Origin of the sequence: Promicromonospora sp. NPDC059942 (genome assembly GCF_042731755.1) — a bacterium.
Classification (GTDB): Bacteria; Actinomycetota; Actinomycetes; order Actinomycetales; family Cellulomonadaceae; genus Promicromonospora.
This window is the reverse complement of record NZ_JBHWLR010000005.1, coordinates 61338-174474: the sequence shown is the minus strand read 5'-3', so window position 1 is coordinate 174474 and position 113137 is coordinate 61338. Positions and strand designations below refer to the sequence as shown.

At 70.5% G+C, this 113137-nt stretch carries 95 protein-coding genes, 1 other RNA gene, 1 pseudogene and 1 riboswitch (2 of these 98 only partly in view); of the genes and pseudogenes, 48 read left to right on the top strand and 49 right to left on the bottom strand.

The genetic code is table 11. The features are described from left to right. From ACFV9Q_RS10075 to ACFV9Q_RS10065, 3 genes are all read left to right on the top strand, one after another. Positions 1 to 793: the 3' portion of an HIT family protein gene (locus tag ACFV9Q_RS10075; RefSeq protein ID WP_377234298.1), read on the top strand. It extends 128 nt beyond the left edge of the window; the window shows 793 of its 921 coding nt (coding positions 129-921); the start codon falls outside the window, past its left edge; the stop codon is at positions 791 to 793. Between the two features lie 169 nt (positions 794 to 962). After that, positions 963 to 1457: a GNAT family N-acetyltransferase gene (locus ACFV9Q_RS10070; RefSeq protein WP_377234297.1), complete on the top strand. Its 495-nt coding sequence runs from the start codon at positions 963 to 965 to the stop codon at positions 1455 to 1457. 120 nt (positions 1458 to 1577) lie between these two features. Further along, positions 1578 to 1865 carry a DUF1330 domain-containing protein gene (locus ACFV9Q_RS10065; protein ID WP_377234296.1) on the top strand — a complete coding sequence of 96 codons (288 nt, stop codon included), beginning with the start codon at positions 1578 to 1580 and terminating at the stop codon, positions 1863 to 1865. Positions 1866 to 1871: 6 nt separating this feature from the next. On the opposite strand, the gene ACFV9Q_RS10060 is transcribed toward ACFV9Q_RS10065, so the two are convergent. Continuing rightward, positions 1872 to 3092 (bottom strand): helix-turn-helix domain-containing protein, encoded by a 1221-nt coding sequence (locus ACFV9Q_RS10060; RefSeq protein WP_377234295.1) that lies wholly within the window; start codon positions 3090 to 3092, stop codon positions 1872 to 1874. Between the two features lie 145 nt (positions 3093 to 3237). Between ACFV9Q_RS10060 and gltX the strand changes: the two genes are divergently transcribed. Next, positions 3238 to 4644 (top strand): glutamate--tRNA ligase, encoded by a 1407-nt coding sequence (gene gltX / locus ACFV9Q_RS10055; protein ID WP_377234294.1) that lies wholly within the window; start codon positions 3238 to 3240, stop codon positions 4642 to 4644. Here the strand turns inward: gltX and ACFV9Q_RS10050 are convergent, their stop codons facing one another. From ACFV9Q_RS10050 to ACFV9Q_RS10035, 4 genes are all read right to left on the bottom strand, one after another. Next, positions 4645 to 5505 carry a hypothetical protein gene (locus ACFV9Q_RS10050; RefSeq protein WP_377234293.1) on the bottom strand — a complete coding sequence of 287 codons (861 nt, stop codon included), beginning with the start codon at positions 5503 to 5505 and terminating at the stop codon, positions 4645 to 4647. It lies immediately after the preceding gene. 109 nt (positions 5506 to 5614) lie between these two features. Next, entirely contained in the window at positions 5615 to 6427 is an 813-nt protein-coding gene (locus tag ACFV9Q_RS10045; protein WP_377234292.1) for a hypothetical protein, read from the bottom strand. Further along, positions 6424 to 7314, bottom strand: a complete 891-nt coding sequence (locus tag ACFV9Q_RS10040; protein WP_377234291.1) for a sulfatase-like hydrolase/transferase — start codon at positions 7312 to 7314, stop codon at positions 6424 to 6426. Before ACFV9Q_RS10040 ends, ACFV9Q_RS10045 begins: the two co-directional genes overlap by 4 nt. 1 nt (position 7315) lies before the next feature. After that, positions 7316 to 8563 (bottom strand): methionine adenosyltransferase, encoded by a 1248-nt coding sequence (locus ACFV9Q_RS10035; RefSeq protein WP_377234290.1) that lies wholly within the window; start codon positions 8561 to 8563, stop codon positions 7316 to 7318. A gap of 272 nt (positions 8564 to 8835) precedes the next feature. Next, positions 8836 to 8951, top strand: a riboswitch (SAM riboswitch). Between the two features lie 86 nt (positions 8952 to 9037). On the opposite strand from ACFV9Q_RS10035, the gene ACFV9Q_RS10030 reads away from it, so the two are divergent. Next, entirely contained in the window at positions 9038 to 9217 is a 180-nt protein-coding gene (locus ACFV9Q_RS10030; RefSeq protein ID WP_377234289.1) for a hypothetical protein, read from the top strand. 63 nt (positions 9218 to 9280) lie between these two features. Here the strand turns inward: ACFV9Q_RS10030 and ACFV9Q_RS10025 are convergent, their stop codons facing one another. The 3 genes from ACFV9Q_RS10025 to ACFV9Q_RS10015 form a co-directional block, all read right to left on the bottom strand. Beyond that, a complete protein-coding gene (locus tag ACFV9Q_RS10025; RefSeq protein WP_377234288.1) occupies positions 9281 to 10522 on the bottom strand; it encodes a competence protein CoiA family protein in 1242 nt (413 codons plus the stop codon). Between the two features lie 104 nt (positions 10523 to 10626). Beyond that, complete coding sequence (locus ACFV9Q_RS10020; protein ID WP_377234287.1) at positions 10627 to 11037, bottom strand: hypothetical protein; 411 nt, start codon at positions 11035 to 11037, stop codon at positions 10627 to 10629. Beyond that, a complete protein-coding gene (locus ACFV9Q_RS10015) occupies positions 11034 to 12200 on the bottom strand; it encodes an ATP/GTP-binding protein (RefSeq protein WP_377234286.1) in 1167 nt (388 codons plus the stop codon). The genes ACFV9Q_RS10020 and ACFV9Q_RS10015 overlap by 4 nt, the downstream gene beginning before the upstream one ends. Positions 12201 to 12437: 237 nt before the next feature. Between ACFV9Q_RS10015 and ACFV9Q_RS10010 the strand changes: the two genes are divergently transcribed. Next, on the top strand, positions 12438 to 13541 hold the full coding sequence (locus tag ACFV9Q_RS10010) for a DUF3320 domain-containing protein (RefSeq protein ID WP_377234285.1): 1104 nt from the start codon (positions 12438 to 12440) through the stop codon (positions 13539 to 13541). A 495-nt stretch (positions 13542 to 14036) separates the two neighbouring features. Here the strand turns inward: ACFV9Q_RS10010 and ACFV9Q_RS10005 are convergent, their stop codons facing one another. The 8 genes from ACFV9Q_RS10005 to ACFV9Q_RS09970 form a co-directional block, all read right to left on the bottom strand. Continuing rightward, positions 14037 to 16139 (bottom strand): DUF262 domain-containing protein, encoded by a 2103-nt coding sequence (locus ACFV9Q_RS10005; RefSeq protein WP_377234284.1) that lies wholly within the window; start codon positions 16137 to 16139, stop codon positions 14037 to 14039. Then, complete coding sequence (locus tag ACFV9Q_RS10000; RefSeq protein WP_377234283.1) at positions 16136 to 19255, bottom strand: DEAD/DEAH box helicase family protein; 3120 nt, start codon at positions 19253 to 19255, stop codon at positions 16136 to 16138. Before ACFV9Q_RS10000 ends, ACFV9Q_RS10005 begins: the two co-directional genes overlap by 4 nt. 2 nt (positions 19256 to 19257) lie before the next feature. Next, positions 19258 to 21267: a site-specific DNA-methyltransferase gene (locus ACFV9Q_RS09995; protein ID WP_377234282.1), complete on the bottom strand. Its 2010-nt coding sequence runs from the start codon at positions 21265 to 21267 to the stop codon at positions 19258 to 19260. Beyond that, positions 21264 to 22031, bottom strand: coding sequence for a DUF4391 domain-containing protein (locus tag ACFV9Q_RS09990; protein WP_377234281.1), 768 nt, complete (start codon positions 22029 to 22031; stop codon positions 21264 to 21266). Before ACFV9Q_RS09990 ends, ACFV9Q_RS09995 begins: the two co-directional genes overlap by 4 nt. Next, the gene (locus tag ACFV9Q_RS09985; RefSeq protein ID WP_377234280.1) at positions 22028 to 25198 is read right to left on the bottom strand and encodes a helicase-related protein; all 3171 of its coding nucleotides are present in this window, start codon (positions 25196 to 25198) and stop codon (positions 22028 to 22030) included. Before ACFV9Q_RS09985 ends, ACFV9Q_RS09990 begins: the two co-directional genes overlap by 4 nt. A gap of 156 nt (positions 25199 to 25354) precedes the next feature. Continuing rightward, positions 25355 to 25870, bottom strand: coding sequence for a hypothetical protein (locus ACFV9Q_RS09980; protein WP_377234279.1), 516 nt, complete (start codon positions 25868 to 25870; stop codon positions 25355 to 25357). A gap of 54 nt (positions 25871 to 25924) precedes the next feature. Beyond that, positions 25925 to 27070 carry a hypothetical protein gene (locus tag ACFV9Q_RS09975; protein ID WP_377234278.1) on the bottom strand — a complete coding sequence of 382 codons (1146 nt, stop codon included), beginning with the start codon at positions 27068 to 27070 and terminating at the stop codon, positions 25925 to 25927. Continuing rightward, complete coding sequence (locus tag ACFV9Q_RS09970; RefSeq protein ID WP_377234516.1) at positions 27067 to 27591, bottom strand: DUF4365 domain-containing protein; 525 nt, start codon at positions 27589 to 27591, stop codon at positions 27067 to 27069. Before ACFV9Q_RS09970 ends, ACFV9Q_RS09975 begins: the two co-directional genes overlap by 4 nt. Before the next feature lie 912 nt (positions 27592 to 28503). Here ACFV9Q_RS09970 and ACFV9Q_RS09965 point away from each other — a divergent pair. Then, on the top strand, positions 28504 to 29004 hold the full coding sequence (locus tag ACFV9Q_RS09965) for a hypothetical protein (protein ID WP_377234277.1): 501 nt from the start codon (positions 28504 to 28506) through the stop codon (positions 29002 to 29004). Positions 29005 to 29079: 75 nt separating this feature from the next. Here ACFV9Q_RS09965 and ACFV9Q_RS09960 read toward each other — a convergent pair whose 3' ends face one another. Beyond that, positions 29080 to 30168, bottom strand: coding sequence for a PrsW family glutamic-type intramembrane protease (locus ACFV9Q_RS09960; RefSeq protein WP_377234276.1), 1089 nt, complete (start codon positions 30166 to 30168; stop codon positions 29080 to 29082). Between the two features lie 172 nt (positions 30169 to 30340). Between ACFV9Q_RS09960 and ACFV9Q_RS09955 the strand changes: the two genes are divergently transcribed. The 7 genes from ACFV9Q_RS09955 to ACFV9Q_RS09925 all read left to right on the top strand — a co-directional run bounded on the left by ACFV9Q_RS09955 (position 30341) and on the right by ACFV9Q_RS09925 (position 34584). Then, positions 30341 to 30652, top strand: a complete 312-nt coding sequence (locus tag ACFV9Q_RS09955) for a hypothetical protein (protein ID WP_377234275.1) — start codon at positions 30341 to 30343, stop codon at positions 30650 to 30652. Between the two features lie 75 nt (positions 30653 to 30727). After that, positions 30728 to 31213 carry a hypothetical protein gene (locus tag ACFV9Q_RS09950; RefSeq protein ID WP_377234274.1) on the top strand — a complete coding sequence of 162 codons (486 nt, stop codon included), beginning with the start codon at positions 30728 to 30730 and terminating at the stop codon, positions 31211 to 31213. Between the two features lie 140 nt (positions 31214 to 31353). Next, a complete protein-coding gene (locus ACFV9Q_RS09945) occupies positions 31354 to 31980 on the top strand; it encodes a hypothetical protein (RefSeq protein WP_377234273.1) in 627 nt (208 codons plus the stop codon). A 35-nt stretch (positions 31981 to 32015) separates the two neighbouring features. After that, positions 32016 to 32546, top strand: coding sequence for an NUDIX domain-containing protein (locus ACFV9Q_RS09940; RefSeq protein ID WP_377234272.1), 531 nt, complete (start codon positions 32016 to 32018; stop codon positions 32544 to 32546). A gap of 87 nt (positions 32547 to 32633) precedes the next feature. Further along, the gene (locus ACFV9Q_RS09935) at positions 32634 to 33674 is read left to right on the top strand and encodes a phosphotransferase (protein ID WP_377234271.1); all 1041 of its coding nucleotides are present in this window, start codon (positions 32634 to 32636) and stop codon (positions 33672 to 33674) included. 36 nt (positions 33675 to 33710) lie between these two features. Beyond that, a complete protein-coding gene (locus tag ACFV9Q_RS09930) occupies positions 33711 to 34145 on the top strand; it encodes a DUF4259 domain-containing protein (protein WP_377234270.1) in 435 nt (144 codons plus the stop codon). After that, a complete protein-coding gene (locus ACFV9Q_RS09925) occupies positions 34138 to 34584 on the top strand; it encodes a hypothetical protein (RefSeq protein WP_377234269.1) in 447 nt (148 codons plus the stop codon). Before ACFV9Q_RS09930 ends, ACFV9Q_RS09925 begins: the two co-directional genes overlap by 8 nt. Before the next feature lie 53 nt (positions 34585 to 34637). On the opposite strand, the gene ACFV9Q_RS09920 is transcribed toward ACFV9Q_RS09925, so the two are convergent. From ACFV9Q_RS09920 to ACFV9Q_RS09910, 3 genes are all read right to left on the bottom strand, one after another. After that, positions 34638 to 35081 (bottom strand): hypothetical protein, encoded by a 444-nt coding sequence (locus ACFV9Q_RS09920; protein WP_377234268.1) that lies wholly within the window; start codon positions 35079 to 35081, stop codon positions 34638 to 34640. An 87-nt stretch (positions 35082 to 35168) separates the two neighbouring features. Further along, positions 35169 to 36380 (bottom strand): MFS transporter, encoded by a 1212-nt coding sequence (locus ACFV9Q_RS09915; protein ID WP_377234267.1) that lies wholly within the window; start codon positions 36378 to 36380, stop codon positions 35169 to 35171. A 67-nt stretch (positions 36381 to 36447) separates the two neighbouring features. Beyond that, positions 36448 to 37782 (bottom strand): MFS transporter, encoded by a 1335-nt coding sequence (locus ACFV9Q_RS09910; RefSeq protein WP_377234266.1) that lies wholly within the window; start codon positions 37780 to 37782, stop codon positions 36448 to 36450. A gap of 97 nt (positions 37783 to 37879) precedes the next feature. On the opposite strand from ACFV9Q_RS09910, the gene ACFV9Q_RS09905 reads away from it, so the two are divergent. Beyond that, the gene (locus tag ACFV9Q_RS09905) at positions 37880 to 38452 is read left to right on the top strand and encodes a CGNR zinc finger domain-containing protein (protein WP_377234265.1); all 573 of its coding nucleotides are present in this window, start codon (positions 37880 to 37882) and stop codon (positions 38450 to 38452) included. Between the two features lie 86 nt (positions 38453 to 38538). After that, complete coding sequence (locus tag ACFV9Q_RS09900; protein WP_377234264.1) at positions 38539 to 39273, top strand: hypothetical protein; 735 nt, start codon at positions 38539 to 38541, stop codon at positions 39271 to 39273. Between the two features lie 58 nt (positions 39274 to 39331). Here the strand turns inward: ACFV9Q_RS09900 and ACFV9Q_RS09895 are convergent, their stop codons facing one another. After that, the gene (locus tag ACFV9Q_RS09895) at positions 39332 to 40309 is read right to left on the bottom strand and encodes a DUF2797 domain-containing protein (protein WP_377234263.1); all 978 of its coding nucleotides are present in this window, start codon (positions 40307 to 40309) and stop codon (positions 39332 to 39334) included. 86 nt (positions 40310 to 40395) lie between these two features. On the opposite strand from ACFV9Q_RS09895, the gene ACFV9Q_RS09890 reads away from it, so the two are divergent. Further along, positions 40396 to 41178: an SDR family oxidoreductase gene (locus ACFV9Q_RS09890; RefSeq protein ID WP_377234262.1), complete on the top strand. Its 783-nt coding sequence runs from the start codon at positions 40396 to 40398 to the stop codon at positions 41176 to 41178. Positions 41179 to 41188: 10 nt separating this feature from the next. Here the strand turns inward: ACFV9Q_RS09890 and ACFV9Q_RS09885 are convergent, their stop codons facing one another. Continuing rightward, positions 41189 to 42001, bottom strand: a complete 813-nt coding sequence (locus ACFV9Q_RS09885) for an NAD-dependent epimerase/dehydratase family protein (protein WP_377234261.1) — start codon at positions 41999 to 42001, stop codon at positions 41189 to 41191. Positions 42002 to 42158: 157 nt separating this feature from the next. On the opposite strand from ACFV9Q_RS09885, the gene ACFV9Q_RS09880 reads away from it, so the two are divergent. Beyond that, positions 42159 to 42716, top strand: coding sequence for a hypothetical protein (locus ACFV9Q_RS09880; RefSeq protein WP_377228726.1), 558 nt, complete (start codon positions 42159 to 42161; stop codon positions 42714 to 42716). 239 nt (positions 42717 to 42955) lie between these two features. Next, positions 42956 to 45877, top strand: coding sequence for a family 43 glycosylhydrolase (locus ACFV9Q_RS09875; protein ID WP_377234260.1), 2922 nt, complete (start codon positions 42956 to 42958; stop codon positions 45875 to 45877). 216 nt (positions 45878 to 46093) lie between these two features. Here ACFV9Q_RS09875 and ACFV9Q_RS09870 read toward each other — a convergent pair whose 3' ends face one another. The 4 genes from ACFV9Q_RS09870 to ACFV9Q_RS09855 form a co-directional block, all read right to left on the bottom strand. Next, positions 46094 to 46402, bottom strand: coding sequence for a hypothetical protein (locus ACFV9Q_RS09870; protein ID WP_377234259.1), 309 nt, complete (start codon positions 46400 to 46402; stop codon positions 46094 to 46096). A gap of 147 nt (positions 46403 to 46549) precedes the next feature. Further along, complete coding sequence (locus ACFV9Q_RS09865) at positions 46550 to 47188, bottom strand: response regulator (RefSeq protein WP_377234515.1); 639 nt, start codon at positions 47186 to 47188, stop codon at positions 46550 to 46552. 125 nt (positions 47189 to 47313) lie between these two features. Further along, on the bottom strand, positions 47314 to 48519 hold the full coding sequence (locus ACFV9Q_RS09860; RefSeq protein ID WP_377234258.1) for a sensor histidine kinase: 1206 nt from the start codon (positions 48517 to 48519) through the stop codon (positions 47314 to 47316). Beyond that, on the bottom strand, positions 48516 to 49349 hold the full coding sequence (locus ACFV9Q_RS09855) for a CPBP family intramembrane glutamic endopeptidase (protein WP_377234257.1): 834 nt from the start codon (positions 49347 to 49349) through the stop codon (positions 48516 to 48518). The genes ACFV9Q_RS09860 and ACFV9Q_RS09855 overlap by 4 nt, the downstream gene beginning before the upstream one ends. 129 nt (positions 49350 to 49478) lie before the next feature. On the opposite strand from ACFV9Q_RS09855, the gene ACFV9Q_RS09850 reads away from it, so the two are divergent. Both ACFV9Q_RS09850 and ACFV9Q_RS09845 read left to right on the top strand, forming a co-directional pair. Continuing rightward, positions 49479 to 50069, top strand: a complete 591-nt coding sequence (locus tag ACFV9Q_RS09850; protein WP_377234256.1) for a uracil-DNA glycosylase family protein — start codon at positions 49479 to 49481, stop codon at positions 50067 to 50069. A 46-nt stretch (positions 50070 to 50115) separates the two neighbouring features. Further along, on the top strand, positions 50116 to 51591 hold the full coding sequence (locus tag ACFV9Q_RS09845; protein ID WP_377234255.1) for a D-alanyl-D-alanine carboxypeptidase family protein: 1476 nt from the start codon (positions 50116 to 50118) through the stop codon (positions 51589 to 51591). 52 nt (positions 51592 to 51643) lie between these two features. On the opposite strand, the gene ACFV9Q_RS09840 is transcribed toward ACFV9Q_RS09845, so the two are convergent. Both ACFV9Q_RS09840 and ACFV9Q_RS09835 read right to left on the bottom strand, forming a co-directional pair. Next, positions 51644 to 52246 carry a VOC family protein gene (locus ACFV9Q_RS09840; RefSeq protein WP_377234254.1) on the bottom strand — a complete coding sequence of 201 codons (603 nt, stop codon included), beginning with the start codon at positions 52244 to 52246 and terminating at the stop codon, positions 51644 to 51646. A 10-nt stretch (positions 52247 to 52256) separates the two neighbouring features. Then, positions 52257 to 52988, bottom strand: a complete 732-nt coding sequence (locus ACFV9Q_RS09835; protein WP_377234253.1) for a TMEM175 family protein — start codon at positions 52986 to 52988, stop codon at positions 52257 to 52259. A 161-nt stretch (positions 52989 to 53149) separates the two neighbouring features. Between ACFV9Q_RS09835 and ACFV9Q_RS09830 the strand changes: the two genes are divergently transcribed. The 4 genes from ACFV9Q_RS09830 (at position 53150) to ACFV9Q_RS09815 (ending at position 58791) form a co-directional block, all read left to right on the top strand. Next, positions 53150 to 54442, top strand: a complete 1293-nt coding sequence (locus tag ACFV9Q_RS09830; RefSeq protein ID WP_377234252.1) for an ABC transporter substrate-binding protein — start codon at positions 53150 to 53152, stop codon at positions 54440 to 54442. Between the two features lie 53 nt (positions 54443 to 54495). Beyond that, positions 54496 to 55386 (top strand): carbohydrate ABC transporter permease, encoded by an 891-nt coding sequence (locus ACFV9Q_RS09825; protein ID WP_377234514.1) that lies wholly within the window; start codon positions 54496 to 54498, stop codon positions 55384 to 55386. Between the two features lie 89 nt (positions 55387 to 55475). Then, positions 55476 to 56297, top strand: a complete 822-nt coding sequence (locus ACFV9Q_RS09820; protein ID WP_377234251.1) for a carbohydrate ABC transporter permease — start codon at positions 55476 to 55478, stop codon at positions 56295 to 56297. A 58-nt stretch (positions 56298 to 56355) separates the two neighbouring features. Beyond that, positions 56356 to 58791, top strand: a complete 2436-nt coding sequence (locus ACFV9Q_RS09815; RefSeq protein WP_377234250.1) for a TIM-barrel domain-containing protein — start codon at positions 56356 to 56358, stop codon at positions 58789 to 58791. A gap of 879 nt (positions 58792 to 59670) precedes the next feature. Here ACFV9Q_RS09815 and ACFV9Q_RS09810 read toward each other — a convergent pair. The 5 genes from ACFV9Q_RS09810 to ACFV9Q_RS09790 form a co-directional block, all read right to left on the bottom strand. Beyond that, complete coding sequence (locus ACFV9Q_RS09810; protein ID WP_377234249.1) at positions 59671 to 60690, bottom strand: LacI family DNA-binding transcriptional regulator; 1020 nt, start codon at positions 60688 to 60690, stop codon at positions 59671 to 59673. A gap of 139 nt (positions 60691 to 60829) precedes the next feature. Further along, entirely contained in the window at positions 60830 to 62971 is a 2142-nt protein-coding gene (locus ACFV9Q_RS09805) for a glycogen debranching N-terminal domain-containing protein (RefSeq protein ID WP_377234248.1), read from the bottom strand. Further along, positions 62968 to 63846 carry a carbohydrate ABC transporter permease gene (locus ACFV9Q_RS09800; protein WP_377234247.1) on the bottom strand — a complete coding sequence of 293 codons (879 nt, stop codon included), beginning with the start codon at positions 63844 to 63846 and terminating at the stop codon, positions 62968 to 62970. Before ACFV9Q_RS09800 ends, ACFV9Q_RS09805 begins: the two co-directional genes overlap by 4 nt. Continuing rightward, positions 63843 to 64979 carry a carbohydrate ABC transporter permease gene (locus tag ACFV9Q_RS09795; RefSeq protein ID WP_377234246.1) on the bottom strand — a complete coding sequence of 379 codons (1137 nt, stop codon included), beginning with the start codon at positions 64977 to 64979 and terminating at the stop codon, positions 63843 to 63845. The genes ACFV9Q_RS09800 and ACFV9Q_RS09795 overlap by 4 nt, the downstream gene beginning before the upstream one ends. Before the next feature lie 6 nt (positions 64980 to 64985). Further along, positions 64986 to 66245, bottom strand: coding sequence for an extracellular solute-binding protein (locus ACFV9Q_RS09790; protein WP_377234245.1), 1260 nt, complete (start codon positions 66243 to 66245; stop codon positions 64986 to 64988). 295 nt (positions 66246 to 66540) lie between these two features. Between ACFV9Q_RS09790 and ACFV9Q_RS09785 the strand changes: the two genes are divergently transcribed. Continuing rightward, complete coding sequence (locus tag ACFV9Q_RS09785) at positions 66541 to 67617, top strand: LacI family DNA-binding transcriptional regulator (RefSeq protein ID WP_377234244.1); 1077 nt, start codon at positions 66541 to 66543, stop codon at positions 67615 to 67617. A 123-nt stretch (positions 67618 to 67740) separates the two neighbouring features. On the opposite strand, the gene ACFV9Q_RS09780 is transcribed toward ACFV9Q_RS09785, so the two are convergent. Next, complete coding sequence (locus ACFV9Q_RS09780) at positions 67741 to 68838, bottom strand: zf-HC2 domain-containing protein (protein WP_377234243.1); 1098 nt, start codon at positions 68836 to 68838, stop codon at positions 67741 to 67743. Beyond that, a complete protein-coding gene (locus tag ACFV9Q_RS09775; protein WP_377227395.1) occupies positions 68835 to 69398 on the bottom strand; it encodes an RNA polymerase sigma factor in 564 nt (187 codons plus the stop codon). Before ACFV9Q_RS09775 ends, ACFV9Q_RS09780 begins: the two co-directional genes overlap by 4 nt. 173 nt (positions 69399 to 69571) lie before the next feature. Here ACFV9Q_RS09775 and ACFV9Q_RS09770 point away from each other — a divergent pair, with 173 nt between their 5' ends. Then, positions 69572 to 70063 carry a hypothetical protein gene (locus ACFV9Q_RS09770; protein ID WP_377234242.1) on the top strand — a complete coding sequence of 164 codons (492 nt, stop codon included), beginning with the start codon at positions 69572 to 69574 and terminating at the stop codon, positions 70061 to 70063. Continuing rightward, a complete protein-coding gene (locus ACFV9Q_RS09765; protein WP_377234241.1) occupies positions 70050 to 70811 on the top strand; it encodes a cytochrome b/b6 domain-containing protein in 762 nt (253 codons plus the stop codon). Before ACFV9Q_RS09770 ends, ACFV9Q_RS09765 begins: the two co-directional genes overlap by 14 nt. Before the next feature lie 101 nt (positions 70812 to 70912). On the opposite strand, the gene ACFV9Q_RS09760 is transcribed toward ACFV9Q_RS09765, so the two are convergent. Together ACFV9Q_RS09760 and ACFV9Q_RS09755 are read right to left on the bottom strand one after the other, a co-directional pair. Continuing rightward, entirely contained in the window at positions 70913 to 72649 is a 1737-nt protein-coding gene (locus ACFV9Q_RS09760) for an L-aspartate oxidase (RefSeq protein WP_377234240.1), read from the bottom strand. A gap of 126 nt (positions 72650 to 72775) precedes the next feature. After that, complete coding sequence (locus tag ACFV9Q_RS09755; RefSeq protein ID WP_377227399.1) at positions 72776 to 73432, bottom strand: heme oxygenase (biliverdin-producing); 657 nt, start codon at positions 73430 to 73432, stop codon at positions 72776 to 72778. Between the two features lie 173 nt (positions 73433 to 73605). On the opposite strand from ACFV9Q_RS09755, the gene ACFV9Q_RS09750 reads away from it, so the two are divergent. The 10 genes from ACFV9Q_RS09750 (at position 73606) to ACFV9Q_RS09705 (ending at position 89194) form a co-directional block, all read left to right on the top strand. Beyond that, positions 73606 to 74511: an alpha/beta fold hydrolase gene (locus ACFV9Q_RS09750; RefSeq protein WP_377234239.1), complete on the top strand. Its 906-nt coding sequence runs from the start codon at positions 73606 to 73608 to the stop codon at positions 74509 to 74511. Between the two features lie 203 nt (positions 74512 to 74714). Beyond that, entirely contained in the window at positions 74715 to 76094 is a 1380-nt protein-coding gene (gene aspS / locus ACFV9Q_RS09745; RefSeq protein ID WP_377234238.1) for an aspartate--tRNA(Asn) ligase, read from the top strand. 150 nt (positions 76095 to 76244) lie between these two features. Further along, a complete protein-coding gene (locus ACFV9Q_RS09740; protein ID WP_377234237.1) occupies positions 76245 to 80114 on the top strand; it encodes a DUF4132 domain-containing protein in 3870 nt (1289 codons plus the stop codon). A gap of 138 nt (positions 80115 to 80252) precedes the next feature. Then, a complete protein-coding gene (locus ACFV9Q_RS09735) occupies positions 80253 to 80627 on the top strand; it encodes an ArsR/SmtB family transcription factor (RefSeq protein WP_377234236.1) in 375 nt (124 codons plus the stop codon). Beyond that, complete coding sequence (locus ACFV9Q_RS09730) at positions 80624 to 81127, top strand: SRPBCC family protein (protein ID WP_377234235.1); 504 nt, start codon at positions 80624 to 80626, stop codon at positions 81125 to 81127. The genes ACFV9Q_RS09735 and ACFV9Q_RS09730 overlap by 4 nt, the downstream gene beginning before the upstream one ends. Then, positions 81124 to 81750 carry a dihydrofolate reductase family protein gene (locus ACFV9Q_RS09725; RefSeq protein ID WP_377234234.1) on the top strand — a complete coding sequence of 209 codons (627 nt, stop codon included), beginning with the start codon at positions 81124 to 81126 and terminating at the stop codon, positions 81748 to 81750. The genes ACFV9Q_RS09730 and ACFV9Q_RS09725 overlap by 4 nt, the downstream gene beginning before the upstream one ends. Positions 81751 to 81949: 199 nt before the next feature. Continuing rightward, the gene (locus ACFV9Q_RS09720; protein WP_377227406.1) at positions 81950 to 83098 is read left to right on the top strand and encodes an AAA family ATPase; all 1149 of its coding nucleotides are present in this window, start codon (positions 81950 to 81952) and stop codon (positions 83096 to 83098) included. A gap of 44 nt (positions 83099 to 83142) precedes the next feature. Continuing rightward, on the top strand, positions 83143 to 85992 hold the full coding sequence (locus ACFV9Q_RS09715) for a DUF5682 family protein (RefSeq protein WP_377234233.1): 2850 nt from the start codon (positions 83143 to 83145) through the stop codon (positions 85990 to 85992). Beyond that, complete coding sequence (locus ACFV9Q_RS09710; protein WP_377234232.1) at positions 85989 to 87230, top strand: VWA domain-containing protein; 1242 nt, start codon at positions 85989 to 85991, stop codon at positions 87228 to 87230. Before ACFV9Q_RS09715 ends, ACFV9Q_RS09710 begins: the two co-directional genes overlap by 4 nt. Then, complete coding sequence (locus tag ACFV9Q_RS09705; protein WP_377234231.1) at positions 87227 to 89194, top strand: hypothetical protein; 1968 nt, start codon at positions 87227 to 87229, stop codon at positions 89192 to 89194. The genes ACFV9Q_RS09710 and ACFV9Q_RS09705 overlap by 4 nt, the downstream gene beginning before the upstream one ends. 95 nt (positions 89195 to 89289) lie before the next feature. On the opposite strand, the gene ACFV9Q_RS09700 is transcribed toward ACFV9Q_RS09705, so the two are convergent. Further along, the gene (locus ACFV9Q_RS09700; RefSeq protein ID WP_377234230.1) at positions 89290 to 90894 is read right to left on the bottom strand and encodes a DUF222 domain-containing protein; all 1605 of its coding nucleotides are present in this window, start codon (positions 90892 to 90894) and stop codon (positions 89290 to 89292) included. Positions 90895 to 91071: 177 nt separating this feature from the next. Here ACFV9Q_RS09700 and ACFV9Q_RS09695 point away from each other — a divergent pair, with 177 nt between their 5' ends. Continuing rightward, a complete protein-coding gene (locus tag ACFV9Q_RS09695) occupies positions 91072 to 92874 on the top strand; it encodes a bifunctional 3'-5' exonuclease/DNA polymerase (protein WP_377234229.1) in 1803 nt (600 codons plus the stop codon). 56 nt (positions 92875 to 92930) lie between these two features. Here ACFV9Q_RS09695 and ACFV9Q_RS09690 read toward each other — a convergent pair whose 3' ends face one another. After that, entirely contained in the window at positions 92931 to 94223 is a 1293-nt protein-coding gene (locus ACFV9Q_RS09690; RefSeq protein ID WP_377234228.1) for an aspartate aminotransferase family protein, read from the bottom strand. A gap of 111 nt (positions 94224 to 94334) precedes the next feature. Between ACFV9Q_RS09690 and ACFV9Q_RS09685 the strand changes: the two genes are divergently transcribed. Then, positions 94335 to 95339: a LysR family transcriptional regulator gene (locus tag ACFV9Q_RS09685; RefSeq protein ID WP_377234227.1), complete on the top strand. Its 1005-nt coding sequence runs from the start codon at positions 94335 to 94337 to the stop codon at positions 95337 to 95339. On the opposite strand, the gene mtnN is transcribed toward ACFV9Q_RS09685, so the two are convergent. From mtnN to ACFV9Q_RS09670, 3 genes and pseudogenes are all read right to left on the bottom strand, one after another. Beyond that, positions 95308 to 96048 (bottom strand): 5'-methylthioadenosine/S-adenosylhomocysteine nucleosidase, encoded by a 741-nt coding sequence (gene mtnN / locus ACFV9Q_RS09680; RefSeq protein ID WP_377234226.1) that lies wholly within the window; start codon positions 96046 to 96048, stop codon positions 95308 to 95310. The two genes, ACFV9Q_RS09685 and mtnN, sit on opposite strands and share 32 nt — an antisense overlap. A gap of 188 nt (positions 96049 to 96236) precedes the next feature. Next, positions 96237 to 96686 (bottom strand): annotated as a pseudogene (locus ACFV9Q_RS09675) (S-ribosylhomocysteine lyase); the annotation flags it as partial. Between the two features lie 42 nt (positions 96687 to 96728). Then, on the bottom strand, positions 96729 to 98483 hold the full coding sequence (locus tag ACFV9Q_RS09670) for a SulP family inorganic anion transporter (protein ID WP_377234513.1): 1755 nt from the start codon (positions 98481 to 98483) through the stop codon (positions 96729 to 96731). A gap of 216 nt (positions 98484 to 98699) precedes the next feature. Between ACFV9Q_RS09670 and ACFV9Q_RS09665 the strand changes: the two genes are divergently transcribed. The 3 genes from ACFV9Q_RS09665 (at position 98700) to ACFV9Q_RS09655 (ending at position 101271) form a co-directional block, all read left to right on the top strand. After that, complete coding sequence (locus ACFV9Q_RS09665) at positions 98700 to 99623, top strand: Nif3-like dinuclear metal center hexameric protein (RefSeq protein ID WP_377234225.1); 924 nt, start codon at positions 98700 to 98702, stop codon at positions 99621 to 99623. An 84-nt stretch (positions 99624 to 99707) separates the two neighbouring features. After that, positions 99708 to 100463, top strand: coding sequence for a zinc ribbon domain-containing protein (locus tag ACFV9Q_RS09660; RefSeq protein WP_377234224.1), 756 nt, complete (start codon positions 99708 to 99710; stop codon positions 100461 to 100463). Positions 100464 to 100518: 55 nt separating this feature from the next. Beyond that, positions 100519 to 101271 carry a histidine phosphatase family protein gene (locus ACFV9Q_RS09655; RefSeq protein WP_377234223.1) on the top strand — a complete coding sequence of 251 codons (753 nt, stop codon included), beginning with the start codon at positions 100519 to 100521 and terminating at the stop codon, positions 101269 to 101271. Positions 101272 to 101302: 31 nt separating this feature from the next. Here the strand turns inward: ACFV9Q_RS09655 and ACFV9Q_RS09650 are convergent, their stop codons facing one another. Next, positions 101303 to 102580, bottom strand: coding sequence for an MFS transporter (locus tag ACFV9Q_RS09650; RefSeq protein WP_377234222.1), 1278 nt, complete (start codon positions 102578 to 102580; stop codon positions 101303 to 101305). A gap of 77 nt (positions 102581 to 102657) precedes the next feature. Further along, the gene (locus ACFV9Q_RS09645; RefSeq protein ID WP_377234221.1) at positions 102658 to 103497 is read right to left on the bottom strand and encodes a YaaA family protein; all 840 of its coding nucleotides are present in this window, start codon (positions 103495 to 103497) and stop codon (positions 102658 to 102660) included. A 46-nt stretch (positions 103498 to 103543) separates the two neighbouring features. Here ACFV9Q_RS09645 and ACFV9Q_RS09640 point away from each other — a divergent pair, with 46 nt between their 5' ends. Together ACFV9Q_RS09640 and rnpB are read left to right on the top strand one after the other, a co-directional pair. After that, positions 103544 to 103927, top strand: coding sequence for a tautomerase family protein (locus ACFV9Q_RS09640; RefSeq protein ID WP_377234220.1), 384 nt, complete (start codon positions 103544 to 103546; stop codon positions 103925 to 103927). A gap of 34 nt (positions 103928 to 103961) precedes the next feature. Next, positions 103962 to 104361, top strand: an RNA gene (gene rnpB / locus ACFV9Q_RS09635) — RNase P RNA component class A. 155 nt (positions 104362 to 104516) lie between these two features. Here rnpB and ACFV9Q_RS09630 read toward each other — a convergent pair. The 5 genes from ACFV9Q_RS09630 to ACFV9Q_RS09610 form a co-directional block, all read right to left on the bottom strand. After that, the gene (locus tag ACFV9Q_RS09630) at positions 104517 to 106604 is read right to left on the bottom strand and encodes a cytochrome P450 (protein ID WP_377234219.1); all 2088 of its coding nucleotides are present in this window, start codon (positions 106602 to 106604) and stop codon (positions 104517 to 104519) included. A gap of 458 nt (positions 106605 to 107062) precedes the next feature. After that, on the bottom strand, positions 107063 to 108295 hold the full coding sequence (locus ACFV9Q_RS09625; RefSeq protein WP_377234218.1) for a cytochrome P450: 1233 nt from the start codon (positions 108293 to 108295) through the stop codon (positions 107063 to 107065). Between the two features lie 265 nt (positions 108296 to 108560). Further along, entirely contained in the window at positions 108561 to 109448 is an 888-nt protein-coding gene (locus ACFV9Q_RS09620; RefSeq protein WP_377234217.1) for an aminoglycoside phosphotransferase family protein, read from the bottom strand. 21 nt (positions 109449 to 109469) lie between these two features. Continuing rightward, complete coding sequence (locus ACFV9Q_RS09615; protein ID WP_377234216.1) at positions 109470 to 110318, bottom strand: class II glutamine amidotransferase; 849 nt, start codon at positions 110316 to 110318, stop codon at positions 109470 to 109472. Between the two features lie 75 nt (positions 110319 to 110393). Next, complete coding sequence (locus ACFV9Q_RS09610) at positions 110394 to 110957, bottom strand: dihydrofolate reductase family protein (protein ID WP_377234215.1); 564 nt, start codon at positions 110955 to 110957, stop codon at positions 110394 to 110396. A gap of 333 nt (positions 110958 to 111290) precedes the next feature. On the opposite strand from ACFV9Q_RS09610, the gene ACFV9Q_RS09605 reads away from it, so the two are divergent. The 3 genes in view from ACFV9Q_RS09605 to ACFV9Q_RS09595 are tightly spaced (at most 36 nt apart) and all read left to right on the top strand, a layout consistent with a single transcriptional unit that may run on beyond the window. Then, complete coding sequence (locus ACFV9Q_RS09605) at positions 111291 to 111914, top strand: maleylpyruvate isomerase family mycothiol-dependent enzyme (protein ID WP_377234214.1); 624 nt, start codon at positions 111291 to 111293, stop codon at positions 111912 to 111914. A gap of 36 nt (positions 111915 to 111950) precedes the next feature. Further along, the gene (locus tag ACFV9Q_RS09600; RefSeq protein WP_377234213.1) at positions 111951 to 112925 is read left to right on the top strand and encodes an aminoglycoside phosphotransferase family protein; all 975 of its coding nucleotides are present in this window, start codon (positions 111951 to 111953) and stop codon (positions 112923 to 112925) included. Then, positions 112922 to 113137, top strand: partial view of a hypothetical protein gene (locus tag ACFV9Q_RS09595; protein WP_377234212.1) — the 5' portion only. Its footprint extends 87 nt past the window's final position; the window shows 216 of its 303 coding nt (coding positions 1-216); the start codon lies at positions 112922 to 112924; the stop codon falls past the right edge of the window. The genes ACFV9Q_RS09600 and ACFV9Q_RS09595 overlap by 4 nt, the downstream gene beginning before the upstream one ends.

Here is a 113137-nt window from a genome sequence, read left to right as displayed (position 1 = left end):
CGGGCACGTCCTCGTCGTTCCGCGCCGTCACGTACCGGACATCTGGGCGCTGGACGAGAGCGAGGCCGCCTACCTCGGGCGGGTCTGCGTGCGGCTCGCCGGCGTGGTCAGGAAGGCGCTCCGTCCCGAAGGCCTCAACGTCATCCAGTCGAACGGTGCGGCCGCCACGCAGACTGTGTTCCACCTGCACGTACACCTCGTGCCGAGACGGGCCGGGGATGCGATGGGACGCATCTGGCCCGCCAGGACGAGGTACTCGGAGGCCGAGAAGGACGAGGCATGGGCGCTGCTGCGCACGGCATGCCAGACCGGGGTGGCCGTGGGTGACGGACCGAACGGTGAGGACCGGCGCAAGCATCTCGAGCTCGTCCAGGCCGTCGTGACCCGCATGGCCGGCGCCTCGGCGAACGTGAAGACCTGGCTGCTCCCGGTGGTCACCGCCCTGTACGGGTTCGGCGTGACCGAACGGTCCGCCGGCTTGGCGCTGCTCGGGCTGGCTACGGTGCTCCTGCTCATGTACATCGACGCCAACTACCTGCGCGTAGAGCGTGAGTACCGGCAGCTCTACGACGCCGTCGCGCGGAACGCCGCGCCTGTCAGGGCCTTCTCGCTGGACCCCTCCGGTGTTGTAGTGCCGGCGCGGCCCGGTGCGCGGCCGGGCCGGCTGGCGGCCGCACGCAGGGCATGGCTGCCCGGCTGGAGCGTCTGGCGCTCGTGGTCGATTCTGCCGTTGTACGGGGTGCTTGCGTTGATCGGGGTGGTGATTGCGATCAGCGGGGTGTGGTGGGCCTGATGCCGGGAGGGGATCCTGCAGCGAGTGGAGATCCGCAGGCCCGATCTGACATCGACGAGCGAGAGGGAGGAATTGCCTTCGTGGTCCTACGGCCCCCCGGCTGCCGTCAGCACGGTGCCGGCCTCGAAAAGGCATCGCGGCTGAGATCGTCGGGTGACATCGTGGGCCGATGAGCGAGCCACTGGTACGACCCGCGGTCCCCGACGACGCCGAGGCGATCGCCGTCGTGCACCACACCGCCTGGGTGCAGACCTACTCCGAGCTGCTCCCAGCCGAGCACTGGGAGACCGACACCGTCGAACGACGTGCTCAGCGGTGGCGTGAACGGCTGTCGGAGGAGCGGCCGGGGTATCTCGCAGTCGCCGTCGTCGACCACGGGGTGGTGGGCTTTGCGAAGGCAGGCGCCACGCGCGCCAAGGAGGGCATCCCGCCGGTCCGGTCCGACGAGCTGTGGTCCCTTTACGTGCTCGGCGAGCGCCACGGAACCGGGGTCGGCGCGCTGTTGCTCGAGGGCGTCCTTGCGCCCGACAGGCCTGCCGAGCTCTGGGTGGCGGCCGAGTCCAACCCCCGTGCTCGCAGGTTCTACGAGAAGCACGGGTTCACGCCAGACGGTGCCTGTCTGACCGATGGACTCGGCATCGTCGAGATCCGCATGGTGCGGTGACGTCGCCCCCTTGGTATCTCTGACCAGCCGCTAGGATCGCCGCCCAGAGGCGTGGAACGGAGCGATGGCTGGACGCCTCATCGACACCCATCGCCAGAAGCCGTTCGAAAGGGTCCCGCCATGAGTGCGTACGTCGTGTTCTTCAAGGAAAGCACGCACGACCAGTCCGAGGTCGACGCCTACCTGGAGCATGTCGGGAAGTCGTTCGAAAGGCACGACGCGAAGATCCTCGCTGCCTATGGCGAACAGCAGGTGCTTGAAGGCACCGCACCCGAGGGCGTCGTGGTGATCGAGTTTCCGACGGCGGCCGCGGCGCGTGCTTGGTACGACAGCCCTGAGTATCAGGCTGCGGCGGAGCACCGGTTCAGGGGAGCGATCTTCCGCGTTGTTCTCGTAGAAGGTGCCTGAAAGGCATCACCACTCAGGGTCTGGCCCGAGCCACGCGTGGAATCTCGCCAAGGGCTCGTTGGACCTGCGGTGCGCGCGGACCAGCAGATTGGCTACCTCCCGCACTGCGGGGTGATGCCGCGTCTGCTGCGGCGCTGCCTTCCTCGCCAGTTCCAAGCTCTCGAGCGACTTGTCGTGCTTGCCCTGCCAGAAGTACGCCCGAGCGAGATCGGTCTTGTGGTGAGCGACGCGCGTGGGCAGCCGAGTGAGCATGTGGTCCGGCAGACGCATCTCGTCGGCGATTGCGAGCGCGCGCGGTCCGTCTCCGGACTCGACCGCCGAGGCAACGCGGTAGATCGCGACGTTCGACGGGCCGAACGCCATGTGCTGCCAGTCGTTGTCAGTGTCTGTGGTCAGGTGCGTCGAGATCTGCTGCGCCTCTTCGACATGGTCCATCGCAAGTGCCAGATTGCCGGCACGCCCAGCAAGCAGTGACGAGCGCAGGTGCAGCGAACCGACCGCGAGGAGGGTGGCGTCGTCGCCAATTCCTCCGGGCTCGATCTCGGAACGGACTGAGTCAAGCAGGCGCAGGCCAGGCTCGTAGAGCCCGTCGCGCATGATCGACGTGGTTCGCATCCACGCGGCGAATCCCTTAGCGGCAGGATCCTGCGTGTAGGACGCGATCCACTGAATCCGGTCCTCGACCCCGGCAGCGAGGTCCTCGTATCCGGTTTGGTGCGCGACCGTGTGCGCAGCATGGGTGTAGGCCAGGAGCACTCTTCCGAGCGCATCACGTTCGTGCTCGTCGTCGGTGGCGTGGACCATCGCGAACGCTTCGGTCAGGAGCGCGGGCAGCATCTCTGCCAGTCGTCGGTTGCGGCCGAGCTGGAGCTGGTGCGCCACGTTCTTCGCATCCGCCGCGAGTTCGCTGAGCGGACGGGGCTTGTGGTCCAGGTCTATCGAAAGGTCCCAGGAATTGAGCGCACGTCGCAGGTCCGGGATGTACTTGTGGATGCGATCCTTGCGGGGTTCGTCCGTGTCGTAAGGCTGCCCCGTCAGTGTCCCGGCGTCGACCCTGAGGACTCGCGCGACGGAGGCGAGGGTGGACTGCGAGCAGTCGCGCTCACCCTGCTCGACCTTGCGAAGCAGTGACAGGCTGATTGCCGCATCGTGTGCGAGCGCGACCTGGGTCAGTCCGCGCGCCTTGCGTTGCGCTGCGATTCGCTTGCCGATCAGGTCATCGTCCATGGGGCCACCAGCGCTAGCAGAGATCGAGAATCCACCACGATACGCCCGAGCGCGCATCGGTAGGACAGCCTATGTGTCGCCTCGCGGCGGTCGTGCCACAAACTGTGGCACTCCCAGCCTATCGACGGATGGATAGGCTTCACCGGTGACCAATCCTGAGATTCGAGTGCGCTTTGCCCCTTCACCAACCGGCATGTTCCACGTAGGGAACGCCCGGTCGGCGCTTTTCAACTGGGTCTTTGCGCGCCAATCGGGTGGGTCGCTGGTCTTGCGCATCGAGGACACGGACGCTGAGCGCAGCAAGCCTGAATGGGTGCAGGGCATCCTCGATTCGATGGCCTGGCTCGGGATCGACGAGTCGCAGTACGAGGGCCCTTTGTTTCAGTCGGACTACGTGGGCAAGCATCATGAGGCGATCGACAAGCTTCTCACTGACGGCCGAGCCTATTACTGCGACTGCTCCCGCGACGACGTGATCGCTCGTACCGGGTCGAGCCACAGGGGCTATGACGCCTACTGTCGCGACCGAGGCTTGGAGGCGTCCCCAGGTAGGGCCGTGCGGTTCCGTACACCTGACGAGGGCACCACAGTCGTGGTGGACCTGGTTCGGGGCAAGCCCGAGTTCGAGAACGCGCTGATCGAGGACTTCGTGATTGCGCGTGGCGATGGCTCTCCGGTGTTCCTGCTGGCGAACGTCGTGGACGACATGATCATGGGCATCACACATGTAGTGCGAGCTGAGGAGCACCTGCCGAACGCTCCGAAGCAGCAGCTGATCTGGGAGGCACTGGATGCGCAGCCGCCGGTGTGGGCGCACGCGCCGGTGCTGGTCAACGAGAAGCGGCAGAAGCTCTCCAAGCGGCGTGACCGGGTTGCGCTGGAGGACTTCCGCGCTGAGGGGTATCTCGCCAGAGCGATGCGGAACTACCTGATGCTCCTGGGCTGGGCGCCGTCCGGTGACCGCGAGATCGTGCCTTGGGGTGACATAGTCGCTGAGTTCCGTCTGGAGGACGTCAACCCGTCGCCGGCATTCTTTGACGTCAAGAAGCTGCAGGCGTTCAACGGGGATTACATCCGCGCCATGACGCTTGCCGAGTTCATTGAGGCCGTCCAGCCCTGGCTCGTGTCCGACGACACCCCGTGGTCACCCGCGGCGTATGACCCTGCGGTGTTTGCCGAGCTGGCCGAGCTGGTGCAGACCCGGATCGTGCTGCTGTCCGACGTCGTGGAGATGGTCGACTTCCTGTTCCTCGATGAGCCTGCCGTGGACGAGGCCGCTTGGAGCAAGGCGATGGGAATGGAGCATGCAGCGGGCATCCTGACCGATACCATCACGAGGTACTCACAGGTCGAATGGTCTGTTGACGGTTTGAAGACGGCGTTGGAGGAGATCGGCACGGCGCGGGGCCTAAAGCTTGGTAAGACGCAGGCGCCGGTCCGCGTCGCGATCACCGGCCGTCGTGTCGGACTACCGCTGTTCGAGTCAATCCACGTACTGGGCCGTGAGCGGACCCTGGAACGGCTGAGGGCAGCGTCGCAGCGTCTGGGCTGATCAGCTCGGACTTGCTTGATCTTCAAGAGCGCAGATAGGTGCCGTGCTCGAGGCGCGGTGCGCTCTCTTGAGTTTTCGCTCCATCGAGTTGAGCCGCTGTAGATCGAGGCGGCTGTCACGCGACTTCGGCAGCACCGGTCGGAGACGGTCGACGAGCTCTCGGAAGGTAATTACCGGTTCCTCGCCGAGGACGTAGGTCTCGGCGAGGAACCAGCGCAAGGCGGCAGCGCTGATACCGGCCGCCTGGACGTCGACGACTCGGGTCTTAGGAGCTCCAGTGGCAGGACGTAGCCGCGGCAGGAACACATATGCGGCCCGCTGGTGGGGAGCGAGAACTGCTCGCAATCGCTCCTGGATGCTCGTCGCGTCGATCTTGTCGACGCCGCGGACGATGAGGTTCACCCCTGCCTCGAGGTCATCGACAACGGTGGCCAGATGCCAGAGCACAGTGCCGTCAGACCGTACAAGCCTCACGGTCTGACGCTGGGGTTCCGGGACAACTTGGCTGTTCACGATTCGTGCGCGCGCCAACATGCTCGGATCGACGCCCGTTGCCACAAGATATGCATCCATGGCCGGAAGGTTTAGGGCGGGGCAGCCGTCCTGAACCTTCGTCAGGCCGAGTTCCACCAGGCGATCGACGGCCGTCCGGTAGATCATGTCGCGGCGGGATTGGTGAAGCTCTCCGTGCCGGCCACCGGCGTCGATCGGGATTCCGGCCATCTCGGCAAGCTCGCTACGCAGGCACCACTTGTTCTCTGCCGATGCTCGCGTGCGGTCGGTGTCGTCCCAGCGCAGCAGGACCTGAGCGGTCGCTCCTCTGGAATCGGCCGCAGCGTGAGCCAGCGCAGCAGTCAGCAAGTGGGTCCTTAGTGCTCCGACCTGGAACGACGGGTGGTGAGGTGAGACCCCGAGCCGAGTTCGGAACGGACCCTGAAGGTGCTGGACAGCCGAATGTTCGAGCCAGGACTCAGGCGGCATCGCCGTCCCTCTCCGTGCGTTCGAACTCGCCGAGGCCAAGATCGACTGCGTTGATGATGACGCGTTTCACCGAGGCGAAGTTCGCCTCGCGATCACCGGTGGTCTCCACCGTTCTGACCCACGGCAGGCGAGCCGCGAGCTCGTGGAAAGAACGATTCGCCGCGGAGACGAAGCGTGGCGTGTCGACGTCGCGGGGGCTCTTCTCGCCGGCGACAGTACGTCGTCTGGCGCGCTCGACGACGTCGGCGTCGGGGCAGGAAAGCAGCAGGTGCAGGTCATTGGCTCTGACGGCGGCGTCGGCAGTTGCCAGTGCATCTCTGTCAGCGAGCAGATCTAGACGCCCGGAGACAGCCGAGTAGACCAGTTGGGACAGCGGGCCCCGGTTGGACAACACGATGTCCGCCTTGCGCGGAGCAGGCTCGTGCCCGCGGAGCGACCCCCAGGCTGCTGCCTTGATGCGGTAGTCGGCCACCCAGCGAGAGGCTCCCGGGAGTGCGGCATTCCTGGTGATGAGTGTTCCGGTAAGCGGGCCCAGGGTCGTGCCGTCGCCGGTACCGCCCACCAGACGAACGGTGAGGCCGCTGCTCTCCAGCCATTCGGTGATGAGGTCGATCTGAGTGTCCTTGCCGACGGCTGACGGTCCGTCGAAGACGATCCACGGTGCATCGTTGCCTGACGCTTCAGACCATCCGAGAACGCTGCGGAAACGGTCGGCGAGGATGCCGGGTGCAACCTCGGTAGGCAGGCGGCGGGCGAGCCGCAAGGTGTCGGTCAGCCACGACTCCGTGACGTCTTCGCTCATTGTGGTGCTCCGCTGAGCACACCGGACCACAGCGGGACCGTCGTCACGGTCGAGTGGGGGTGCCCGTGGCCGTATCTGTCACCTTCGCCGAACTCCTCGCCGTGGTCGGCGCAAACCACGACAAGGGGTTCCCTGTCTGCAACGGCGCGGAAGAGGATCCCCAGCTGTCGATCAGCCCATTCGAGGGCTCGAACCTGCAGATCGAGAAGGGTGGCGATCTCGTCACGGTTGAGACCGGGTGAGTCGAAGGTCTTGCCGTCGTGCAGCGCGTACAGGCGCTCGAGTGTCGTTTCTGTCGTGGCGTCGAGTTGGGAGAGCGGTGTCGTGTATGGAATGTGGGTGCCGGGGCAGTTGATGAACAGGAAGGAACGGTCGGCGGCAAGGAAGGCGTCGGCGAGCTCGGCTGCATGGGTAAGGGTGAGCGTCTCGTCGCGGTCCTGGACACGAGTCTGAGCGGCGGTTCGGTTGGGCCGTCCGTAGTAGTGGAAGTCATCGAACAGATCGGGCAGCCAGTTCGCCGGCTCACGGGGGTCGAAGAAGGTAACCCCACCCGCACCGATGATGTGGTGGCCTCGTGCCCGGTGGTGGTCCATGAGCGTGCGGCCGGTGAACCGTACTGCGGCCGTCTTGGCTGAAGGCCTGGCTGCAGCTGAGCGCCAGACGGCGTCGTACAGGTCGCCGCCGATTCGATGGCGGTCACCCAGCAGGGTGGGGATGGCGCCCGCGAAGAAGGCGGTGTGCGCGGGCAACGTATAGGTGCCGGCCGTCTCCGCTCGATGCACCGGCCCGAGACGGTCGAGGTTTGGCGTTCGTGCGCGCTCCGCCGTGTCGTACCGACACGAGTCCAGTGTCACCAGGATGACGTCGCGGTCGTCCAGCGAGCGCATGTCAGCCCTCCACCTGGACTCGAGGATCACGGAACCGCTCGATCGCGGGTGTCTCCAGCAGCCACTTGGTCAGCAGATCGAGGCGGTCGATGCTGTCGTGGACAATCTCGTTGATCATCGCTCGCTGCCCTGTGGTCGCCCGACCTGCGAGGCGGACCCCTGCGAAGGCGGGCTGGTCGAGCTGATCGCCGTTGCGGGACATGACGACGGTCTCGTTGGCGAGCCCGAGCTCGGCGTGAACACGGTCTGCGATGCGCGTTGCAGCGAGCGTGTAGAGCTTGCCGGTGTGGTGCACCGGGTTCTTTCCCGCAAGGGCCTCGACGCCGGCTGAGCGGGACGAGGCGATCACGCCGTCGGCCTTGTTTCCTCGACCAACCAAGCCGCAGTCGCCCTTGCCCAGGGATGTGCCGAACGGCGCGAGGTAGGCGCCGCCGGTCGCGTCCTTGGTGTTGAGGGCAATGCGGACGGGTTCGGTAATGCCGAGTCCCTGCGCGGTCTCGGTTGCGATTGCTGTCGTGTGATCGTTTACCGCGGCGAGCATCGAATCGTAGGAGGCTCTCGACGCAGTTTGTTCCGGATGGAACGGCACGCAAACTGTGATGTCCAGGCCGCTGTCGCTGCGCAGAAGCATGACCTTCACGTCGGCGCCGGCCCCCGGAAACGCCTCAGCGAACGCCTTGCTGTTGATGTGGTTCTCCAGAGCGATGGCGAGCAGCTCAGTGGGAGTGGCCGGGGCGTGTGCCGCACAAAAAGCCGTGTCGTTCGCCCTTAGCTCCGTGGCCTGCTCAGCATCGGCCGCGCCTGTCGGCAGGTAGAAGCTGCTCGGGTGATCCACTGCTGTGCCGCTGGTGTTTTCAACGGAAAGCCGGACGTGGTCGAGGATGCTCGTGCTCCGGGTCGCCTCGCGCAGCACATCCTCATTGGTGGACCTGAAGATCTCCTCGATCGGCATCTCCGTGACGCCGACCGCGCGTGTGAGCTTGCCGAACAGGTACGAGCTGATCGGCTTGTCCACCGTGTAGCCACCGAAGTCGACGGCCGATGCGGCTCCGATCAGCGCGACCTTGTCGACCCAGTGATTCGGCACTACACCCAGCTGGTCCAAGCCGTAGCGGGAGTACCGGCGAGAGAACTCCTCGGCGAGGATGTCAGCCAGAGAATCGGGGTGCCCGATCCCTTTGCGCTCGACGACCTCGAACTCGGACTCGTGCGCCGGTGTGACCGCGCGATTCTCGATTGCAATGTGCATGGCCGTGCTCCCTCCGTGCGAACTTGGGCGGGCACCGAAGCCTCGAATGCCATTGCCAACACTCGTGGCTCGAACGGGGGAATTGCGCCACAGTTTTGTGTCACCCCGGAAGGGGGGTGACACAAAACTGTGGCACTCGTCGACATTGATTTTCCGCAGAGTTAGCGTGGGTGTGCGTTTGTGTAAGAGTCCTTGTAGATGGAGAGCGCTCGAGGACTTTGCCCGCACGGTCTTTGCCTGCCGAGAGAATCCCGGCTAGCAGCCGTGCACAAGGTCGAGAGTGATCAGCTAGACGCCTCCGCGTTCTGGTCCGGCAACCGCGCTCTGTGCGCACGCTGCCCCGGGAGGACGACCAGCCCGTCGCAAACGGCGACGGGAGGTGCGATAGAAGAGAACCGTGGCAGTCGACGAGCACCTCGAAGTCCTTTTTCGTGGATTGTGTCGCTGGGGCATCAGCACCACTACTACGCAGCGATGCTGCACCTCGAGGCCCGGCGTCGCGGTGGCGACAGTCTCAACCCGGAGGAGTCGGCGCGGCTCAAGCGTTGGCTGGACGAGGTTCATTTGCCGAGCGCCGTCGTCCACTACGACCCCGAAACCGTTGATGGCTACGTCTCGAGTGGGCTTGAAGGGCTGCACCAGCAGAACAGCTGAGGGTTGAGTGGTCGCGACGGCACGTTGCGACCACTGGGATTGCCGTCGGGTGCAGAGGCCGCCTTAGGCTCGAGGCGTGCGGCCAGGGACCTGCTGCCACCGGTTGATCTTGCCGCAGACGCGCCATTGTTCGGGCCCGACTGGAGTGACGAGGCCCGTGTCAACGAACGCGGTGAGGTAGGACGTCAGTGCCTCGAAGGCGTGGTCACCGTCATGTACCCACGTGATTGACGCCTCTCGGAGCGCGGTCCAGCAGTCATCGAACGCAAACTCGCGCCCCTGCTTGTTGTAGATCAGAGTTTCGTACAGAACGGCGTGCCAGTGGACCGGGAGCGCTTCGATCGCCCAGTCATGATCGCTCGGGTTCCTCAGCAGCTGGGGAGAATTTCCCCCCACGCGGTGGACCAAGCGGCGTGCCTGCGATGCATGCCAAGCGGCACGCTGCCGTTGTTCCTCTTCCTCCAGCGCCTCTTCGATCGCGCGTTCGGCAGCAGCCTGTTCTGCGGCGGCGCGGGCGGCCCCTCTCATAGCGGCGTCGATTCTTCGCATCGTCGGTGTCACCAGCCCGTGGTCGGGGTCCAAGACACAGGTATCAAGGTCGTCGATGCGCAACCACGCAGTGGATTCCCATGTGCGCAGCCGCGTTGTGAACCGCGAGTCACCAGCTAGCGTGCCGATCTGGAGAGTGGCTGGGTTGATGACGAGCACATGCCGATCCGCCGCCGCGAGCGTTCGTCCAAGCGCCGGTACACGGACGGCGGATGCGAACTTCGGATCCTGTTGAACGCGGGTGTGGCCGACGAGCCACGTGACCGTGACTTCTTCGCGGTCGAGGTCGGTCTGCTTCGCGGCCCAGAGTTCGGTGGGGAAGTGTTTGTACTCGACCTCGAGCGCCAGCCGTTGACCCTCGGGCCAGGTCACCAGAACGTCGGGGCGGCGATTGATCTCGAGCTCGACGTTCTTGAGGGTCTGTTCTTCGACAACGACGGCGCCAATGTTCGCCTCCCGAGTTGCCCATTGAGCGAGCATGGCCTTGGACGCGAGGTGGTTGGCGCTCTCCGGGCCGCCCGGATGCTCGACGGCCGTGACATGGAAGAAGTGGTCTCGCTTCGATCCGCCACGCGTCGAGATCGCTACTTCGCACCCCGGGACGAGACAGGTCCACTCTGCGCGGGCCGTCTTGCGGACTTCCGCTGCCGCGCCTGGAGCGATGAACACTGGCTCACCGGTGATCCGATGACGGGCCCAGACCTGGCGTGTTTCGCGGTTGAGAAAGGCTGCAACCACCTCAGACCCCTGATCCACGACGCGACCCTATATGGCGCATGCTCGGGGAGGAGAGTCTTCCTGCGATGGACCATGCCGGTCATCGGTAGGTGGCCAAATCCGATCCGGCAAGATCGACGACGTTACTGGTGTCCGTCGTTCGCGGTGTTATTGCCGCGACCGCTCTGATCATCGCCAAAGGCTCTCCGGATATCGGTCGAGGCGGGCGGTAGTGGCTGGTCCCACAAAATAGCGAAGGCATCGGTGAGCAGGGGCCAAATTGTCCGCTGCCCGTCCTCGACTGATCGGATGGCGTCCGCGAGCGGTGGTAGGACGACGATGTCATGAGGTATGACGCGCCCCGCCTGATCGAGGCGACCGTCGGGATCTGGAAAGCGCACGGCCACCTGCGCGCCGACACGCCGGAACGCCGTCGGCTCCCCCTCCTTCCCCGCGAACATGCGGTCGTAGACAGGGAGCGGGTCGCGGAACCCACCGTCCCGGAGGAACCGGAACCCCCAAGACCGTCCGCGCGTCGCCCAGATGAGCTTCACTTGCGGCTCTTCACGAGGACACCGTCCTCCACGCCGTGGTCGAGATCGAGTCTGAACTGCGTCAAGATCGCCGTGAGATAGTCCTTCCTCGATCGTGCCTCGGCGTTCATCTCCCGGACCGTTGGCTTGCTGAGTCTGATTGCCGCAGCTAGGGCGGGGATCACGAACTTGTCGATGACCGGGCCAACCTTGGGAATCCGCCTCACTAAATCGCGGAAGACGTTCGGGCCGAGTAGAACCTCTGCGAACACGTCGGCGTTGTCCACGAGTCGATCCAGCCACCTCCGCGGGATGTCAAGCCTCTCCGCCCACTGGACGAGTCTCTCCAGAGGCAGCAGCGTGGCCACCGGCAGGACGAGGTGGATGCCGACTCGCTGACTCACCTCAATCTTGCCTGGTTCGAACCTGGCAGACGAGAGCAGCAGGAAGTCTTCGCCCAGCGACAGCGCTTCAGGGACCTGTACCAGGCCCTTGAGTGCCTCGTGCAACGTGGCGATGTCACCGGCGGCCTGCTCCACCACGAGGTCCTGAAACCCGTGGACGTCGAGGTCAGGGTGACGGTCTGCCTTTGACAACGCGATGATCCAGATGCGGGGGAACTCAGTGAGCGGTTTGCCTTCATCGAGGAGATCATCCTTGAGCCGCAGGATCCCGTCGCGAAGGCCCCAGAACAGAGACTTGAGGTACTTTCCCTCCTCGTCCGCATAATCGAGAAGCTTCTGGCCGTCGACAAGAACCAGGGCGACGTCAGACCGTAGCAGCGACCGGAATGCCTCGAGGCGGCGCTTCGCTTCTTCTTCGCTGCTGGGTTCCTCCTCAAACCATTCGCCTGGGTAGTCGTGCCATGTGAGCCGCAGCGCGTCGAAGGGCCTCGCCTTGGCAGCCTTGGCGTCGCCGTGGTCTTTCGGTTTGATCGTGAACGAGTACGGGGTCGCCGCGAAGCGGGTAGGACCTGGCACCGTTGCGGCATTCTTCATGCCGAGGTAGTTCTGGCGCAGGCGATTGCCCTGACCAGTGTCGTCAGCGATGACGTGGAACAGGCTCTCCTTGAGGAACGCCTGCTCCTGCGCTGCACCGTAAAACGACGAGACCAAGACGGTCTTGCCGCTGCCGCTCCCACCGAACACGGCAATGTGCTGTTCTGGCACCCGATTCGCTGTCACGGCTGTGACGATACTCGCGGATGGGAGCGCGAAGTACCGTCGGAGGCGAGAACTCACCAAAGTCACCCGGTTGGCAGTTTCTCCTCCGCAGAACCCGCGCGTAACCGCAGGTAGCGGCGATAGGATTAGGACAAACTACTCGCCCCGCGACGACGGCTGCCCACCACGGCGGTCGTCGCGCTTCGCCGTCGGGAGACCTGGTTGACCTTCGTACCGCGTGACTCCGTCCGAGCAGGCTTGGATCACCTTGAGACGCGTCTTGATCCGATTATCGCGTCACGTCTGGCAGCAGACCTTCAGGGGCTCTCATGGACCGCTGTCCTTACGGAACTGGACCGAGCAAAAGGCAGAACACCCGGCCACTACAACACTCGCGACATCCAGTGCCAGCTTCGTGTCCTGACCGAGCGCTTAGGTCGGATCGGCTTCCCGTTCGATGACGATCGTCGACGGCCTCGCTACGTTTCGAGTCTGGCGAACGAGCTCCGCATCATGCGCAACGCTGAGAAGCACAACGACGAGATCACCACGGCCGATGCCTGGCGCTTCCACGACACGTCGCGGCGGCTTCTGGCGCAATTCGGCGACGAAGCGGGTCTGCCGCCGGTGACTGACCTTCATAAGGCCGCGTTCGAAGCGTTGGTTCGAGAATCGGGGATCGAAAGTCACGCACGGCCCACATCAGGACTTGACGAGCCTTCGGCAGCCGAGTCCGAGTCGGACCAGGAGACGGTGGCCGAACCGCACGAGGATGAGTTGGTCGAGCCGGACCAGCAGGTCCTGGAGCGCGACGATCCCGAGACGACACCGACGATCGGCTCAACCCGTCCTGCGTACGACCCCTGGGTCCCGGTGCGCCTCGGTGACACCGAGGTCCTGGACAACGTGGCCCGCAAGGCGAATAAGGACCGCATCCGGGCAGCCGCAACTGAGATCGTGGAGTTCGAGGGACCGATCCACATGGACCGCCTGATTGTCCTCATTGCGCACTCGTTCGACGTACCTCGGCTGACGACGAAGCGCTGGCAGAAAGTCGAGCGACAGGTACGCCAGCTCGGACTGCACCTCGACGCCGACAAGTTTCTCTGGCCGTCGAATCTCGACCCGAACACGTGGACCGAGTTCCGCCCGAATGACAGCGATGCTGGCCGGGAATTCCTGCACATCAGCCCTGTCGAGATCGCCAACGCCAGACGCCTCATCCGCCGCCGCTCGCCAGAGCTCAAGCTCGAAGGTCTTGATGTTGCCACGCTGCGCACCTTCGGTCGCAAACGCCGCACCCGGTCCGTCACGACGCACCTGGCACGTGCTGCAGCCGTAGAGCGGCCCGATCCAGTCTGAGCTGCGGCTATCACTTCCGCGGTCGGAGCTCCTCCGGTAGCGGCTTGCTGTGCACGACGGCGAGTTCCCTGTTCGGACGGGTGAGCGACGTGTACAGAGGGCCGCGCCGACCGAAGTTTTGTAGGAGATCGGCCGGCTCACTTACGACGACACCGTCGAACTCAAGCCCCGAGCCTCGTCAAGCGGCACGACGACCTGTGCCCCTCCGGATAGGCGCTCAGCAGCCGGTCGAGCTCGGCACGCACGGGGCTCTCGGTCGTGCTCGGGTGATGACCGGAGCGGGACCGTCTTGCTGGAACGCGACGAGTGCACGCTCCTTCCACCTCCAAATCTCAGACGACCCGGCACGATGTCGTCACGTCAATGACGCACTCGACAGGTGGCCTGACGACGAGAGCCCGTGAGAGTTTGCGGCGTTCGAGCGCTGCGTTCAGGTCTCCTAGTCCGGGTGGTAGCCGAAGCGCGATTCGCCGATGAAGGAGTTCATGGCTGCTGTCACTCCGTGCCGAGCTGGTACTCGTATGCCTGGCGGACAAGGCCTATGACATACATGAAGTCCGAACCCTCGTCGAGTGTCACCTCTGTCGGTCCATTGCCCCAGTGGCCCTTTCCGCTGACGTCGTACGCGAGGTCCCGCTCGTCGTTTAGAGCCTCGATCGGGATATTCAGGCTCAGCCGGAGCCGGCCTACCTGAGGTACAACGTCCACGAAGTTCGTCTCCGCCTTGAACGCGACGTACAGCTTGAGGAACGTTCGCGTGATCGCGGGGTCGAGCGCTAGGACTTCGCTGGTGAACCGCTCGAAGAGCTCTCGCCGCTGTGGCGGTAGCAGGTTCGGGTGGTCCTCGATGGTGAACCCGGTGGTGGACTTCGGCGATGTGAACGTTGCTGCTATCTGAGGATCGATGACGGGGCGTCGCCAGATGCCGGTGGCACGCTCGGCGAGTTCAGCCGCACGCGCCTCGATCTGCTCCGGCTCCCAGACCTCAAGTTGGCCGAGGCCCTGGTTAAGTCGAAGCGGCGAGTCCTTGAAGCCGCCATTCATGTCCCGCTTCTTTTCAAATGGGTGGTCCGAGTACTCCGAGTTGTACCCGGTTAGCGTGAGGTTGCCCAGCGTGTGCAGGTACTTCACCTGGATCGCTTGCCAGTCGTCGCCGAGCGCGGCTCGCCAGGGCTCAGGCAGGTTCTCGTTCTGGGGCAGGATGTGCTCGATCGAATACTCCTCGATCGACACGCGCTCCTTTCTCCCGTGGTTCTCAAGCACACGCAGGAAGTACGACCTCCGTTGGAAGTTGTAGAGATCGCTCGTGCGGAGCGCCTCGACGAACTCGGCGTCGGTCGGGAAGGTCCGGTAGCTCTTCATTCCGAGGAAGTGCGCCTTGACGCTGTCGACGTATCGGTCCTTGCGGATCGACTTGCTGAACGTAGCGAATGTAGTGTTCAACGAGTTGGTCGGGATCCGGCACACGGCTCGGCGGAAGATGTACGAGGTAACCATCTCGACGATCTCGAGAAGCTCGGTCTCGGTGATCGTGTCGAGCTCGTAGTCCGTGTACGCCTCGAGGAGGAACGGGTACACGACATCGGCCTTGATCTGGTCGAGGTCCTTGAACACGGCGCGGAGCCCCGGCCGCTTCTCCAGGTCGAGCGCTATGGCGCAGTACCTGCGCGAGTACTCGCGGAGCCGGACGACGAGGTCGGTCACGGACTCGCCGGCCCTGGCCACGGCGCTGGCGTAGTCCTTGAACGCCTCGTAGATGTCGTCAACGCGCGGGATGCTACCGGTCGCCACGGTGAGGAAGTGGCGCACGAACTGGTCGAACTGAGTCTCGTAGGCACCAGCCCCGAAGTCGACCTCCATCGGTCGCCAGTACTGGGTATACAACTTCTCCTGAGCACTGGGCTTGAGGTCCATCAGGACGAAATTGCGGATCAGATCAGCCTGCGACAGTTTCTTACCGGTCGAGTTCATCGCCTCGAAGACGAGCTGTGGGTTGTCAATGCCTCGCTCGAGGCGGACATCGACGACGACGAGCTTGGCCAGGCCTCGGCAGATGACTGCAAGGTCCGTGCCCGGTGCGGCCAGCAGCCGGCGGATGAGCTCGTAGTTCTCCACCACTCGGCTGGGCTCGTGATCGTCCAGGCTCATTCGGTCCACGACCGCGAACAGCGCGGCGCGGTCGCCCTGCGACAGGACGAGCTTGTATCTGCGTTCGCCCTCCTCATCGTCGTTGATGAGGTAACGGTTGCGGATCTTGCGCGGCGAGAACCCGTCCACAGGCTCCCGCTGATCCTCAGGGAGTTCTTCCAGCTGCTTGGTGAGAGCCGCCAGTAGCAGCGTTACTGTGGTGACGCGCTGCTGACCATCGATGATGAGATTGGGCTCGATGTCGGTGATCGCGCCCTGAGCCTTCTCGACGTAGACGACGGATCCCGTGAAGTGAGCACCGAGCGAGTTGTTTGACCCCGCGCGCAGGATGTCGGCCCATAGCTGCTCGACCTCGCCGCGGGTCCACGCGTAGGCCCGCTGGTAGATAGGGACGACGAACTGGTTGCTCTTCTTCAGCAGCGTCAGGAGCTGTGCGTCGACGGCTTTCATCTCTGTGCCCTCCCGCCGACAAGTCCCGTTCCGTCGAGCACCCCATTGAAGTCATCCATCGTCGTCACCGTCTGGTAGTCCAGGTCGGCGATCCCGACACGTTCCGCGACCGTGTCGAAGTGGACCTCTGCTGCGAGAATCTTCCCCTTCTCCGCCATGCGGAGACCCTCGATGTTCGGCGTTCCCTTCGTCTCGAAGACGATGTACCGGCTGCCGTCAGGCAGCTCGACGAGTACTGCCCAGTCAGGGACGTACGAGCCGAAAGGTGTCGGGACGCGGAAAGAGTCCGGGAGTTTGACGAACGCCTTGACGTCCTCCCTGCGGAGGAGATTGAGCGCGAACTCCTTCTCGACACCGGACTGAGCAACTACATGCCGGTAGGGCGATTTGGTGGCGAATGAGATCGCCATGCCATCGCGGTCAGAGACGATGTTGCCGCTCGCACCCTCGTAGCCCTGGAGGTCTGCGTTGTTCAGCAGTGACAGGGGATACCAACGCTCATCCGCCGGGCGGTCGTCGGCCACAAGGTCGTATTGGAGGCCCTTGAGGAGGAATGCCTCTTTCGTCTCGTTCATGAGCCGCGAGACGCGGTCCACATAGGCCTGTGGGTTCCGCACAAACTGAGGGAGCGTGCCCGAGTTGGTCAGTACGTGAGCGATAGTTGCTCGCGTTAGCTGCGTCCGGTCGGCAAGGACCGAGAGGATGTCCGGCAGGTCCTCACTGTCCGCGTAGGTGACGTCAGCGCGGCGGATCGCGGAGACGTCCGCGACGAGACCGCTCTGGTCGATCTTCTCTACACGCGACGTCTGCCATTCGCCCTTGCGCGCCGGCACGGGGATCATCCGCTGCAGAGCCTTCACGAGGGCCAGCTGCAGTTCCGTCTCGTCTACCTGGACCCGGTACTCGGTGCGGTGCTTGATGCGGTCCCAGAGCGCCTGGAATTCGGGGCTTTCGATTCGCTCCTCGACGATCGGCACGGGAATGCGGTCACCGGCCTTCTTGATGTCGATCGGACGAGCGAGGCGCTTGATCAGGTCGAGGACCTTGATCTGGCCAGACTCGTCCGCGACGACGTCGCTCACGAGAGCCTTGAGCTCTTCGCTGCCCTCTTGGACCGCCTTGCGCAAAACGTCTTGTACCTTTCCGGCCGGGTCGATGTATCCGCCGACGAGGAGGGCGGTAACAAGGTTCTCTGCGGCGGCGGTGCCTACCTTGATCGGCTTGCCGGTCTCGGGATCCGAGAACTCGATCCGGGCGATGCTGTCCGCGGTGACCTTGCCGAACGGGATGCCGAGGTCCTCGGCGATCTCGTGCTGGAGCTGCTCGGCGAACTCTTCGTACGACTCGTTTGCGATTACCGTGAGCCGGTTGACGTGGAATCCGTGCACCCTGTTGCCCGTACCGTCCACGCAGAGACGAAGCCCGCGGCCGACGCTCTGCCGACGCCAGCGCTCGGAACCCATGTTCCGCAGTACGCAGATCTGGAAGACGTTTGGGTTGTCCCAGCCCTCCTGCAGCGCTGAGTGCGTGAAGATGAAGCGGATCGGGGTGCCTGGTGTCGTCAGCCACGCCTTGCGCTTCATGATTTGCTCGTAGGCAGCTTCGGCTGCCTGGCGGCCGGCGGCAGTCTTCTCCGATGTATCGATGAAGCGCTCGGCGCCGCTCTTCTTGTTCCGGTCGACGGAGAAGTAGCCCTGGTGTGCCTCAGTGGCCACGGCGTCGGGCAGTTGCGAGCCGAGCAGCGTTGTGAACTCCGGCTCGGAGGTGATACGTGCGTACTCCTCCTCGAAGATCCGCGCGTACTCGCCGGGGTGAGCGTTCCCATCCTCGTCGTACACCCGGTACTTACTCACCGAGTCCACGAAGAACAGGCTCAGCACCTTGATGTCGCGCCGGTGAGTGCGGAACTCCTCCTCCTTGCGTAGGTGCTGACGGATGGTCTGCGCGATCATCTGCCGGGACTTCTCGCCAACGTTCACCTCGGCCCCGATCGACTCGCCGGGGGCGAGTGCCTTTGCCACGGTGTCGAAGCGGATGTACTCGGGCTGCACCCCGACTGCCGACACGGTGAGATTCGAGTACAGCGTGCGGCCGGTTATGTCGCCGAGGTTGTCGCCGTCGCGAACCGTCACGATCCTGCGATGAACCCCCGTGCCGTTGTCGGCGTCGACCTCGATACGTGCCGAGAAGTTTCCAGCACTTCGTTTCACGCTCTTGAGCTGGACATAGGGGGTGGTCCCACTTGATTCGGTGACGAGGGAGTCAACCTCGATCTGCTTGACGAGCTGCTTCTCGTACGCCGCGATAGCGTCAAGCCGATAGACCAGGTTGCCTCTGTCAAACTTCGGATGCGTTGCCGAGTAGCGAAGAACGGCGAGCGGGTGGAGCCGGGTGATACCGATCCTGCCGCGCCCGAGCTTCTTGCGCGGGTTACCGTCGTCGCCGTAGACGCTCTGTGGCTCGTCGACTATCACGATCGGCCTGGTTTCGCGGATCAGGTCGATCGGGACCTCGTTGTCGAGCTTCTCCGTCGGCTTGAAGATCATGTTGGAGTCTTTGTTGATCGACCCGACCGTCATGACCATGATCTCAATGCCGGACGACGTCGCGAAGGTCCGCACCTGGCTGGGCTGGTTGCCGTCGTACTGGAAGAACTGCATCGGCGGGTTCGCGTACAGCGAGCCGAGGTGTTCCCGGAGCATTTCCAGCGACGCAAGCACCCCTTCCTTGATCGCCACAGACGGAACGACCACGATGAACTTCTTGAAACCGTACCGCTCATGGAGCTCGTAGATCGTGCGCAGGTAAACATACGTCTTGCCAGTACCAGTCTCCATCTCGACCGTGAAGTTCACGGACTCGAGCGAGCTTTCCGGGCCGAAGCCAGCCGTCTCCTGGACTCCCTGCAGGTTCTCCAGGATCGTCTCGCTGTCCAGGCTGAGCCGGTTGGCGACACCGGTGCCCGAGAATCCTGTGCCGGGCAGCGTGTCGCGGGCTTCCGGATCTGCCTGGACCGTGAATTGGGACGTCAGCGCATCCTCGCCTCTGAACAGGTCGACCACGGCATTGATCGCGGCGCGCTGGTAGTCCAGATCGGCTTCGAAAGAGAACTTCATCGTCAGATGCTCCGCAGGGTCGTGACGCCGGCCTGATCAAGCGCTGCCGCCAGGTTGAGCTTGGCCGAGGAGTCTTGAAACCCGCTGTCGCGCACGACGACAGTGACATCCGAGTCGACAATGTTCTTGTCGCGCCACGCAACGATCGCCTTCGCGACTTCGTTCGACAGATCCGTGGTGATCTCGGTGCCGAAGTAGGCGTAGAGCGTCCCGCCGCCCAGGCTGTAGAGGGTGCTTCCCGCCACCTGGCGCTTCTCCAGGGGCGTCGTCAGATCGATACCTAGGCGCAGCATCATCTCGACCAGCAGGTCGTCAGTGGTGCGTCCCTCTACTAGGTTCTCCGTCGACTCCAGGAGTGTTGTGACGATATCCTCCGCGGCCTTCTTGCCGTCCCACGGCAGGAGGTTCGAGGACGCCAGGCGGTATGAGCGGAAACCGAGGTCGATGTCGGTCGACTCAAGCGTCAGATTCTCGGCGACCTTCCTGCCAGCGCGGCGGAGCCGCTCACGAGTGATGTCCGCGATCGTGGCGTACCCGTCGCGGTTCACTGGTTCGTCGAGCTGGACGAGGATAAAGCGGCGACGTCCGCCGTCAGCAGCGTTGAGGTCCATAACGGCGTGACCCGTAGAACCGGAACCCGCGAAGAAGTCGAGCACAAGTGCGTTGGGATTGTTGGCGCTGGCCAGACCGATCCAGTCGGCGATGACGCTGGAATCCTTGGGAAAGTTGAATACGTCGCTGCCAAGGAGGTCTCGTAGTGCGAGGCCAGCAGCGTTTCTATCCCGCTCAAATACGGACTCTGCCACGTGGCTGTCCATCTGATCCAGAAAGGTCTTTGCGCTCGGGACCTTCGACTCGTCAGTCCCAAAGTTGATAAGTCCAGCATCGATGCGGCGCTGCATCTCCTCGCGAGAGTATCGCCAGCCATTCGCCGGGGGGCTGATCTCCGCGCCGGTAATCGGGTGTGTGAGGGGATACCTAAGGTTGGGACGCGGGTTCGGACTGATGGTTGAACCGTCAGTTCGAATGGGTCGGCCATCCTGATCTAGGGTCGTAAACCGGGTTACGGCGTCGGTAGGAATTCCTGATGCCTTGAACGATCGCATCCATTCGCGCCATTCCTTCTGAGCTTTAGTGGGATCGCCTTGATGCTTCGACCAGATCTCTTTGGCGGCTTGCAGGGCCTCGTCAACTCCAGGTTTCCGTTCGCGCCATCGGATATCGCGAGAGCGTAGAAGGCCCTGATCTTTTGCATAAATTAGCATGTAGTCATGGCTCACCGAAACGAAGCGAGAGTCGTTTTTGCGGCCACCTTGCCACGTGATATTTGCGATGAAGTTTTCTGCACCGAGAACGCGGTCCATGAGCAACTTCAGTCGGGCGTGTTCGGTGTCGTCGATGGCGACGATGATGACGCCGGTCTCCTTCAGCAGTGAGTGGGCCGTGATGAGACGGGGGTACATCATGGAGAGCCATTTAGCGTGACGTGACGCCCCGGAACGGCGGTCCTCGGCGCGGCTTGATTCCCCTCCTCGCTCAGTGACCCCGTCCTCATCTCGCAACCCCGCATCGGCCTCGTATTCTGCGAGGGACGACATCCGGGAGTCGTCGTACACGAAGTCGTTGCCCGTGTTGTATGGCGGGTCGATGTAGATCACATCGACCTTGTTCGTATATCCGCGACGCAGGTTGCGTAGCACCTCAAGGTTGTCGCCCTCAATGACGATGTTGCGTGTCGTATCCCAGTCCACCGACTCCTCAGGCTTCGGCAGGAGTGTTCCGGTCGCCGGCAGCGTCGCGAGCCGGCGGGTTTCCGACATTCCCGGCCATCGAAGGCCGAACGGTTCGGTACCAGCGGGCTCGGCGTCCTGGCCGAGGAGGTCACGCAGCACGTCGAGATCGACCCTGCCGTCGGCGACGGCGTCAGGAAACAGTCTGGCGAGCTCGTCGAGGTTGCGGCGTGCTTCGCCGGGCCCGCTCGTCTCCTTGATCGGCGTGAAGTCGGTACTCATTGGGTGGGGCTCTCCTCGTCGTGCTTCGTGTACTCGGGCGCGTAGAGCGCCGTCTGCGTCTCGGCGATGTCGCGGCGTAGCCGGCTCGCCGTCGCGTTGAGGTCGATCTTGCGTTGGATGTTCTTCTCGCGCCTCACATCTCGGATGACCGTGTTGAGCTCACTTTCCAGGTCTATCAACCGACGGCGGAGGCCTATCGCCTGCACAGCGGTGAGCGCTTCGGACGCTGGGCGTCCGCCAGCTGCGGTGATTCGGACGATGTCGCAGTACAGCGCCCAGAGGTCCGACCGATTGATGCCGCTCAGAGTCAGGGCCCCGTCTGCGATCTCGTCGGTCGGAACGATCAGTGAGGCTTCGATCACGGACGTCGTGCGCGTGCGGTCGGACAAGCTCAGGCGTGTCACGGCGAGAGCCATGTACGGGACGCCGTCGGCCAGGGCGATCTGAAGGATGATCGGACGCGGCGTGTTTCGGTGCAGCAACTCGGAAACGCGCCTGATGTCGCCAGACCGAGCACTCGCCGTCAGGGCGACATTCAGGACCGGGATGATGTCGACCTCATGGTCGGCGTCCTTGAAGCCACGGACACCGATCTTCTCCGGCCGCAAGACGCCAACGGCGGTCGCCTGGGCGACGATCCGGTTCAGGTATCGTGCGTCGGCCGGCGCCTCATTTTCGTACTGCCCTGACAGGTCCTTCTTTGTCAGCCGGTTGTGAATGCGTGCGTCGTCGGGCAGCGCGAGCAAGTCAAGGATGTCGGTCACGGGATAACCGCCACCCATGCGACGACGTCGATGGACTCCAAGCCAGGCACGGAGGCGTCCGCACCGAGGAGCGACGGTCCTGCCGAGAAGATCGAAGCGGCGAGCTTTTCCTCGGCACGGCCGGATGCCGCGCGGACCGCGGCGTCGAGCAGGTTCCGGTAGTGCTTCATGGAACGCCCCTGCCGAGTCGCCTTCTCGAACTCGGTGAGGACCTCGTGGTCGGGCTCGACGCGGTCGAGGCAGTGCCGACGCAAGACGTCCAGAGCGCGCTTCGGCTCCTCGACAGGATGCGCGAGCGTACCGTCGTCGGTGACGTAAGCGAGGACGTACGGCGCGAGCGGGTACGACTTGGAGAACGAGAAAGCGTCGTCGCGCACGTGCAGGAGGAAGACCGCACCTGGGCCAAGGCCTTCCGATGCGAGGCTCTGGTCGAAGCGGGTGACGCCGAAGAGGGCAAGCGGCCATTTCGTCAGGCGTCGGAGCTCGCGGCTCGGGCGCGAAGCGGCGTCCATGCGGAAGTCCGAAAGCGTGAGATCCGTGATGGAGAGGCCGCCGGCGAGGTCCTCCATCGTCGGTGCAGCCTCCATCATCTGGTGCAGCTGCTTGCGCCGGTACTCCAGGTCGTTCATCTCCTGCGGATCGAGGACATTCTCGTCGCCAGTGGCCGACACATCGAGCAGCTTCATGCGGCTGGAGACACGCGTCTCGAGATTGATGTAGGAGTCGAGGTCCTTCGTCGGCCAGAAGTTCACGAGCTGCACGGCGGAGTTACGTGAGCCGAGCCGGTCGACACGACCGAAGCGCTGGACGATCCGGACTGGGTTCCAGTGGATGTCGTAGTTGACCACTGTGTCGCAGTCCTGGAGGTTCTGGCCCTCGGAGATCGTGTCGGTGGCGATGACGATGTCGATCTGCGGCGCATCTGGGTCACCGCCCTTTGACCGGGGCGAGAACGCAGTGAGGATGCTGTGCATCTCGCGTCGGACACCCGGAAGGGTCGTCCGAGGTGTCTGCCCCGTGATGAGCGCGACATGGATCCCCAGCTCGTCGACAGCCCAGTCGGCGACGTGCTCATACAGATGCTCTGCGGTGTCGCTGAATGCAGTGAAGATCAGCGCCTTGCGGTTGCCGTCGTTCGTGGGGTTCAGTGCCTTGTCCCGGAGGAACTCTTTGAGCTTGGCCAGCTTCGCGTCTCGTGGGGTGTCAACCTTGCGTACTTCTGCGAGGAGGTGGGCGATGTTTGAGCGGTCGCTGAGAAGCTCGGCGCGCCACTTGATCAGGTCGAGATCCTGGAGGAAGACCTTGACACTGCCACCCACCACTGCGTCCTCGAACTGCGGGTCCGCCAAGTCCAGCTTGTCGAGCCCGTCCATGTCATCCACGGAGACGCCGGGGGTGCCGGACCGCTCGAACTCGTCGATCCGCTCGATCGCACGATCGATCGTTCCGAGGATCTTCTCCAGCGTCATGCCGAGCGAGCGAACAGAGGACTCCAGACGCTTGAGGAGTCCAACGCGGAGCAGATGGACCACGTTGTTCTCGCGGTCGAGCTGGGACCACTTCCGCCGGCCACCTGTGCGGAGCGCTTGGTCGTACATCTCAGAATACTTCGTCGAATGCTTCGCCTGGACGTACGAAGTTGGCTTGTACGCGGCCAGCGTGAGCCTCAGGATCGCCCGGTTGATCTCCTCCAGGGAGATCATCTCGCCCTGACTATCGATGTCGGGCGTGAAGTTGATGGGCTTGAGGCGCTCAGGGAACTTCCCGGTGTCTTCGACGCCGTAGTACTTCTCGATGTGCTTGCGGGACCTAGCGATGGTGACGAGGTCGAGGAGACGGATGTAGTCCATCCCGAGCGTGTGAACAAGGGTCTTGGCGGTGCGGCGCGACTCGGGAGCCTTCTGCCAGGCGTTGAACTTGGTCTGTGCCTGTCGCAGGGTCGAGGCGATGTCCTTGATCCCGTCGTCCACCAGGGCCCGGTCATCGCCCTCAGTCGCGAACAGGACCTGGTTACGCAGGTCCGCGAGGCGAGTGTTCACCGGCGTGGCGCTCAACATGAGGACCTTGGTCTTTACACCCGCCTTGAAAACCGCGTTCATCAGTCGCTTGTAGCGCGTGATGCGACCCTTGACCTGCGGGTTATTGCGGAAGTTGTGAGACTCGTCGATGACGACCAGGTCGTAGTTGCCCCAGTTGACGTGTGAGAGATCGATGTCGCCGGATTGTCCGCTTGTACGACTGAGATCCGTGTGGTTCAGGACGTCGAAGTTGAACCGGTCGTCGAGGAGCGGGTTGCGTCCGTCGTTCGTCCGGTAGAGCGTCCAGTTCTCCCGTAGCCGCTTTGGGGCCAGGACGAGCACGCGGTCATTTCGCAGCTCGTAGTACTTGATGACCGCGAGAGCCTCGAAAGTCTTCCCGAGGCCGACGCTGTCGGCGATTATGCAGCCGTTGTGACGCTCAAGCTTCTGAATGGCGCCGAGGACTCCGTCACGCTGAAACTTGTAGAGTTTGTTCCAGACGGTGGTGTCGTAGAAGCCGGTCAGGCCGCGCTCTGCCGTCTCTTCGCCCGCCTCCTCGACGAAGTCTCTGAAGAGTGCAGTCAGGATTCGTAGGTAGACAGACTCCGGAGCGTTGTCCCGGTACAGGACGCGGGCAGCCTCGAAGAAGTCCTCCTGCGCCGGCACGGTTGCGGTCGTGTCATGCCAGAGGCGCTCGAACTGGAGGGCGACCTGCTGCACCTGGTGCAGATCGGTCAGCTCCTGGGGGAAGTGAAGGTCGGGAGACGGGACCAGGCCAAGGCTCTCTGCCTCAAGGCCGGCGCCCTTGACTGCGTAGGGGAATGGTCCGTCGACTGTGGTCCAAGCTTCGCGGGTACGGCGGTTCAGCGTCCGGACCTGCATCCGGTCTTCCGCCCAGGAGACGAACTCGCGGGCGACGCGGTGCTGGTCAAGCCTGGAGCGCTGGAGGTTCTCCTCGCTCAAGCCGTTGAGAGGGTGGGCAGTCAGGCTGCCGTTCCACATAATGAGGCGGATCTCGTCTTCGGACAGTTCGTCCTTGAGCACCTCGTACACGTAGATCGAGAACGACTCGGACAGGGCATCGAGGCGCGCGGCACCTGTGAGGTGCTTGCGCAGCCGGTCGACGGGACGTCCGGCGTCTTCGGTCATGAAAGGTTGCCTCCCGAGCAGATGACATGGTCAGAGGCCCGCACCGGGTGGCGAGCGAACCAGGATAGCGGCAACTCGATGGTATTGGTACTGGTCATCGCTGCGGGCAGAGAGTGGGTGAACCACCGGGTGAGATGCCAGACTGCCGCAACTGCCTCAGCGAGGCTGCCCCGCCCGCGGTGATGCACGCCACCAGCGTGTGTACGCATCCATGTCTTCGGTGGGCGTGGTGGTCCGGAGCAGCTTTCGAAGGTGGGATGCGTCGCCGTTGGTCAGCAGCAGCATCGGGCGACGCAACAGGGCTGACCAAGCATGGCTGTTGTGACCGAACGTCTCAAGAGACTCGACGAGTGGTTGGAGCTCGACGCCCTCGCCGAACTTCGCGAGCGGTCCGATCTCAAGATCACATCCCACCGGGAAGTCTCGTTCGCCGAATCGGACTGCCTTGTCGAGTCGGCGGACATCGCTCGCTACACGAGCTGTCCCAATGACCCGCCCGCGATCTCGCGTCGGATTCTTGAAGCAGCCTCGCGTTGTGTACAAGAAGAGGCTGTCGTCCTTGGCGAGGGTGGCGACCTCGGTTCGGCCGGCGCTGGGGAACGCCGTCCGTGACTCCGTGAGGATCCACCCGAGCGCGTCACGATCGCCGACGATGAGCAGGTAGGACGCCATGAATGAAGTCTGCCAGCCAGTGCTCGCCGCCATCCACTCTGAGGCGCGACGCGACTATTCGTCGCTGATGAGGAATGTCTCATCGAGGGGCATGACCTGGGCAGGATCGTCTATACGCAGCCGATTGAGGGCTCTCCTGATCTGCCCCTCGACGAGGACAGTGCGCGAGGTACGCATCCAATCGTGGACGGGGTCCAACTGCTCGTTGCGCACACGTACGCGCACTTCTGCAGATCGACCGTTCCGCATGGTCTGCAGGGCGAATTCTCCGAAGGCGTCGTGCGGCTCGTGCCGAAGTTCAACTATCAGGCCAGTCAACCGCTGAACCGGTTCAGGTTTTACGGCAGCCAAGAGCGTTGCGGCTCGCGAGATGAGTTCGATGGACTCGGCAGGTATCTCGACGTTCTGAGGAACTGTGGGAGGGGCGGGAACCGCAGGAGCCCACTGGAAAGACGTCTCGAAAGTGCTGACTGACTGCTCGCTGATAATTTCGCGAATCGCGACCAGGAGCTCGTGACTTGCACCAGCTGCGATCAGTGCGCCCGTCTCGGCTTGACGCGGATCGCGGGCTGGTTCGACAACGAGCCGAGAAACGGCCGTGAGCGCCTCGGCGAGTGTTCGCGTCACGCGCCGCTCGTCCGGTTCCGGAACAGCACGCTCCAGTTCGGAACCGTTGGCAGACCAGAGATCATCGGAATGTTCTTGGGCTCCCGATATAGGCATCAGGACCGGCAAGATGTATGAGCCCTCCTCGGTATGACCGAGCCGCGCACTGTTAGCAATCTCGTCGCCCACTTTCGAGTAGTTACCTCGAATGCGCGCCTTGGGCGTCCGGGAAGTCGTCGCCGTGGCCCGGATCATTCGGAGCGCCGATTCAGCCAGCGTCACACCCGCATGAAGCGGGATCGAGCCACGGATGACAATATCGTTGGCGGCCCGGAATCTCGTCACATCCGTCAGCACTCGCTGGATATCAAGCCCGATCTGCGTTGCTGGTCGTTCTTCAGACAGTGCAAGACTCTGAAGCACACTTCGCCACTCGTGGGAATCTGCGGCGATTCTCCTCGGTACAGCAACGCTTTGAGCAACCCTACCGGCCTGGAGCGACCACAACGCGCCAGCCGGACCGGACGACACCTCAGACCAGCCCCTGCGTCGTAGATAAGCATGCACATCCCGCACGGCATCGTTGATTGTCATCGCACGCCTCCGAACGCGGCAAGCATGTCGGAATGCCAGGTCGCCAGCGTGTCTGCCGTGAGCCTCTGTGCGACTGGCAGCGTGATCGATGCTTGGTCCGTGTTCGGGTCAAACCGCTTCCAGAAGGCGGCCGTCTTGTGGACGGTGCCTAGATCGGTGTGTTCGATCCAATCTTCGAAGTCGCGAGGTGCTGTGACGAGAACGAAATAGACCGGCAGAAGTGAGTCGCTCCACTTCTCAACCCATGATGGTTCCAGCTGCCACGACTTCGTGCGCCCCTGGATAGTGAAGCGTGTCGTGCACTTCACCTGGACGTTCACGCTCGCCTCGCGAAACTTCACGTCGCAATCCGTGGCGAGGACGTCTTCGTCCGGTGAAGTCTCGTTGATCCCAACCCCGGCCTGTGCGCACACCGACCGCACGTACGACACTCCGTAGCGTGCCAACTGAGCTCTGTCGTGAAGCGTCCGGTGCTGGCTGCGGGAGCTCGACGGCGACAGCGGCACCCTGCCACGGTACATGTCCAAATTGCGCCCGAACAGGCCTTGACCAGGGTGATTGCGCAATCGGCAGGGTGACATGCGGCCCTGATCGGCTCGTGGACGATCGATCGTTGAGCCCGCGCAGCGGGCTAACGATCGCGATGGCATGTAGACCACGAGATCACCTCCATTCGGTGAGCGCGAAAACTAAGACTCGAACACATGTTCCCACGAACGGTCGTCGCCGTCAGGCATCCCCCTGCCCGGCGGCCGTACTCAAGGTCGCCCTTGCTCCTCCCTGCCACGTGGCTACGGTAACCACAGGTATGTGGGCCACTCTCCTGGTTGCCTGGCGCGGCGGTTCCCGCAGCTAGTTCGTGCAGTTCTGGGTCGCTCCCGCTGCGTGCACCGGGTGTGAGCGGACTGGGCAAGGGTTCTTGGGCAATCACCGAGGCTGGCTCACTCGCGCAATCGGAGACCACGTCTGGCTGGAATAGCTGGTCCTCTGCCCGTTACTAGCGAGCTTCCCCGCTTCCTGGCTGTGGCTGTCGGGAGAAGGCATGCGCCGGTTGCAGTTGCCTTCGACGTACTGCCCGATTCGAGGCGGCCGTCGGCACCTGGTCCGGAGTGGCACGCAACGGGCACGGCCCAGTGCCGCTAACCTAGAAACCCCAGAATTCCAACGATCCACCCTCCCGGAGCCACATGATCAACTTCTGGTTGTTCACGCGACAGCCATCGCCTCGAGCCGGGTCGAGCGTGGGCCGGCGGAGCCTCCTGGACTGTGCCTAGCAATCTTGAGCAAAACGCTCGGATCTGCCGTCATGCTGGCACATGCGTCGCGAACAGCGCGGCAGTGCCCGGTCCGACGACTCGTGAGGCGCACCCCACCCGCATACTCATCCCGGGCACGGGCCAATCGCCCAGTCCTTCATGGTTACGCTGCGCCGCGTGACCTCAGACGACCGCCAGCCGAACACGACAAGCACCACCTTCGCGGCGACGTACGACTTCGTGCCCGCACAGTCGGATTACGTCAATCTCCTCCGCAGCACGCCCCAGTTGCGGCTCCTGAAGGCATTCGCCTGGGTGGCGCTCGGCCTGCTCGCAGCTGCCATCCTGATGAGCTTCTTCCTCGTCCATGACGACGGCCAACCTGCCATCGACCTGGAAACGCTCCTGCCCCTCACCGTGGCTGCCGTCGTGGCCACTCTGTTCGCCTTCGGGTACGCGCACTTCGGCGCCCGGGCTGCCTGGCGCAAGCCGCAGAACCGCGAACCCGTGCACGCGACTCTGGACAGCGAGGGCTTCCGTCACGAGGGCCCGAGTGGCAGCCAAGCCTTCACGTGGAGCGTGGCCACGCGCGCCCTGGAGACGAACGAGGCGTACTACGTCTATGTGCCGAACGGTGTGGCCTCACTACTGGCTGCCCAAACGGGCAGTGCCCCTTGAGGACCAGGCAGCTGTCCGAGCTCACATCCAGGCCCACGTCCCGCGGTACCTGGTTCGCTGAAGCGGAGTACGACATCACGAGCCGTGGCCACGGGGCAGGCGCCGAGGAACCCACCCCCGACTCACCACCCCCACCAACTGCGGCGGCACCGACTTCCGCGCCCACGCGCGGAACACCACGTACATCACCACCACCAGCACCCACCGCAGCACCGCCGCACCACTACTCGCGGCCGGGTTGTCGCAGAACGCCGTCGCCGAGCTGTCGTTGAGCGAGTGCACCACCATCACCAGCGCGATCCCGCCCAGCGCGCCCCACGTACCGCGCCACCCGTACAGATGCCACAGTCGCCAGGCGATCGCCGCGGCGATGCCCGTCCACAGCCAGTGCAGTGGCGAGACGGTGAACACCCGGAAGATCTGCTCCTGGACGACCGCAGCGGGTGTGGCGTCCAGAACCCCCGTCCCGCAGAAGTTCGGCCCCGACGCCGACGCCGTCTGATACGCGTACTGGGTGGTCTCGGTGATCGCGAAGCCGAAGCCCGAGGCTAGGCCCACCGCGATGCCGGCCCTCGGGTCGCGGTAGCGGCCCATGACGAACAGCAGCAGCGGCACCAGGAGCTTGGTTCCCTCCTCGACGACGCCGACCCACGCCGTCGCCGCCACGATCCCGGCGTCGTTGATGATCCACGAGTTGATGTTCGCCGCGACCAGCAGGACGGCGCCGCTGGTGCCGACGGCCACCGCCAGGACCGTGATGGGGCCGACGACGTCGTCCAGCGCGAGCTGGCGGTTCACGAACCGGTAGAAGGCCCAGCAGACGCCGGCCATGCCGAGCAGGCTGGCCACGCCCATGACGTGGATGTTTCCCGACGACTGGTACACGACCGACCCGGCCATCAGGACGACGACGGCCGCCGCGAGGTACCAGACCCACGGGCCCCAGAACCGCCCGTGGAAGTGTCGACCGCGTGCGGCAGCCGGGCCGCCGTCGGCCACCTCGCCGGTCCAGGCGTGGCCGTCCCAGAACCGCTGCCGGGCCGCGCGGGTGCTTGGGTCCGGGAACCAGCCGGCCGCGGGAACGCCGTCCCGGGGTCGGGCAGCGACGAAGGCACCCGCCGTGCCCGCCAGGAACAGGATCGCGCCCACCACGACGAGTGTCATGACTGGAGAGAACCAGCAGAGCTGATGGACCGCCATCGGAGGCAGGACCACGAGTCGGCGAATTCCCGTGCAACCTCCGCCACCACCGACCTACAGTTCAAACATGGTGAGCAGCGCAGGCGGGTACCGACCCCGCCCACTCAGGCGGGAGTTGTCCTGAGACGAGGTACCCATGGCGTTCCGACGCTTCTACCGCCGCACCTTCCTGAACTGCCGCGGCCACCACGCCGGTGCGTACGCGCTGGCCGACATCATCACCGAACCCGGATACACCGACGACGACCAGGCCAAGCGCGTCAGCGCGAGTCTGTCCATCGCTGACTGCGGCCGCGTCGTCACGCTCGACCTCGACGCCGGCACCCCGGCCGAGGCGCGCAACGCCCTGCACAAGGCCCGCCTGCTGCGCGACATCCTCGACCAGTCCGTCGACGCCCTCGAACGCGCCGTCGACGACGCCGGCCTGTCCGGCAGTCGGGAAGGGTGAGCAAGGCGCCCTGACGATCGAGCGATCAGGATTCCGCGGCACTAGAAGCGGAAGACGTCCACTACGCTCCGAGCCGTGACCGTCTACCGGATCCGACAGGACCTCGCCGTTCTCCTTGTTCTGCCGATCCCGATTCTCACGGCCGCAATCTCGCTGGTGCTGATCACGACGCAGCAGCCGGTCCTCGTCGCGCTGGCCGTCGGCTACATCGTCGTGTCCATGGTGCTCACGATCCGGATGTACCGGCGAGTACGTAATAGGACGCTCTCCGTCTCGGAGTCCGGCGTGACGGTCCAGCGCGACGCTTACAGGATCGAGGCACCCTGGTCCGAGGTGGTGGGGATCGACCGCAAGCGTCGGCAGGGCCTTCTCGCTGACGAACTCGTGCTCGCCAACCCCGTCGTCACCTTCGTCGACGCGGCGGGCAAGCCGACCCGTGTCCCCAAGGCCGCCGCCGGGCACCCGGCCCTGCAGCGGATCCAGGTCAGCTTCTACGACAAGAACTGGCGCGAGGGGCCGATCGGCGATCGTCTGAGGGCTCTGCTGCAGCCGTCGTCGTAGAAGCGTGATGTCCGACGCTCGGAAGGGGTGAACACACCCGCCTCGCCGAGAAACCAGCGCCACACCGCTCTTACGATCGAGATGTCAGGAACCCGCGGCAACAAAAGAAAGCCGCGGGCGACGCTCGACGAGGAGCGATCATGTCTGATGAGACCCACACGGAGACCGACCCGCTCACCCGGCTGAGAGAGATCACCTCAGCCCGCGCCGACGGCGACGTGCTCGACCAGCTCACGGCGGCCGGACTGGTCGACCTGGGGGAGGGCCGTCCCGTCCGCGACGTCCTCTACGAGGCCGAGCGCGACGGCACGAACCTGGCCGCGACCTTCGTCGAGGAGGAGGACGAGGACGCCACCGCCCTCGACATCACACCGATCGGGCAGCTCAACCCACGCCAGTCCCGCCGCAGGCTCTCCGCCGGGCGGGTGCTCGGCATGTACGTCCAGGACTGCCTGATCAACACGGAGGCGGAGCCCGCCTACCACCGGCTCCCGAGCTTCTCCTCGCACAACCCGTACCACATCGTCTATCTCTTCAAGTTCCCGCCGAACCAGTCGCGCACCGTCAACGTGACCCTCCAGGTCTTCTCGGCGGGAATGGTGCGCATCTCGGGCACGAACAGCCCCGCCGTGCTCACCGTGGGGCAGAGCTCCATCCCGCTCACGGTGCCGATCGGCGTCAAGACGACGAACGAGGGCTTCGCGAGCGTCTTCATCCAGCGCAGCGGCGAGGTCGGGTTCGACTGGTTCTCAGCGGTCGTCTTCTGAGGCCGGCGGCGGGCAGCGCGACTACGTTCGCCACCATGGCGACCACTCCCGACGAACGGCCCCAGGACATCGGCTCGGCGGCGCACACGCACGCGGTACCGCGCAAGCGGCTGGCGGCGACCGTGGTGTTCACCGATCGCACCGGCCGCGTGCTCCTGTGCGAGCCCACATATAAGCAGGTCTGGGAGGCCCCGGGCGGCGCCGTCGAGCATGACGAGTCGCCCCGGGCCGCCGCCGCACGCGAGGTCCGGGAGGAGCTCGGCCTGGTCATCGAGCCGGGGCGCCTCGTCGCCGTCGACCACGTTCCAGCGGTCGACGGCCGCACCGAGGCTCTGGTCCTTGTCTACGACGGCGGCCGGTTGACCGAACAGCAGACCGGGGCGATCTGGCTCGCCGGCGACGAGCTGCGGTCCTGGGCGTGGTGCACCGTTGACGAGGCGCGCGAGCGGATGCGCCCCCTGGTCGCCCGCCGGATCGCCGCGGCCCTGGGCGCTATTGCCGACGGCGGCGTGGCCGAGCTGGAGAACGGCCACCCGGTCGCGGTGCGGCCCGCCGACCGCGGCTGACCCGCACTGGGGCCGGGTCCGCCAGGACCGAGGGCGCCGCGAAATTGAGATGGTGCCCCGGTCTACGTTCCGGCAGGCTGCACTGGCATGACCCGCATACGCCCCACCTGGCCCGACCTGCCTGCCTCGATCCGGACGGCGATCGAGGACCGCCTGGGCGCGAAGGTCACCTCCTGGGTCTCGCACGACGGCGGATACTCGCCCGGCCTGGCCAGCGTGCTCACCACCGAGCGCGGCCCGGTCTTCGTCAAGACCGCCGCTCCCGGCCAGACCGAGGCGCTGCGGCTGCACCGGAAGGAGGCGGCCAAGGCCGCCAGCCTGCCCGCGGGCGTGCCGTCGCCCGCGTTCCTGTGGTCGCTCGACGTGTCGGACGGCGATGGGGTCGCCGACGCCGTCGGGCCGGAAGACGGGGGCACCGCCGTCGGGCCCGATGCTGCGGCCAGCCCGGACGCGCCCGCCGAACCTGAGCAGTGGGCCATTCTCGCCTTCGAACCCGTGGACGGCCGTGCGGTGCGCACCGAGCCCTGGGACCTGGACGACGTCGACCTGCTGGCCCGCCTCGCCCTCGAGATCGGTGAGCATCCGGCGCCCGACGGCGACGTGTTTCCCGACTCCGCCGAGCACGTCCGGACGGAGGCGGCGGTCCTGGCCGACGAGCGCCCGCAGGGGCTGGCGACCTACGACCCCTGGTTCGCCGAGCACCTCGCCCTGATCGCGCAGGCCGCCGCCCCGGAGCGGCAGACCGAGGCACGCGCTGGCGACCGGCTGGTCCACGCCGACTTCCGGGCGGACAACGTGCTGATCCTCGGCCCGGACGAGCAGCGGCGAGGCGTGGTGGTCGACTGGCCGCACGCGGCCCGAGGCGCCGCGTTCCTCGACGTCGTCGGGATGCTGCCGGCCATGCACGCGCTGGGCGGGCCCGCGCCGTCAGCGGTGCTGGAGCGGACCCCGCTCCCGGCCGGAACCGACCCCGAGGCCGTGGTGACCCAGGTCGCGGTGCTGGCCGCGTACTTCGTGCACGGGTCGCTGCAGGAGCCGCCGCCCGGCATCCCGCACCTGCGCCAGTTCCAGCGGGTGCAGGCCGAGGCCAGCATCGCCTGGCTGCGGGAGCTGATGCGGGCGGGCTGACCGGGAGTGTCAGTGGCTCCGCGTACGTTCCTCGCCATGGGTACATGGAGCACTGACATCCTGGGCAACGACGGCGCCCTGGACACGCTGGGGGCGCTCGCGGACCGCCAGCTCTCGTTCACCGACCTGGCCGACGAGTTGCGAGGCGACTACATCGAGAGTGACGCCGGTGCCGCCGTCCTCGCCCTCATCGAGGTGGCGCTGGCCGCGCGCGGGCTCCGCGAGCTGCCGCAGGCCGACGCCGTGGAAGCGGCCCGGGACGTGCTCGACGACGAGCGCGCCGCCTGGCTGTTGGAGCAGACGGACCGGGTGCTGGGCGCTGGTTCGGAGGTCTACGAGCTGTGGCAGGAGGCCAGCGAACAGTCGTTGCGCGAATGGCTCGGCAAGGTCGAGGCGTCGATCGAGGACCTGCGGCAGGCCCTGGGGTCGGCCGCGCTGGTCGGTGCAGCGGGTGGGGGTACCGGTGACTGACCGCCCCGACCTCGAGGACGCGGCAGCCGACGACGACCTCGGTCCCAAGCATCCGGCGTTTGCCGCCCACTTTCGCGACCCGATGTACGACGACCAGGGCGATGACTTCGCACCGTTCGGCAATGACGAGGGGTGGGACACGGTCGTCGAGGCGGCAAAGCGGATCGAGGAGCTGGACGGCAGCACCACCCTGGTGCAGATCGACCCCGAGTGGTTCGAGGACGAGGCGGCCGTCGTGGCGGGCCTCGACGAGGACGACATGGACATGGCCGACTTCACCATCGGCGCGGGCTTCGCGCTGCTGCGTCTGACCGGGCAGATCGACGACGTCGGCCGCGGGCTGGTGCTGAAGGCGCTGGACGCGCGGGACCGGCTCCAAGGACCGCAGCCCCAGACTGAGCGGATGCGGGCCGACCTGCTGTCCTTCCGTCCGGGCTGAGATTCGACGTCAAAATCCCGGCTGCCCGCGCGACCGTCGCGGGCGCCGGGGCCTCACTGCGGATCTAGTCCGAAGTGTTTCCGCACGGTCGGGTCTTTCTCGATGATCAGGTCGACGACGTCCCAGAACCGCGGAAGCCACTCGTGCTGCAGCGCCTCCTCACGGGAGAGCTGAGCTCCCCGGAGGGCGTTCGAGCAGTCACCGGGAGGAGTCACGAGGGAGCACGCGTAGCCGTGGCCCTCGATGAAGCCGTACCGGCAGCTGAAGGTGACGCGATCACCGACCACCGTGGTCGGGCTGTCGGGGTCGAACTGGTCGTCGAGGATCACGTCGATGTACGCCTCGTGCTCCCCGCCGTGGTGCACGCAGTCGGCGTAGAAGATCGCGAAGGCCCCGGTTACCTCGTGGTTGACGAAGCCTGTCACCCGCTCGTGCAGGTTTCCGCAGTCACAGGTGTAGGTCGCGACGTCGTAGTCGGGGTCCAGGAGCAGGCTCACGGTGAGCACCGTACCGGGCGGCTTCGTGCACCTGCGTCGCCGCAGCTCGTCCTTCCGTTCTCGGCCAGGACCGACGCACGAACGACGTCACGGTCGCGCCGCCTCCCGCGGCAGCACCCGCGCGACCAACACCAGCCCCAGGCACGCGACCAGTGCCACGACCGACGTGACGATCCACGGCAGGCCCGGGTCGACGCCGAAGGTGGCGGCGAAGACGCCCGGGGCCGCGATGTTGGCGAGTGCGAAGCTGTACTGGAACCACGACAGGTAGGTGCTGCGCTGGCCGGGCGGCGCGGCGTCGGCGGCGTAGGCGAGCGAGCGCGGGCCGTGCAGCAGCTCGGCGACCGAGTAGACCAGCACCGACAGCGCCAGGCCGGGGATGATCAGGCTCGCGGGGGCGAGGCCGAGCGCCGCCGTGCACACGCCCCACACGGACCAGATGATCCCCGCGATCACCATGACGGTGACGCGCGAGCGGCGGCGCGTGAGCCGGACCGCGAAGGCCTGTCCCAGCGCGTTGAGGATCGTGTTGATCGCGAGCAGCGGTCCGACGACGGCCGCGGGCGCCGCCAGCCCGTCGACCACGTACACGCCGAGGCCCGAACCGAGGATGGTGCTGCAGAACGCGAACAGCGCGCCCACACCGATGAGGCCGAGGTACGGCAGCGTTGGTATCCGGTGGGCGCGGACCGGGGCGGCGGCGTCCGCGGCGCCGGTTCGCCGGGCTGAACGGTCGCCCAGGAGCAGCACCGCGGAGACCACGAAGCAGACCGCGTTGGTACCGATCGCCAGCAGGTACGGCAGGTCGCCCGGGATGAGCAGCAGGGCGCCCGCCGTCAGCGCGCCGAGCGCGTAGCCCGTGGCCTGCACCATGTTGGTGAACGCGAACCAGCGGTCCTTGTCCTCGGCGGGGCCCGAATCCGAGGCGTCCGCGATGACGGAGAAGACCGACGACCAGAACGCCCGCTGCCCGATCGCCGCCACGAGCGTGCAGGCGGCGACGGCCGGCAGGTCGCGGGCGATCAGCAGCCCGCCGAGTCCGACGGCTTGGAGCACCTGCGCGGCGATCAGGATATTGCGTCCGCCCAGCCGAGGCACGATCTGGCCGACCAGCGCGGGCACCACCAGCGCGACCGCGAAGGTCGCCGAGAGCGTGAGCCCGGCCTGCTGCAGCGGGATGTCGGCGACGCGGGTCAGGAAGAGAAGGAGCAGCGGGCCACTGATGCCGGTGCCGATCGAGTCCACGCCGAGGGCGACCGCGAGGGGGATGTGACGGCGAAGCTCGGGCAGGTCGAACACGGTGCGGGTCTCCAGACGGGTTGGGGCGGCAGCCCGGGGCGGGCCGGTGTCCAGGGCGGGGCGGAGCTCAGGCTCCGCCCGGCGGCAGTACCGCCCCCCGGTCCTGACGGCGGAGCAGCACCGCCGACGTCGTCCCGACGAGCGCTGTCGCGGTCAGCACCCCGGCGATCGGCGCGGCGTCGTGCAGGCCGATCAGGCCCGCGACCGGGGCGATCAGCCCCGCCGCGGCGAAGGTGCCGAAGCCGTAGAGGGAGGTCGCGGTGCCGGCCTGCGCGGACTGGTCCCGCAGCGCGCGGCCCGCAGCGCCCGCGAAGCAGCCGCCGCACCCGGCGACGAACAGCCACAGGCAGGGGAGCAGGCCCGGCAGTCCGGCGCCGGCGCGTTCCAGGGGGACGATCGCGAGCGCGGCGACGGCGGTCAGCGCCGCGAACCCGATCAGTACGGGCGCGTTCGGACGACGCCGCTGCAGTGACGCGCTGGCCTGCACCCCGACCACGAGGCCGAGCGAGTTGGCCAGGAAGACGGCCGCGAACTGGCCGGCGGTCAGGCCGTGCACGTCCTGGAGCAGGAGCGGCGACGCCGCGACGTAGGCGTAGACGCCGGCGTAGGTCATCGCGCCGAGCAGCGTCGCGGTGCGGAAGCCGGGGTCGCGGAGCACGGCGCGGAGTCGGGCGCGGGTGCCGCGGTCGGCGCGGGGTGTTGAGCCGTCGCGGTCGCCCGAGCCGCCTCGCTTCGCCGAGCCGCCCCGAACGGTCAAGTCGTTCCGATCCGCCGAATCGTCGCCGTCCGCCCGGCTTCCGCCGTCCGCCTGGCCGCCCCGACCGACCGCATGCGTCTCCGGCACCACCATCACCGTCACCACGAGCACCGCCGCCGAGAACGCCCCGAGCACCGCGAAGATCCCGCGCCAGCCCACCTGCGGCAGCAGCGCCGCGCCCGCGACCGGCGCGAGCAGCGGCACCGTCGTCGTGATCAGGGTGATGCGCGAGACCAGGCGTACGAGCCCGGGCCCGTCGCTGACGTCCCGCGCGATCGCGAGCACGAGCACGGAGCTGCCGGCGGCCGCGACGCCCTGGACGACGCGCAGCGCGGCGAGTGCCTCCAATGACGGCGCGGCGGCGCACAACAGCGTGACCACCACGTGCAGGGCAGAGGCGAGCAGCAGAGGCCGGCGTCGTCCGACCCGGTCGCTCCACGCACCCGTGACCAGGTTGCCGAGCGCGAGGCCCACGGTCATGCCGGCGAGCGTGAGCTGGACGGCGCCGTCGTCGGCGCCGAACTGGCGTTGCAGCGCGGGGAAGGCGGGGAGGTAGAGGTCGATCGAGAGCGGGCCGAGTGTCGTGAGCAGCCCGAGCGCCACGATCAGCAGTCCCGTGCGCCGCACCGTCGCCGCGTTCGTCATCGTGCCCCCTGCACATCGTTGTACACCACCGTCAGCGGTTTGCCGGTGTCATGGTTGCCTACGGCGCCGACACCGGTCAAGCCATTACGCTGGTGTCATGCAGCTGGAGGAGAACGGCTTCGACACGTGGGCGCCGCCGTCGCCCGGTCTCGTGCGCGACTTCGTGAACAGCTACGAGCCGCAGGAGGACGCCGAGAGCCTCGACAGCGCGACCGCCCTGCGCGACTGGTTCGCCGCGCGCGAGCTCGTCCCGGCGAGCGCCCGCATGACGGCGGACGACGTCGCCGCCGCGCGCCGGATCCGCGAGGGGCTGCGCGCCGTGCTGCTAGGACATGCCGGGCATGAGGCCGACGACGAGGGCGCGGCCCGTCGTGCGCTCGACGCCGAACTCGCCCGCCTCCCGCTGCGTGTCTCGTTCGACGCCGACGGCGGGCTGCGGCTCACCGCCGCGGGCAGTCCGTTCGAGCGCGGGATCGCCGGCGTGCTCGACGCCGTCCGCCGCAGCGAGGCCGCGGGCGAGTGGGAACGGCTCAAGGTCTGTGCTCGCGACACCTGCCGCTGGGCGTTCTACGACGCCTCCCGCAACCACGCGCGGCGCTGGTGCTCCATGGCGGGCTGCGGCAACTACATCAAGATGCGGCGGCGGTCGGCGGACCGGGCGCAGGCGTAACGCAGGCCGGCCGGCCACGGAGTCGCCCCGGGCGCGGCCAGTCCGCCCGGCACACCGAAGCCTCAGGTTCTGCCAGGATTCCCCTCGTGACCAGTTACTTCGCCCGTTACCAGGCCGGGAAGCACGACGATGTGTGGCGCGACCTGCGCGCCCTGGGACTGACGGCGTTCGACGAGCCGCACCGCGAGGACGCACAGGCCGTGGCCCGCGAGATGGCGATCCGGGCGCGGCGGAACGTGGAGACGATCGTCGACCGGCTCCAGGCCGACGGGTTCGTCGCCGCAGAGAACGACTTCGAAGCTGCGCCCCGCCCGGCGCACCTCCCGCCGTCGGACGGCGCCGCCGACCTGGCCGACTGGATGGAGGACACGTTCGCGCCGTTCCCGATGACGGTGTCGGCGTGGATCCGCCAGGTCGGGGACGTCTGGCTCGTCGGCCAGTACCCGCGGTGGCCCGAGAGCGTGCTTGCCGACCCGCTCGTGGTCGAGTTCGAGCACGTCGCGTACGGGGGTGGCGCGCGCGAGTACTTCGAGACGGAGCTGACGGGCTTCGGCCCGGACGCCGACCCGGGCGACGACTACCAGCTCGACTTCGCCCCGGACGCCCTGCACAAGGCCAACATCAGCGGCGACGGGCCGTACGGGATCCAGCTTCCCGGGGTCGGGGTGGACGGGCTGGTCGGCCCGACGCTCTGGTTCGTCGATGACCTCAACAACGCGTTCGCGGCCGGCGGGTTCCCCGAGGCCCTGTACCCGGAGGGCTACGTCGACCCGCCGGAGGGCCTGCGCGAGGGCCTCGCCCGGGACCTGCTGCGCCTCTGACGGCGGCGGCACCGGACCAGCGCCGCCTCGGAGCGCGGCATCGGTTCGGCGCGCCGGCTCAGAAGAGCGCGTCCTGTTCCACGCCCGAACCCGCCCCGCCCGGCGCGCTGACGGGCGAGGCGCTCGCCGTCCCCGGCACCGACGGATCGGCCCGGATCAGGTCCCAGCCCTCCAGCAGGCCGGTGTCGACGAGCAGCACGCCGCCCGCCGTCGCGGGCCCCGACGCCGCACCGCCCGCCGTCGCGCCACCCTGCGCGCTCAGGTACACATCCCGCCCGATCCGACACATCACCTCGCCCGTCACAGTCGTCCCCGGCCGCAGCGGGTCGAGCTGCCGCGCGGGCGCCAACCCGCCCTCGGGCAGCCCGTAGGTAGAGGTATGGTCGAGCGCCGAAGTCGGCGCCCACGCCTGCCCGGGCGGCCAGTCCAGCCCGGCCGCCTTCCCGACGACGGCGGAAAGCTCTGCCGCGCGCGACGCCGTCGTCCCCGGCGCCCACCGGGCCGCCCGCTTGCGCGCCGTGTGCACCTGCTGCGGCAGGCCGAGCGCTGCGGTGAGCAGGGCCTCGCACCTCCGGGCGGAGACCAGCGTGCCCGCCGAGAGGAACAGCGACGACAGCGCGCCCTGCTCCAGGAGCCGGGCCGGCCCGCGGGCCGATGCGGTGATGCCCGCCTTGATCACGCTCCCGTGGTGGGCGAGGTAGACGCGGAACTCCCGCGGGTCGTCCAGCGCGGTGTCCGTCGCGACCGAGCGGGTGCGGGCGATCGCGGCGCACGACTCGCACTGGCCCGACTTCGCCGCGGCGTCGATCCGCGCCCCCGCCACGCACGGCACGCGGCGCCCGTCCCACCACAGCCCGAGGCACCGCCGGTCGGCGCCGACCCGCAGCCCGAGCCGCGCCCCGACGTCCAGCGCGCTGCGCAGCGTAACGCCGGCGGGGGAGAGCCACTCCAGCGCCGCGGCGCCGTCGGCCCAGGTCAGGCCGGTCGGCCGCCAGGCGGGCGGGGTGGTGCTCGGCGTGGTGCGTTCGTTGGACACGGCACGACTCTAGAGCCACCCGACAAGCCGATTGCCGGCTCCCGGTACACGATGGATTTCTTGGAACGGCCCGAGGGGAGTCGAGGATGACGACGATCGTCGTGCTGGGCGGCACCGGCACCATCGGCACCCAGGTGGTCCGGCTCCTGCGGGCGCGGGGCGACGACGTCCGCGTCGCGTCGCGCGCGAGCGGCGTCGACCTGGTCACCGGCCAGGGCCTGCGCGAGGCGCTGGACGGCGCCCAGGTCGTGGTCGACACCGCCAAACCCGGCTCGCTGGACCCCGCCCGCATCGGCGAGTTCTTCGACCGGGCCGGCGAGAACGTCACGCGGTACGAGGGCGAGGCGGGCGTGCGGCACCACATCATGCTGTCCATCGTCGGGTCGGACCGGGCGCCCGACGTCCCGTTCTACGCGGCCAAGGTGCGGCTCGAGGACGCCGTCCGCGGCGGCTACGCGCACTGCACCATCCTGCACGCGACCCAGTTCTTCGAATTCGCGCCGGCCATCGCCCGGGCCTCGACGGCACCGGAGGGCGGGCCCGCCCTGATCGCCCCGCTGCTGGTGCAGCCGGTCGCGGGGTCGGACGTCGCCGCCGAGCTCGTCCGGCTCGTGAGCGCGCCGCCGGGCATGACCGACCTCGACCTGGCGGGCCCCGACCAGTACGAGCTCGACACCTTCGTGCGCGTGGCGCTGTCCCGGCTGGGCGCGTCCCACGCCGTCGTCCGCGACCCGGACGCGACCTACTTCGGCGGTGTGGTCGACCGCCGCGCGCTCCTGCCCGGCCCCGGCGCCCGGATCGCGCCGACGGCGCTGCGGGACTGGCCGGGCGGGGCCCAGCGCCCCGCCCACCTGGCCGCCCACGGCTGAGGCCGGTCGGTCACCACTCGCCGCCCAGCGGGTGGTCCTCGTCGGCGAAGATTCCCGCGAGAATCCTGTCGCGCTCCGGCTCCGGCGGTGCGACGCCGTCGCGCTCGGTCGCCCGGCGCACCGCGTCGTCCTGCGGGTGGAAGCCGATCGCGTGCCCCGGCCCGAGCGGGAACCAGCCCGGCCCGTTGTCGGAGACGCCCCAGACCACGTGGTGCCCGGGCCGGTCGAGCGCGGCCACGGCCTCGACCAGCCGGGCGGCGTCGGCGGGGGAGAGCCACAGGGCGACCGAGTGGCCCCCCGCGACGTCCGGGCTGAAGGCGCAGATCCGCGCGCTCACCACGGTCATGCCGAACCGGTCCGCGTAGACGCTGCCCAGGGCCTCGCCGGCGGCCTTGCTCATGCCGTAGAACGTGTCGGGCCGCGGGTGCAGCTCGTCGACGGCGCCGGCCTCGGCGGGCGTCGCGTACCCCACCGCATGGATCGAGCTCGCGAACAGCACGCGCGGCACGCCCGCGACGTGCGCCGCCTCCAGCGTCCGCTGCGTGCCGTCGATGTTCACGGCGATGATCTCGGGCCACGGCCGCTCCCAGGGATGGGCCGCGAGGTGCACCACCAGGTCCGCGCCCCGGAACGCCTCGTCCAGGGCGCCCGTCTCGGTGATGTCGGCCGCGAACCACTGGTCCCGCTCGTCGCGCTCGGCGGGCACCCCCCGGTCCAGCAGCCGCAGCTCCCGCCCCGCTCGTCGCAGCAGCGGGGTGACCGCGCGGCCGATCCGGCCCGCCGCCCCGGTGATCGCGATCACCTGTGGTGCGTCGTTCGACATGCTCGGGCTCCCTCGTCCGGTCGGTGTCCTGACGAGAGGGTAGGGGATTTGGTGGCGGACGACCGCGACGACCTGCGATGACACGCGTGAGGGCGGCACGGGGGCGGCACGTGAACAGCGCGCGGCCGGCACGGTTGCGGCACGGGAGAATGGCCCCATGAGCACCTCGCGCCGCGCCGCGCACCCGCACCCGGACCCGCACTCCGACCCCGCGACGCTCACCCCCGAGGAGCGGGAGGACTTCGCCGAGCGCCTGCGCGAGCGCGTCTACGTCACGTTCGCCTCGCTCGCCGTCATCCTCACGCTGCTGGCCCACGCGCACGGGCTCGGCGCCGGGACGGCGGCCGCGTCGCTGACCATCACCGCCGTCGGCACCGTGGCCGCCGCCTGGCTCGCCGAGCTCATCTCGCACCTCGCCGCGCACGGCGGGTTCCCCGACCGGCACCACCTCGGCGCCATGACCCGGACCAGCGGCGGCGCCCTCCTGACGCTCGTCATCCCGCTGCTCGCCCTGGCCGCCGCGGGCCTCGGCTGGTGGGAGGTCACCACCGCGCTGCGCGTGGGCGTCGGCGTGCTCATCGCCACCCTGGTGCTCATCGCCTGGCTCGGCATCCGCCGCACCAAGCTGCCCTGGCTCGCGCGCATCCTGGCGCTCGGCGTGCTCGCGGCGCTCGCGGTCGGCGTGGTGGGGCTCAAGCTGCTCGCGCACGGCTGAGTCGGCCCGGGCGGGGACGACGGCGTCCCGCGGCGTCGGCGTGCGGCGTCGATACCAGCCGCCGGATCCGGTGCCCGAGTCGATCACTTTCGGACATCTTGTTGACGTGAACATTTCGCGGGTGCCAGCCTGTTGCGCGGCGGTCCCGCAGGGCCCGCCGGAACGCAGGGTCGCGTTCCGCGAGGCCGGCGCCGTCCGTCCTCGTGCGTCCACAGACTTCGAGGATGAAGGAGACGGACATGGGACTTCGCCGCGCTCGGCGCACCAGCCCCTCCGCATTACCCGCCCGCCCGGCGCTGTCGCGTTCGGCACCCGCTCGACCGGCGCTTGCCGTCGCGCTGGCCGCGACGCTCGCCCTCCCGGCGCTGCCCGCCGTCGCGCACCCGGCCGTGCGCGACGCCGCGCCCGCCGCAGCGACCGACGACGCCGCCTACACCACCTACCCGCCGATCCTCGACCCCGGCTCCGGCGCCGCCGACTACTTCACGCCGTCCTGGCTCGACACCGCCGGCAGCCACATCCAGGCCCACGGCGGCCAGGTCGTGTCGGTCTCCGCCGAGGCGCTCGGCGTCGACGCCGGGTCCGTGGTCCAGGGCGAGGAGGCGGGCCAGACCGTCTACTACTGGTACGGCGAGGACCGCAGCAACGGCTACTACGGCAGCCCGGGCGTGCACGCGTACAAGTCGCACGACACGAAGAACTGGACCGACGAGGGCGTCGTCCTGCGCTCGGTGTCGAACGCGGCGGAGCTGGAGTCGGACTACTTCGACGCCCTCTACGACACGGTCGACGACGCCGGCCTGCCCCGCGCGGACCGCATCGCCGAGGTGAACTACCACCTGAACACCAACGAGGCCGCCGACTACACGACGATCTTCGAGCGCCCCAAGGTCCTGTTCAACGAGCAGACGAACCAGTGGGTGCTGTGGTGGCACTCCGACGGGCAGCGCACCGTGGGCGGCAGCATGTACGCGCGCTCGATGGCGGGCGTCGCGGTCTCGGACAGCCCCACGGGGCCGTTCCGGATGACGGGCGTGTACCGGATGCCGAACCGGACCAACTACCAGGCGTGCATCTCCGCCGCGGTGCCCGGCCAGGCGCGGGACATGACGGTGTTCCAGGACGACGACGGCACGGCGTACATCGTCTACTCCTCCGAGGAGAACCGTTCCCTCTACATCGCCGAGCTCGACGCCGACTACACGAACGTCACGCACACCACCGACGTCGACATGGCCGACGCCGGGCAGTACTCGGAGGACGGCCGCTTCCCGTACCTGTTCGCGGACGGTTCCGCCGCGGCCCCGGTGCGCGGCGAGGACTTCCAGATCGTCAAGGAGTGCGGCGTGCTGGAGGCGCCCGCGCTGTTCCAGCACGGCGGCAAGTACTACACGGTGGCGTCCGGCGCGACGGGCTGGGCCCCGAACCCGCAGACCTATTACACGGCCGACAGCATCCTGGGCTCCTGGATCCGCGGCGTCGAGGCGGGCGACGCGCACGAGAACGTCGCGTACAACGCGATCCCCGAGGGCGGCGACGGGCTGCTGTCGGTCGGCGACACGCGCCGCACCACCTTCGGCTCGCAGTCGACCAACGTGCTCGACCTGGGCGGCGGCCGGTTCGTCTACATGGGGGACCGGTGGAACGCCGGGGCCGCGAACTCGAACTATGTGTGGCTCCCGGTCACGATCGGCGAGAACGGCCGGGCCGAGATGCGCAACCCCGCCACCGAGGACCCGGCGCGCTGGGGCGCCGGCTGGGACGAGAGCTACTGGGACGACAAGGGCGTCGGCACCGAGATCTGGCGCGTGGTCGAGGACGGCGTGCCCGACCAGGTCGCGCCCGGCGTGGACTTCGGCGACGCCCTGCCCGACGCCGTCCCGGTCGAGGTCGACGGCGTCACGACGGACGTCGCGGTGACCTGGAGCGCGACGTCGTTCGACGAGCGCGGCACCCAGACGATCACGGGCACGCTCGCCGCCGGCGACGGCTTCACGGCGGGCCGCACCTTCACGCGCACCGTCGAGGTGCACGAGGACGGCGTCGCCAACCTCGCGCCCGGCGCATCCGTGGCGGCGTCCAGCCGGGCGAACCTCGCGCCGACCGTGGTTGACGGCAACGTCAAGGGCAAGGGCTGGGACGACTGGACGTCGTCGGGCTACCCGCGCAACAGCTGGCTGTCGTTCACCTGGCCGCTCACGCAGGACCTGACCGAGGTGGTGGTGCACACCTACAAGGACGGTTCGGGCGCGACCTGGCCGTCGACGGTCGCGGCGGAGTACCTGGACGCGTCGGGCGCATGGACGACGACGGACGTGCGCGTCGACCTCGCGCAGGACGCGGCGTCGTCTGCCCCGGTCGCGACCCTCGATGTCTCCGGCCTGCCGCGCACGAACGGCCTGCGCCTGCGCCTGACGACGGCGACGAACACGTGGCAGTCGATCTCGGAGGTGCAGGTCTGGGGCGCGGACGACGTCGAGGACCTCTGCCGTGCCGACGGCACCACCGTCTCGGCGAGCTTCCACCAGACCGAGTGGGAGACGTTGCCGGCGGCCAACGCGTGCGACGGGAACGCGGCGACGTCCTGGTCCACGTGGTCCGGGAGCGCCGGCCGGGACGAGGTGACGTTCACGGTCGAGCCGACCGAGCCGCGCGCCGTGGACCGGATCGGCTTCACGAGCACCGAGGGCACGATCGCGCACGTGGGCGTCGAGTACCGCGACGCCGCAGGCACGTGGCACCCGACCACGGCCCAGGACGTGGTGCCGGGCGCGACCGGGACGCCGGTGTCGGTCGAGTTCGAGCCGGTCTGGGCATCGGCCGTGCGGCTGACGTTCGCGACCCCGGGCTCGTACCTCAAGATCCCGGCGCTCGGGGTCGGGGCGCGCACCACTGCCGTCGTGCCCGAGGTGGCGGCGCGGTGCGTCGGACCCGACAAGGCCCAGCTCGTGACGACGGTGCGGAACCTCGGCGACCGGAAGGCGGACATCGAGATCCGGACGCCGTTCGGCACGCGCGTGGTGCGCGACGTCGCGCCGGGCCGTACGGGATCGGCCGTGGTCAGCACGAAGTCCACGGCGCTGGACGCGGGGAGCGTCACCGTCTCGACGCGCGGCGGGTCCGGCCTGACGGCGGGCTACGCGGCGGCGGACTGCGCGTGACGGCTGGCGGCCGACGGCTGACGGCTGCTGACGGCTCGGCCGACGGCGTCTGCTGACGGCTTGGCCTGACTCGCAAGCTCACCTTTGAGGCCCAGGTTTCTTCGCTTTCGGACAGTCGAAAGCGAAGAAACCTGGGCCTCAAAGGTGATGGCGACGCCGGGCAGGACGCCGATCGCGCCGGGCGTCGACGTCAGCCCTCGACGTCAGCCCTCGGCGTCAGCCCTCGAAGTCGACGTTGCCGCGGCAGGCTTCGCCGGGGCTGGGCACGGCTGCCTTGAGCCCGTGGCTCACGTACTTGCCGTAGCTCTGGACCCGTCCGTCCGTCACGAAGTCGTCGTTGAACTCGGGCGGCTGGTTCTCCTGCGCGTCGGGCAGGTCACGGCCCGAGAACGCGCACGCCGAGCTGGCCTTGTGCGCGCCGGGGATCGGGTCGCCGTTGCCGTTGGTCTCGCCCGCCATGGCCGACATGGCGCCGCCGAGGGTCAGCCCCGCTGTGACGACGCACGTCAGGATGACACGCCTCATGTTCACCACCTCCTTGTGGTGAAGGGCGTCCGGGTAGGTCGGTCGGACCCGGTCCGCCCTCCGGACTTTCAACGTACGTCCGGGCCGCGGGCGCCACCGGTCGACGCCGAGAGATCACCCGGACCCACGGACGTCGGCCCTCGTCGGTCAGGTCACCAGGCCCGTGCGGTACGCGTAGACGACGGCTTGCACGCGGTCGCGCAGGTTGAGCTTGGCCAGCAGGCGCGACACGTAGGTCTTGACGGTCTCCTGGCTGATCACCAGGGTCGCGGCGATCTCGCTGTTCGACCGGCCGTCGGCGATGAGGCGCAGCACCTCCAGCTCGCGCGGCGTCAGGGTCGTGTCGGCGGGCGCGTCCCCGGCGGGCCGGATCCGGGCCGCGTACCGGCCGACGAGCTGCCGGGTCACCTCGGGGGCCAGCAGCGCGGCGCCGCTCGCGACCGTCCGTATGCCCGCCAGGAGCTGGCCCGCCGGGGCGTCCTTGAGCAGGAACCCGCTGGCCCCCGCGCGCAGCGCCTCGTAGACGTACTCGTCGAGGTTGAACGTGGTCACCACGAGCACCTTGACCGGGCGCTCCACCCCGGCGCCGGCGAGCAGGCGGGTCGCCTCGATGCCGTCGAGCACCGGCATTCGCACGTCCATCACCACGACGTCCGGCTCCAGCCGGCGGGCCAGGTCGACGGCGGCGCGCCCGTCCGCGCACTCGCCCACGACCTCCAGGTCGGGCTGGGCGTCGATGATCGTCGCGAAGCCCGTGCGGATGAGGGCCTGGTCGTCGCACACCAGAACGCGGACGGGCGGGGTTGCCGCCGGACCGGGCGCCGCGGCCGGGCCCGCAGCCGCCGCCGTGGCCGGGCCGACCGGTGCCGCGGACGCCGCGCGCGCCCCGAACCCGGCCCGCTCGCCCGCGCTCACGACCGGCTCCCCGCCGCCGAGTACGTGCGGGGCACGCGCGCCCGGACGACGAAGCCGCCGTCGTCCAGCCGCTGCGTGCCGAACTCGCCGCCGAGGGCCTCGACCCGCTCACGCAGGCCGGCCAGGCCCCGGCCGCTACCACCGGGGACAACTTCGGGAGCCACGGCCCCCGAAGCCCGGCCGGACCCCGCCCCACCACCCCGCCCCGCTGTGCTGACCTCCACGACGACCTCCCTCTCCGTGTGCCGCACCGCCACCGTCGTCGGAACGCCGTGCGCGTGCTTGAGCGCGTTCGTCAGGGCCTCCTGCACCACGCGGTAAGCGGTCAGCCCGGCGCTGTCCGCCGACCCGGCCGGCTCGCCGTCCTCCACCAGTTCCACGGGCTGCCCGGCCCGGCGCGTCTGCTCCACGAGCACCCGCACCTCGGCGGCGGACGGCGTCCGGGCGGCGCCGTCGTGCCACGGATCGAGCAGGTCCAGCAGGTGCCGCAGGTCGGCGATGGCGCGCCGGCCCGTGTCCGTGACGGCGTCCAGGGACTGCTCCAGGCGGTCGGGCGCCGCCGTCAGATACTTCGCCGCCTCGGTCTGCACCACCATCGCCGTCACGTGGTGCGTCACGACGTCATGCAGCTCGCGGGCGATGCGGGTGCGCTCGGCGGTCAGGGTGTCCTGCGCGACCCGGCGTCGGCGCTCGGCCTCGGCCGCCCGCGTGGACCGCAGCCATGCGCCGATGCCCCACGCGAGGGCCATCGCAAGGTAGAACGTCACGTACTCGTCCACCCGCTCGGCCCCGGTCAGCCGGTCGAGTGCGACCGCGAGCGCCACGTAGCAGACGGTCAGGACGGCGGCGACCACGCGCCGTCGTCGGCCCAGGTGGGCCCCCGTGCTGACGAGCGCGATGCCGACCGCATTCCCGGCGAACGACTGGTAGCCGAACACCTGGCCGGCGGCGAAGCCGGCCGCGACGAGCAGCATGGTGAGGGCGGGCCACCGCCGTCGGACGGCGAGGGGGAGGCATTCCAGGGCGATGACCAGCACCGCCCACCCGTCCAGGGGCCGGGCGGGCAGTTCGCCCACCTGGGTGCCGTAGTCGCGCAGCGCGGGCAGGAATGCCGCGCCGGCGAGCCCGAGGGCGAGCGGCAGGTCCCGAACCGTGACGTCCAGACGGCGCCACTGGTCCGGGACCTGCCTGAGCTCGATCACCGGGGGAGCCTAGCGGCCACCTCGGCGCGGGCCGCGCGGCGGACCGGCACGATGTGGCCGCGCCGGTGGGCGATCACGAGGAAGATCGCGGCGGTGATCGCGCAGAACACCACGGAGTAGAGGCTGCCCTCGGGGCCGAAGGTACCGCCGGTGACCAGCACGTGGCCCTGCGTGGTGGCGTCGAGCAGGCCCTGCGGGGTGTCGTTGCCGGAGACCTCGGTGCTGAAGATGGCGCTGCCGGCGATGTTCCAGCCGAGGTGCAGGCCGATCGGCACCCAGAGCTTGCGGGTGGCGACGTAGGCGGCGGTGAGCATGCCGCCGGCCTCGATGGCGATGGCGATCGCGCCCCACAGGGTGGCGTTGGCGTTGAGCAGGTGCGCCAGGCCGAACAGCAGGCCGGTGAACGTCAGCGCGATCCAGGTGCCGGTCCAGCCCTCGACGATCCGGAACAGGACGCCGCGCCACATCAGCTCCTCGGTCACGGCCGCGGCGGCCATGAAACCGACCAGCCCCAGGGCGCCGAGCGGCGAGCCGAGGCCGTGCACGGAGTAGCTGCCGAGGAAGGCGAGGTTCACGATGACCAGGCCGAACAGCCCGAGGCCGAGCAGCGTGCCCCAGGCCAGCGCGGGCGCCGCACCCTTGAGGGCCACCTCGATGACGGGACGGCGCTCGGTCAGCCGCACCACCCACGTATAGACGACGACGCCGACCACGGCCGTGGCGAGGCCGACGGCGAGCGTCAGCCAGGGGCTGTCCTGGACCGCCACGAGGCCTTGGCCGCCGAGGAACGAGACCGCCACGATCGCGATGAGCTGCCACACCAGACGCACGATGACTCCTAGGGAAGGGCCGCGGCCGGGCGCCGCGGGGTACCCCGAACGCTATGAATTCCCAGGTCAGGAGTCGTCACCGCGGGGTGGACACTCGCGGGTAGCTCGCACGGGGGACAGACTGGGCCCGTGGCCAGCACCCTCGACCTGATCCGCGCGGAGATCGCCGCCGACCCGTCCAACGCGTGGGCCGCCGAGCTCGGCTGGGCGCCGCTCTACTCGGTGTCGGAGGGCGCCCGGATCGCCCTGGTGGGTCAGGCGCCCGGCCGCAAGGCCCAGGAGAGCGGCAAACCCTGGAACGACGCCAGCGGCGTGAAGCTGCGGTCCTGGCTCGGCGTGACCGACGAGCAGTTCTACGACCCTGACCTGTTCGCGATCCTCCCGATGGACTTCTACTACCCCGGCAAGGGGGCGTCCGGCGACCTGCCGCCGCGGAAAGATTTCGCAGGGCGGTGGCATCCGCGGATCCTCGCCGAGCTGCCGCGCCTCAGTCTCACGGTCTTGGTGGGCAGCTACGCCCAGAAGTACTACCTGGGCGGCCGGGCCAAGAAGAGCCTGACGGAGACCGTGCGGGCCTACCAGGAGTACCTGCCGGAGACCGTGCCGCTGGTGCACCCGTCGCCGCTCAACTTCCGCTGGCAGGCCAAGAACCCCTGGTTCGAGGCGGACGTCGTGCCGGAGCTGCGGACGCTGGTGGCGGGGGCGCTCGCGGGGACGTGACGCCAATTGGCCTGCGCCCGCCTCGCGCTGACGGTACATTTCGTCGGTGCTGACCCAGACCCCCCTCTGGCCCGAGCCGCCGGCGCCTCCGACGTCGCCGCGGCCCCGGCGGGGCACGCGAGCCTCGGAGCGGAGGCGCAAGCGGTGGACGATCGGCATCGTCGCGGCCGTCACAAGCCTGGTCGTCGCGGCAGGGAGCGCCTACGCGTTCGACGTGTTCGATCCGGAGGCGGCCACCCCTTCGTCCGCGGTGGCCGAAGCGCAGGTGGCGATCGCCGAGAGCGTGTCGCTCCAGACTGCCCTCACCACTGACCTGGACGACGCGCGGGCCGTGCTGAAGAGCCCGGATGGCAAGGCCGCGAACAAGTCCACGCGTCGTGCGCTCAACACGGCGATCGAGGACGCCGAGCGGGTGGTGACGTCCCTGAAGTCGGTGACCACACTGGCATCGGGTACAGAGGTCGATGCCAGCGCGGTGCTGAAGGCAAGCGACGCGCTCGACGACGACGTTCCCGCCGTGACCGCCGCGCTGCGTGAGGCGACCGGTGCGGTCGTCGCCTCGGGGCGGCAGGCTCGGTTGGCCCGGGCCGTGTCCGGGTTGGAGAAGGCCCGGGACGGTCTGAAGTCAGCCGTTGCGGACGGCGAGCAGGTGCACGCGGAGTCGGCTGCGGACGCCGCCGGGCGGGATGCTCTGCGCGCCGCGCTGGACGACGCGGGCGATCTGACCTCCCAGGCCGACAAGCTGATCGCACGGGCGGCGGAGGTCCAGACCGCGGCGGAAACTAAGGCGGACGCATCTCCCGCCGCGACGGCGCAGTCCGGCACCGCTCAGCCCGGCAGCGCTGAGGCCGGCGCGGCATCCGAAGCGAGCACGGACGTGCTCGGCGACGCCCGCCCGCTGACCAAGGCCCTGACCGAGGCGACCGCCGGTATCAAGGAGGCCGCCGCCGCAGTGTCAGCGGAGACCGCGGACGACGCAGCAGAGGCCGAGGCCGGCGCCACCGACCAGGGTGCGGACGACACCGGCACCGACCCGGGCGACGACACCGGCACGACCGACGACACCGACACCGCTCCGGCCGGCACCTGCCCCGAGCCCGACCAGGTGTGGTCCGCCGAGAACGGGCACCTGTCGTCGTCCGAGCTGGCTCAGATCCCGTTCGCCTCAGGGCACTACGTGCGCTCCGACGTCGTCAGCGCCCTGGCCGAGCTGAACGCCGCCTACGCGGCGGAGTTCGGCGTGAACATGACCATCAACTCCTCCTACCGCACCTACGCGGAACAGGAGGCGCTGTACGACCCGTCGTCCAAGACCGCGGCCCCGCCCGGCTGCTCGAACCACGGCACGGGTCTTGCGATCGACATCGGCGGCGGTGTGGCCGCGTTCGGGTCGGCGCAGTACGACTGGCTCAAGGCCAACGCGGAGGCCTACGGCTGGGTGCACCCGCCGTTCGCGGAACCGTCCGGGCGCAACCCGGAGCCGTGGCACTGGCAGTCGGTCAAGGCACCGAACAGCTACTGACCGGTCGGGCCCGCATACGACGGGCCCGACCGGAACGCCGTCATCCACGGGCTCACGCCCACGCGAACCCGTCCGGGTCGGTGACCTTTCCGAGGTCGCCGCCCACCGTGAGCCGGTGCGAGCCCGTGCCCTCCGGCGGCACCCCGGCGTCCTTGGCCAGCGCGGCGCGCTTGTAGAGGCCGAAGCCGATGGGGCTGGAGCCCATCTTGAAGTCGACGTAGGAGCCGAAGCTCTTACCGACCGTCAGGCCGTGGCCCACGTAGAACTTCTTGCTCGCCGAGACGTCCTCGGCGCCGATCAGGAGCACGATCTCGTCGAACCGCCGCTCGGCCGGGCGCGTGTCCTTCTTGGCGGACGTCGCCATCTTCCAGATGGTGCCGTCCGGCGCCTGGACCACGCCGCCGTGGCCCCACATGGACTTGGCCATGGGCTTGAGCACCGTGGCGCCCGCGGCGACCGCGGAGTCGAACAGCGCGTGGACGTCGCCGGGCTGGTCAGCGACGAGGGAGATGTGGAAGCCGCGGAACCCGGTGCTGGGCGTCTCGCCGGCGCGCAGGTCGAGGCGGTCCTCGCCCAGGCCGAAGGCGACGTCGTAGAAGGAACGGGCGGTGCTGGGGTCGGCCACCTCGAGGGTGACGGAGTCGATGTTTGCCATGCCCACAACGTTAGGGAGCGGACGGCGGGGGGCGCTTCTCGATTCCTGACGAGTGCTCGGCTGTGTCGTCAACCCCGCCGTCGGCCGGGTCGCGGGCACCGCTGTCGGCCGCCCGATCCCGTCCCACGACGCCGAACCGCACCAGCACGGCACGGACCAGACCCGACAGCGCCATGAGGAACAGCCACGAGTACGACGGGACGATCAGCGCCAGCAGCAGGGTCAGCGTGAACAGCAGCGCGACGGCCAGCGGCGTCGCCGGGAGCGTGGCGTCCACGGGCAGCCCCGCCGCCGTCCGGTCGCGGCGCTCGACGAGGGCGATCACGAACAGCAACCACGCACTCACGGCCAGGTTGCCGATGTACGACGCCACCAGCGGCCGGTCCGTGTCCAGACCGCCCGTCAGCGCCGTGACCACGGGCATCACCGTGATGGTGAACAGCCACGCGAGCTGCAGCGTCAGGTGCGGCTGGGTCAGGGGAGTGTCCGGCGACTGGATCCCGTGGTGCATGCGCCAGAACATCGCGATGATCACGAAGCTGAGCGCGAAGGCCAGCAGCTGCCAGCTGTGCTCGGCCGCGTAGTCGCCCAGGGTCTGCTGCTCGTCCACCGCCTCCGACACGCTCTCCATCAGCGGCAGGATCAGCAGGGTCAGCGCGATGGCGATCGCGGCGTCGAGGAACGCGATGAGGCGCTCGCTGGTGCGCACGGGCGCTGGTGCGGTTGCCGTCCGAGCTTCCATCGGGACCTCCCTGGACCGGCCTGGACCTTCGTCGGTGATCCTGCCACGTCGAACCGGACCGAGAAGGAAGCCGAGCCGCCGGATGTTTGACGGATCTTTTACAGCGCTGTAAATTCCGACGGTCGCCGCGAGCAACGGAGTTCGAGCATGGGAGATGCAGCGTGAGTCCAGGTTCAGGTCGTCCCTCATCGCTGAGCCGACGGTCCTTTCTCACCGGCTCGGCCGCACTGGTCGCGCTCGGCGTGGCAGGGTGCGCGTCGGCCTCGGCGGGGTCCGGCGGGGGCACCACCCTGCGCTTCTACGAGCAGAAGCAGGAGGTCATCGCCTACTTCGACGAGCTGCTGCGGCGGTTCGAGAAGGAGCGGCCGGGCCTCACCGTGGTGCACGACAGCACCGTCGCCATCGCCCCGCAGTTCGTGCGCAACGAGCCCGCCGACGTCGGCTGCTTCAACGACAACCTGGAGCTCGCCCGCTACATCAAGCGCGGCGTGCTCGGGGACCTCTCCGACCTGCCGTCGGCGCAGGCGGTGCGGACCGACATCGGCGAGCTCACCGACCAGTACGCCACGTACCCCGGCCGCACCAGCGTGCTGCCGTACTCGCTCGCCGCGGCCGGCGTCATCTACAACAAGAAGATCTTCGCGGAGCACGAGCTGCCCGTCCCGGAGACGTGGTCGCAGTTCGTCGACGTCTGCGACGAGCTGACCCGCGCCGGGATCACGCCGGTCTACGCGACCGACCGCGACACCTGGACGCTCTGGCAGGGCCTGTTCGACTACTCGGTGGGCAGCCTCGTGGCGCCGGGCGAGTTCTTCCGCCGCCTCAAGGAGCTGGGCACCGACGTCGGGCCGGACTCGGAGGTCTCCTTCGAGAAGGACTTCGCCGTGCCGATGGAGCGCGCCAAGACCATCTCGTCGTATTTCAACAAGGACCACGCGGTGCGGGCCTACGCCGACGGCAACCTCGCCTTCGGCAAGGGCGAGGCCGCCATGTACCTCCAGGGTCCGTGGGCGCTCAGCCAGATCGCGCTGGTCGACCCGGACCTGGAGATCGGCACCTTCGCGCTGCCCGTCTCCGAGAACCCCGAGGACCGGCAGGCGCGGGTCAACATCGACCTGGGCCTGTGGATCCCGACGGCGTCGGCCCACCAGGACGAGGCCCGCGAGCTGGTCGAGTTCCTCATGCGGCCCGACAACATCAACGCCTACAACAGCGACAACCTCGCGTACTCGACGCTCAAGGACGCCCCGCCGCAGCAGGACGAGCGCCTGGCCGGGCTCCAGGACTACGTGGACCGCGCCGCCTTCTACCAGGGGGCCGGGACGTTCGTGCCGACGTCGATCCCGCTCGGCAACTACCTGCAGTCCGCGATCCGCTCCGGCAACTTCGAGGGCATGCTCCGCCAGCTCGACGCCGACTGGCGCCGGCTCGCCGGACGGGAGGCCACGGTATGACTGACACAACGATGTACCAGGGTGAGACGGCGGCCCGGGGCACGGGCCGTCCGATGGCCCAGTCCACGACCCGTCGCAAGAGCGGACGGCGCGTGGAGCCGCTGTACTACGTGTTCCTGGTCCCGACGCTGCTGATCTTCACGGCGTTCGTGATCGTCCCCGCGCTGATCGGCATCTTCTACAGCCTCACCGACTACGTGGGCTTCGGTGACTGGTCCTTCCTGGGCCTGCGCAACTACGCCGCGCTGTTCAGCGACCCGCGGATCCTCGAGTCGTACGGGTTCACGCTCGGGTTCGCGCTGGTCACCGTGGTCGTCGCGCAGAGCATCGCGCTCGCGCTGGCCGTCGCGCTGACCCGGCGCATCCGGTTCGCGACCACGCTGCGCACGGTGTTCGTCATCCCGATGGTGGTCTCCGGGATCGTCGTGGCGTACGTGTTCAACTTCCTGTTCTCCAACTCGCTGCCCGCGATCGCGACAGCGGTCGGCTTCGGGCCGCTGGAGGAGAGCATCCTCGGCAACCCCGACCTGGCCTGGCTGTCCATCGTGATCGTGTCCGCGTGGCAGACGATCCCGGGCGCCCTGCTGGTCTACACGGCCGGGCTGACGTCCATCCCGAGCGACCTGTACGAGGCGAGCGCCCTGGACGGCGCCACGCCCTGGCGGCAGTTCCGGTCCATCACCGTGCCCCTCATCGCGGGCTTCATCCTGATCAACACGATCCTCGGCGTGAAGGGCTACCTCGGCGTGTACGACGTCATCGTCGGCCTGACCGGCGGCGGGCCCGGGACAGCCACGAGCAGCGTCGCCATGACGATCTTCGGCGGCTTCACCGGGGGCGACTACGCCTACCAGATGGCCAACGCCACGGTGTTCCTGGTCGTCACCGCGCTCATCTCCGTCGCCCAGATCGTCGCCACCCGTGGAAGGGCGGTTCAGCTGTGACCACCGTCGAAGCTTCTCGCACCGCAGGCCCGGGCCCGTCCGGCCCGCGCCCGTCCGCCCGATCCTTGCGCCCGGCGCACGTCGGACGTGTGCACCGCACCAACTGGCCGCTGACGATCGTGCTCGGCCTGGCGACGCTCACGGTCTTCGTGCCGCTGTACGTGACGCTGTCGATGGCGTTCAAGACGAGCGCGCAGTCCGCCGACGGCAACGCGTTCTCGCTGCCGGCCCCGTTCAACCCGGCGAGCTTCGCCGAGGCCTGGTCGCTCACGCGGTTCCCGGTCTCGTTCGGCATCTCGCTGGCCGTTGCGGCGATCGCGGTGCTGCTCACGCTGTTCCTCAGCTCGCTGGCGGCCTACGCGATCGCGCGGAACTGGTCGCACCGGTTCTTCCGCTGGTCGATGGTCTACCTGCTCGCGGCGCTGTTCCTGCCGTTCCCCGTCGTCGCGCTGCCGCAGATCCAGCTCACGGCGCTGACCGGCCTGGACAACCCGCTGGGCGTGGGCATCCTGCACGCGATGTTCCAGCTCTCGTTCAGCGTGCTGCTCTACACCGCCTACCTGCGCTCCATCCCGATCGAGCTGGAGGAGAGCGCCCGGATCGACGGCGCGAGCACGTGGCAGATCTTCTGGCGCATAATCCTGCCGCTGCTCGGGCCCATGAACGCTACGGTCGGAATCTTCGCGTTCCTGGCGTCGTGGAACGACTTCATGATGCCGTCGCTCATCATGTCCGACCCCACGTTGCAGACCCTGCCCGTGGTGCAGAACATCTTCCAGAGCCAGTTCGGCACCAACTACAACGTCGCCTTCGCGTCGTACCTCATGGCGATGGCGCCGACGATCGTCGCCTACCTGTTCGCGCAGCGCTGGGTGATCAGCGGCGTGACGCAGGGCGCCGTCAAGAGCTGAGCCTGACCGGCTGAGCCGTCGCGAATCGAAGCACGTACCGCAAGCACCGAGGAGTTCCATGTCAGAGATCGTCGACAGCCTGTCCGTCGTCCGGCCCCTGCCGGAGGCCGCGCCCCGCGCGCGCAGCGAGCAGCAGGTGCAGGGCGCCGGCTGGCGCATCACCGTGCTGAGCGACGGCGTCTTCCGGATCGAGCGCTCGGCGGACGGCGGGTTCGAGGACCGCGCCTCCACGTTCGCGATCCGGCGCGACCTGCCGCCCGCCGACTTCGCCGTGGAGCGGGTCGGCGAGGGCGTCGTGCTCACGACGGCGCGCGCCCGGCTGCGGTACGACGGCGGGGAGTTCTCGGCGAGCGGTCTCGTGGTCGAGATCCTCGGGCGCGACTCGGGGCGCTGGCGGTACGGCGAGCCCACGTGGGACCTGGGCGGCACGGCGCGCACGCTGGACGACGTCGACGGCCGGGCCGAGCTGGAGCCCGGCGTCGTGTCGCGCGACGGCATCGGTGTGGTCGACGACTCGGCGTCGTTCCTGTTCGAGGACGACGGCTGGGTGGGCTCCCGCGTGCCCGGCCGGCAGGACCTGTACGTCTTCGCGTTCGGCCGCGAGTACGGCGACGCCGTCCGCGACCTGTACCGGGTCTCCGGCCACCCGATGCGGCTGCCGCGCTGGGCGCTCGGCAACTGGTGGAGCCGGTACCACCCGTACAGCGACGAGTCGTACCTGGCGCTCATGGACCGGTTCGCGGCCGAGCGGATCCCCTTCTCCGTCGCCGTGATCGACATGGACTGGCACCGCGTGGGCTCCGTGCCGGAGCGGTTCGGCAGCAGCTGGACCGGCTACTCGTGGGAGCCCACGCTGTTCCCCGACCCCGCGAGCTTCCTCGGCGCCCTGCACAAGCGCGGGCTGCGCACCACGCTCAACCTGCACCCGGCCGACGGCGTCCGCGCCTTCGAGGACGCCTACCCCGCGATGGCCCGCGCCCTGGGCGTGGACCCCGACACCGAGCAGCCCATCCCGTTCGACCCGACCGATCCGGCGTTCCTCCAGGCGTACTTCCGGGAGCTGCACCACCCGCTGGAGGAGCAGGGCGTCGACTTCTGGTGGATCGACTGGCAGCAGGGCCGCACCTCCGGGATGGCGGGCGTGGACCCGCTGTGGGTGCTGAACCACTTCCACCACCTCGACGCCGCCCGCGACGGCAAGCCAGGCATGACGTTCTCCCGGTACGCCGGGCCCGGCAGCCACCGGTACGCGGTCGGTTTCTCCGGCGACGCCGTGGTCTCGTGGGAGTCGCTGGCGTTCCAGCCGGAGTTCACGGCGACGGCGGCCAACATCGGCTACGGCTGGTGGAGCCACGACATCGGCGGGCACACCCGCGGAGTGCGTGACGACGAGCTCGCGACCCGCTGGGTCCAGTTCGGCGTCTTCTCGCCGATCATGCGGCTGCACTCCGCGAACAACCCGTTCATCCGCAAGGAGCCGTGGGTCTTCCCGCCGGAGCACCGGGCCGCGATGGACGACGCCCTGCGGTTCCGGCACCGCATGGTGCCCTACCTGCACACCATGAACCACCGCGCCGCCGCCGGCGTGCCGCTGGTCCGGCCGATGTACCACCTGGAGCCGCGGCACGGGGAGGCGTACCGCGTGCCCAACGAGTACGCCTTCGGCAGCGAGCTCGTGGTCGCGCCGATCACCGCGCCCCGCGACGCCGCGTCGCTGCGGGGGAGCGTCCGGGTGTGGCTGCCCGAGGGGCTCTGGACCGACATCTTCACCGACGCCGTCTACCAGGGCGGACGCACCGTCGAGATGCACCGACCCCTTGGGTCCGTCCCGGCGCTGCTGCGGGAGGGCGGCATCCTGCCGCTCGACGCCGGGTCTGATCTCGACGCGACCCGCAACCCCGAGGCGCTGGAGGTGCTCGTGGCGCCGGGCGCGTCGGGGGAGTTCATGCTGGTGGAGGATGCCGAGGACGGCGTGGGCGGTCCGGTGTACGGCGTCGGCTCGATCGGCGGTGCGCCGAGCAGCGATGCCGGACCCGCCGCGACGACCGCGCTGCGCTGGGACCGCGAGCGCGGCGAGTTCCGCATCGAGCCGGTGCGCGGTGACGCGACGGCGGTGCCGGCGCACCGGGAGTGGACGGTGACGTTCCTGGCCGGCATCCCCGCGGGCCCGGTGACGGTGAACGGCGCTGCGGTCCCGGTGGACGGCGTCGACGGCCGGTGGAGCGTCAAGGTCTCCGCGCCGCCGACGGCGGAGATCGTCGTCCGCGTCGAGGGAGGCCCGCTGCGCATCGGCTCGGACCGGACCGAGGCGGCCCGCGTCATCCTGGAGAGCGCGCAGTCGGGCAACCCGGAGAAGCTGGAGGCCTGGGACGTCGTGAGCAGCACGAACACGGTGGCTGAGAAGCTCGCGGAGGTCTCTGCTGTCGACCTGCCGGACTCGGTGCGGGCGGCGCTGGTGGAGCAGCTCGCGGCGGTCGACCCGACACGAGCCTGAGCGAGACAGTCCCGCGCGGGCGTCCCGGCGCGGGTCTTCCGAGCGGATGGTCCTGGGCGGGACTGCCTCACTCGGACGGACCGGTGCAGGCCGGCGGGTGCGGGTTCACTGGTGGGGCTGACTGGCCTGGGTGATTTGTCGGACCGACTGGAGGCAACGTGAGCACAGACGAGGGGTGTCGGCTGGGCTGAACTTCGTCCGGCTGCGCCCTGGATGCTCTGGCTGAGCCGAACTATCCAGCCATGGTGAACTTCGAGCGGCTGCGCCCTGGGTGTTCCGGCTGAGCCGGACTGTCCAGCCACGGCGAACTCCGAACGGCTGCGCTCTGGATGTTCTGGCTGAGCCGGACTGTCCAGCCACGGCGAACCCCGAGCGGCTGCGCTCCGGGTGTTCTGGCTGAGCCGGACTGTCCAGCCACGGCGAACTCCGAACGGCTCCGCTCTGGATGTTCTGGCTAAGCCGGACTGTCCAGGCACGGCGAACTCCGAACAGCTGCGGTGAACGCAGTAAGACCGAACCGGCACCCGCCGAGACCCGCGTCGACTGTCTGTCGAGATCGACACCAGCCGCCGATGCGAGCCGCCGACGCCAGCTGCGCCGCCGGACGCCAGCGCCGGACGCCGCAGCATCAACCCAGTCATTGGGCCCGAAACCAGGGCTGTTTCGGGCCCAATGACTGGGTAGACGGCTGTGCCGCAACACGCACCCCTCCAGCGCAGTGGTGCGCGAGGTCGGCAGTTTGTATCCGTGTCGGCAGTTTGCGTCGAGGTCGGCACAGCCCTGTGCCGACCTCGATGCAAACTGCCGACCTGGTCAGGGAACTGCCGACCTGGGCGCGGACCGCCTGACTGGGTGGGTCGCCGGGCCAGGGGCCCGTGTCTACCGAGGGAGCTTCGGGGCGCTCTCGCGGTACTCGATCGTGTGGCCCACCGTGACGTGGCGGCCCGGGCCCGCGTAGCCCTCCAGGCGTTCCAGCAGCAGGTCGAGGGCCCGCTCCGCGAGCGCCCGGGTGTCCGGCGCGACGGACGTGAGGCTGGGTGCGGTGCTCGCGCCGAGCTCGATGGCGTCCCAGCCGATCACGGCGACGTCGCCCGGGACGTCCAGGCCGTGCCGGCGCAGGGCGCGCAGGGCGCCGATCGCCGCGAGGTCGTCGCGGCACAGGAGGCCGTCCAGCTTCAGGCCGGCGTCCAGCGCGGCGCTGAGCGCCTCCTCGGCGTCGCGGGCGTCGCCGTCCTGCCGCCGCGCGACGAGCAGCGACGGGTCGGCGGGCAGGCCCGCCTCGGCGAGCGCGGCGCGGTAGCCCTCGATCCGCAGCGTGGAGGTCCACGAGATCCGGTCGGTCTCGTGGCCTAGGAACCCGATGCGGCGTCGTCCGGACCGCACCAGGTGCCCGACGGCGTCGCGGGCCGCGGCGACGTTGTCGATCGCCACCTGGTCCGCGCCGTCGGGCTGCGGGTCCTCGCCGAGGAAGACGATGGGCAGGCCGTGCCGCTGGTCGTCCAGGTCCCGGGCGGCCAGGACCTGCGGCTGGAGCACCATCCCGTCCATGATCCCGGCCTCGGGGTCGCGCAGCACGGAGCGCTCGCCGTCCGCCGTGGCGCCCGTCTCCGCGAGCAGCAGCCGGTAGCCGCGCGCCTCGGCGACCCGGGCGAAGACGTGCGCGAGCTCCGCGAAGTACGGCCGCCGCAGGTCCGGGAAGGCGAGCCCGAGCATGCTCGACCGGCCCGTCGCGAGGCTACGGCCGGTGCGGTTGGGCCGGTAGCCGAGCTCGTCGATCGCGGCCTGCACCCGCTCGCGCATCCGCGGGCTCACGTGCTGGTAGCCGCGCACCACGTTGGACACGGTCTTCATCGAGACCCCGGCGTGGTCCGCCACGTCCTGCAGGGTCACCCGGTTCATGACGAAAGATTACCTTTGGCGTCTCGGAGCACGGGACTGAGCACGGGAAAGGTCCGCCGCGGGACCTCCGCGGCGGACCTTCGGGCAGCCCGTGTCAGACAGGCCCGGGCTAGACGGGCCCGGGTCAGACAGGTCCGGGTCAGACGGCGACGGCGTCCGTCCGCGCGCCCGTTACCGCCAGGCAGGTGATCGCCGCTGCCGCCGACCACGCCTGCGGGCGGCAGGCCGCCGGGTACGGCGTGGGCACGCCGGCGCGGGTCGCGGGGTCGCCCCCGTGCAGCTCCGGGACGCGGTACGCGAAGCCCTCGGCGGCCGCGAGCAGCCCGTCGACGGCCTCACGGGCCTGGTCGACGAGGCCCGCGCGCTGCATGCCGTGCACCGCGATGGCGGTGTCGTGCGTCCAGACGCTGCCCCCGTGGTACGACAGCGGCCAGTACCCCGCCGCGCCGCTGGACATCGTGCGGATGCCGAATCCCGTCGACATCGTCGGGCCGAGCAGCAGGCCCGCGACGTGCTCCTCCTCGGCCGGGTCGAGGATGCCGGTGCCGAGCAGGTGCCCGATGTTGCTGGTCAGCGTGTCGACCGGGCGCTTGTCCCGGTCCAGTGCCACGGCGGGGTACCGGCCCTCCGGCGTCTCGACCCAGTACGACGCCGCGAACCGGGTGCGCAGGTCCGCGGCCCAGGCGCGCAGCCCGGCCGGGTTCAGCTTGTCCGACGGCGCGGTGCCCGACGGCGCGGTGCCCGACGCCGCAGGCGCCCCGCCGTCCGCTGATCCGAACGCCTCCAGCAGCTCGGCGCCCGCGAGCGCCGCCTCGTACGCGTACCCCTGGACCTCGCAGAGCGCGATCGGGCCGTCGGCGAGGCTGCCGTCGCGCCACTGGATGGAGTCGCCGGAGTCCTTCCAGCCCTGGTTGGCCAGGCCGCGCCCGGACCGGTCGATGTAGTCGATGAAACCGTCGTCGTCGCTGTCGCCGTGCTCCAGCAGCCACGTCAGGGCGCCGCGGAGCGTGGGCAGCAGCGCGGCGACCTCGTCGTCGGGCATGCCGGCGCGCCAGGCGTCGGCGAGCAGGCACACCCAGAGCGGCGTCGAGTCGACGCTGCCGTAGTAGAGCGGCGGCAGGACGACGCCCTCGCCGGGGATCTCGAGCGGCGTCGCGCGCAGCTCGTGCAGGATCTTGCCCGGCTCCTGGGCGGTCTCGACGTCGTGGGCGGTGCCCTGCAGCCGCGCCAGGACGCGCAGCGTGGAGGCCGCGACGCGGACGTCGAGCGGGAGCGCGAGCCGGGCGGCCCAGATCGCGTCCCGGCCGAACAGCGTGAAGAACCAGGGCGCGCCGGCGGCGAAGAACTCGTCGTCCGGGTGCCCGGGCAGGGTCAGGCGGAGGGCGTCGAGGTCGTCGAGGGCGGTGTCGAGCCAGCGGCCGAGGCGAGGGTCGGCGCCCTCGGGGACGGCGATCCGGGCCGTCGCTGCGGCGGAGTCACCCGCTGCTTCGCCCGCGCCTCCGGTCGACGCGGCGCCGGCCGCGACTCCGGGCCAGGCGCCGTCGGCACCCTGAACCACCATCGCGTCGTCGTGCAGGGCGAGCGTCCAGGCCGCCTCCGCCTGGCCGCGGGCCGGGACGTCGAGCGGCCAGACGGCCTCGATCGTGCCGTCCGGGGCCGAGGTCACCGTGGCGCCGTCGGCGGTGAGCGTGAAGGAGGCGCTGCCGGAGCGCGCCGTCGCCGAGCCGGGCGCGACGGCGACGGTGAGGGTGTCACCGGCACCCTCGCTCCCGCCGCCGTCCGACCCCGCTGCGCCGTCCGAACCCGCAGAGCCCGCAGAGCCCGCCGAACCCGCGATCCCCGCCTTGACCTCGTGCAGGGTCGCGAAGTCGGCCCGCAGGCGCAGCCGCAGCGTGACGCGCGTCGGCTCGGTCAGGTGCGAGGCGACCGTCCAGGTCTCGGCGAGCACCCCGTCGGCGACCCGCCGGTCGCGCACGAGGCGCACCTTCGGGTCGGGCGTCGCGTCGTCCGACCGGCGCAGGAGCCCGCCGAACACGACGTGCGAGGCGCTGTCCGGGGCGACCGAGATGTACTCGACGTCGGACTCGGCGCACTCCAGCACCAGCTCGCGCACGTGCCGGACGTCGCCGTGGTAGACGCCGTCGATCGGCGCGGCGCCCAGGTCGCCGTCCCTGCCGGACCAGACCTGGGTCGGGGCGCGCAGGGCGATGACGGCGTCGCTGAGCAGCGGCTGCAGGGGCGGGGTGGTGGACGTCATGCTCGTCGTCGTGCTCGTCGTCATTCCTTGACGGCTCCTTCGCTGGTGTTCATGATGCGTCGCTGGAACACGAAGAACACGACCGCCACGGGGATGGTCATGATCGCCGCGGCGGCGAGCTTGATCGGGTACTGGCTGCCCTGGCTGAGCTGGCCGCTCGCCAGCGACGCGACGCCCTTGGTGAGGGTCGTCAGCTCGGGGGACTGGGCGGCGACGATGAAGTGGCTCAGCTCGTTCCAGGAGCCCTGGAACGACAGGATCACGATGGTCACGAGGGCGGGCCGGGCCATGGGCAGCACCACGGACCAGAAGATCCGGAACGTGCCGGCCCCGTCGATGCGCGCCTGCTCCTCGACGGACCTCGGCACCGACTCGAAGAAGTTCTTCATGATGAAGACGCCCGCGGCGTCCACCAGCAGCGGCAGCACCATGCCCGCGTACGAGTCGTAGATGCCGAGCTGGTTGATGACCAGGAACTTGGGGATCAGCAGCACCACGGTGGGCACGGCCATGACGGCGACCAGCGCCGCGTAGACCACGCCGCGCCCGCGGAAGTTCAGGCGGGCCAGCGCGTAGCCGGCCAGGGAGTCGAAGAACACGCGCCCCGCGGTCACGAGGATCGTGACGACGGCGGAGTTGGCGAACCACACCGGGAAGTCCGAGCGCAGGAACAGGCGGCCGTAGGCGGCCCAGGTCAGGGGGTCGGGGACCAGCGAGACGGGGTCGGCCGCGGCGTCCGCCTCGGTCTTGACCGACGTCGCGAGCTGGACCAGGAACGGGTAGACGTAGACCAGCGCCAGCAGGACCAGCAGCGCGTAGAGGCCGAGCTGCCAGGTGAGCGCCTTGCGCGGCATGCGGTGGCGGGTGCGCAGCGGCGGACGGCGCGGGGTGCGGTTCATCGGGCGTCCTCCGTCCTCGAAGCGACAGCGGCAGAGGTCGCACGGCGACGTCGTCGGGCCCGCCGCGGCACGTCGGGACTCTCGCGCAGGACCCAGCGCTGCAGGATGGTCAGCAGCACGATGATGACGAACAGGATGAAGGCGATCGCCGCGCCCTGGCCCCATTCCTGGGACAGGAACGCCGACTGGTAGCTGAGGTACGCGGGCGTCAGCGTCGTCTTGCCGGGGCCGCCCTGCGTGCCGGTGTAGATCTGGTCGAACACCTGCCAGCAGCCGATCAGGCCCAGGGTCAGCACCGTGAAGAGAGTCGGCTTGAGCTGGGGGAGCGTGATGCGCCAGAACCGCTGCCAGGCGTTCGCGCCGTCGACCATCGCGGCCTCCTCGACCTCGGGGGTGATGTTCTGCAGGCCGGCGATGAACAGCAGCATGAACGTGCCGCTGGTCGTGAAGATCGCCATGAGCACGAACGCCGACATGGCCACAGAGGGCCCGGCCAGCCAGTCCCACCACGTGACGCCGAGGAAGCCGTGCTGCGTGAGCGCGTCGGGCCCGCTCGTGACGCCGAGCGCGCCCAGCAGGTTGTGCAGCACGCCGCTCGGCTCGTTGAACCAGTTGGGTCCGGCGATGCCTACTCGGGCAAGGATCGTGTTGACCACGCCCGACGTCGAGAACAGGAACAGCCACAGCACCGTGATGGCCACGGAGCTGGTCACGGACGGGAAGTAGAAGGCGGTGCGGAAGATGCCGCGGCCCCGCAGCACCGCGCGGTTGACCAGGACCGCCAGGAACAGGGCGAGGGCGGTCTGCAGCGGCACGACCAGCAGCACGTACCAGGCGTTGTTGCGCAGCGCGACGCCGAAGTCGCGCTCGGCGAGGCCGCCGCCCGTGGTGACGGCCGCGTAGTTGTCCAGCCCCACGAAGCCGACGCCGGCCGACAGCGGGCTGCCGCGCCCGGACCAGTCCGAGAAGCTGACCCAGAGCGCCATCAGGACCGGGACGAGCAGGAACACGCCCAGGATCACGAGCACGGGCAGGGTGAAGAGCCAGCCGGCCACGGCCTCGCCGTGCCGGATCCCGCGGGGGGACCCGGCACGGCGGGGCGCGGCGTCACGCGGCGACGCGAGAACGGACATCCGTGCCTACTCGGCGATCGCTTCGAGGTTCGACTGTGCCGTGTCGAGGATCGCCTGCGGGTCACCGGTCTTCAGCGACTCGAGCTGCGCGTTGAGGTCGGTGATGACGTCGGACGCGCCGGCCCAGTTCGGCGGGAACTGGGCGTACGCGGCCCCGTCCAGGAACGCGGAGAGGTCCGGGTTGGCGCTAGTCCAGTCGGCCGCGGCCGACTCGATGGACGGCATCGGGCCGAACGCCTCGGAGAACGCGAGCTGCTGCTCGGTGCTCGTCAGGTGCTCCACCAGGCTCAGCGCGGCCTCCTGGTTCGGGCTGTCGGCGGCCATGCCCCAGCAGTTCGTGAACTGCAGCGTGCCCTGGCCGGCGGGGCCGGCGGGCAGCTCGGCGACGGTGTAGTCGACGTCGGGGAAGTCGTTCGTCAGCGCACCGGTGACCCAGTTGCCCTCGATGACCATCGCGGCCAGACCCTTGCCGAGAGCCTCGCCGCCCCAGCCGGCGCCGAGGTCGGCCGCGTACGCGAACGTGCCGTCCTTCAGGTGGGACTGCACGTAGGTCAGACCCTCGACGCTGCCCTCGCTGTTGGCGACCGGCTCGCCGTCGACCACGAGGCCGCCGCCGGCCTGCGCCATGAAGGTGCCCACGCGCTGGTACTCCGCGCCGAAGGAGAGGCCCACCTGGTCGTCGGTGGTCAGCTTCTCGGCCACGGTGGCCAGCTCGTCCCACGTGGTGGGGAGATCGGCGTCGGTCAGGCCGGCGTCCGCCCAGAGCTGGGTGTTGATGACCAGGCCGAGCGTCGAGAAGTCCTTGGGCGCGCAGTAGAACGTGTCGTCGACCGTGAAGTTCTGCACGAGCGACGGGTAGAAGTCGTCCTTGTTCGCCAGCAGGTCGCCGTACGGCTGGAGCGAACCGTTGTCCGCGTAGCCGGCGATCGCCTCCGGAGCGAGGTAGAACAGGTCCGCCGGGGTGCCGGCCGCGAAGCCCTGCGAGAGCTGCTGGGGCAGGTCGCTGGCGACCTGGACCTCGGCCTCGACGCCGGACTCCTCGGACCACGCCGCGACCGCCTCGGTCACCGCGTCGGTCTCGGCGTCGCCGGACGAGCCGATGAGGATCGAGAGCGCGTCGTCGGAGCTGGTCAGCTCCGCGGCGCCCGCCGGGGGCTCCTCGGCGGTGTCCTCGAAGCCGGAGCCGCCGCAGGCGGTGAGCGTCAGCGCGCCGGCGACGAGCAGGGCGCCCGCTCCGACGAACTTTCGCGAGATGGGCCGTGTCATGTCTCTTCTCCCTTGATGAGGCACGTGGTTCGTGACGTGGTGCTGTTTTTGACGAGATGCTGCGTCCCGCCGTCGCGCTGGTTCTTGACGACGTGCGAGTTTGAACGATCAAATTATGCTGTGCAGGAGGTTATGGAGCGCTCGGGTGCGGTGTCAAGGTGGACGATCCCGCGGACGGCGCACCTAGGATGACGTTCCGGACATCACGTTCCGGATACTCACGGAGGCACGCTGCCTCACGACGGCAGACGGTCTCACGAGCACACGCAGGCGCGGCGAACGGAAGGGGAGCACGATGACCAAGGCCCCCACCGTGGAGGACGTCGCCCGCGCCGCGGGCGTCTCCCGCCAGACCGTCTCCAACGTGCTGAACGCGCCGGACATCGTGCGCGCGCCCACCCGCGAACGCGTGGAGCTGGCGATCGCGGAGCTCGGTTACCGCCCGCACGCCGCGGCCCGCCGCCTGCGCACCCGGCGCAGCTCGACGATCGGCGTGCGCCTCGACCCGTACGCGGGCGGCATCTCCGGCGTGGTGCTCGACCGCTTCGTCCACGCCCTGACCGAGCGCGCCAGCGAGCGCGGCATGCGCATCCTGCTGTACGCCGCGCGCACGCCCGCCGACGAGATCGAGCGCATCGGCGACCTCGTCGACGGCGGCGAGATCGACGCCGTGGTCCTGACCGGCACGTCCCACGAGGACACGCGCACCACCTGGCTCCAGGAGCGGGGCGTCCCGTTCGTCTCGTTCGGCCGCCCCTGGCGGTCGGACGGCGAGGGGGCCGGCTCGGGCTCCGGCGATGGCGTCGACGTCGGCGTCGGCGTCGGCCAGCATTCCTGGGCCGACGTCGACGGCGCCGCCGGCACCTACGCCGCCACCCGCCACCTGCTCGACCAGGCGGGCCCCAAGATCGCGTTCCTCGGCTGGCCCGAGGGGTCCGGGACCGGCGACGACCGCGCCCGCGGTTGGAGCGAGGCAATGGCCGACGCCGGGTCCGCCGGCCCCCGCTGGCACACCGAGGAGAGCGTCGGCCTGGCCCGCGAGCTGACCGGCGCGGCGCTCGCGGCGGACCCCGCCGTGGACGCCGTCGTCTGCGTCAGCGATTCCCTGGCGATCGGCGCGCACCTGGCGGCCACGGCGCTCGGCCGGCCGGACCTGCCCGTGGTCGGGTTCGACAACACCCCGGCCGCCGAGGCGCTGGGCATCAGCAGCGTGGAGCAGCTCCCGGAGCAGGTCGCGGCCGGGGTGCTGGACCTGCTGATGGGCCCCACGGGCGGCGTCGTCCTGAGGCGCGACCAGCGCGACCAGGCGGAGGAGGCCGCGTACGTCCTGGTCGAACCCCGCCTGGTGGTCCGCGGAACCCCCATCCCCTAACCGGGTCCCCGCTACCCCACCCGGTCTCTCACCGCCCAACCCGGTCGTTGAGTGCTGGCTATTTGTGCTCTTTCGGCCGCGGAAGGCGCAAATAGCCAGCACTCAACGACGGAGTTGGGCGGGTTAGGGGGTGGCCGTGGCCCAGGGCGTGCCGTCCTGGGTCGTCAGGCGCACGGAGACGACGTCGCGAACGGGGACGCCGAGCACACCGCCCGCCGAGCACGTGCCGGTCGTGACGACGCACGAGCCGAGGGAGATCTCGCGGGTGTCGTCGCTGCGGGGGTTGTTGTTGGTGTTCCCGGGGTTGCCGGTGCCGGGCGGCGTGCCGGCCTCCGAGGCCCTGCGGTCGAAGGTCGTGTGGCCCGGCTCCGTCGCGTGGACGCCCCTGCCGTACGGAGTCGGGACGACGGCGTCCGGGTCGCCCGTGTTCTCTGTGTTCGCGACGACGGCGGTGACGTCGTAGCTGGCCGCCGGCCCGGCGTCGCGCACCACCACATAGGCCCAGGAGGGGTCGCCCTCGTAGAGGAAGACGGTGCCGACCGAGCCGGCCGCTGAGTCGCCTGCCGTGCCGTCCGCCGAGTCGTCCGCAACCAGGTCGGCGGCGGTGAGGTAGCGGCCGTGCGCCGTGTCGAGCGTCGTGCGGTACGACGCCGCCAGCTCCCGGTCCGGCGCCGTCACGACCCACACGCTCGCGCCGCCCGCCACGAGCAGACCTGCGCCGAGCGCGGCGGCGAGGACGGCGCGCCGGGCGCCGTGCCGCCGGACGGTCGCGGGGCCGGACGACGCAGGGCCGCGCGTCGACCGCCCGGGTGCTGTCGGACCGGCTCCGGCGACGGCCGGCGGGCCGTCCAAGGCTCCCGGCTCGACCGGAGCACCGGGTGCGCGGCTCGTCGGACCGGCGTCGGGACGCGCCGGGTCGCCCGCGAGCCGGGCCAGCACGCGCCCTTCGAAGTCGGCCGGGGGCTCGTGCTCCGGCACCAGGAGCAGCACCTCGTCGGCGGCGTCGGCCAGCGACGACAGCTCGTCGCGGCACCGGTCGCACGTCGCCAGGTGCGTCATGACGGCGGCCCGCGTCGCGCCGTCCGCGACCCCCAGCGCCACCTCGGTGAGGGCATCGCGCAGCTCGGCGCAGCGGTCGCCGCTCCTGCCCGAGCCGCTCCCGCCTGGCCCGTTACCGCCCGGCCCGCTCCTGCCTGGCCCGCCCCAGTCCGCCCCGTTCATGGCCGTTCCTCCTCCCGGCTGCTCGCCAGCTCGTCGCGCAGGTGCCGCAGCCCCAGCCGGATCCGCGTCTTGGCCGTCCCCAGCGGCACGCCGGTCCGCCGCGCGATCTCCGCCCCGCTGAGCCCGAAGACCGCCGCGAGCACCACCGCCGTCGCCTGCTCCCGGGGCACGTGCGCCAGCGCGGCGTCCACCGTGGTGCCGGTCGCCACCCGGTCCGCGAGCAGGTCGGGGTCGGCGACGGTCTCGGCCGTGATCCGCTCCGCCATGATCACGGGGTCGACGGGCACGTCGCGCCGCACCCGCAGCACGTCGATCGCGGCGTGCCGGGCGATCGCGAGCAGCCACGTCGTCGCGCGGCCCCGCCGCGGGTCGAAGCCGTCGGCGTGCCGCCACGCGCGGACGAAGGTCTCCTGCGCCACCTCCTCGGCGACCGCGGGGATGCCGACCACGAAGAGCGCCAGCCCGTAGACCCGCGCCTGGTGCCGGCGCACGAACACGGCTGCCGCGTCCGGGTCGTCCGCGGCCATCCCGGCGAGGAGCGCCTCGTCCGATGCCGTCATGTCCCTTCCTACGTGCCGGGACCCGTCTCTGGATCTCACCCCGCCGGATCTCGTCGGCCTGATCTTCGGCTCGAACCTGTCGCGCTTCGGAGCCCGAGAGATCCGTCGGGCGCCCCGCCACGTAGGGACAGGTGACGGGCGTCGTCGGTGACACCCGGAACAAGGAGGTAACCATGTCCAGACTACGAGGAGCGTCCAGAAGCCGAGGGGCGCGGCTCGCCGCCGGGGCGGCGTTCAGCGTCCTGCTCCTGGCGGGTTGCGGCAGCGGCAGCGGGGGCGGCTACGGCGGGGGTGGCTCCGGGGACTCGGGCGGCTCGGGTGGTGGCGGTGGTGGCGGGATGACCCTCGAGATCACGTCGCCCAAGGACGGGGCCACGGTCGAGACGCCGTTCACCATCGACCTCTCCTCCAGCGAGGAGCTCGGCCCGACCGACACCGGCAAGGATCACGTGCACGTCTACTTCGACGGGAACGACCAGGAGTACATGGTGGTCGAGGGCGACAGCGTGGAGGTCACCGACCTGCCCGCGGGCGAGCACGAGATCGACGCGTCGCTGCGCAACGCCGACCACTCGGCGGCCGGGGTGGAGACCCAGATCAACGTGACCGTGGGGTCCGGCGGCAGCACGGGTGACAGCACGGGAGACGACGGTGACAGCTACTGAGCGGCACGACACGGGGCGCCGTGAGACCGGGCGACATGGCACCGAGCGTCAGGAGACCGAGCGCCAGGAGACCGGGCAGCACGAGACCGGCACGGTCGAGCGCAACCGCCGTCCGGCACGCTGGTTCCATGCCGGCGTGTACGTGACCGTCATCGTGCTGCTGATCACCGGCTGGTGGCTGCTGCTCGGGAACGAGGGCAGCCCGAGCGTCATCGCTCGCGTCACGGGGGTGTCCGACACCGACGTGCACACGATCACCGGCTGGGTCCTCGCGGGGCTCACGGTGCTGGCCGTCGTCGTCGGCGCGCGGGGCTGGCGCACCTTCTGGCGCGAGACCTTCCGGGTCGAGCACGGCGACGGCGCGTGGTTCCGGACCTGGCCCGCCGCGATCCTCACCGGGCGGTTCGGGCGCCACGAGGGCCGGTTCGACCCGGGGCAGCGCATCGCGAACCTGGTGCTTGTCGCGACGCTGCTCGCCCTGGTCGTGTCCGGGGTGGGGCTCGCGCTCGTCAGCGGGGGACCTGCGTTCGTCTGGTTCGCCGCGGTGCACCGGTGGTCGACGTATGTGGTGACCCCCGTCGTCGTCGGGCACGTGATCATCGCCTCCGGAATCCTGCCCGGCTACCGCGGCGTCTGGCGGGCGATGCACCTGGGCGGCAAGCTCCACGAGCGCGATGCCCAGCGGGTCTGGCCGGGCTGGACCGAACGCACCACGGGCGAGGCCCACGACCCCCGCCACCGCCGCTAGACCCCCCCCAACCCAACTCGTTGAGTGCTGGGTATTTGCGCTCCTGGCGCGCGAAAGGGCGCAAATACCCAGCACTCAACGAGGCAGGGGGCGGGGGTGGGTTATTCGACCAGCTTGCCCTGCGTCGAGACCTCCTGGGCTGCGATCAGGGTCGCGATCTCCTCGGGGACCTCCGGGATCTCCTCGCGGACGATGCCCGTCTTCGGGGACCAGACCAGGTTCACCTGGAGCGCCGGGTCGAGGTCCGGGTAGTCGCTCCGGTTGTGGCAGCCGCGCGTCTCGCGGCGCTCGCGGGCGGCCTCCAGCGTGGCGCGGGCCGCGATCAGCGACGCCTTGAGGTCGAAGGCGTGCGCGAGGTCCTGGAACCCGGCGATGTCGGGGTGCACGCCGATCTCCTGGGTGCGCGCCTCGATCTCGTCCAGCTCGCGCAGGCCCGCGGTCAGGCCCTCCTCGTCCCGGACGACGCCCGCGTGCTCGGTCATCGTGTTGCGGATCGCCCGCTGCAGGGCGCGCACGTTCTCGTGCCCGTCGGCGGTGAGCAGGTCGGCCACCTCGGCGCGGGCGTAGGCCTCGGCGTCGTGCGAGCGGCGCTGCGCCTCCAGGCCGGCGGAGTAGGCCGCGGCGGCCCGCCCGACGATGCGGCCGAAGACCAGCAGCTCGATGAGCGAGTTGCCGCCCAGGCGGTTGGCGCCGTGCAGGCCGCTGGACGCCTCGCCGATCGCGTACAGGCCGTCGACCTCGGTGCTGTGGTCCTCGGGCCGCACCCACACGCCGCCCATGGAGTAGTGCGCGGTCGGCGCGATCTCGATGGGCTCGGCCGTGATGTCCAGCATCTGCAGCTCGAGCATCGTCTGGTAGACGCGCGGCAGGCGCGTCATGATCGTCTCGCGCGGCAGGTGCGAGACGTCGAGCCAGACGCCGCCCTTCTCGGTGCCGCGACCCTCCTTGATCTCGGTGTACGCCGCGAGCGCCACCCGGTCGCGGGTCGAGAGCTCCATGCGCTCGGGGTCGTAGTTCTGCATGAACCGCTCGCCCAGGGCGTTGCGCAGGATGCCGCCCTCGCCGCGCGCGGCCTCCGAGATCAGGGTGCCCGCGGCGTTCTCGGGCTCCAGGATGCCCGACGGGTGGAACTGCACCAGCTCCGGGTCGCGCAGGCGCGCGCCGGCCTCGACGGCGAGGCGGAACGAGTCGCCCGTGTTCTCGTCGCGGCGGGACGACGTGCGCCGCCAGATGCGGTTGTGCCCGCCCGCGGCGAGGATCACGGCGTCGGCGTGGATGAGGTACGGCGTGCCGTCGTCGAGGTCGAACCCGTAGGCGCCGAACACCGCGCCGTCGTGGGTCAGGATCCGGGTGACGTAGACCGAGTCCAGGATCGGGATGTCGAGCTGCGTCGCCCGGTTCACGAGGGACCGCTGGATCTCCAGGCCGGTGTAGTCGCCGGCGAACGCGGTGCGGCGGTAGGTGTGCGCGCCGAAGAACCGCTGGGAGATGCGCCCGTCGTCCTCCCGGGCGAAGGCCATGCCGTACCGCTCGAGGTCGGCGATGCCCTGCGCGGCACCCTGCGCGACGATCTCGGCCGTGTGCGGGTTGGCCAGGAAGTAGCTTTCCTTGATGGTGTCGGCGGCGTGCTGCTGCCAGCTGTCCTCCGCGTCCATGGTGCCGAGGGCGGCGTTGATCCCGCCGGCGGCGAGCGAGGTGTGGGCGTCCATCCGGGGCCGCTTGCCCAGGGCGAGGACGTCCACCCCCTGTTCGGCGAGCTCGATGGCGGCGCGCAGGCCGGAACCGCCCGTACCGATGACGAGCGCTGTCGTGGAGATGCGACGTTCGGTGGTGTTCATACTCCATCTGACAACGCACGAGCGGGGAACGTGACGCCTCGGGATGTGACAAGTCAGACGATGTGACATGTCAGACGCCGAGGCGTCAGAACCAGCGCTGTGACCAGCGACGACGCCGCTACGGGGTCAGCAGTGGATCGCGGCGAGCTCCGTGAACACCGCCCGGTTGAGCGTGAACGCGTGGTGCGTCTCGGCGAGGGTGGCGGCCACCTCGTCGTCGTCCAGGTCGAGCTCGTCCAGCGCCTCGCGGTAGGCGTCCTTGAACACCTTGACCTTGGGGATGTCGGGGAAGGTGTAGAAGGCCAGCCCCTCCTCGTCGAGGCCGTAGTGCTCCTTCATCATGCGCTTGACGATCTGCCCGCCGGACAGGTCGCCCAGGTACCGCGTGTAGGAGTGCGCGGCGTACTGCGGCAGGTTGCCGCCCACGGCGCGGACGTGCTCGGCGTACGCGCGGGTCGCGGGCAGGATCCGGATCTTGTCGCGCCAGTCCGGCCCGTACAGGAAGGCCAGGTCCCGCTCGATCGCGGGGACACGCGTGAGCTCCGTGAAGACGAGGCCGGCGCCCCGGTCGTCGCTCCCGAGGGCGGCGCTCGCCTCCTCCAGGGCCTCGTAGACCACCAGCAGCTGCGCGGTGAGGTCGGCGTGCGCGTCCCGGGTGAGCGCTCCGGACAGGAGCTCCTCGATAAACTGCTCCGAGTTGGCACCGGCATGGGCGTCACGAGTGCCCTGACGGAGCACGGCGGACAGGGGGACGGGGGCGATTTCCTCGACGGGCAGGCTCACGGGGTCTCCTCCGGTGCGGTGCTGCCGTGCTGGCAGACGTGCTGACAATGTGTCATCACCATCCGATCATAGCAACAGAAGTAAGGCAAGCCTCACCTTATTCGCCCGGGACCTTCGGGGGGCTGGGCGCCCGTCACCAGGGGTGTGTCAGAGGCTCGGGATAGCGTCGTGTGATGCCTGGTCCCGCCTCCGTCCCACGCCCGTCCGCCCTGCCCAAGCCGGTGTTCGTCGAGGTCGATACCGACGGCACCCGCGAGCGCATTGCCACCTACGTGCTGGAGCCGGCCGGCGGGCCCTCGGCCGGCGACGTCGTGCTCTGCCACGGCACGCCGTGGTCCGCACAGGTCTGGGCTCCAGTGGCGCGTGCACTGAGCCAGGGCTTGCTCGGGCGGGGGTATCGCGTCTTCCTGTGGGACATGCCCGGATATGGCGCCTCATCCAAGGGGGCTGGGGTCGCCGTGGACCTCGTGGCCCAGCGCAGGCGGCTGGCCGCGCTCCTGCGGCACTGGGGGCTGGGCCGCCCGCACCTGGTTGCGCACGACATCGGGGGAGCCGTCGCCCTCGGCGCCCACCTCCTGGAGGGTGCGGACCTGGCGAGCCTGTTCCTGCTCGACATCGTGACGCTGGACCCCTGGGGCTCGGAGTTCTTCCGGCTCGTGGCGCGCAACGAGTCCGTCTTCGCGGCAGTGCCCGGGCCGCTGCACGGTGCCCTGGTGCGGGAGTACATCGCCGGCGCGGCCAACCATGCGCTCGCTCCTGAGCAGGTCGAGACGCTCGCCGAGCCGTGGCTCGACGACGTCGGGCAGGCCGCCTTCTACCGCCAGATCGCGCAGCTCTCGCCCGAGCACACCGCGCCCGTCGTCCGTCGGCTCGGCGAGGTGCGCTGCCCGGTCCGCGTCGGCTGGGCCGAGGACGACCCGTGGATCCCGTTCGAACAGGCCGGCCGCCTGCGCGAGCTGCTGCCCGGCGATCCCGAGGTGGTCGCGTTCCCCGGTCGCGGTCACCTCGTGCCGCTGGAGGACGACGCCGCGGTGGGCCGTGCCGTGCTGGCCTGGCTCGACGCCGTCGACGGGTCGTAAACCTGGTGGCGTCGCCGGCGCCGTCGGGCATAGCGTGTGCGGTGGTGAGCGTGAGGCGTGACGAACCTCGGCCCGGTCCGCCGGGCGAGCGACCACCCGCGCGTGCGGCGTACCGACGAGAGGCCGGGGCTTCCCGGCAAAGGAGTGGTGGCACCGCGACCTAGCCCCCGCCCGCTCCTCCAGGGCCTGCGCTCTCTGGAGGAATGATGAGACCACCTTTGCCATCCCCTTCGACGTCCCCGGCTCCGGCCCTGGCTGAGTCCACAGGGGTTCCCGCTCGCACCCTCGCCCGCGACCTGCCGAGCGTCCCGCCAGGCTCCGTCGTGCGGCTGCAGGGCTGGGTGCACCGCCGTCGTGAGCTCGCGACCGTGACGTTCCTGGTGCTGCGCGACCGCACCGGGCTCGCCCAGATCGTGGTGCGCACCGGTGCCGGGCCGACGGCGCCAGCCGTGCCGCCCGAGGAGACCACCGTGGAGGTGACCGGCACGGTCACCGCGAACCCGCAGGCGCCCGGCGGCGTGGAGGTCACCGGGCTGGGCGGTGCGGGCCTGCTGATCACGCCGCTCACGGACCCCGCCGAGACCCCGCCGGTCGAGCTGTGGCGGCCGGCCCTGAGCGCCGCCCTGCCCACGCTGCTCGACCACGCCGCCGTCGCCTGGCGGCACCCCGCGCAGAAGGCGCGCTGGGAGGTCGCGGCGGCGAGCCTGCGCGGGTTCCGTGCGACGCTGGACGCGGCGGGCTTCACCGAGGTCTGCACGCCCAAGCTGGTCGGCACGGCCACGGAGTCGGGGGCGAACGTGTTCCCCGTGGACTACTTCGGGCGGCCCGCCTACCTCGCGCAGTCGCCGCAGTTCTACAAGCAGCAGATGGTCGGCGTCTTCGAGCGGGTCTACGAGGTGGGGCCGGTGTTCCGGGCCGAGCCGCACGACACCGTGCGGCACCTCGCGGAGTACCGCTCGCTCGACGTCGAGCTCGGGTTCGTGCGCGACCACCGCGACGTGCTGGCCGTGCTGCGCGACGTGCTCGCCGGGATGGCGGACGCCGTCCGCGCGTCGGGGGCCGCCGAGCGGCTGGGCGTCGAGGTACCGCGGATCCCGGCCGAGTTCCCCGTGCTGCACTTCGCCGACGCCCTGGAGCTCGTCGGGGCGCCGTCGGACGAACCCGACCTGGCGCCCGAGCACGAGCGCACCCTGGGGGAGTGGGCGCGGGCCGAGCACGGGTCGGACTTCGTCGCGGTCGAGGGCTACCCGATGGCCAAGCGGCCGTTCTACACGCACCCGGAACCGACTCAGGGGCCTGGGGACCCTCGGTGGAGCAACAGCTTCGACCTGCTGTTCCGCGGGCTGGAGCTCGTCACGGGCGGGCAGCGCCTGCACCGGTACGCCGACTACGTCGCGGCGATCGAGGCCCGGGGCGAGGACCCGGCGTCGTACGCGTCCTACCTGGAGGCGTTCCGGCACGGGATGCCGCCCCACGGCGGGTTCGCGATCGGCTTGGAGCGGTGGGTGGCGCGCCTCGTGGGGGTGGCCAACATCCGCGAGGTGACGCCGTTCCCGCGGGACCTGCACCGGCTGACGCCGTAGCCGTAGCCCTAGTCGTCGCACCTGGCACCCGGGCGGGATGCTCCGCCCGGGTGTCAGTGGCCACCGCTACTTTGTGCGCGTGCTGCTGAAGGCGGCACGATCCAGGGGCGAGCTCTGCCCCGATGGCCGACGACGACGTGATGGGGCGAGATGCTGCAGGAGCTGATGGACCGGGTGCGGGGCGGCGACGAGACGGCGCGAGGCGTGGCGGATGCGCTCGCGCCGCTGTCGCTGGTCAGCACCGGTCTGTACGAGGACGCGGTGGGCTACGTGCTGGAGGGCACGACGCCGGAGGTCCTGACCCAGGTGGCGTCCGCCGCCACGGACGACGTCGACCGGCTGCTCGACCAGCCGGGCCGCACCACCTACTGGTCGAGCTGGGTCTCGCCCGACCTGGTCAAGAAGGTCGCCGCCCAGCACAAGAGCTGGACCACGGAGAAGGGCGTCAACGGCCGCCGCCGCGTCTACGCGGTCGGCGCCATGGCGCAGGTGGTCCGCCTCGCCCGGCTGCTGGCGCAGGCCTGCGAGACCGTCGAGATCCCGGCCGTGCCCGAGTGGCTCTCGCTCCTGGTGCACGACATCGGCCACATCGGCACGCCCAAGCGCAACCGCCCCGGCAACGGGGACCAGGCCACGCGCACCCGCTGGACGCCCGCGATGTTCGAGGAGGCCGCGGTCGAGGGCGGCGTCCCGGCCGACGCCGCCTCGCGCACCGTGCTCGTGGCGATCGTGCACCGCTCCTCGAAGGGCCGCTCCTGGTACTCCGACGCCCGCGAGGGGATCATGAAGTCCGTCGCGTTCGGCGAGTTCGTGGGCGAGCACGCCGCGCTCCTGGCCGACGTCGTCCCCGGGCTGACCGCCGCGAGCAAGGAGGAGGTGCTCGGCCAGATCGGCAGGCGAATCTCGACCCAGGAGGTCCCGAGCGATGAGTTCGCGCGGATCGTCGCGGGCCTCGCCGCCGACCCCGCCAAGGGCGTGCGCGCCGCCGCGCTGCAGCACCTCGCGACCCTGCCCGACGACCGGCAGGTGGAGCTGCTCGCGCCCTTCCTGACCACGGCGAAGTCGGGCGCCCTCGGCGAGGCCGTGACACGGCTGGCCGCCCTGGACGGTGGCCTCGCCGCGTGCGAGGCGGCGCTCGCCACGCTGCGCGACGAGAACGGAAAGGTCGCGGCCGGGCAGGGCGCGCGAGTCAAGCTGCTGGAGCAGACCGTCGAGCGCGCCCGCGCGCTCGAGACGCCCGCGCAGGACGTCGCCATCGACCTCCCGGACTGGGAGCCGCTGCCCGACCCCGTGCTCGACGACGCGTGGGTCAAGCAGCTCCGCACCGACGTCGAGCAGGCGACCGCCCGGGCCCGGACCAACCTCGACGAGGCCCGGAAGAGTGCGAAGGCCGGCCACAACGAGTGGGTGCTCAAGTCCGCCCAGAACAACCTCAAGCAGCTCGAGAAGATCACCGCCAAGGACGTCGAGGCCCTCCCGCGCGTGCTCACGGCGAATGCTCCGGCTCGTCAGCTCCGCAGCTCGCCCCTGGTCACCTGGCTCACGGACCGCCGCCACGAGGCGTTCGCCGACCAGAGCCTGATGTTCCACGTGCGCCTGCGGGCGCTGGTCCACGGCGGCCGCAGCGACGGCAACAACCTGCTGTGGAACCTGCGCGGGCACCTCGACGAGGTCACCGACCTGCGCCAGCTCCACGACGGCCTGGAGCGCGCCGGGATCCCGGACGTCGAGCGGCTCGTCACCGATCTTGTCCTGAACCGCTGGTGGGGGCACGAGGAGATCCCGGCGTCGGTCGCCTGGCCCTGGTTCGCCGAGCGCCCCGAGATCCTGGAACGCAGCCTGCGGACCGGGGACGGCGGCGAGCGCACCGGCAGGTCGCTCGCGATGCTTCGCGAGTTCCCCGCCCTGCCGCCGATGCTGCTGCCCAAGCTCACGGCGCTCGCGCTCGGTGCGGGCAAGACCCACCGGGTCACGGCACAGCAGGTCCTGGAGGCGCACACCGGGGCGCGGTCCCTGGCCGAGCAGGCGCTCGCGGACAGCAAGGGCGAGGTGCGCGCGTCGGCCGCGGTATGGCTCGCCCGCATCGGTGACCCCGCCGCGGTGCCCGCGCTGCGCGCCGCCCTGAAGAAGGAGCGCCGCGAGGCGGCCCGGGCCGCGCTGCTCTCGGCCCTGGAGACGCTCGGCGACGACATCTCCGCCGACCTCGCGCCGGAGATCCTGCAGGCCGAGGCCGCCAAGGGCCTCAAGGCGAAGATCCCGGCGAGCCTCGACTGGTTCCCGTTCGAGCAGCTCCCGGAGGTGCGGTGGGCGGGTGCTGGTGCTGCTGGTGCCGGGGCTGCCGGCGAGCCCGGCGGAGTTGTGCCGCGGGACGTCGTGCGCTGGTGGGTCGTCCTGGCCTCCAAGCTCAAGGCGCCCAGCGGCGAGGGCCTGATCGCCCGGTACGTCAGCCTGCTGGACCCGGCCTCGCGAGCCGCGCTCGGCTCGTTCGTGCTGCGCGCCTGGGTCGCCCAGGACACCCGCAACCCGTCCGTGGAGCACTCCCGCGAGTACGCGGACCAGCACGCGCAGTCCCGCTGGGACAACCTGCAGTCCGCGATCAAGCGCTACCCCGAGTACTACGCGGACCAGGCCGGGCAGACCGTCGAGGACTTCTGGAAGCGGCTCTACCGGGAGGACCAGGCCACCTACCTCGGTTCGGCGACGCAGGACAAGGGGCTGCTCGCGCTGACCGTCGGGATGCCCGGGGCGGGGCTCGCGACGACCGCCCAGCACTACTTCGCCGCCCACAAGGGCCGTCGCGCCCAGGCCGAGTACCTGGTGCGCGCGCTCGCCGCCAACGGCGACCGGGCCGCGGTGCAGCAGCTCCTCGCGGTGTCGCGCCGGTTCAAGCAGCGCACCGTCCAGGAGGCGGCCGGGGCGCTCGCCCAGGACATCGCCGACCGCAACGGCTGGGACGGCGACCAGCTCGCCGACCGCACGGTGCAGACCGCCGGGTTCGACGACGACGGCATCCTGCGCCTCGACCTCGCCGGACCCTCGGGCGCAGACGGTGGCGCCGACGGGGGCGAGGCGCGCGTCGTCACCGGGCGCATCACCGAGGCGTTCACGCTCGAGCTGCGCAACCCCGCGGGCAAGGTCGTCAAGGCCCTGCCGGCCAAGCGCGCGTCCGACGACGACGAGGTGTACGCCGAGGCGAAGCGGCAGCTCAAGGAGTCGCGGGCCGAGCTCAAGGCCGTCGTCGCGCTGCAGACCCAGCGCTTCGCCGAGGCCATGGTCACCGGCCGCACGTGGAGCGTCGCCGACTGGCGCGAGTTCGTGCTGGGGCACCCGCTGATGTCCCGCCTGGCCGCGCGCCTGGTGTGGGCGGCGGAGCTGCCGGGCGCGGACGGCGCCGGCTCCGGCTCGACGGGGACCGTGACGTTCCGGCCGGGCGACGGCGGCGCGCTGATCGGCGTCGACGACGAGGACGTCACCCTCCCGGACGACGCCCGCGTGTCGCTGGTGCACGCCGCCACCCTCGGGGACGACGACGAGACCGGCGCGCCGGCCTGGCGCGGCCACCTCGGCGACTACGAGATCACGCCGCTGTTCGACCAGGGCCTGGGTGCCGAGGCGGACGCCGCCGGCGCGCTGCCCGACCTGCCGGGCACCGCCACCGTGATCGACACCCGCAAGGGCTGGCTCAGCGACTCGTTCACGATCCGCGGCCGGGCCACCAAGCTCGGGTACTCGCGGTCGCAGGCCGAGGACGCCGGGTGGTTCTCCGCCTACCGCAAGGAGTACCCGACGCTCGACCTCACGGTCGAGATCGAGTTCACCGGCGCGTTCCTGCCCGAGGAGAACATCACGGCTGCCGTCCAGGAGCTGGTGTTCCGCCGCACGGGGACGTGGGACGACCGGGGCCGGCTCAAGCTCGAGGACGTGCCCAAGGTGCTGCTCGCGGTGTCCTACCAGGACTACGTGACCGTGGCAGAGGGCGGGGCCTTCGACGCGGACTGGGAGAAGAAGAGCCAGTACTGACCAGTCTCAGTACTGACCAGTTCTGAGTGCTGTGCTGCGCGGGTCGAGGTGCCCGCGCAGCACACGCGTGTCCGGCGTCGGCTGCGCTCGGGACACTTAGCCCTTGCGCTTAGTTTCCGCGCGAGTTAACTTAGCCGTATGGCTCAGCATTCGGTGCTCGACGGTACGTTCCAGGCGCTCGCCGACCCGACCCGGCGCGCCGTGCTGGGCCGGCTCGGCGCGGGTCCGGCCAGCGTCGGCGAGCTCGCGGCGCCGTTCGACATGGCGCTGCCGTCGTTCATGAAGCACATCCGCTATCTCGAGAGCACGGGGTGGATCAGGTCGCAGAAGGTCGGCCGGGTGCGCACGTGCACGCTTGAGCGGGAGGCGTTCGACGCCGTCGAGAGCTGGCTCGGCGAACAGCGGAGCATCTGGGAGGGGCGCACGGACCGGCTCGAACGGTTCGTCACCGCGGCCCGGCCCGGCACCGACGACCACACCGACGACCCCGACAACAAGGACGTTCTCTCATGACCCCGCCGCACGGAGCCTCACCGGACGGCCGGCCCGGCCGGCCCGACCTCGACCTGACGGTCTCCCGCATCATCCGCGCCCCGCTGTCGTCGGTCTGGAACGCCTGGGCCGACCCGGCCAGCTTCGAGCAGTGGTGGGTCCCGGCGCCGCAGATCTGCCGGGTGCGGGAGATGGACCTGCGCCCGGGTGGTTCCTTCCGCACGGAGCTGAGCGAGGACGGCGTCGAGTTCGGCCCGCACATCACGGGCTGCTTCCTCGCCGTCGACGACCTCGAGCGGATCGTCTTCACCGACGCGCTCGTGGCCGGCTGGCGTCCCGCGACGCAACCGTTCGTGACCGCGGTGATCACCCTGCGGGACCACCCCGACGGCACGGAGTACAGCGCGACCGCGATGCACCGCGACGTCGCCGACCGCGACCGGCACGAGCAGCTCGGCTTCCACGACGGCTGGGGCACCGTCACGCGGCAGCTCGCCGAGCTGGTGGAGGCGAGAGCATGAGGCTGGTCCTGATGCAGTTCGTGAGCCTCGACGGCGTCTCACAGGGGCCCGGGTCGCCGGAGGAGGACACCAGCGACGGGTTCACCCGGGGCGGGTGGCTCGTGCCGCACATGGACGAGGTGTTCGTCCGCCGGACGGTCGACTGGCTCGGCGAGGCCGACGGGCTCCTGCTCGGCCGCCGCACCTACGACGCCTTCGCGCGCGACTGGCCGCAGATCACGGATCCGGCCGACCCGTTCACCGCGCTGATGAACGGCCTGCCCAAGTACGTCGCCTCGCAGACGCTCGCCGAGGGCACCTGGCACCCGACCACCGTGCTCTCGGGTGATGTCGCGGCCCAGGTCGGCGCGCTCAAGCGGCAACCGGGTCGTGAGCTCCAGATCCACGGGAGCGCGCGGCTCGCGCAGTCGCTCCTGGCCGCCGGACTGATCGACGAGCTCCGCCTCGTGGTCGCGCCGGTCGTCGTCGGGAGCGGCCGGCGTCTCTTCCCGGACGGGGGTGCGCCAGCGGGGCTGAGGCTCGCCAGCAGCGAGTCGACGCCCGGCGGGCTGGTGATCCAGGTCTACGACTGGGCCGGCGAGCCGGCCGTCGCGACGTACGCCGGGGTCTCGGACATCGTCTGAGCGAGCGTCCCCCGCGGTGCTGGCGGGGACGGCAGGTGCGGCCACCAGACCCCGCGCAGGCGTGTCAGTGGCTCCCGCTACCTTGATCGCACGCTGACCGCAGCGGCCCTGACCAGGGCCGTCGCGGCATTACTCGCACGCCATCATTCGCGTCATCACTCGCACGTCATCACTCGTAACGCACGCACCGAAGGACGTCATGACCACGGACACCACCGTCTCGGCAGGCACGACTGCTGGAACCGAGATCAGCCAGGCCACCGAGATCCGCCCGCCCGCCGAGATCCGGTACGCCGCCGAGCTGGCGACGCTCGACGCCTGGGACGCCGAGCGCGGGCACGAGCGGCCCCCGGGCTGGCGGCTGAGCCCGCGGGCCGTGCGGGCGTTCGTCGTGGGCTCCGAGGAGCTCGGCGTGACCCGCAAGTTCTACGGTGACGACCCGCTGGTGGACCGCGCCGTCGTCTCCCTGATGGGGCGGCAGGGCCTGATGCTGGTGGGCGAGCCCGGTACGGCCAAGTCGATGCTGTCGGAGCTGCTCTCGGCGGCGGTCTCGGGCAGCTCGACCCTGACGGTGCAGGGCACCGCGGGCACCACCGAGGACCACGTGCGGTACTCGTGGAACTACGCGCTCCTGGTCTCCGAGGGGCCGAGCGAGCGGTCGCTGGTGCCGTCGCCGATCTGCACGGGCATGCGCGAGGGGCGCGTCGTGCGCTTCGAGGAGATCACGCGCTGTGCGCCGGAGATCCAGGACACGCTCGTGTCGATCCTCTCGGAGAAGCAGCTCATGGTCCCCGAGCTCGGGCCCGACGCGCGGGTCGCCGCCAGGCCGGGCTTCACCGTGATCGCGACCGCGAACCTGAAGGACCGCGGCGTGCACGAGATGTCCGCGGCCCTCAAGCGCCGGTTCAGCTTCGAGACCGTGGCCCCGGTGCGCGACCGCGCCTTCGAGATCGAGCTGGTGCAGCGCCAGCTCGCGGCCGAGCTGGGACCCGAGGGCGACCGCCCCGAGGTGCCGCGCGACGTCCTTGAGGTGCTGGTCACCGTGTTCCAGGACCTGCGGACGGGCAGCACGCGCGAGGGCGCTCCCGTGAAGCGGCCGGAGACGGTCATGTCCACGGCCGAGGCCGTCAACGTCGCCGTGGCCGCCTCGCTGGAGGCCCGGTACCTCGGCGACGGCACGGTGACCGCGGCCGAGGTCGCGCGGCAGGTCGCGGGCGTCGCGCTCAAGGGCGAGGAGGAGGACGCACGCCGGCTGCGGCACTACGTCGACAACGTGGTGCGCGAGCGCGCCCGCACCGACGCGCGCTGGAAGGCGTTCTTCACCGCGGCAGAGCCGCTGTGGCGGTGACGGGCGGGGGCGCTGTGGCGGTGCGTGGCAACGCCGCTGTGGCGGTGCGTGACGACGTCGTAGGCCGGCGCGTGGACGCCGTCTGGCAGCTCGCGCCGGAACGCCTGAGGTCGGCAGCGGACGCAGTCGGACGGCTGCGGGCCGAGCGCGGCATCTACTTCGCGCCCGTGCGGCACCACAGCCCGGCGTGCGCCGTGGCGGTGCGTGCGGCGATCGAGGAGCTGCGGCCGTCGGCCGTGCTCATCGAGGGCCCCGAGGAGTTCACGCGGCTCATCCCGGACCTGCTGCACGAGGCCACCCGGCCGCCGATCGCGGTGCTGAGCCTCGGCGGCTCGGGTTCCGGCTCGGGGTCTGCGGCGGGCCCGGGCGACCGCGAACCGGGGGACGGCGCCGGCTTCTACCCGCTCGCGTCCTTCTCGCCGGAGTGGGTCGCCCTGCACGCGGGGCGGGACGTCGGCGCGGAGCTCAGGTTCATCGACCGCTCGTTCGGCGAGCGGTCGGCGGCGGAGCGCGCGGTCTCGGGACGGGGTTCCGAGGGTTCGGGGCCTGACGGTTCCGGGCCGGACTCTGCGGGGCCGGGCTCTGCCGGGTCGGGTGTCGGGCCGAACCTCGCCGGAGAGCCGGACCCCTTCGCGCGGACCCTCATGTCCGAGCGCTACCTGGCGCACTCCGAGGCGGTCGCGACACTCGCCCGCCGGCTCGGGTGCCGCGACCACGACGAGGTGTGGGACCACCTGTTCGAGTCCCGGCGCAGCGCCGAGCTCGCGGACTGGCGAGCTCTGTTCGACGACGTCTTCGCGTGGGCGGCGCTCGCGCGCCTCGACTACGAGGAGAGCGTGCTCGCCGCCGACGGGTCCCTGGACCGCGAGGCGCGGATGTCGGCCCGGATCGCCGAGGCGGTGGCGGAAACGTCGACGGGGGCCGGCGGACCGGTGCTCGTCGTGACCGGGGCCTTCCACACGCTCGCGCTGGTGGAGGCGCTGTCCGGCGCGCCGGAGGGCGCCCCGGTGCGCGACCGGCAGCCCGAGGGCGGCTTCGGCGCGATGGCACAGGGCGAGGCCTGGCTGGTGCGCTACGACCACGAACGGCTCGACGGGCTGCGCGGGTACGGCGCGGGCATGCCGTCGCCCGGCTACTACGAGCGCCTCCACGCGGCGCACCTGCGGGAGCTGGCGGCCGACGGTACCGACGGACCGGACGTCGCGGCGTCCGGTCCGGTCGGCGCCCGTGCCCTCGCCGCAGAGATCCTGGTCGACGTCGCCCGGGGCGCCGTCGACCGGGGGCATGCCGTGAGCCTGCCGCAGGTGGGCGCCGCGGCGGCGTCCGCGACCCGGCTCGCCGACCTGCGCGAACGCGCCTTCGCGGGCCGCACCGACCTGCTGGACGCGATGCGTTCGTGCTACGTGCAGGACGACGGCGGCGTCGGCGGACCGGGCGAGCCGGAGCGGCCGCTGGGGCTGGCGATCGCGGAGGTGTTCGGCGGCCGGGCCCTGGGCGACCTGCCGCCCGGCAGCGCGTCGCCGCCGCTCGTGCGCGACGTGCGCGAGCGGGTGCGTGCGGTGCGGCTCGTCGTCGACGACTCGCTGCCGCGCACGGCCCGCCTGGACGCGCGGCGGACGGCGTCGCACCGGGCCAAGCGCCAGGTGCTGGCGCTGCTTGACTTCGTCGGTGCGGGATTCGGACAGCTCGTCTCGGGTCCGGACCACGTGGCGGGCCGAGGGCTCGGCCTGATCACGGAGGAGTGGCAGTACTGCTGGACGCCGCTGGTCGAGGCGCGGCTCGTGGAGATGGTGCACCTCGGCGCGACCCTGGAGGCCGTGGCGCTCGCCCGGCTGCACGAGACGGAGGCGCGGCTGGCCGGCACCGGGACGGGCTCGATGCCCGGGGCGGCGGCCGCGTCGGTCGACGCCCTCGCGCGGCTCGTCGCGCAGGCGCTGGTGATCGGGATGGGGTCGCACCTGCCCCGGATCGTGTCCCTGCTGCGCGTCACCCTCGACACCGACCGCGACGTGGACTCCGTCGTCTCGGGCGCGCGCCGGCTGCTCGGCCTCTGGCAGGCGCGGGTCGAGCTGGGCGCCGAGGAGTACGCTGGCGAGCTGCTCGACCTCGTGAGCCAGGCGCTCGCCACCGCGGCCTACCTGGTCAGCGACCTGGGCAAGGTCCGGGCCGAGGACGAGGACGCGGCGATCGGCACCCTGATCGGCCTGCGCTCCCTGCTCCGGGACGCGGCTGCCGCAGACGGCGCTGCGGCAGGCGGCGCTGCGGCAGGCGGCGCTGCGGCAGGCGGCGCTGCGGCAGACGGCGGCGCGGACCGGGCCGACGGCGCCGTCAACCGCATCGCCGTCGCGCGCGAGCTCGCGCGCCTGCGCGACGACGAGGGCACCGCCCCCGCCGTCGCGGGCGCGCTGCTCGCCCTGGGGTTCACCGACGGCGAGGTGGCCGACGACGTCCTGGTCACCCGGGTGCGCGGCGCCCTGTCCGCGGGTGCGGACCCAGGAGCGGCCGTGCGGTTCCTGGGCGGCGTCATGCGCGCCGCGCCGGACCTGATCCTGCACACGCCGGAGATGTTCGACGCCGTCGACGACGCACTGCGCACGCTCGACGGCGACGCGTTCCTGGCGGTGCTGCCCGACCTGCGGCGGGCCTTCACGTGGCTGCGCCCCACCGAGACGCACCGGCTGGCGAAGCGCGTGGCGGAGCGGACCGGGGCGCGGGTGGACCAGGTGGACGTGCGGGTCGCGCTGTCGGAGGAGGACCTGGCGACCGGCCTGGGCCTGGACCGGGAGCTGGTCGCGGTGCTGGAACGGGACGGGCTGGCCCACTGGGGCCCGACGACCGCAACGACGAGAGCCGTGGACGCCGCCGGCGTCGGCACGGCAGGAGGAGAAGCATGAGCGCGACCGGTCGGACGGCGTCCGATCTCGGGGTGCCCGAGGACCTTGACGCACCTGGCGCGGCGCCGTCGGTCTCCGACGACGAGGCCGCCCGGCGCTGGCGCCTGGTGCTTGGCCGGTACGCCGCCGACGAGCTGCAGGTGAGCCAGCAGGACCAGGGGCTGGAGCGGTCCCTGCGCTACCTGTACGACCGCGAGTACACGGCCCGAGGGCACCGCGTCGGTCGCGGCACCGGCCCGGGTGAGGGCGGCGCGCGCGGCGGCGGTGGGGGCGCAGGACTGGGCGGGTCCCAGCCGCACGGCGTGGACGTGACCGCGCTCGGCTGGCTGAGCGAGGCCGGCAGCCTGTTCCCGCGGGAGACGTTCGAGCGCATGCAGGTCGACGCCGTGAGCCGGTACGGCCTCACGGAGCTGCTGCAGGACGAGACCGCGCTCGAGACCCTCGAACCGTCGCGGGAGCTCGCCGTCGCGATGCTGCAGGTCCGGGGCGCCCTGGGCGACCAGGCCGCGGCGGGCCTGCGGCGGATCATCCGCCGGGTCGTCGACGACGTCGTGCGGCGGCTGCGGCCCCGCTTCACCACGGCGGTCAACGGCCGCATCGACCGGTCGCGCCGGTCGATGCACCGGGTCGCGCGGAACTTCGACTGGAAGCGCACGCTGCGCGCCAACCTCGGCCGGGTCGACGCCGAAGGCCGGATGACGGTCCAGGACGTCCGCTTCTCCGCCCGGGCCAAGCGGACCCTGACCTGGGACGTCATCCTGCTCGTCGACCAGTCGGGCTCGATGGCGCCGTCGCTGCTGTACTCCGCGGTGTGCGCCGGGATCCTGTCCGGCCTGCCCGGCATCAACGTGCAGCTCTACCTGTTCGACACCTCGGTGGTGGACATGTCGCACCTGGCCGCCGACCCCGTCGAGGTCCTGATGACCGCGCAGCTCGGGGGCGGCACCGACATCGCACGGGCCGTGCGGCACGCCGAGCAGCAGGTCCGCAACCCGTCGCGGACCGTGGTGGCGCTGGTCAGCGACTTCTACGAGGGCGGATCGGTGTCGAACCTGCTGACGACGGTGCGGCGCATGGCGTCCTCCGGCGTCACCATGCTCGGGCTCGCCGCCCTGGACGAGGCGGCCGAACCCGTCTACGACCAGGGCACGGCCCGGCACCTGGCGGAGTGCGGCATGGAGGTCGCCGCGCTCACGCCCGAACGGTTCGCAGAGTGGTTGGGGGAGGTGCTCTCATGAGCGACCGGAAGACCTACGCGTGGGCGGCGCCCTACGCGGGCCTGGACGACGACGCGCTCAAGGCGCTCGGCAACGCGGGCCTGCTGCGCCGGGCCCGCAAGGACACCGTGACCGAGGTGTCGTACGACGCCAAGGGCGCGGTGCTCGACGTGTCCGGCGTCTCGGTGCGGGTGGACGGCCGCGGCCCGGCCGCGGTCGCGTGCGACTGCCCGACGGCGGGCGTGTGCCAGCACGTCGTGGCCGCCTGCCTGTGGGCGACCGGGATCGCGCCCGACGTGGCGCCGGCGGGCGCTGATGCTGGCGGTGTCGTCGCGCACTCCGTGCCCCGGGCGGCCGGATCCGGGGCAGTCCCTGATGGAGCGACTGCGGCCGGTGGTGCGACTGCGGCTGGTGCCGACACTGCGGCTGGTGGTGAGACAACGGGCCGCGCCCCCTCCCCGGCGGTGCTCAAGCGCCGGCGGGAGGCGCTCGCGGAGGTGCGCGACGTCGTCGGGCGGCTCATGTCGGGCGGGCTGTCCCACCTCGGGGCGGACGACGCCGAGTCGCTGACCGCGCTGGCCGGCCGGGTGCGGGTCGCCGGGTTCGACCAGGTCGCGCCCGAGCTGGTCGGCAACGTGCGGTTCGACGGACTCGTCCGGGTCGCCGGCGGCCTCGTCGCGGGCCTCGCCGGTCGCGACGACGCCGTCACGGAGTCCGACCTGCTCGACGCGTTCGCCGAGATCTGGGCGATGTGCGAGGTGCTGGAGCGCGCGGCGGACCCGGCCGGAACCGCCGGTGCCGTCGGCGCGAGGCCCGGACTGGCGTCGGGCGCTACCGGCGGCGCAGCGACAGACCGCGCAGTGACAGACCCCGCAGTGACAGACCGCGCAGCGACAGGCCGCGGGCGGGCGTCCAGCAAGGGCGCCGACGACGAGATCGACCTCCCGCGCTGGGTGCCGCTCGGGGCCCGCTGGTGGACGTCGCAGAGCGGATCGCGCGGCCTGGCCTACCTGGGCTGGGACACCGAGACCGAGGCGGGTACGCCTGCCACGACGGACGCCGGCCAGGTGCGGCAGGTCGTGACCGGTCGCCCGTCGGGCAGCGACCCGCGGTTCCAGCGGAGCTGGACCAGCCCGCTCCTGTGGAACAGGTCGCTGAGCACCCTGTGCGAGGGTGCGTTCGCCCTCACCCAGGTGCGGACCAAGCCCGACGGCGGCCTCGGCGCGGGCGGCACCCCGGTGCTCCAGCGTCTGGAGGGCGACGGGTTCGACCTCGACGAGCTTCGCGTGATCGCCGAGCGCACGGGGGCGGGAGTCCAGCCGCGCGACGTCGTCGGGTTCGGACGCCGACCGGCGAACGTGCGGCTCGTGCTGGTCCGCGACGTCGGCGAGGTGGGCATCGACGAGGTGCGGCAGGAGCTGACGCTCGCCGTCGTCACCTCGGACGGCGACACGCGGCAGCTGCGCCTGCCGGCCGCGGGGGAGCAGGCGGTCCAGACGCTGCTGTCGGTGCGGTCCAGGCTGGTCGCGGTGACGATCGAGCGTCGCGAGGAGCGGGACGAGCCGGTCGGTCTGTTCGTGCGCGACAAGGGCGCGATCCGCCTGGTCAGTCCCACGATCACGCCGGCCTGGTCGCTCGAGAACAGCTACTGGGACTTCTGGCGCAAGCGGATCCGCAAGCTCAAGGCTCAGGCGTCCTCGGCGAAGGCCGTCCGGCCGCCGACGGCACCGCCGCCCCCGGTGCGCCGTGTGACGTTGCTGCTGGGCGACGTCCTGCTCGCGGCGGCGGCCACGGGCCGGCCGGCGCTCACGGTGCGGCAGCGGTCCGACGTCGAGCAGGCGCGCATCCTGGCGCGAGACCTCGGGCTCGCGACCCTGGAGCGGACGGCCCAGGGCCTGCTGGCCGGCGAGCTGACGCCCCCCGCGGTGCTGCACGCCGCCTTCGTCGTGGGCCGGGCCCGGGCCGTGGCGGACGTCGCGGGCTGAACCGACTGCCTGCCCCGGCCGACGGTCCGGCCGGGGCGGGGCGCCAGTACGCGCCTGCGCGGGGCACGTGCTCAGTGCGGGCGGTTCGGGTTGCTTCACCTCCGTTCTCCGATCGCTCGAAGCGGGCTCCCCGCAGGCTTGATCTCCTTGCCGTGCCGGTTGACCAGGGTCCAGCCGGAGTGGCGGGCGCCGTCGGGGTTCCCGGTCCAGCGCATGGTGATGCCGGCGGTGTCGACCAGGTCGTGGTGGTGCCAGCACAACAGTGCGGCGTTGCGCGCGCTGGTGTCGCCGCCGTCGGCCCAGTGGCGTTCGGCATGGTGGACCTCGCACCGCGCGGGCGGCTGGGTGCAGTCCACGTAGACGCAGTGTCTGTCGCGGGCGATCACGGCGCGGCGCATCTGCCCGGTGACGGTCCGCTGTGCCCGCCCGACGTCGAGCACCTGGCTGTCCGCCCCGAAGACCACCCGGGTCACGGCGGAGTCGCACAGCAGACGGCGCAGCGTGGCGGTCGGGACCAGCGACGCCGAGATCCCGAACCGGGCGGGTGCCGCGGTGACATCGGTCAGACCGGCTGGTTCCGCGATCGTGGGCTCGCCGGGCGAGGAGGGTTGGCCGGGAAGCTGTCCGGGGAGCTTGCAGGAGAACTGGCTGGTCAGGCGCACGAGCTCCGCCCACGACACGGTCACGGTGACGTGCGGCCGCACGGCCGCGCCTGTTCCGGAGAGGCCGTTGTCGAGCACCGTGCGGGCGAGGTCGGCGAGTGCCTGGGCGCGACGCTGTGCGGGCGTGCGCTCGTCACCCGGTGTCGGTGCCCCCATCACGGAGTCCATCGCGGCCCGCAGTGCCTCGCCGTGCTCGTCGGTGAGGAACCCGGCGACGTGGTAGCCGCCGAACGTCTTGGCCACGTCCAGATGTTCGCGCTCCGACGCCTGCTTGTATCCGCGCTCGTCGGACTCCGGGTCGGCGACGCGCGCAAACCGATCGACGAACCGGCGGAACACCAGCGGACCGTGCTGGTCGGCAAGGTCGAGGAGCAGTTCCTCTCCGGTCGGTGACCGGTCCGGGTACTGGGTGGCGCGCGCGGGGTCCCCGACGCCGTCGGTCGCGGTGTCAGCCTCCCCGGGGTCGTCCGCGCCGGGTCGCTCGGGTGTGTCCAGCTCGTTCGTCGTCCCGTCGCCCGGCGTCCCACCAGCCTCCGTCACGCTCGCCGGCCCCGTGTCGACCGGGCTGATCAGCGCCTTGCGCCGGTCGTCCGACGTCGGGCCGACGTCGACCATCGCGCGCACCTGGTCCATCCCGAGCCGCCCGCTCAGGGCGGCGGCGAGCGTGGCCGGAAGGTGTTCGAGCAGGCGTTCGCCCGTGAGCGTCTCTCGGCCGGCAGTACGCATGGTCAACTTTTCCCGGCGGGCGAGCCAGGTCCGGAACGTGCGCGAACCGTCGAGTGCCCACATGCCGTCCGTCTCGATGCGAGGCAGCCAGGTCATCCGGAGGATGTCGAGCTGCGAGCACACCGCGCGCAGCAGGGGCGACGCCGCGGTGAGGCGCACGCCGATCCCGGCTGCACCGCCCAGGGCAGCGCCGTCCAGCGCTGCCGGTCCGGCCGCGCCGATCAGCTCTCGTGTCACGACCTGGAGGTCCGTCAGGATCTCCTCGAGCGAGCGTGCACCTGCGGTGGTCGCGCTCGGTTGTGCCAGCACCATCGGTCCACCCCCTCGATCCGACGCTCGGCCTGGTGCCGGCGACACGATCGACGATATAGAACATCCGTACGTGCTTCTAGGCAGATTTACGATCTGTGGATAACTCATGGGCAGCCTCGGGCCGCCCGGGACCACCCCGTCGGCCGAGTGTCAGTGACGCACGGCAGACTGGGGCCCATGCACACGGTGGTCTCGCGGGACGGCTCCGGCATCGGCCTGCGGCCGGTGTCCGACACGGGCGTGCCCGAGGGAGAGCCGCGGGTCGTCGAGACGTCCGCCCTGGCCCAGGAGGTGGCTGCCGACGAGGCGGCTCACGTCCGCTGGACCTGGGACGACACCAACGGCTGGTACCCCGCCCTCCTCGCCGAGGGGGTCCGGGTCGACCGCGCGCACGACCTCCGGCTCGCGCATACGGTGCTCCGAGCCTCGGCCTTGTCGGCGCACACGGCGCTCGCCGAGGCCGGGCCCACGGCCTGGGACCGGCTCACCCCCATCCCGCCCCCGGGCGGTCCGACGGCGGCCGCGCTGGTCCGGCCCGACCGGCACCCCGGCGCCGAGGCGCTCTTCGACCTCGGCGAGAGCGCACCCGCAACCACCACCCCGGCCGGCGCCGCAGAGGGCGACCCTGCCGACCCGCTCGACCCCGTGACGGAGCTGGCCGCCCAGCTCCTCGCGATCAAGGACAGCACCGACCCCGGACGGCTCCGGCTCCTGCTCGCGGCGGAGTCCGCGGGCGCGCTGGCCGCCGCCGAGATGCACCACGCCGGCCTCCCGTGGCGCGGCGACATTCACGACGAGATCCTCACCGACGCACTCGGCCCGCGGCCCCGGCCGGGCGTGCGGCCCGCGAAGCTCGAAGCGCTGGCCCAGCAGATCAGGGCCGCGCTGGACGCACCGCCTACGCTCAACCCCGACTCCCACCAGGACCTGCTGCGCGCCATGGAGTACGCCGGCGTGGGCTCGCGCAGCCTGCGCAAGTGGGAGCTGGAGAAGCTCGACCACCCCGTGATCGCGCCGCTCCTGGAGTACAAGAGCCTCTACCGCCTCTACACCGCGAACGGCTGGAACTGGCTCGACACCTGGGCGCCCGACGGCCGGTTCCGCATGGAGTACGTCGTGGGCGGCGTCGTCACCGGCCGCTGGGCCAGCACGGGCGGCGGCGCGCTCCAGCTCCCGCACAACGTGCGGCGCGCGGTGGTCTCCGACCCCGGCTGGACCTTCGTCGTCGCCGACGCCGCCCAGCTCGAACCGCGCGTGCTGGCCGCCCTGGCCCGCGACGAGCGCATGGCCGCCGCCGGCCGCACCAAGGACGGCGCGAGCACCGACATGTACGCGGGGATCGTCGCCACGGGCGCCGTCGACTCCCGCGAGCACGCCAAGGTCGGGATGCTCGGCGCCATGTACGGCGGCACGACCGGCGTCAGCGCCCAGGTGCTGCCGCGGCTCGCCCGGGCATTCCCGCAGGCCATCGACCTGGTCGAACGCGCGGCCCGGGCGGGGGAGCGGGGCGAGGTGGTCACCACGCGTCTCGGCCGCAGCTCGCCGCTGCCCGGCGAGTCCTGGGCGGCCGTGCAGGGCTCCGCGTTCGACGAGGACGCCGGCGCCGACGCCCAGTCCCGCGCCCGCAGCCAGACCCGGTCCTGGGGCCGGTTCACCCGGAACTTCGTGGTGCAGGGCACCGCGGCGGAGTGGGCGCTGTGCTGGATCGCGTCCATCCGCCGTCGGCTCTGGGCGCTCGGGGAGGACACGTCCGGCGGCGTCCTCGGGCTCGCCCCGACGCCGTTCGACCGCCGGCCGCACCTGGTGTTCTTCCTGCACGACGAGATCGTGGTGCACGCCCCGGCGGCGCTCGCCGACGTCGTCGCGCAGGAGGTGCGGGACGCCGCCGACGAGGCCGGCCGGCTGCTGTTCGGCGACTTTCCCGTCGACTTCCCGCTCAGCGTCGCCGTGACCGAGAGCTACGCGGACGCCAAGGGCTGACCGCCAGACCGCCGATCCCGGTCCAGCTCAACCGGTCCACCTCAACCGGTCCAGCTCTACCGGTCCAGCACCGCCTTGAGCGACGCCTCCAGGATGTCCACACCCCCGTGCAGGTCGTCCTCGCTGATCGTCAGCGGCGGCGCGATCCGGAAGATGCCGCCCATCCCCGGCAGCTGCACGATGTTCATGTGCAGGCCCCGGTCGAGGCAGGCCGAGGTCACCGCGTTGCCCAGCGCGTCGGCGGGGGCCTTGGTCACCTTGTCCTGCACGAGCTCCACACCCTGCAGCAGCCCGCGGCCGCGGACGTCGCCGACCACGTCGTAGGCGTCGCGCAGCGCGAGCAGCCGCCCGGTGAGCTGTTCGCCCAGACGCGCGGCCCGCTCGACCAGGCCCTCTCGCTCGATGACGTCGAGCACGGTGAGCCCCACGGCCGCCGCCAGCGGGTCCGAGACGTGCGTCGTGTAGAAGAGGAACCCGCGGTCGTAGCAGACCTGCTCGATCTCGGCGCTGGTGACGACGGCGGCCACCGGCAGCCCGGCGCCGAGCGTCTTCGACAGGGTCAGGATGTCGGGCGTGACGCCGTCGCGCTCGAACGCGTACATGGTGCCGGTGCGGCCCAGGCCGGTCTGCGCCTCGTCCAGGACGAGCAGCATCCCGCGCTCCTCGCACAGCTCCTTGAGGCGGCGCAGGTACCCGGGCGGCAGATCGATGATTCCGCCGGACGACAGGATGGGTTCGACGACGCACGCCGCCAGGCTCCCGGCGGACTGCTGGTCCACCAGGGCGAAGCCGTACGCGAGCTCGGCCTCCCAGTCGTACGACCCGTCGGCGTGCCGGAACGGCGAGCGGTAGGCGTTCGGGGTGGGCAGGGCGAGGTTCCCCGGCGTCGGCGGGCCGTAGCCGCGCCGCCCCGCAGAGAACGTGGCGGACGCCGCGCCCTGCGTCATGCCGTGCCACGAGCGGTCGAACGAGACGATCTCGTAGCGGCCGGTGTAGAGCTTGGCCAGCTTGATCGCGGCCTCGTTGGACTCCGCGCCCGTGCTCAGCAGCAGCGCCTTGTCGAGGCCGGCGGGCAGCGTCGCCGTCAGCCGGTCGGCCAGGCCCAGCACGGGGGCGCTGAGCATGCCGCTGAACAGGTGGTCCAGGGACGCGACCGACGACGAGACCGTCGCGACGATGTCCGGGTGCGCGTGCCCCAGGATCGAGCTCATCTGCCCCGACGTGAAGTCGAGGATCGGCGTGCCGTCGCTGTCGTACACGTACGAGCCGGCGGCGCGCTCGATCAGCCGCGGGCTGAAGCTGGGGCCGTAGCGGATCAGGAGGCGGTCCGCCTCGTCCTGGAACGTCATGTCGATCGCCGTCCTTCCGTCGTGAGTCGAAGGCCATCTTCGATCGCGCGAAAGGATCAGGACAAGCAAACAAAACCGCGCGACCGTTCGTCATCCCCGTACAGTCACGTCATGCTCAATCCCCGACGGCTCGAGATCCTGCGGGCAGTCCTCGCGGCCGGCTCCATCAACCAGGCGGCCCGGAACCTCAGCTACTCGCCCGCGACGATCAGCCAGCACATGACCGCCCTGGCGCGCGAGACCGGGCTGGTCCTGTTCGAGAAGCAGGGTCGTGGCATCGTCGCGACCGACGACGCGCGGCACCTGGCGGACCAGGCCCAGGTGCTCCTGGCCGACTTCGGCCTCCTCGAACGGGTCGTGGCCGACCTCCGCAGCGGCCAGGGCCAGCACCTCGCCGTCGCCTGCTTCGCCTCGGCCGCCGAGCAGTGGATGCCCGCCGTCGTGCGGGGCGTCCGCGAGCTCCAGCCGAACCTCACCGTCGAGATCAGCCTCAACGAGCCCGTCGACGGGCGCGGACGACGGCGGCCGGACCTCGACGTCCGGACCGAGCCCGCCGGCGGGGCCGAGGTGCACCTCGACGGGTACCGGCGGCACGAGCTCACCGTCGAGGGCTTCGTCGCCGTGCTCCCGGCCGACCACCCCCTCGCCACCGCCCCCGGCGCCGCTCCCGACGCCGCCCCCGAGGTCAGCCTCCGGGACCTCGCCGGCGAGCCCTGGATCGACTACGACATCTACGACAGCCCGATCGGGCAGATCGTCCTGACCGCGTGCAGCGCCGCGGGCTTCACGCCGCGCTACGCCGCCCGGCTCGACGACCACCGGGCGGCGCTGCGGCTGGTGCTTGCCGGGGTCGGGGTGACGGTCCTGCCGCTCCTGGCGGTCACCGACCTGTTCGACGGTCTCGTCGTCCGGCCCGTGGTCCGGCCCACGGTCGCGCGGCGCATCGTCGTGCACGCCCGCCGCGACCGGCGCCGGGCCGCGCTCATCGCCCACGCGGTGGCGCAGCTCCAGGCCGCGGCCCGCGAGACGGACGCCGCCGCCCGCGAGCCGGCCGCCCGCGAGCCTGACGCCGAGACCGCCGCCGTCAGCCGCCCAGCAGCCCGATCGCGGCGGTGACCACCTCGGCGGACCGGTGCGCGGCGTCGTCCACGTGGGTGCGGAACTCGGTGCCGTCGGGGGCGCACAGGTCGGAGACGGCACGCACCGACACGAAATCAGCGCCGAAGTTGTGGCAGAGCTGGGCCAGCGCGGCCGACTCCATGTCGACGGCGAGCACGTCGGGGAAGTCGGCGCGGAGCTGCTGTGCCAGGTCGGTGGTCACGAACTTCTCGCCGGACCCGATGCTGCCCTCGCGCAGCACCTGGCCGTCGACAGTGGTCGCGGCGCGGCGCACGGCGTCGGCGAGCACGGGGGCGGCGTCGTACGCCTCCGGCATGCCCGGCACCTGGCCGAGCACGTAGCCGAAGGCGCGGGCGTCGGCGTCCGCATTCACGAGGCGGGCGCCCAGCACGACGTCGCCCACGGCGACGTCCTTTGCGAGGCCGCCGGCGCTGCCCGCGCTGATCAGGGGCACACCCGTGCCGTACCGGAGGATCGCGCCCGTGCCCGCGGCCGTCGTGTTGACGAAGCCGATGCCGGTGCGCACCAGCACGACGGGCCGGCCGGCCAGCGTGATCGTGCGCTGCTCGGCGAGGCCGACCCGCTCGGGCTCCCCGACGTCGGACGCGAGGGAGAGGAACGGCGCCGCCTCGTCGTCCATCGCGACGAGCACGACGGCGACGGGGGCGACGGCATCAGGGACAGCGGCGACAGGCCCGTCGCTCACCGGTTGGCCCCGCCGTTCTGCTCCGGCGAAACCGGCGAGCCCTGCAGCGGCGTCCCGGGCAGCGGAGTACCCGGCAGCGGCGAACCCTCCCGCTGCAGGCCGGCCTCGGCGTCCCGCGCGGCCGCCTCGCGGGCGGCGGCGTCACGGGCGGCGGCGTCGGCGGCCGAGGCCTCGCCCGGCGCGCCCTTCGCGTAGACCTCGGACCACACGCCGCGCGCGGACAGGAAGGCGGACGCCGCCTCCTGCGCGCCGCTCAGGGTGTGGTTCGCGCCCCAGCCGCACTGCACCTCGTTCGCGGCCGGCACCTCGGAGGCGGCGACGATGTCGCGCAGGGTCGCGTCGATGAGGGCGAGCACGTCGTCGTACTCGGGTTCGCCCTGCAGCATCAGGTAGAAGCCGGTCTGGCAGCCCATGGGGGAGAAGTCCAGGACGGCGTCGGAGTGGTTGCGCGAGTGCTCCGCGAACAGGTGCTCCAGGGAGTGCACCGTCGGCATCTCCAGGTGCGCGACGTTGGGCTGGGTGAAGCGCACGTCGTACTTGACGATGACGTCGCCGTGCGGGAGCTGCTTGCGGTCCGCGAGGCGCACGTAGGGCGCGGCGACGGCGCGGTGGTCGAGGTTGAAGGACTCGACGTTCATACGGGGCGCTGGGGAGGATGCTGACTCGGTCACCGTCCGAGCCTATGCCGTCAGCGGCGCGGGCACATGCGACCTCGCGTGCTCCACGGCGGCGGGCAGATCGGTGAACAGGTGGCTCTCGTGCGCCAGCATCCGGTTCAGCCCCACCGCCTCCAGGAGCTTGCGGTGCTGCGGCTGGATCCCCTTGACCAGCACGGTCACGTCGCGCTGCTCGAGCTCCAGCACGAGATCGGCCAGGGCCCGCGCGCCGGTGGCGTCCACGAGCTGCAGGTGGGAGAGCCACAGGATCACGACGTCGACGGGTTCGCGCAGACACGGCTCGTCCTCAGGTCCGCCCGGCCCGGCGCGCTCGCCGTGCGTGATGGCCGTGACCTCGCTCAGTATCCGGTCGGACGCGCCGAAGAACATGGCGCCCTCCAGCCGGAACAGCGCGATGCGCTCGTCTCCCTCGTGCGCGACGCCGGGCAGGGGCTCGCGGTGCACCGCCGCGGCGCCCGCCACGGCCTTCAGCGCGAAGAACGCGGCGACGAGCAGGCCGATCTGGACGGCGTCGATGAGGTCGAAGGCCACGGTGATCACGGCGGTGACCACGAACGTGAGCGCGTCGGGCCAGGTGGAGGTGAGCACCGACCGGATGGTCGAGGCGCCGATCATGCGGAACGAGGTGACCATGAGCACCCCGGCGAGCGCCGCCAGCGGGATGTGCCCTACCGGCCCGGTGGCGAGGTAGATGACGGCGAGGATCACCAGCGCGTGCACGACGGCGGCCAGGCGGGTGCGCGCCCCGGAGCGCACGTTGACCGCCGTCCGCGCGATGGCGCCCGTCGCGGGGATGCCGCCGAACACGCCGCTGGCCAGCGACGCGAACCCCTGCCCGACGAGCTCCCGGTCGGGGTGGTAGGTCGCCGTCCGGCCCTGGGCGCCGCTCATCGTGGCCGCCACGCGGGCGGACAGCAGCGACTCGATCGCGGCCAGCGCCGCCACGGCGACGGCCGCGCCCACGAGGTCGCGGACGGCGTCCGGGGTCGCGTCGGGCAGCACGGGGACCGGCAGGGAACTGGGCAGCTCACCGATGCGCGGCACGGGGGCGTCGAAGATTCCCGCCAGGAGCGTCACCAGGGCCACGGCGACCAGCGACGCGGGCAGGGCACTGGCCACGCGCGGCAGCAGGAGCATGACGGCGGCGACCACGGCCACGACCCCGAGCGTCCACACCCAGGTGGGCAGCCCGCCGTCGGCCGGGCTGCCCGACCCGAGGGCGGTACCGACCGACCGCACCGCCGTGACCAGGGTGTTGTGCCCGGTCTCGGCGGCGATGCCGACGGCGGCCGGCACCTGCTGCAGAAAGATGATCGCGGCGATGCCGAGCGTGAAGCCCTCGACGACGGGCCACGGGATGTAGGTGACCACGCGGCCCAGCCGGAGCAGCCCGCACACGAGCACGAGCGCACCGGCGAGCAGGGTCACCAGCGCGACCGAGCCGACGCCGTGCTGCGCGACGATCGGCGCCAGGACCACGGCCATGGCCCCGGTGGGGCCGCTGACCTGGAGGTTCGACCCGCCGAAGACGGCGGCGACGATGCCGGCCACGACCGCCGTCACGAGCCCGGCGGCCGGCCCGACGCCGGAGCTGACGCCGAACGCGAGCGCGAGCGGCAGGGCGACGACGCCCACCGTGATCCCGGCCAGCAGATCGGACCGCAGCGTGCGCGGCCGCAGGTCGTAGTCGGCGCGCGACGGCATGAGATCGCGGATGTCGACGCGCTCGCGGACGGCAGCGGTCAGCCTGGCGCGCATGGTCGGTGGCCCGCCAAGGCGGTGCTCGACGGTATCCCCCATAAGTGAAGGACCGTAGCAAGGTCACGGCCCGTCCGCTCGGTGAGCGGCGCGATAAACGCCCAGGTCAGAGCACGTTTCCGGCGTAACGGGGCGCACCGGTCATCCTGCGGCCGCCCGTCGCCGGAGCGCCCGCCGCCCGGCCCCGATCCGCAGCCTCGTACTACGCTGCACCGCGTGAGCAGCAGCGACGCCCCCGCCCCCGACGCACCTCCCACGCTGGCGCAGGTGGTCGCCGCCCTCGACGGCCTCTACCCGCCGTCGACGGCCGAGGGCTGGGACGCCGTCGGCCTCGTGGTCGGCGACCCGGCCGCCCCGGTCCGCAAGGTGCTGTTCGCGGTGGACCCGGTGTCCGCCGTCGTCGACCAGGCCCTCGACTGGGGCGCCGACCTGCTCGTCACCCACCACCCGCTGTTCCTGCGCGGCGTCAGCTCCGTGGCCGCCACCACCTTCAAGGGGTCCGTGGTGCACCGGCTGCTCACCGGAGGCTGCGCCCTGCACGTGGCGCACACCAACGCCGACGCCGCACCGCGCGGGGTCGCCGACGCCCTCGCCGACCTGGTCGGCATCACCGACCGGCGACCGCTCGAGGTGAGCGGCGGCGCCCTCGGCGCCGACGGCAACGAGGGGACCGCCGCCCGCGGCATCGGCCGCGTCGGCCGCCTCGCCGAGCCCACCACCCTCGCCGGCTTCGCGCGCCGCGTCGCGGCCGCGCTGCCCGCCACCGCCCAGGGCATCCGCTTCTCCGGCGACCCGGACGCCCCGGTGACCACGGCCGCCGTCCTCGGCGGGTCCGGCGACGGCTACTTCGACGCCGTCCGCGCGGCCGCCGCCGACGTCTACGTCACCTCCGACCTGCGCCACCACCCGGCCTCCGAGCTGCGCGAGCGCGCCGAGTTCGAGTCCCGCGCGGCGGGCGCCCCCGGACCGGCGGGCACCCCCTTCCTCGTGGACACCGCCCACTACGCGAGCGAGTGGCCCTGGCTGCGCTACGCCGTCGAGGACCTCGCCGCGGCGCTCGCGGCCGACGGCCTCGCGGTCGAGGCCCGCGTCAGCGAGCTGGTCACCGACCCCTGGACGGGCCAGATCCCGTCCCGCTGAACGTCCCCGTCCGGGTGCGCCCGGGACGTCGGGCGCGGGGTAGCGTTGGACCACCCCCAGATCACGACCGAGAGGACGCCTCCCGTGGCTACTGCACCACCCGAAGACCAGCGCAGGCTGCTGGAGGTCCAGGCGCTCGACACCCGCGCTCAGCAGCTCGCGCACACGCGCAAGAGCCTTCCCGCGCTCACGCAGCTGACCGAGCTCGACGGCCGCATCGCCGACCTGCGCGCCTCGCTCGTCGAGTCGCGGACCCGGGTGGCCGACCTGAAGCGCGAGCTCACCAAGGCGGAGAGCGACGTCGAGCAGGTGCGCAACCGCGCCGCGCGCGACCAGCAGCGGCTCGACACGGGCAGCGTGAGCGCCAAGGACGCCGTCGCGCTCACCGACGAGCTCCGCTCGCTCGCCGCCCGCCAGGCCGCGCTGGAGGAGGTCGAGCTCGACGTCATGGAGCGCCTCGAGGCGCACGAGGACGCGCTGGCCAAGGTCGAGGCCGCGAACGACGAGCTCGTCGCCGAGAAGACGAAGGTCGAGGGCGAGCGCGACGCGGGCTGGGCCGACGTCGACGCGCAGGTCGCGGCGCTCGCGGCCAGCCGTGCGTCCACGATCGAGGGCCTCGACGCCGGTCTGGTGGCGCTGTACGAGAAGCTCCGCGCGCAGCTCGGCGGCACGGGCGCGGCTGTGCTGAACGGCAACCGCTGCGACGGCTGCCGCATGGACCTGCCGCCGGTCGACCTGGACAAGATCCGCAGCGCGGCGCCCGACGCCGTGGTGCGTTGCGAGGAGTGCGGCCGCATCCTGGTGCGCGTCGCGTCGACGACGGGCGCAGCCGCCGGATGAGCGGCTGGACGAACCGCCGGATGAACCACTGGATGAGCTGCTGGATGAACCAGGCATGAGCGAGGCGCCCGGCCTCGACACGCACGTGCGTCCCTCGGGCATCCCCACGCGGTTCGACGACGCCGTCCCCCTCACCGTGGTGCTCGTGCGGCACGGCGTGACGCCGCTGACGGAGGTCGGCGTCTACTCCGGCTCGGACGCGCCCGGCCCGTCGCTGAGCGCCCGCGGCAGGCTCCAGGCCGCCCAGGCGGCAGACGCCGTGTTCCGCATCGGGCGGGCGCCGCGGGCCGGGGCGGCCTCGTCGGGCGGGATGCGCGGCGGCGGCCTCTGGCCGGACCTGCCGCGTCCGACGGCGCTCGTCGCCTCCCCGACGGTGCGCACCCAGGAGACGGCATCCGCCGTCGGACGACGCCTCGGGCTGCACGTGAGCACCGACGACCGGTTCGCGGAGAGCCGGTTCGGGCAGTGGGACGGGCGTACCGCCGCGGAGATCGAGCAGGGCTGGCCGGGCGAGCTGGCCCAGTGGCACTCGACCGGCACCTTCGTGCCGCCGGGCGGCGAGTCCTACGCGCAGGTCGGCGCCCGCGTCTGGGACGGCCTCACCGAGCTGCTGGCCGGCGGCGTGGACCGCACGGTCGTGGTGGTGGGGCACGCGGGGCAGATCCGCACCGCCGTGGGGCAGGCGCTGGGGGCGCCCGCCTCGTACTGGGCGCGGCTGCGGATCCCGCCCGCGTCGCTGTCGGTGCTGCGCCTGTGGGAGGACGGCACCACCGAGGTGACCGCCGTCGGGGTGCCTACCGACGGTTGATCGACCGACTGCTGAGCTACGGACGGCTGAGCTACCGGCGGTTCAGCGCGCCCCGCGCGAACGCCGGGGCGAGCGGCACCAGCGCCAGCACGAGGACGGCGGGCAGGGCGAACCCGAGCCGCAGGTTGTCGGCGCCCACGAAGCCCGTGAGCACCGCCCCGAGCAGCGCGCCGACGTAGTTGAACTGGTTGAACCGCGCGATGACGGCGTCGGTACGGGCGCGGTCGGGCTCGGGTGCCGGGCCGTCTGCCGGAGCGCCCGCCGTGCCGCCGCCCGCCGCGCTGCCCGCCGAACCCGCCGCGATGCGTCCCGCGGCCGAGAAGCTGAGCGGCGCCACGAGGGCGACCGCCGCCCCCAACACCGTGAACCCGGCGACGGCGACCTGCCAGGTCGGCGCGAGCGCCACCAGCGTCAGCGCGCCGCAGGCGACGACCGACCCGATCCGGAGCAGCGGCACGACGCCGAAGCGGGTCACGAGCTGACCGCCGGCCAGCCGCACGATGATTGACGTCACCAGGTAGGGGAAGGTCGCCAGGGCCACGAGGTTGCCGGGCGCGTCGAAGGAGCGCGCCAGGTAGACGGGGCCCCAGGTCGAGGCCGTGGTGTCGACCATGTAGAACACGACCAGCCCGGCGCCGACGAGCCAGATGGGCTTCCACGGGATCGGGGCGGCGTCGGGCGTCGGGTTCAGGCTCTGCGTCTCGCCGCCGGTCGGCGTGAGTCCGGGCGCGACGTCGACCCCCTGGGCGCCGTCGGCCCCGGCCGCGACGCGCGGGACGAACCGCGCGAACGCGATCGCCGCGGGGACCACCGCGACGAACGCGCCGACGGCGGGGGAGAGGTGTCCCGTGGCCAGGGCGATCGCGGCGGCGATGATGCCGCCCGTGGTCCAGTAGCCGTGCGACGACGGCAGGATCGGGCGGCCGTACTGGTGCTCCAGGTCGACGGCCTGCATGTTGGAGGTGGCGTCGACCAGGCCGAGCGCGATCCCGTAGAGGGCGACCCCGCCGACGAAGAAGCCGACGGCCGGCGCCAGGGTGATCGCCGGGACCGCGACGACCATCAGCCCGAGCCCGAGCCGGAGCATCGGCGCGCTGCCGACGCGGTGCGCGGCCCGCTCGGCGACCAGCGACCCGACGCCCGCGAGCAGCACCATCATGAGCAGCAGCAGCGAGAGCGCCACCTCGTCCAGCCCCCACCGGTCCAGGAACCGCGGCAGCCGGGTGGTGAGGCTGATGAAGACGAAGCCCTGCGCGAAGAACGCCGCGGCCACTGCGATCCTGGCGCCCGCCAGGCTGCTGATCCTCATGACCGCACATCCAACCGGTCGGTAGGCATCAGCGCCAGGCCTGTGGCCCAGCCGTTACCCGCCCGCCCCCCGACGGCCTAGGCCAGGACCAGCTCCAGCGTCCGCGGACCGCGCGGCTTGCCGTCCAGCAGGTTCGCCTCGATGAGCGTCTGGTCCTTGCCCGAGCCGATCTCGGTGAGCACCACCGACCCGACCAGCTCCTGGGCGGCCTTGAGCACGTCCTCGCTGGTCCGGGCCTCGTGCTCGCGGCGCAGCAGGTGCCCGGCCAGCACTCCGCGGGTGTGCTTGGCGTTGTGCGACACGACGGTCCGCTTCCCGTCGATCTCGCGCAGCACGCGCACCTCTACCCACTCGGCGGACGGCGTCCCGTCGGCGGCGGGCGTCGTCCGCGGCTTCCAGGCCGCGACATAGGTAGCGGACCGGCAGTCCACGACGACGTCGCCCGCGGCCCGCGCGTCGAGCACCTCCGCCAGGGCGGGCTTCCAGAACGTGGCGAGCCGGCCGGCGTCGGGCAGGCCGACGCCCATGCCGAGCCGGTAGGCGGGGATGCGGTCGCCGGGGGCGACCACGCCCCACAGCCCCGAGAAGGTGAGGACGCTCGCCTCGGCGCGCCGCGCGGCGGCGTCGGGCAGCGTGGCGAGGCCGGCCGCCGCGTACAGGACGCCCGTGTAGACCTCGGCCGCGGGGGCCGCCGGCGCCGCGTGGAGGGTGGTGTTGCGCGCCACCTCCTCGGCGAGCCCGTCGCTCACCCCGAGCGCCGCCGTCGCGTCGGGCCGCGCGCTGACCCGCGCCAGCTCGGCGAGCACCTGCTCGCGCCGGGCGGTGAGCTCCGGGTGGGCCAGGGTGGTGAGGTCGAGGGGAGCGGCGCCGTCGGGCGCGGGCGTCTTGCCCTCGGAGGGCGGCAGGAGCAGGAGCACCCGCCTAGCCTAATTCTCTCGGGCGGGGCCACTAGGGTGGGCGGCCATGGCGCAGGTCAAGGTGTACGGGAACCGGTCGGTCTGGGGCGGACGACGCGCGGAGGTCTCCGACGCGCTCCACGAGGCGCTCGCACGCACGTGGGAGCTCCCGCCGGAGAAGCGGTTCCACCGCTTCCTCCTGCTGGACGACGGCGACCTGGTCGCCCCGCGCTCGGACGCCTACCTGGTCGTGGAGATCGTCTGCTTCACCGGCCGCAGCCGCGAGGCCAAGCGCGCGCTGATCGCCGCCCTGTACGACGACGTCGCGCCGCACCTCGGGCTGACGGCGGACGACCTGGAGGTCGTGATCCTGGAGAGCCCGCGGGAGAACTGGGGGATCCGCGGGGCGTCGGGGGACGAGCTGACGCTGGGGTACCGCGTGGACGTGTGAACCGGCGTCCGGCAGGTACTCTTCTACCTGCGGACGAGTCGGTCGGGCGGTCGCGTCGGGCACCTTCGGGTGCCCGCCGAGGAACGTCCGGGCTCCACAGGGCAAGGTGGTGGTTAACAGCCACCCGGGGTGACCCGCGGGACAGTGCCACAGAAAACAGACCGCCCTCGGTCTCCGGACCGGGGGTAAGGGTGAAACGGTGGTGTAAGAGACCACCAGCGCCGCCGGTGACGGTGGCGGCTAGGTAAACCCCACCTGGAGCAAGGTCAGACAGACGGTGTTTGAGGGCTGCTCGCCCGATTCTCTTCTGGAGAAGCACAGTCGGGTAGACCGCTTGAGCCCTGCGGCAACGCAGGGCCTAGATGGATGACCGTCGCCCGCGCGGGGGCAACCGCGCGCGGGAACAGAACCCGGCGTACAGACCGGCTCGTCCGCTTTTAAGGCTCTGACCTGCATCGGAGCATCAGTCCTCAAGAACCACGTCGACCTGGTCCTCTGTGTTGCCGCGGTGGACCTGGAGCGTCCGCCAGTGCTCGGCGTGCTCCTTGAACGTGAACTTGCCGGCGTCCGGGTCGACGGGTCGGAGTCGCTACTTCGCGTCGGCAAGGGTGATCCGGCGCCGCAGGGCCTGGGCCAGTGGTGCTTCCCACACGTCGGTGCCCTCCGTCGGATCGGGACCGTCGTGCGGAAGCCGGGCCATCGTCTGCTTGGTGACGCGGATAGCCTCCCGGTCGCGCCGGGCGATGCGCCGGGCCAGGCGCTTGGCCTCGGCCCACACGTTCTCGGTCGGGACGACGGATTGCACGAGCCCGCCCTCCAGCGCCTCCTGGGCGTTGATGGCATCGCCGAGCAGCAGCATCGCGCGGGTCCGGCCGGAACCGATCTCGGCGACCAGGCGGTCCAGCACCTCGCTCGGACCCACCGGGATGCTGACGACCGTCTCGGGCGCGCGGAACCGTGCGTCCTCGGCGGCCACGCGCAGGTCGCTCGCGACCGCCAGCCCGAGCCCTGTTCCGGCGACGTTGCCGTGCAGCGCCGCGACTGTCACCGCCGGGCAGGTGCGCCAGGCGCGCAGCACCTCGTCGCTGAGCTCGACGAGGTTCCGGTAGCCATCGGGGTCGTTGGTGGCGAGCTGGCCGAGCTCGTCCAGGTCGCCGCCTATGCAGAAGTGGCGCCCTTCGGCGCGCAGCACGACGGCGGCGACGTCGTCGGGCAGCGTCGTGAGCACGTCGCCCAGGGCGGTCAGCGTCGCTCGGTCGAGCCGGTTGTCGCCGTGGGGTCGCGTGAGGGTCACCACCAGCACGGCGTCCTCGCGGTTGACCACGACGGGTCCGGCGGCGGACGCGCTCTCACCAGCGGCCACCGCCGCACCAGCACCCGCGGTCGCGGCTGGACGGGGTCGCCGCCGTACCGGCACCGAACGTGTTCCGCGGAAGGCAAGGGTCTCGTCGTAGCCCACTGGCCCGGCGAGCTCGAGATCGAACCGCTGCAGCACCTCGGGGAACAGTGTCGTCGCTTCCAGACGGGCCAGCGGCGCGCCTAGGCAGTAGTGCATGCCCACGCCGAAGGCGAGGTTGCGGCGGGGTGGGCGCGAGAGGTTCAGGTCGTGCGGCGAGTCGTAGGCGTCGGGGTCGTGGTTGGCCGCGGCGACCACGGCGTGCACGATCTGCCCGGCTGTCACCGGGATGCCGCCCGGCAGCTCCGTGTCCTGCGCCGCGTACCGGGTCATGAGCTGTACGGGCGATACGAAGCGGACCAGCTCCTCGACGGCGCCGTGCACGGCTTCCGGGTGCTCGAGCATCCAGGTGGCCTGGTCGGGCCGGCGCAGGAGCTGCACCACGCCGTCGGACAGCAGGGACGTCGTCGTCTCGAGGCCCGCCTCGATCATGACGTTGAGCTGGGAGCCGGCCACCGCGCGCACCGCGGGGTCGGTCTCTGTGTCGAGCCACATTCCCAGCGGGGAGTCCTCCGGGAGCCGGGGTCTGGGCTGGGCGACGAGCTGTTCCCAGTACGCGTTCCACAGCTTGCCCGCACGGTCGGCCTGCGCCATCCGCGCCTTGCTCGGCGCGAGGTCGTGCACGTTCGAGAGCTTGCGGCTCATCTCGCACAGCAGCGGGATGTCCTCGCGCGGCAGCCCGAGAACGATGCAGAGCACCGCCATGGGCAGCCGGTCGCCGACCAGGGCCCCGAAGTCCGCCTCGCCGTCGGCGCGCAGCACCGCATCGAACCGGTCGAGGTACTCGTGGACGGTCTGGACGATCTGCGGTGTGAGGTCAGCGACCGACTGCGGCGAGACGAACGAGCCAAGGCTGCGGCGCAGCCCGGCGTGCCCGGGCGGGTTGGTGCCGAGCGCGGAGTCGTGCAGGAACTTCAGGCCCGGGTGCCGCACCCACGTCGGCTGGCGCGCGGTGCGCCAGGCGGCGTCCACGGTGCGCCAGCCGGATCCGCTGAGCACCTCGTGGCTCGCGCCGTGCGAGGTGACCATCCAGGCTCCCCACGGCATGCGTACCGCCGGGCCCATGGCCCGCAGCTCGTCGTAGACGGCGTGGGGGTCGGCGCGCCCTTCGGGCGTGCTCAGGTGCCGGATCAGCTTGGTCACGCGGCGGCGGGACTCGCGGTCCGAACTGGCCGCGACGGCGTCTGTCGTCTTCCGGGATCTACCGCTGTGGTCAGGCACTGGGGGCTCCTTCTTCAGCCAAGACACCATCTCGTCTGCCGACGGACAACGTTAAACATAACGTACATACCGGGCAGAACACTGGGCCCTTGCGGGTCGCCGTGTGACCATTGCGTAAAAAAGTGACTATGAGGCAGCCATGTGACGGTGTGGGTAGTCTTGTGCGCCGTTGGCGCAACCTGGCAGCCTCGGCAACCGCCTGCCACGCCGACCCCGGTGTCGAAGACCCCCTGTCGGTTCGTCACGAACGACACCGTCATTGCCGGGGCGGTCGGCGGAGAGGTGCGACGCCTCGGAGAGGCTGCGGTGGACGAGGTCGAGTCCTGGGTGCGCACCGGGACGTTCCGTACGCCGGTGCACCCGGAGACCCGACGGCGAACCCCGCGCGGGCATGGCGCACGAAGACTTGCGTGAACGGCAAGGCGCACGTCGATGCCGTCTGACGCTCCAGTGGCAGGTCAGACGCGGGCAGGCGTGCGGGCGGCCTGGCGCTCGGGAGTGAACGTCACCGGCAGCGTGGACGGGTAGCGGGACCACGGCGATGGCGCCCACTTCACCACCGGGTCGGTGAGCCTCAGGTCGAGCCGCTCCATGAGGCTCTCCACCGCGATCTTGACCACGAGCCGCCCGGGGCGCTTGGCGGGGCACGCGTGCGGCCCGACGCCGAAGGACAGGTGCGACCGGTTGCCCGCCTCGAAGAGGTCGTCGCTGGTGCGTACCCGCGGGTCGTTGTTCGCGGCGGCCACGCCCATCACTATCGCGTCACCGGCGCGGATCTGGGCGGTGCCGAGGGTGCAGTCGGTCACGGCGTACCGGGCGGGCAGGTTCGCCACGGGCGGCTCGCTCCACAGCGTCTCGTCCATCGCGTCGTCCAGGCCGCGGCGCACGCCGGTGACGCGACCGGTGTACCGGGGGTCGGTGAGCATGCGGCGAAGTGTGGCCGCGATCCAGGTCACGAGCATCTCGTTGGCCGCGCAGATCGCGATCACCATGGAGTGCACGATCTCGGTGTCGTCCTCGAAATTCGGGTGCTCGATGAAGCTGGTGGTCAGGTTCGGGCCTGGCTCCGCCCGGGTCGCGATGACGTGGTCCATCACGATCTGGTCCATCCGGACCAGGGCTGACACGGGATCGCCGCCGTGCCCGAAGATCTCGCTCGCGCAGCGCAACAGGTCGACCCCCTGCCGCTCGTCGAACCCGAACATGGTCGACACCGCCAGGAACGACACCGCCGCCGCATACTCGCCCATCAGGTCCGCACTGCCCTTGGCGGCGAACGAGTCGATGAGCCGGGCGCAGACGACGCGCACGAGCGCTGCCGTCCGGACCTCGTCCATGTCGGCGAACGCCTCGTCCACCGGGAGCCGCAGCCGCCGGTGCTCCGCGCCGTCCGAGAAGTACAGGTTCCGCCGTCCGGTCGGGGACAGGATGGCGTGCAGGGTCGACTGCGGTGGTAGCTGCTCTCTCCAGTGCCGTGGGTTCCGGGCGAAGACGCTCTCGGTGCGCATCACCTCCATGACCTCGGCGTGCCCCAGCACGAGCCAGCCCGGTACGCCTGGCTCCAGGTCCACGGGGGCCACCGGCCCCCACTGGTCCTGCAGCTCGCGCAGTGCCGCAGTCATGTCCTCTGCACCGGTCAGGTCCACCAGCGCGACCCGGCCCCCGCTCCGCTGCGGTTCCAGGTCAGGCATGCCTCTCCACCCCTCGACATCCATCTAAATTATCCATCGAAATATGGGGCGACCTGCGTAGACGCCCGATGAGGCGTTTCTATCACGGGCAGCAGAGAACACGAAACACGCGGCGTTCTTCCCCACGGCGGCCAGGTCCGGGCTCATCGCCGTCGCGAACGCCAGCACCCGGAACGCCTCTCGCGAGACCCCCGCTCTGTTCGCTCGTCCGCCCATGACTCTCTGGCCCGGGCATCCGAACTGCGGTTGCAGGACGATCCGGTGGCTATGCGTTGAGGCGATCCGCTTCGGCCAGCAGCAGCTCGCCGAAGGGCTGAAAGCCGATGCTGCAGGCGTAGACGCCGCTGAAGACCCGGTGGATGGTTCCCCATTCCCAGATGGCGGTGGCATCCACGCCCGTGCGAGATGCCAGTCGCTCGGTCCGCGCCCGGAGGTCGTCGCCGAGGTCCGGGGTGCAACGCACGATGGTGCCGAGATCGCACGCCGGTTCGGCCCGCAGCCCGGCTGGATCGATGAGCTTGTAGCTGCCGTCACTCGCCTGCAGGGCGTTCAGCTCGTGGATGTCGCCGTGGACCAAAACCGCGGACCGATCGTCGTGAGCGAGGCGACGACGGTTCATGCATTCCAGCGCGTCCGCCACGGTGGCCGGCGAACACGGCCGCCCCGCCTGCTCCCAGAGTCCTGGTAGCCGGTGGGCGTACTGCTCAGCCAGGTTCGCGCCGGTTGGAAGATCGATGTCGGGGCCGATCGGACGCCACAGGCGAACCGCCACGTCGCACAGCAAGGTGTGGCGGCTGACCGGGTCGGCCACGATGTCGTACATCGGAGCCCCGAGGCGCTCCAGCAGAAGGGCTTGCCGATCCATGTCTTCGCCCAACAGCTTGGCGCATCCCTCGCCGTCCGCCAGGCGCAGCAGCGTGGCTTCCTGCCCGATGTCCCGACCCGGCACGCCGATCTTGAGGACCGCCGGAGTCCCGTCGACCTGCGTCGCCTCGACGACCAGGGCGACGTGACCGCCCGCGAGGCTGGACCCGATCGTCAGCGACCACTCCTGGGCCAGCGAGTCGACCATGCCCGGCAGTTCGTCCAGCCAGGACTCGTTCCCGCCGGCTATGACCGTCTTGCGGACCTGCTCGGGAACGTCGAGGATCACACCGCCAGGCTAGCCGTACGGTCACGGTGGATCGGTCTCGGGGGCCGGCGTCGGCGCGAACTCGCGCAGCTCCTCCCGGCCGCCCCGGACGACGAGGCATGACGACTCCGGCACCTCCCGCCACGCCCCGTGCAGGTCCCCCAGCGGTTCGGACACCACGAGCCGTGCGTCGTCGGAGAGCTCGTGCAGCACGGGGTTGTCCGGGTACTGGTGACGGAGCGTGGAGACGTCGGTGCTGTGGAACAGCGAACGGGACTTGCCCACGCTGGAGTAGCGGAACGCCCACGTGGTCTCCCCGTCGGTCGTCGCCACCGTCATCTGGATCGCGTGCTCGACGCCGTGGCGTCGTCCCGTCTCCTCGATGAGGCCGACCGCTCGGGCCACTGCTTCGGGAGGGTCGTCTTCGAGCCCGAAGGTCAGGGCCAGGTAGAAGAAGACCTCGGAGTCCGTCGATCCCTCGATCCCCGGGTAGAGGGCAGGATCGACGGCCATCGCCAGGTCGCGCTTCACCGCCGCGAAGTCCGCGATGGACCCGTTGTGCATCCAGAGCCAGCGGTGATGGCGGAACGGATGGCAGTTGGTCTGCTGCACGTCCGTGCCGGTCGAGGCACGGATGTGGGCGAAGACCCGCCCGGCGGCCGCGTGGGCCGAAATCTCCTGCAGGTTGCGGTCGTTCCAGGCCGGCTCGGTGCTGTGGTAGATGCCCGGTTCGGCCAGGGCGCCGTACCAGCCGACGCCGAAACCGTCACCGTTGATCGTCTCCGCGCCCAGCCGTGAGTGCCTGCTCTGCACCACCAGCGAGTTCTCCGGCTTGTAGAGCAGGTCCTCCAGTAGCACCGGCGAACCCGAGTACGCGAGCCAACGACACATCTTTGACCTCACTCTCGCCGCCAGGATGCGTCGGGAACGGGCCTCGCGCGTCGTCCGAATCGGGTGAGGTCGGGCTCAGCGCCTCGTCTCGTACCGGTTCATAACCACACCGCCGGGGAACGTCCGTGTCTCCACCAGGTTCAGCTTCACCCAGCCGTCCAGGGCCGCGAAGAACGGTCTGCCGCCACCCAGAAGGATCGGATGGGTGACGACCGCGTACTCGTCGATGAGCCCGGCCCGCATGGCGGCCCCGGCGATCGCCGCGCCACCGACCCGCATGGGCCCGCCGTCCTCGGCCTTGAGCCGGGTGATCTCCGCGACCGCGTCGCCGTCGAACAGGCGGGCGTTCCAGTCGACCGTGTCGATCGTCGACGAGAACACCACCTTGGGCGTGTCCCGCCAGTTCCGCGCGAACTCGATCTGCGCCGGGGTGGCGTCCGGCTGCTGGTCGCCGGTCGGCCAGTAGGAGCTCATGTTCTGCCACAGCTTGCGCCCGTACAGGAACTGCTCGATCGCCTTCTCCTCGTCGAGCCACCACTGGAACAGCTCGTCGTTCGGCTCGCTCCAGCCGATGTCGTCGCCGGGCGCGGCGATGTAGCCGTCCAGGCTCACGTTCATCCCGTAGCGCAGTTTCCGCATGGCTCCAGCCTTTCCGTCGGTCGGTCTCCAGACAGAGACCGGGACGACGCGGGAAACTCATCGGTGCCGCTGGCACCGGCCGAGCCGATCAGCCGCGCTTGGAAACGGCGTCGTTCGCGCGCTGCCACCCGGCGGCGACGTGCTCGAGCTTCCTTGTTCCGCCTGGCGCTGGAGCAGCGTTCCGCGAGATCGCCGAGGCCATCGGCAGCGGGCTGGGCCTGCCCGCCGATCTCGACAACGGCCACTACTTCCCCGCCGGCTGGCGGTCGAGCCCCGGCATGTCGGCAGGGCCCCGGATCTCCCAAGGCGTCTCCCGTTCCTAGACTGTCCGCCATGACACGACCGTCGCAGATCCAGGAGCGGGAGCACGCGGCGCTCGTCGCCGACCTCCGCACGCTGACGCCGGAGCAGTGGCGCTCGCCGACGCTGTGCGGCGACTGGGATGTCGAGGACGTCGTCGCGCACCTGGGTGCCGCGTCGGGGCTGACGTTCTGGGGCTGGCTGCGCAGCATCGCCGGTGCCCGCTTCGACGCGGACGTGCACAACCAGCGGCGGCTGGAGGAGTTCCGCGGGGACTCGCCCGCGCAGACGCTGGAGCGCTACGCCGCCGTCGGGCCTATCGCGCTGCCCCGCAGGGAGAGCGTGGCCGGGCTGGGCGAGCTGATCGTGCACGCCGAGGACATCCGCCGTCCCCTGGGGCTGAGGCACGAGCCGGACGCCGAGGGCCTGCTCCTGGTCGCGCGGTTCTTCGCGGCCAAGGACTTCGCGGTGAACAGCAGGTCGCTGGTCAAGGGGCTCCGGCTGACCGCCACGGACGCGGAGTTCCGGACCGGTGACGGGCCTGCGGCCACGGGTCCGCTGCTCTCCCTGGTCATGGCGATGGCGGGACGGCGCGAGGCGCTCGCGGACCTGGAGGGCGACGGCGTGCCGGTGCTGGGCCGACGGCTGGGGGCGTGACGACCGGATCGCGCTGATCGCCCGTAGGGTGCCCCGATGATCGATGTGCCGGAGGCGTTCGCACGGACAACCCTTGAGCGCGAGGGCGAGTTCGGGGCGGTGTGGCTCGCCGAGCTTCCCGGGATGGTGGACGAACTCATGGCCGGTTGGGAGTGCGTGCCCGACGGCGCCGTCCTGCACGGCGGCGTGGGCATCATCGTTCCCGTACGACGTCGATCCGAGCCGCCCGCGATGCTGAAGGTGTCGTTCCCGCACCCGGGCAACGTCCACGAACCGGACGCGTTCGCCGCGTGGGGCGGGCGCGGCGCCGTCCTGCTGCGGGTGCGGGACGACGAGCGCTTCGCGATGCTCCTGGAACGAGTCCGGACCTCGACCCTGGCGGACGTCGACGACGGCGACGAGGTCGCCACCGTCGCGGGCCGCATCAGCCGGAGGCTGGCCGTTCCCGCACCCCCGGGCCTGCCGCGGCTGCGGGACCAGGCGGGCGCCTGGGAGCAGGACCTGCGTCGGGACGCCGAGGAGCTTCCGCACGCCCTGCCGCCACACGTGGTGGACGCCGCCGTCGCGACCGTCCGCGAGATCGGCAGCGCCCAGCCCGACACGCTCGTGCACGGCGACCTGCACCCGAGAAACATCCTGCGGGCCGACCGCGAGCCCTGGCTGGCTGTCGATCCCAAGGGGTACGCGGGTGACCCTGCGTACGACGTCGGCGCGCTCCTGAAGGCGCGGGCCGTGACGTTCCTCGACGCCGGGGGCCTGCGCGCAGTCGTGCGCCGCACCCTGGACGTCTTCGCCGACGCCGCCGAGCTCGACCGTGCGAGAGTCCAGCGCTGGGCTCAGCTCCACGCCGTCAAGGCCGCGTTCTCGGGCCGCCGGCGCGGATTCCGGATCGCCCGCAGCGGGTCGCGGGCGGACCGCCTCACCGAGTACGCGGAACACCTGGCGGAGCTGCTGTCCCAGCCGTACTTCCGTCGATTTCCTGGCGGCTCGGTGGCACGCTTCACCCCATGAGCGACGAGACGATCGACGAGACGGGCGGCGCCGCGAAGGCCGCCTCCACGGAGCAGGTTGTGCACAGCTCGGCCAGCTCGCTCACGATCGGGCTCTGTCTGATCCTCGGGGGCGGGGTCATCTTCTTCCTGGCCCGCCTGTTCGTCGTTGGGCCCACCGGGGGTGGATCCATGATTCTGATGTTCCTCGGGGGTACGGCGATCGTCTTCGGC

What these genes read in the sequence shown, in the direction of transcription:
- ACFV9Q_RS09770 (WP_377234242.1), top strand. Translation starts at nt 69,572, where the DNA reads ATGTCCAGACTACGAGGAGCGTCCAGAAGCCGAGGGGCGCGGCTCGCC.
- ACFV9Q_RS09750 (WP_377234239.1), top strand. Translation starts at nt 73,606, where the DNA reads ATGCCTGGTCCCGCCTCCGTCCCACGCCCGTCCGCCCTGCCCAAGCCG.
- ACFV9Q_RS10035 (WP_377234290.1), bottom strand. Translation starts at nt 8,563, where the DNA reads ATGCACATTGCAATCGAGAATCGCGCGGTCACACCGGCGCACGAGTCC.
- ACFV9Q_RS09810 (WP_377234249.1), bottom strand. Translation starts at nt 60,690, where the DNA reads ATGAACCGGGTGACCCTGCAGGACGTGGCGGACCACGCCGGGGTCTCG.
- ACFV9Q_RS09935 (WP_377234271.1), top strand. Translation starts at nt 32,634, where the DNA reads ATGACCCGCATACGCCCCACCTGGCCCGACCTGCCTGCCTCGATCCGG.
- ACFV9Q_RS09775 (WP_377227395.1), bottom strand. Translation starts at nt 69,398, where the DNA reads ATGACGGCATCGGACGAGGCGCTCCTCGCCGGGATGGCCGCGGACGAC.
- ACFV9Q_RS09885 (WP_377234261.1), bottom strand. Translation starts at nt 42,001, where the DNA reads ATGTCGAACGACGCACCACAGGTGATCGCGATCACCGGGGCGGCGGGC.
- ACFV9Q_RS09710 (WP_377234232.1), top strand. Translation starts at nt 85,989, where the DNA reads ATGAGCGCGACCGGTCGGACGGCGTCCGATCTCGGGGTGCCCGAGGAC.
- ACFV9Q_RS10065 (WP_377234296.1), top strand. Translation starts at nt 1,578, where the DNA reads ATGAGTGCGTACGTCGTGTTCTTCAAGGAAAGCACGCACGACCAGTCC.
- ACFV9Q_RS09930 (WP_377234270.1), top strand. Translation starts at nt 33,711, where the DNA reads ATGGGTACATGGAGCACTGACATCCTGGGCAACGACGGCGCCCTGGAC.
- ACFV9Q_RS09730 (WP_377234235.1), top strand. Translation starts at nt 80,624, where the DNA reads ATGACCCCGCCGCACGGAGCCTCACCGGACGGCCGGCCCGGCCGGCCC.
- ACFV9Q_RS09760 (WP_377234240.1), bottom strand. Translation starts at nt 72,649, where the DNA reads ATGAACACCACCGAACGTCGCATCTCCACGACAGCGCTCGTCATCGGT.
- ACFV9Q_RS09995 (WP_377234282.1), bottom strand. Translation starts at nt 21,267, where the DNA reads ATGAGTACCGACTTCACGCCGATCAAGGAGACGAGCGGGCCCGGCGAA.
- ACFV9Q_RS10070 (WP_377234297.1), top strand. Translation starts at nt 963, where the DNA reads ATGAGCGAGCCACTGGTACGACCCGCGGTCCCCGACGACGCCGAGGCG.
- ACFV9Q_RS09780 (WP_377234243.1), bottom strand. Translation starts at nt 68,838, where the DNA reads ATGAACGGGGCGGACTGGGGCGGGCCAGGCAGGAGCGGGCCGGGCGGT.
- ACFV9Q_RS09985 (WP_377234280.1), bottom strand. Translation starts at nt 25,198, where the DNA reads ATGACCGAAGACGCCGGACGTCCCGTCGACCGGCTGCGCAAGCACCTC.
- ACFV9Q_RS09725 (WP_377234234.1), top strand. Translation starts at nt 81,124, where the DNA reads ATGAGGCTGGTCCTGATGCAGTTCGTGAGCCTCGACGGCGTCTCACAG.
- ACFV9Q_RS09870 (WP_377234259.1), bottom strand. Translation starts at nt 46,402, where the DNA reads ATGAGGCGTGTCATCCTGACGTGCGTCGTCACAGCGGGGCTGACCCTC.
- ACFV9Q_RS10060 (WP_377234295.1), bottom strand. Translation starts at nt 3,092, where the DNA reads ATGGACGATGACCTGATCGGCAAGCGAATCGCAGCGCAACGCAAGGCG.
- ACFV9Q_RS10040 (WP_377234291.1), bottom strand. Translation starts at nt 7,314, where the DNA reads ATGCGCTCGCTGGACGACCGCGACGTCATCCTGGTGACACTGGACTCG.
- ACFV9Q_RS09720 (WP_377227406.1), top strand. Translation starts at nt 81,950, where the DNA reads ATGACCACGGACACCACCGTCTCGGCAGGCACGACTGCTGGAACCGAG.
- ACFV9Q_RS09970 (WP_377234516.1), bottom strand. Translation starts at nt 27,591, where the DNA reads ATGTACCGTGGCAGGGTGCCGCTGTCGCCGTCGAGCTCCCGCAGCCAG.
- ACFV9Q_RS09605 (WP_377234214.1), top strand. Translation starts at nt 111,291, where the DNA reads ATGACACGACCGTCGCAGATCCAGGAGCGGGAGCACGCGGCGCTCGTC.
- ACFV9Q_RS09825 (WP_377234514.1), top strand. Translation starts at nt 54,496, where the DNA reads ATGGCCCAGTCCACGACCCGTCGCAAGAGCGGACGGCGCGTGGAGCCG.
- ACFV9Q_RS09670 (WP_377234513.1), bottom strand. Translation starts at nt 98,483, where the DNA reads ATGCGCGCCAGGCTGACCGCTGCCGTCCGCGAGCGCGTCGACATCCGC.
- ACFV9Q_RS09835 (WP_377234253.1), bottom strand. Translation starts at nt 52,988, where the DNA reads ATGGAAGCTCGGACGGCAACCGCACCAGCGCCCGTGCGCACCAGCGAG.
- ACFV9Q_RS09955 (WP_377234275.1), top strand. Translation starts at nt 30,341, where the DNA reads ATGGCGTTCCGACGCTTCTACCGCCGCACCTTCCTGAACTGCCGCGGC.
- aspS (WP_377234238.1), top strand. Translation starts at nt 74,715, where the DNA reads ATGATGAGACCACCTTTGCCATCCCCTTCGACGTCCCCGGCTCCGGCC.
- ACFV9Q_RS09905 (WP_377234265.1), top strand. Translation starts at nt 37,880, where the DNA reads ATGCAGCTGGAGGAGAACGGCTTCGACACGTGGGCGCCGCCGTCGCCC.
- ACFV9Q_RS09800 (WP_377234247.1), bottom strand. Translation starts at nt 63,846, where the DNA reads ATGAACCGCACCCCGCGCCGTCCGCCGCTGCGCACCCGCCACCGCATG.
- ACFV9Q_RS09700 (WP_377234230.1), bottom strand. Translation starts at nt 90,894, where the DNA reads ATGGTGCTGGCACAACCGAGCGCGACCACCGCAGGTGCACGCTCGCTC.
- ACFV9Q_RS09875 (WP_377234260.1), top strand. Translation starts at nt 42,956, where the DNA reads ATGGGACTTCGCCGCGCTCGGCGCACCAGCCCCTCCGCATTACCCGCC.
- ACFV9Q_RS09735 (WP_377234236.1), top strand. Translation starts at nt 80,253, where the DNA reads ATGGCTCAGCATTCGGTGCTCGACGGTACGTTCCAGGCGCTCGCCGAC.
- ACFV9Q_RS09690 (WP_377234228.1), bottom strand. Translation starts at nt 94,223, where the DNA reads ATGACGTTCCAGGACGAGGCGGACCGCCTCCTGATCCGCTACGGCCCC.
- ACFV9Q_RS09960 (WP_377234276.1), bottom strand. Translation starts at nt 30,168, where the DNA reads ATGACACTCGTCGTGGTGGGCGCGATCCTGTTCCTGGCGGGCACGGCG.
- ACFV9Q_RS10005 (WP_377234284.1), bottom strand. Translation starts at nt 16,139, where the DNA reads ATGAAAGCCGTCGACGCACAGCTCCTGACGCTGCTGAAGAAGAGCAAC.
- ACFV9Q_RS09695 (WP_377234229.1), top strand. Translation starts at nt 91,072, where the DNA reads ATGCACACGGTGGTCTCGCGGGACGGCTCCGGCATCGGCCTGCGGCCG.
- ACFV9Q_RS09980 (WP_377234279.1), bottom strand. Translation starts at nt 25,870, where the DNA reads ATGGCGTCCTACCTGCTCATCGTCGGCGATCGTGACGCGCTCGGGTGG.
- ACFV9Q_RS09655 (WP_377234223.1), top strand. Translation starts at nt 100,519, where the DNA reads ATGAGCGAGGCGCCCGGCCTCGACACGCACGTGCGTCCCTCGGGCATC.
- ACFV9Q_RS09785 (WP_377234244.1), top strand. Translation starts at nt 66,541, where the DNA reads ATGACCAAGGCCCCCACCGTGGAGGACGTCGCCCGCGCCGCGGGCGTC.
- ACFV9Q_RS09625 (WP_377234218.1), bottom strand. Translation starts at nt 108,295, where the DNA reads ATGCCTGACCTGGAACCGCAGCGGAGCGGGGGCCGGGTCGCGCTGGTG.
- ACFV9Q_RS10030 (WP_377234289.1), top strand. Translation starts at nt 9,038, where the DNA reads ATGCTGCACCTCGAGGCCCGGCGTCGCGGTGGCGACAGTCTCAACCCG.
- ACFV9Q_RS09610 (WP_377234215.1), bottom strand. Translation starts at nt 110,957, where the DNA reads ATGCGGAAACTGCGCTACGGGATGAACGTGAGCCTGGACGGCTACATC.
- ACFV9Q_RS09880 (WP_377228726.1), top strand. Translation starts at nt 42,159, where the DNA reads ATGAGCACCTCGCGCCGCGCCGCGCACCCGCACCCGGACCCGCACTCC.
- ACFV9Q_RS09790 (WP_377234245.1), bottom strand. Translation starts at nt 66,245, where the DNA reads ATGACACGGCCCATCTCGCGAAAGTTCGTCGGAGCGGGCGCCCTGCTC.
- ACFV9Q_RS09940 (WP_377234272.1), top strand. Translation starts at nt 32,016, where the DNA reads ATGGCGACCACTCCCGACGAACGGCCCCAGGACATCGGCTCGGCGGCG.
- ACFV9Q_RS09705 (WP_377234231.1), top strand. Translation starts at nt 87,227, where the DNA reads ATGAGCGACCGGAAGACCTACGCGTGGGCGGCGCCCTACGCGGGCCTG.
- ACFV9Q_RS09975 (WP_377234278.1), bottom strand. Translation starts at nt 27,070, where the DNA reads ATGACAATCAACGATGCCGTGCGGGATGTGCATGCTTATCTACGACGC.
- ACFV9Q_RS10000 (WP_377234283.1), bottom strand. Translation starts at nt 19,255, where the DNA reads ATGAAGTTCTCTTTCGAAGCCGATCTGGACTACCAGCGCGCCGCGATC.
- ACFV9Q_RS09600 (WP_377234213.1), top strand. Translation starts at nt 111,951, where the DNA reads ATGATCGATGTGCCGGAGGCGTTCGCACGGACAACCCTTGAGCGCGAG.
- ACFV9Q_RS09795 (WP_377234246.1), bottom strand. Translation starts at nt 64,979, where the DNA reads ATGTCCGTTCTCGCGTCGCCGCGTGACGCCGCGCCCCGCCGTGCCGGG.
- ACFV9Q_RS09640 (WP_377234220.1), top strand. Translation starts at nt 103,544, where the DNA reads ATGGCGCAGGTCAAGGTGTACGGGAACCGGTCGGTCTGGGGCGGACGA.
- ACFV9Q_RS09615 (WP_377234216.1), bottom strand. Translation starts at nt 110,318, where the DNA reads ATGTGTCGTTGGCTCGCGTACTCGGGTTCGCCGGTGCTACTGGAGGAC.
- ACFV9Q_RS09650 (WP_377234222.1), bottom strand. Translation starts at nt 102,580, where the DNA reads ATGAGGATCAGCAGCCTGGCGGGCGCCAGGATCGCAGTGGCCGCGGCG.
- ACFV9Q_RS09740 (WP_377234237.1), top strand. Translation starts at nt 76,245, where the DNA reads ATGCTGCAGGAGCTGATGGACCGGGTGCGGGGCGGCGACGAGACGGCG.
- ACFV9Q_RS09945 (WP_377234273.1), top strand. Translation starts at nt 31,354, where the DNA reads ATGTCTGATGAGACCCACACGGAGACCGACCCGCTCACCCGGCTGAGA.
- ACFV9Q_RS09890 (WP_377234262.1), top strand. Translation starts at nt 40,396, where the DNA reads ATGACGACGATCGTCGTGCTGGGCGGCACCGGCACCATCGGCACCCAG.
- ACFV9Q_RS09910 (WP_377234266.1), bottom strand. Translation starts at nt 37,782, where the DNA reads ATGACGAACGCGGCGACGGTGCGGCGCACGGGACTGCTGATCGTGGCG.
- ACFV9Q_RS09685 (WP_377234227.1), top strand. Translation starts at nt 94,335, where the DNA reads ATGCTCAATCCCCGACGGCTCGAGATCCTGCGGGCAGTCCTCGCGGCC.
- ACFV9Q_RS09840 (WP_377234254.1), bottom strand. Translation starts at nt 52,246, where the DNA reads ATGGCAAACATCGACTCCGTCACCCTCGAGGTGGCCGACCCCAGCACC.
- ACFV9Q_RS09815 (WP_377234250.1), top strand. Translation starts at nt 56,356, where the DNA reads ATGTCAGAGATCGTCGACAGCCTGTCCGTCGTCCGGCCCCTGCCGGAG.
- ACFV9Q_RS09805 (WP_377234248.1), bottom strand. Translation starts at nt 62,971, where the DNA reads ATGACGACGAGCACGACGACGAGCATGACGTCCACCACCCCGCCCCTG.
- ACFV9Q_RS10045 (WP_377234292.1), bottom strand. Translation starts at nt 6,427, where the DNA reads ATGAGCGAAGACGTCACGGAGTCGTGGCTGACCGACACCTTGCGGCTC.